Source organism: Streptomyces sp. NPDC007157 (assembly GCF_040634235.1).
Taxonomy (GTDB): domain Bacteria; phylum Actinomycetota; class Actinomycetes; order Streptomycetales; family Streptomycetaceae; genus Streptomyces.
The window spans coordinates 115,108-230,450 of record NZ_JBEYFE010000015.1; the positions used below are offsets into that span (position 1 = coordinate 115,108).

89 protein-coding genes and 3 pseudogenes (1 of these 92 running past the window's edge) are annotated in these 115,343 nt (G+C 71.7%); 55 read left to right on the top strand and 37 right to left on the bottom strand.

The window, feature by feature from the left end; all coding sequences use genetic code 11:
• Positions 1–147 precede the first annotated feature (147 nt).
• From ABZ642_RS26360 to ABZ642_RS26380, 5 genes are all read left to right on the top strand, one after another.
• Entirely contained in the window at positions 148–852 is a 705-nt protein-coding gene (locus ABZ642_RS26360; protein WP_360488860.1) for an RNA polymerase sigma factor, read from the top strand.
• The gene (locus tag ABZ642_RS26365; protein WP_360488863.1) at positions 849–1,955 is read left to right on the top strand and encodes a CU044_5270 family protein; all 1,107 of its coding nucleotides are present in this window, start codon (positions 849–851) and stop codon (positions 1,953–1,955) included. The genes ABZ642_RS26360 and ABZ642_RS26365 overlap by 4 nt, the downstream gene beginning before the upstream one ends.
• A 228-nt stretch (positions 1,956–2,183) precedes the next feature.
• Positions 2,184–3,521 (top strand): phosphatase PAP2 family protein, encoded by a 1,338-nt coding sequence (locus ABZ642_RS26370; protein ID WP_360488866.1) that lies wholly within the window; start codon positions 2,184–2,186, stop codon positions 3,519–3,521.
• A 108-nt stretch (positions 3,522–3,629) separates the two neighbouring features.
• The gene (locus tag ABZ642_RS26375) at positions 3,630–4,505 is read left to right on the top strand and encodes an aldo/keto reductase (RefSeq protein WP_360488868.1); all 876 of its coding nucleotides are present in this window, start codon (positions 3,630–3,632) and stop codon (positions 4,503–4,505) included.
• A gap of 63 nt (positions 4,506–4,568) precedes the next feature.
• Positions 4,569–5,591 (top strand): FUSC family protein, encoded by a 1,023-nt coding sequence (locus ABZ642_RS26380; protein WP_360488870.1) that lies wholly within the window; start codon positions 4,569–4,571, stop codon positions 5,589–5,591.
• A gap of 26 nt (positions 5,592–5,617) precedes the next feature.
• On the opposite strand, the gene ABZ642_RS26385 is transcribed toward ABZ642_RS26380, so the two are convergent.
• From ABZ642_RS26385 to ABZ642_RS26395, 3 genes are all read right to left on the bottom strand, one after another.
• Positions 5,618–6,130, bottom strand: a complete 513-nt coding sequence (locus ABZ642_RS26385) for a DUF5990 family protein (protein ID WP_360488872.1) — start codon at positions 6,128–6,130, stop codon at positions 5,618–5,620.
• 28 nt (positions 6,131–6,158) lie between these two features.
• Positions 6,159–6,365, bottom strand: a complete 207-nt coding sequence (locus tag ABZ642_RS26390) for a hypothetical protein (RefSeq protein WP_360488874.1) — start codon at positions 6,363–6,365, stop codon at positions 6,159–6,161.
• Between the two features lie 211 nt (positions 6,366–6,576).
• Positions 6,577–7,167 (bottom strand): hypothetical protein, encoded by a 591-nt coding sequence (locus ABZ642_RS26395; protein ID WP_360488876.1) that lies wholly within the window; start codon positions 7,165–7,167, stop codon positions 6,577–6,579.
• A 437-nt stretch (positions 7,168–7,604) separates the two neighbouring features.
• Between ABZ642_RS26395 and ABZ642_RS26400 the strand changes: the two genes are divergently transcribed.
• Both ABZ642_RS26400 and ABZ642_RS26405 read left to right on the top strand, forming a co-directional pair.
• Positions 7,605–8,282: a GAP family protein gene (locus tag ABZ642_RS26400; protein ID WP_360488878.1), complete on the top strand. Its 678-nt coding sequence runs from the start codon at positions 7,605–7,607 to the stop codon at positions 8,280–8,282.
• A 31-nt stretch (positions 8,283–8,313) separates the two neighbouring features.
• Positions 8,314–8,490, top strand: a pseudogene (locus ABZ642_RS26405) (amine oxidase); the annotation flags it as partial.
• 88 nt (positions 8,491–8,578) lie between these two features.
• Here the strand turns inward: ABZ642_RS26405 and ABZ642_RS26410 are convergent.
• Both ABZ642_RS26410 and ABZ642_RS26415 read right to left on the bottom strand, forming a co-directional pair.
• Positions 8,579–9,490, bottom strand: coding sequence for a YihY/virulence factor BrkB family protein (locus ABZ642_RS26410; RefSeq protein WP_360488880.1), 912 nt, complete (start codon positions 9,488–9,490; stop codon positions 8,579–8,581).
• A 510-nt stretch (positions 9,491–10,000) separates the two neighbouring features.
• Positions 10,001–10,885, bottom strand: coding sequence for an aldo/keto reductase (locus tag ABZ642_RS26415; protein WP_360488882.1), 885 nt, complete (start codon positions 10,883–10,885; stop codon positions 10,001–10,003).
• A 282-nt stretch (positions 10,886–11,167) separates the two neighbouring features.
• Here ABZ642_RS26415 and ABZ642_RS26420 point away from each other — a divergent pair, with 282 nt between their 5' ends.
• Positions 11,168–12,064: a helix-turn-helix transcriptional regulator gene (locus ABZ642_RS26420; RefSeq protein WP_360488884.1), complete on the top strand. Its 897-nt coding sequence runs from the start codon at positions 11,168–11,170 to the stop codon at positions 12,062–12,064.
• A gap of 106 nt (positions 12,065–12,170) precedes the next feature.
• Positions 12,171–13,190 (top strand): aldo/keto reductase, encoded by a 1,020-nt coding sequence (locus ABZ642_RS26425; RefSeq protein WP_360488995.1) that lies wholly within the window; start codon positions 12,171–12,173, stop codon positions 13,188–13,190.
• Positions 13,191–13,257: 67 nt separating this feature from the next.
• On the opposite strand, the gene ABZ642_RS26430 is transcribed toward ABZ642_RS26425, so the two are convergent.
• Together ABZ642_RS26430 and ABZ642_RS26435 are read right to left on the bottom strand one after the other, a co-directional pair.
• A complete protein-coding gene (locus tag ABZ642_RS26430; RefSeq protein ID WP_360488886.1) occupies positions 13,258–14,025 on the bottom strand; it encodes a pirin family protein in 768 nt (255 codons plus the stop codon).
• 253 nt (positions 14,026–14,278) lie between these two features.
• On the bottom strand, positions 14,279–16,645 hold the full coding sequence (locus tag ABZ642_RS26435; RefSeq protein ID WP_360488888.1) for a SpoIIE family protein phosphatase: 2,367 nt from the start codon (positions 16,643–16,645) through the stop codon (positions 14,279–14,281).
• Positions 16,646–16,895: 250 nt separating this feature from the next.
• On the opposite strand from ABZ642_RS26435, the gene ABZ642_RS26440 reads away from it, so the two are divergent.
• Complete coding sequence (locus ABZ642_RS26440; RefSeq protein WP_360488890.1) at positions 16,896–17,504, top strand: TetR/AcrR family transcriptional regulator; 609 nt, start codon at positions 16,896–16,898, stop codon at positions 17,502–17,504.
• A gap of 41 nt (positions 17,505–17,545) precedes the next feature.
• Here the strand turns inward: ABZ642_RS26440 and ABZ642_RS26445 are convergent, their stop codons facing one another.
• Positions 17,546–20,338 carry a LuxR family transcriptional regulator gene (locus tag ABZ642_RS26445; RefSeq protein WP_360488891.1) on the bottom strand — a complete coding sequence of 931 codons (2,793 nt, stop codon included), beginning with the start codon at positions 20,336–20,338 and terminating at the stop codon, positions 17,546–17,548.
• A 226-nt stretch (positions 20,339–20,564) separates the two neighbouring features.
• On the opposite strand from ABZ642_RS26445, the gene ABZ642_RS26450 reads away from it, so the two are divergent.
• From ABZ642_RS26450 to ABZ642_RS26470, 5 genes are all read left to right on the top strand, one after another.
• Positions 20,565–23,483: an AAA family ATPase gene (locus ABZ642_RS26450; protein WP_360488893.1), complete on the top strand. Its 2,919-nt coding sequence runs from the start codon at positions 20,565–20,567 to the stop codon at positions 23,481–23,483.
• A 32-nt stretch (positions 23,484–23,515) separates the two neighbouring features.
• Entirely contained in the window at positions 23,516–24,481 is a 966-nt protein-coding gene (locus ABZ642_RS26455; RefSeq protein ID WP_360488895.1) for an alpha/beta hydrolase, read from the top strand.
• Between the two features lie 117 nt (positions 24,482–24,598).
• A complete protein-coding gene (locus ABZ642_RS26460) occupies positions 24,599–25,663 on the top strand; it encodes a helix-turn-helix domain-containing protein (protein ID WP_360488897.1) in 1,065 nt (354 codons plus the stop codon).
• A 5-nt stretch (positions 25,664–25,668) separates the two neighbouring features.
• Positions 25,669–26,700 (top strand): helix-turn-helix domain-containing protein, encoded by a 1,032-nt coding sequence (locus tag ABZ642_RS26465; protein ID WP_360488899.1) that lies wholly within the window; start codon positions 25,669–25,671, stop codon positions 26,698–26,700.
• Positions 26,697–27,161 (top strand): DUF5709 domain-containing protein, encoded by a 465-nt coding sequence (locus tag ABZ642_RS26470; protein ID WP_360488901.1) that lies wholly within the window; start codon positions 26,697–26,699, stop codon positions 27,159–27,161. The genes ABZ642_RS26465 and ABZ642_RS26470 overlap by 4 nt, the downstream gene beginning before the upstream one ends.
• A gap of 231 nt (positions 27,162–27,392) precedes the next feature.
• Here ABZ642_RS26470 and ABZ642_RS26475 read toward each other — a convergent pair whose 3' ends face one another.
• The 3 genes from ABZ642_RS26475 to ABZ642_RS26485 all read right to left on the bottom strand — a co-directional run bounded on the left by ABZ642_RS26475 (position 27,393) and on the right by ABZ642_RS26485 (position 30,361).
• Positions 27,393–28,262: a LysR family transcriptional regulator gene (locus tag ABZ642_RS26475; RefSeq protein WP_360488903.1), complete on the bottom strand. Its 870-nt coding sequence runs from the start codon at positions 28,260–28,262 to the stop codon at positions 27,393–27,395.
• A gap of 159 nt (positions 28,263–28,421) precedes the next feature.
• Complete coding sequence (locus ABZ642_RS26480) at positions 28,422–29,654, bottom strand: MFS transporter (RefSeq protein ID WP_360488905.1); 1,233 nt, start codon at positions 29,652–29,654, stop codon at positions 28,422–28,424.
• A gap of 164 nt (positions 29,655–29,818) precedes the next feature.
• A complete protein-coding gene (locus tag ABZ642_RS26485; RefSeq protein ID WP_360488907.1) occupies positions 29,819–30,361 on the bottom strand; it encodes a GNAT family protein in 543 nt (180 codons plus the stop codon).
• 160 nt (positions 30,362–30,521) lie between these two features.
• On the opposite strand from ABZ642_RS26485, the gene ABZ642_RS26490 reads away from it, so the two are divergent.
• Both ABZ642_RS26490 and ABZ642_RS26495 read left to right on the top strand, forming a co-directional pair.
• A complete protein-coding gene (locus ABZ642_RS26490; protein WP_360488909.1) occupies positions 30,522–31,289 on the top strand; it encodes a hypothetical protein in 768 nt (255 codons plus the stop codon).
• Positions 31,290–31,407: 118 nt separating this feature from the next.
• Complete coding sequence (locus ABZ642_RS26495) at positions 31,408–31,983, top strand: sigma-70 family RNA polymerase sigma factor (protein ID WP_360488911.1); 576 nt, start codon at positions 31,408–31,410, stop codon at positions 31,981–31,983.
• Here ABZ642_RS26495 and meaB read toward each other — a convergent pair.
• From meaB to ABZ642_RS26515, 4 genes are all read right to left on the bottom strand, one after another.
• Entirely contained in the window at positions 31,971–32,969 is a 999-nt protein-coding gene (meaB, locus tag ABZ642_RS26500) for a methylmalonyl Co-A mutase-associated GTPase MeaB (protein WP_360488913.1), read from the bottom strand. The genes ABZ642_RS26495 and meaB overlap by 13 nt on opposite strands.
• Positions 32,966–35,140: a methylmalonyl-CoA mutase gene (gene scpA, locus ABZ642_RS26505; protein ID WP_360488915.1), complete on the bottom strand. Its 2,175-nt coding sequence runs from the start codon at positions 35,138–35,140 to the stop codon at positions 32,966–32,968. Before scpA ends, meaB begins: the two co-directional genes overlap by 4 nt.
• Positions 35,140–36,945: a methylmalonyl-CoA mutase family protein gene (locus tag ABZ642_RS26510; protein WP_360488917.1), complete on the bottom strand. Its 1,806-nt coding sequence runs from the start codon at positions 36,943–36,945 to the stop codon at positions 35,140–35,142. Before ABZ642_RS26510 ends, scpA begins: the two co-directional genes overlap by 1 nt.
• 113 nt (positions 36,946–37,058) lie before the next feature.
• Positions 37,059–37,556 carry a MarR family transcriptional regulator gene (locus ABZ642_RS26515; RefSeq protein WP_360488919.1) on the bottom strand — a complete coding sequence of 166 codons (498 nt, stop codon included), beginning with the start codon at positions 37,554–37,556 and terminating at the stop codon, positions 37,059–37,061.
• Positions 37,557–37,655: 99 nt separating this feature from the next.
• Here ABZ642_RS26515 and ABZ642_RS26520 point away from each other — a divergent pair, with 99 nt between their 5' ends.
• The gene (locus ABZ642_RS26520; protein ID WP_360488921.1) at positions 37,656–38,171 is read left to right on the top strand and encodes a YceI family protein; all 516 of its coding nucleotides are present in this window, start codon (positions 37,656–37,658) and stop codon (positions 38,169–38,171) included.
• Here ABZ642_RS26520 and ABZ642_RS26525 read toward each other — a convergent pair.
• Positions 38,152–39,894 (bottom strand): hypothetical protein, encoded by a 1,743-nt coding sequence (locus tag ABZ642_RS26525; protein WP_360488996.1) that lies wholly within the window; start codon positions 39,892–39,894, stop codon positions 38,152–38,154. The two genes, ABZ642_RS26520 and ABZ642_RS26525, sit on opposite strands and share 20 nt — an antisense overlap.
• Positions 39,895–40,186: 292 nt before the next feature.
• Between ABZ642_RS26525 and ABZ642_RS26530 the strand changes: the two genes are divergently transcribed.
• The 4 genes from ABZ642_RS26530 to ABZ642_RS26545 all read left to right on the top strand — a co-directional run bounded on the left by ABZ642_RS26530 (position 40,187) and on the right by ABZ642_RS26545 (position 43,404).
• Positions 40,187–40,576, top strand: coding sequence for a cell division protein SepF (locus tag ABZ642_RS26530; RefSeq protein WP_360488923.1), 390 nt, complete (start codon positions 40,187–40,189; stop codon positions 40,574–40,576).
• A gap of 715 nt (positions 40,577–41,291) precedes the next feature.
• Positions 41,292–42,422, top strand: a complete 1,131-nt coding sequence (locus ABZ642_RS26535) for an ATP-binding protein (RefSeq protein WP_360488925.1) — start codon at positions 41,292–41,294, stop codon at positions 42,420–42,422.
• Complete coding sequence (locus ABZ642_RS26540) at positions 42,419–42,751, top strand: nucleotide pyrophosphohydrolase (RefSeq protein WP_360488927.1); 333 nt, start codon at positions 42,419–42,421, stop codon at positions 42,749–42,751. Before ABZ642_RS26535 ends, ABZ642_RS26540 begins: the two co-directional genes overlap by 4 nt.
• A gap of 194 nt (positions 42,752–42,945) precedes the next feature.
• Positions 42,946–43,404 carry a DUF6099 family protein gene (locus ABZ642_RS26545; RefSeq protein ID WP_360488929.1) on the top strand — a complete coding sequence of 153 codons (459 nt, stop codon included), beginning with the start codon at positions 42,946–42,948 and terminating at the stop codon, positions 43,402–43,404.
• Positions 43,405–43,716: 312 nt separating this feature from the next.
• Here the strand turns inward: ABZ642_RS26545 and ABZ642_RS26550 are convergent, their stop codons facing one another.
• Both ABZ642_RS26550 and ABZ642_RS26555 read right to left on the bottom strand, forming a co-directional pair.
• Positions 43,717–44,211 (bottom strand): hypothetical protein, encoded by a 495-nt coding sequence (locus tag ABZ642_RS26550; protein WP_360488931.1) that lies wholly within the window; start codon positions 44,209–44,211, stop codon positions 43,717–43,719.
• A 427-nt stretch (positions 44,212–44,638) separates the two neighbouring features.
• Positions 44,639–44,815 (bottom strand): hypothetical protein, encoded by a 177-nt coding sequence (locus ABZ642_RS26555; RefSeq protein ID WP_360488933.1) that lies wholly within the window; start codon positions 44,813–44,815, stop codon positions 44,639–44,641.
• A 242-nt stretch (positions 44,816–45,057) separates the two neighbouring features.
• Here ABZ642_RS26555 and ABZ642_RS26560 point away from each other — a divergent pair, with 242 nt between their 5' ends.
• The 4 genes from ABZ642_RS26560 (at position 45,058) to ABZ642_RS26575 (ending at position 51,171) form a co-directional block, all read left to right on the top strand.
• Positions 45,058–45,981 (top strand): LLM class F420-dependent oxidoreductase, encoded by a 924-nt coding sequence (locus ABZ642_RS26560; protein ID WP_360488935.1) that lies wholly within the window; start codon positions 45,058–45,060, stop codon positions 45,979–45,981.
• A 99-nt stretch (positions 45,982–46,080) separates the two neighbouring features.
• Positions 46,081–47,013, top strand: coding sequence for a DUF4232 domain-containing protein (locus ABZ642_RS26565; RefSeq protein ID WP_360488937.1), 933 nt, complete (start codon positions 46,081–46,083; stop codon positions 47,011–47,013).
• A 112-nt stretch (positions 47,014–47,125) separates the two neighbouring features.
• Positions 47,126–48,631 (top strand): 3' terminal RNA ribose 2'-O-methyltransferase Hen1, encoded by a 1,506-nt coding sequence (locus ABZ642_RS26570; protein ID WP_360488939.1) that lies wholly within the window; start codon positions 47,126–47,128, stop codon positions 48,629–48,631.
• Positions 48,628–51,171 carry a polynucleotide kinase-phosphatase gene (locus ABZ642_RS26575; RefSeq protein ID WP_360488940.1) on the top strand — a complete coding sequence of 848 codons (2,544 nt, stop codon included), beginning with the start codon at positions 48,628–48,630 and terminating at the stop codon, positions 51,169–51,171. Before ABZ642_RS26570 ends, ABZ642_RS26575 begins: the two co-directional genes overlap by 4 nt.
• Positions 51,172–51,189: 18 nt before the next feature.
• Here the strand turns inward: ABZ642_RS26575 and ABZ642_RS26580 are convergent, their stop codons facing one another.
• Both ABZ642_RS26580 and ABZ642_RS26585 read right to left on the bottom strand, forming a co-directional pair.
• On the bottom strand, positions 51,190–52,083 hold the full coding sequence (locus ABZ642_RS26580) for a hypothetical protein (protein WP_360488941.1): 894 nt from the start codon (positions 52,081–52,083) through the stop codon (positions 51,190–51,192).
• A gap of 136 nt (positions 52,084–52,219) precedes the next feature.
• On the bottom strand, positions 52,220–53,356 hold the full coding sequence (locus ABZ642_RS26585; protein ID WP_360488942.1) for an SPFH domain-containing protein: 1,137 nt from the start codon (positions 53,354–53,356) through the stop codon (positions 52,220–52,222).
• A gap of 128 nt (positions 53,357–53,484) precedes the next feature.
• Between ABZ642_RS26585 and ABZ642_RS26590 the strand changes: the two genes are divergently transcribed.
• From ABZ642_RS26590 to ABZ642_RS26600, 3 genes are all read left to right on the top strand, one after another.
• Positions 53,485–54,708 (top strand): arginine deiminase, encoded by a 1,224-nt coding sequence (locus ABZ642_RS26590; protein ID WP_360488943.1) that lies wholly within the window; start codon positions 53,485–53,487, stop codon positions 54,706–54,708.
• A gap of 120 nt (positions 54,709–54,828) precedes the next feature.
• Positions 54,829–55,836, top strand: a complete 1,008-nt coding sequence (argF, locus tag ABZ642_RS26595; RefSeq protein WP_360488944.1) for an ornithine carbamoyltransferase — start codon at positions 54,829–54,831, stop codon at positions 55,834–55,836.
• 126 nt (positions 55,837–55,962) lie between these two features.
• The gene (locus ABZ642_RS26600; protein ID WP_360488945.1) at positions 55,963–57,405 is read left to right on the top strand and encodes an amino acid permease; all 1,443 of its coding nucleotides are present in this window, start codon (positions 55,963–55,965) and stop codon (positions 57,403–57,405) included.
• Here ABZ642_RS26600 and ABZ642_RS26605 read toward each other — a convergent pair.
• The 3 genes from ABZ642_RS26605 to ABZ642_RS26615 form a co-directional block, all read right to left on the bottom strand.
• Positions 57,365–57,817 (bottom strand): ATP-binding protein, encoded by a 453-nt coding sequence (locus ABZ642_RS26605; RefSeq protein WP_360488946.1) that lies wholly within the window; start codon positions 57,815–57,817, stop codon positions 57,365–57,367. The genes ABZ642_RS26600 and ABZ642_RS26605 overlap by 41 nt on opposite strands.
• A gap of 318 nt (positions 57,818–58,135) precedes the next feature.
• Positions 58,136–58,960: a PaaX family transcriptional regulator C-terminal domain-containing protein gene (locus ABZ642_RS26610; protein WP_360488947.1), complete on the bottom strand. Its 825-nt coding sequence runs from the start codon at positions 58,958–58,960 to the stop codon at positions 58,136–58,138.
• Between the two features lie 128 nt (positions 58,961–59,088).
• Positions 59,089–59,283 carry a DUF5999 family protein gene (locus ABZ642_RS26615; RefSeq protein WP_360488948.1) on the bottom strand — a complete coding sequence of 65 codons (195 nt, stop codon included), beginning with the start codon at positions 59,281–59,283 and terminating at the stop codon, positions 59,089–59,091.
• Positions 59,284–59,593: 310 nt separating this feature from the next.
• On the opposite strand from ABZ642_RS26615, the gene ABZ642_RS26620 reads away from it, so the two are divergent.
• Positions 59,594–60,019, top strand: a complete 426-nt coding sequence (locus tag ABZ642_RS26620; protein ID WP_360488949.1) for a DUF6299 family protein — start codon at positions 59,594–59,596, stop codon at positions 60,017–60,019.
• A gap of 57 nt (positions 60,020–60,076) precedes the next feature.
• Here ABZ642_RS26620 and ABZ642_RS26625 read toward each other — a convergent pair.
• A pseudogene (locus ABZ642_RS26625) lies at positions 60,077–60,328 on the bottom strand (alpha/beta hydrolase); the annotation flags it as partial.
• On the opposite strand from ABZ642_RS26625, the gene ABZ642_RS26630 reads away from it, so the two are divergent.
• Positions 60,290–61,024: a regulator gene (locus ABZ642_RS26630; RefSeq protein WP_360488950.1), complete on the top strand. Its 735-nt coding sequence runs from the start codon at positions 60,290–60,292 to the stop codon at positions 61,022–61,024. The pseudogene ABZ642_RS26625 and the gene ABZ642_RS26630 overlap by 39 nt on opposite strands.
• Before the next feature lie 19 nt (positions 61,025–61,043).
• On the opposite strand, the gene ABZ642_RS26635 is transcribed toward ABZ642_RS26630, so the two are convergent.
• The 5 genes from ABZ642_RS26635 to ABZ642_RS26655 form a co-directional block, all read right to left on the bottom strand.
• Entirely contained in the window at positions 61,044–62,300 is a 1,257-nt protein-coding gene (locus tag ABZ642_RS26635; RefSeq protein ID WP_360488951.1) for an extracellular solute-binding protein, read from the bottom strand.
• Positions 62,297–63,325, bottom strand: coding sequence for a hypothetical protein (locus ABZ642_RS26640; protein WP_360488952.1), 1,029 nt, complete (start codon positions 63,323–63,325; stop codon positions 62,297–62,299). Before ABZ642_RS26640 ends, ABZ642_RS26635 begins: the two co-directional genes overlap by 4 nt.
• The gene (locus tag ABZ642_RS26645; RefSeq protein ID WP_360488953.1) at positions 63,322–64,710 is read right to left on the bottom strand and encodes a VWA domain-containing protein; all 1,389 of its coding nucleotides are present in this window, start codon (positions 64,708–64,710) and stop codon (positions 63,322–63,324) included. Before ABZ642_RS26645 ends, ABZ642_RS26640 begins: the two co-directional genes overlap by 4 nt.
• 196 nt (positions 64,711–64,906) lie before the next feature.
• On the bottom strand, positions 64,907–67,237 hold the full coding sequence (locus ABZ642_RS26650) for a tetratricopeptide repeat protein (RefSeq protein WP_360488954.1): 2,331 nt from the start codon (positions 67,235–67,237) through the stop codon (positions 64,907–64,909).
• A 47-nt stretch (positions 67,238–67,284) separates the two neighbouring features.
• A complete protein-coding gene (locus ABZ642_RS26655) occupies positions 67,285–68,604 on the bottom strand; it encodes a serine protease (protein ID WP_360488955.1) in 1,320 nt (439 codons plus the stop codon).
• A gap of 91 nt (positions 68,605–68,695) precedes the next feature.
• On the opposite strand from ABZ642_RS26655, the gene ABZ642_RS26660 reads away from it, so the two are divergent.
• Together ABZ642_RS26660 and ABZ642_RS26665 are read left to right on the top strand one after the other, a co-directional pair.
• Positions 68,696–69,016 carry a trypco2 family protein gene (locus tag ABZ642_RS26660; RefSeq protein ID WP_360488956.1) on the top strand — a complete coding sequence of 107 codons (321 nt, stop codon included), beginning with the start codon at positions 68,696–68,698 and terminating at the stop codon, positions 69,014–69,016.
• 379 nt (positions 69,017–69,395) lie between these two features.
• Positions 69,396–70,628 carry a cytochrome P450 gene (locus ABZ642_RS26665; RefSeq protein ID WP_360488957.1) on the top strand — a complete coding sequence of 411 codons (1,233 nt, stop codon included), beginning with the start codon at positions 69,396–69,398 and terminating at the stop codon, positions 70,626–70,628.
• Positions 70,629–70,686: 58 nt separating this feature from the next.
• Here ABZ642_RS26665 and ABZ642_RS26670 read toward each other — a convergent pair whose 3' ends face one another.
• Both ABZ642_RS26670 and ABZ642_RS26675 read right to left on the bottom strand, forming a co-directional pair.
• Positions 70,687–72,216 carry a UDP-N-acetylglucosamine 1-carboxyvinyltransferase gene (locus ABZ642_RS26670; RefSeq protein WP_360488958.1) on the bottom strand — a complete coding sequence of 510 codons (1,530 nt, stop codon included), beginning with the start codon at positions 72,214–72,216 and terminating at the stop codon, positions 70,687–70,689.
• Positions 72,217–73,285: 1,069 nt separating this feature from the next.
• Complete coding sequence (locus ABZ642_RS26675; protein WP_351728923.1) at positions 73,286–73,483, bottom strand: DUF4236 domain-containing protein; 198 nt, start codon at positions 73,481–73,483, stop codon at positions 73,286–73,288.
• A gap of 373 nt (positions 73,484–73,856) precedes the next feature.
• Between ABZ642_RS26675 and acnA the strand changes: the two genes are divergently transcribed.
• The 3 genes from acnA to ABZ642_RS26690 all read left to right on the top strand — a co-directional run bounded on the left by acnA (position 73,857) and on the right by ABZ642_RS26690 (position 78,947).
• On the top strand, positions 73,857–76,571 hold the full coding sequence (gene acnA / locus ABZ642_RS26680; RefSeq protein ID WP_360488959.1) for an aconitate hydratase AcnA: 2,715 nt from the start codon (positions 73,857–73,859) through the stop codon (positions 76,569–76,571).
• A gap of 142 nt (positions 76,572–76,713) precedes the next feature.
• A complete protein-coding gene (locus ABZ642_RS26685; protein WP_360488960.1) occupies positions 76,714–77,439 on the top strand; it encodes a response regulator transcription factor in 726 nt (241 codons plus the stop codon).
• A complete protein-coding gene (locus ABZ642_RS26690) occupies positions 77,436–78,947 on the top strand; it encodes an ATP-binding protein (RefSeq protein WP_360488961.1) in 1,512 nt (503 codons plus the stop codon). The genes ABZ642_RS26685 and ABZ642_RS26690 overlap by 4 nt, the downstream gene beginning before the upstream one ends.
• Before the next feature lie 31 nt (positions 78,948–78,978).
• Here the strand turns inward: ABZ642_RS26690 and ABZ642_RS26695 are convergent, their stop codons facing one another.
• Positions 78,979–81,246: an NEW3 domain-containing protein gene (locus ABZ642_RS26695; RefSeq protein ID WP_360488962.1), complete on the bottom strand. Its 2,268-nt coding sequence runs from the start codon at positions 81,244–81,246 to the stop codon at positions 78,979–78,981.
• A gap of 425 nt (positions 81,247–81,671) precedes the next feature.
• On the opposite strand from ABZ642_RS26695, the gene ABZ642_RS26700 reads away from it, so the two are divergent.
• The gene (locus ABZ642_RS26700; RefSeq protein WP_360488963.1) at positions 81,672–82,331 is read left to right on the top strand and encodes an MSMEG_1061 family FMN-dependent PPOX-type flavoprotein; all 660 of its coding nucleotides are present in this window, start codon (positions 81,672–81,674) and stop codon (positions 82,329–82,331) included.
• A gap of 130 nt (positions 82,332–82,461) precedes the next feature.
• Positions 82,462–82,761 (top strand): annotated as a pseudogene (locus ABZ642_RS26705) (AAA family ATPase); the annotation flags it as partial.
• Between the two features lie 36 nt (positions 82,762–82,797).
• On the opposite strand, the gene ABZ642_RS26710 reads toward ABZ642_RS26705, so the two are convergent.
• The gene (locus tag ABZ642_RS26710) at positions 82,798–83,229 is read right to left on the bottom strand and encodes a GNAT family N-acetyltransferase (protein ID WP_360488964.1); all 432 of its coding nucleotides are present in this window, start codon (positions 83,227–83,229) and stop codon (positions 82,798–82,800) included.
• Between the two features lie 80 nt (positions 83,230–83,309).
• A complete protein-coding gene (locus ABZ642_RS26715) occupies positions 83,310–83,717 on the bottom strand; it encodes a hypothetical protein (protein WP_360488965.1) in 408 nt (135 codons plus the stop codon).
• Between the two features lie 805 nt (positions 83,718–84,522).
• On the opposite strand from ABZ642_RS26715, the gene ABZ642_RS26720 reads away from it, so the two are divergent.
• On the top strand, positions 84,523–87,804 hold the full coding sequence (locus ABZ642_RS26720) for a GH92 family glycosyl hydrolase (RefSeq protein ID WP_360488966.1): 3,282 nt from the start codon (positions 84,523–84,525) through the stop codon (positions 87,802–87,804).
• Positions 87,805–87,868: 64 nt separating this feature from the next.
• On the opposite strand, the gene ABZ642_RS26725 is transcribed toward ABZ642_RS26720, so the two are convergent.
• Entirely contained in the window at positions 87,869–91,612 is a 3,744-nt protein-coding gene (locus tag ABZ642_RS26725) for a GH92 family glycosyl hydrolase (protein ID WP_360488997.1), read from the bottom strand.
• 424 nt (positions 91,613–92,036) lie between these two features.
• Between ABZ642_RS26725 and ngcE the strand changes: the two genes are divergently transcribed.
• The 10 genes from ngcE (at position 92,037) to ABZ642_RS26775 (ending at position 105,991) form a co-directional block, all read left to right on the top strand.
• A complete protein-coding gene (gene ngcE / locus ABZ642_RS26730) occupies positions 92,037–93,488 on the top strand; it encodes an N-acetylglucosamine/diacetylchitobiose ABC transporter substrate-binding protein (protein WP_360488967.1) in 1,452 nt (483 codons plus the stop codon).
• Positions 93,489–93,515: 27 nt separating this feature from the next.
• Complete coding sequence (locus ABZ642_RS26735; RefSeq protein ID WP_360488968.1) at positions 93,516–94,442, top strand: sugar ABC transporter permease; 927 nt, start codon at positions 93,516–93,518, stop codon at positions 94,440–94,442.
• Between the two features lie 4 nt (positions 94,443–94,446).
• Positions 94,447–95,370: a carbohydrate ABC transporter permease gene (locus ABZ642_RS26740; RefSeq protein WP_360488969.1), complete on the top strand. Its 924-nt coding sequence runs from the start codon at positions 94,447–94,449 to the stop codon at positions 95,368–95,370.
• 318 nt (positions 95,371–95,688) lie between these two features.
• A complete protein-coding gene (locus ABZ642_RS26745; protein WP_360488970.1) occupies positions 95,689–96,888 on the top strand; it encodes an ROK family transcriptional regulator in 1,200 nt (399 codons plus the stop codon).
• Between the two features lie 133 nt (positions 96,889–97,021).
• The gene (locus ABZ642_RS26750) at positions 97,022–98,113 is read left to right on the top strand and encodes a substrate-binding domain-containing protein (protein ID WP_360488971.1); all 1,092 of its coding nucleotides are present in this window, start codon (positions 97,022–97,024) and stop codon (positions 98,111–98,113) included.
• A 324-nt stretch (positions 98,114–98,437) separates the two neighbouring features.
• The gene (locus ABZ642_RS26755) at positions 98,438–99,229 is read left to right on the top strand and encodes an ATP-binding cassette domain-containing protein (RefSeq protein ID WP_360488972.1); all 792 of its coding nucleotides are present in this window, start codon (positions 98,438–98,440) and stop codon (positions 99,227–99,229) included.
• A 44-nt stretch (positions 99,230–99,273) separates the two neighbouring features.
• Positions 99,274–100,575: a sugar ABC transporter permease gene (locus ABZ642_RS26760; protein WP_360488998.1), complete on the top strand. Its 1,302-nt coding sequence runs from the start codon at positions 99,274–99,276 to the stop codon at positions 100,573–100,575.
• Between the two features lie 258 nt (positions 100,576–100,833).
• The gene (gene dxs / locus ABZ642_RS26765; RefSeq protein ID WP_360488973.1) at positions 100,834–102,750 is read left to right on the top strand and encodes a 1-deoxy-D-xylulose-5-phosphate synthase; all 1,917 of its coding nucleotides are present in this window, start codon (positions 100,834–100,836) and stop codon (positions 102,748–102,750) included.
• Between the two features lie 223 nt (positions 102,751–102,973).
• Complete coding sequence (locus ABZ642_RS26770) at positions 102,974–104,470, top strand: amino acid permease (protein ID WP_360488974.1); 1,497 nt, start codon at positions 102,974–102,976, stop codon at positions 104,468–104,470.
• Between the two features lie 72 nt (positions 104,471–104,542).
• Positions 104,543–105,991 (top strand): glycosyltransferase family 39 protein, encoded by a 1,449-nt coding sequence (locus ABZ642_RS26775; protein WP_360488975.1) that lies wholly within the window; start codon positions 104,543–104,545, stop codon positions 105,989–105,991.
• 135 nt (positions 105,992–106,126) lie between these two features.
• Here ABZ642_RS26775 and ABZ642_RS26780 read toward each other — a convergent pair whose 3' ends face one another.
• Positions 106,127–106,498 carry an NTP pyrophosphohydrolase gene (locus ABZ642_RS26780; protein WP_360488976.1) on the bottom strand — a complete coding sequence of 124 codons (372 nt, stop codon included), beginning with the start codon at positions 106,496–106,498 and terminating at the stop codon, positions 106,127–106,129.
• Positions 106,499–106,562: 64 nt separating this feature from the next.
• Between ABZ642_RS26780 and ABZ642_RS26785 the strand changes: the two genes are divergently transcribed.
• On the top strand, positions 106,563–107,579 hold the full coding sequence (locus ABZ642_RS26785) for a hypothetical protein (protein WP_360488977.1): 1,017 nt from the start codon (positions 106,563–106,565) through the stop codon (positions 107,577–107,579).
• Between the two features lie 7 nt (positions 107,580–107,586).
• Here the strand turns inward: ABZ642_RS26785 and ABZ642_RS26790 are convergent, their stop codons facing one another.
• Positions 107,587–108,690 (bottom strand): LCP family protein, encoded by a 1,104-nt coding sequence (locus tag ABZ642_RS26790; RefSeq protein ID WP_360488978.1) that lies wholly within the window; start codon positions 108,688–108,690, stop codon positions 107,587–107,589.
• 184 nt (positions 108,691–108,874) lie between these two features.
• Here ABZ642_RS26790 and galE point away from each other — a divergent pair, with 184 nt between their 5' ends.
• The 5 genes from galE to ABZ642_RS26815 form a co-directional block, all read left to right on the top strand.
• Entirely contained in the window at positions 108,875–109,861 is a 987-nt protein-coding gene (galE, locus tag ABZ642_RS26795; RefSeq protein ID WP_360488979.1) for a UDP-glucose 4-epimerase GalE, read from the top strand.
• The gene (locus ABZ642_RS26800) at positions 109,861–110,961 is read left to right on the top strand and encodes a hypothetical protein (protein WP_360488980.1); all 1,101 of its coding nucleotides are present in this window, start codon (positions 109,861–109,863) and stop codon (positions 110,959–110,961) included. Before galE ends, ABZ642_RS26800 begins: the two co-directional genes overlap by 1 nt.
• A 37-nt stretch (positions 110,962–110,998) precedes the next feature.
• On the top strand, positions 110,999–112,570 hold the full coding sequence (locus ABZ642_RS26805; RefSeq protein ID WP_360488981.1) for a hypothetical protein: 1,572 nt from the start codon (positions 110,999–111,001) through the stop codon (positions 112,568–112,570).
• Between the two features lie 336 nt (positions 112,571–112,906).
• On the top strand, positions 112,907–114,154 hold the full coding sequence (locus ABZ642_RS26810) for a CDP-alcohol phosphatidyltransferase family protein (RefSeq protein WP_360488982.1): 1,248 nt from the start codon (positions 112,907–112,909) through the stop codon (positions 114,152–114,154).
• Positions 114,151–115,343 carry the 5' portion of a glycosyltransferase gene (locus tag ABZ642_RS26815; protein WP_360488983.1) on the top strand. Its footprint extends 3,310 nt past the window's final position, so only the first 1,193 of its 4,503 coding nucleotides appear in the window; it begins with the start codon at positions 114,151–114,153; the stop codon falls past the right edge of the window. The genes ABZ642_RS26810 and ABZ642_RS26815 overlap by 4 nt, the downstream gene beginning before the upstream one ends.

Here is a 115,343-nt window from a genome sequence, read left to right on the forward strand (position 1 = left end):
CCGCGAACCTGCCGGGCCTCTTGGTCCCGCCGCCCCTCGGGCATGATGAGTCCCCGCCGCGCGGGAGGGGATACCAGAGGCGAGTGTGGCGCAGGTCACGGGAAGTCGGTGCTGGGTGCCGGACAGCTCAATGAGGTGAGCACTCCTATGCGAACCCGGATACGGGCCGGGGATTCGAGCGCGTTCGCCGAACTCTTCGACACCTACGCCCGCGCGGTCTACAACCATGCCTTCCGGCTGACCGCCGACTGGTCGACGGCCGAGGACGTGATGGCCGCGACCTTCATGGAGGCGTGGCGGCTGCGCGAGAAGGTCGATCCGACGGGTGGTTCCCTGCGGCCGTGGCTGCTCGGCATCGCCACCAACACCGCGCGCAACCAGTACCGGAGCAACCGGCGCTACCGGGCGGCGGCGACGGCGGCCGCCGCGGCCGAGTTGTCGGTGCCCGACCACGCCGAGGAGGTGGCGGACCGGCTCGACGACCGGGAACGCCTCGCGACGGCGCTCACCGCGCTCGCGTCGCTGCGCCGCCCCGAGCGCGAGGTCATCGCGCTGTGCCTCGGGGAGGGGCTGGACTACGAGGCCGCGGCGGAGGCGCTCGGCATCCCGGTCGGCACGGTCGCCTCCCGGCTCTCCCGCGCCCGCAAGAAGCTCCGCAAGCTGGCCGAGGCCGCGCAGGCCAGACATCAACCACCGTTCCATTCAAGGCAGTCGAGAGATCCGGCCGCGGCAGCGGCGGTCGCGAAAAATATCGGAACAAGTCCCGGGAAACGGGAAGGCGGCCGCCCCGGCCGACAGACAAGAGGCGATCACGCACACGCGATCCGGCCCGCACAGGAAGGAAACCGATGAACGCGAACACGTCCCGGCAGAACGCTGCCGAACGGGACGAGGGCGACCGGCTCTTCGACCGGACGACACGCGACCTGCCGTCGGGCCGTCACCAGTTCCACAAGGAGCGCATGATGGCCCGGATTCACGAGACCCAGGCGGCGGAGCGCACCGCCGAACACCCGGCGGACCGGGCGCGGACCCGGCGGCTGCGGCTGCCGCGCCCCGCGATCGCCCTGCCCGCGCTGGCCGCCGCCCTCGCCGGGGTGGTCGTCGCCGGGGTGGCCGCCTCCGGTGGCGGCGAAGGCGTCAAGGACGAAGGCGTCGCCACCGGACCGGCCCTGACCACCACCGTCGGCGCCGCGACCAGCAAGGGCGTACCGCAGCTGCTCGACCGGATCGCACTGGCGGCGGCCGACACGTCCCATCCGGACGTCAAGCCCGGCCAGTACGTCTACGTCGAGTCCAAGTCGGCCGACACCTTCCTGAAGTCCACCGACGACGGAACCACCCTGGCCAGCCACGAGCTGCACACCCGCCAGGTGTGGAGGTCCGCCGACGGCACCAAGGGCTGGCTGATCGACCCGGCCGTCAACGACAGCAGCGAGGGCGAGACCCTGAGCCTGCCCGACGAGCAGGGCAACACCCCGAAGGCAACGCTGAACGCTCCGTCGTACGACTACCTGGCCAGGCTGACCACCGACCCCGACGCCCTGCTGGCCAAGATCTACAAGGAGACGAAGGGGCAGGGGAACTCCCCCGACCAGGAGGCGTTCACCACCATCGGCGACCTGCTCGGCGAGAGCTACCCCCCGGCGAAGCTCTACCCGGCGCTCTTCAAGGCCGCCGCGAAGATCCCCGGCGTCGTCGTCGTGGACGACGCGGTGGACGCGGCCGGCCGGCACGGTGTCGCGGTGGCCCGGCTCGACGAGACCAGCGGTCAGCGCGAGGAGTGGATCTTCGACAGGAAGAGCGATGTCTTCCTGGGCGAGCGCACGGTCCAGGTGAAGGAGAACACCGGCACCGAGGCCCTCATCAAGCCGGGCACCGTGACGTTCACCAGCGCCGTCATGAGCCGCGCCGTCGTCGACGGCATCAAGCAGACCCCGTCCCAGACCGGCTGACCCTTTCACGGTCTTGTCTCGGGAGACCCCTGGGTGAACAATCCGGGGGTCTTTCCTGAACGAGGCCGGAACCCGGCAGGCGATCCTTCCGTCTTCCCTCATCGGACAGGTGTCGTCATCTAGTAAATCGGCCGGGAATTGAGATCCATACCATCGCGGGTTCCTTCGCGAAGAGGCAACGGAACACCGCCCTCCCTGTGGCGTCGACCGGGTCTGAGACTCTGGGCCGTGGCGGGTGTCGCGGCCCTCGGGTTCCTCCTGGCACTCGAGATCGCCGCACGACGCTACGGCCTGCCGGGGCCGATCACCAACCAGGCGCGGGAGGTGGTCTTCGCCCCCAAATCAGGCTTCCTGCTGTACGCCGGCCTGGCGCTGATGATGACGGTGCTCACCTGGCGGCAACGGTTCGTCGCCGTCGCTGCCGCGATCGGCATCGACATCGCCGTCGTGGCGGTCCGATGGGCGCTCGGCGCCCAGGTGACCGACGGCCACCCCTTCGGCAACGGGGCACTCTGGGTGATCCTGGGCCACGCGGTCATAGCGGTCACCCGCCGCACCGGCCGGGAACGCGTCCTGCTGCTCAAGGGCGTGGGGCTGGGCCTGCTGCTGGTGACCGGCCGCAAGACCGGCGACACCTGGCTGCTCCTCACCTCGAAGACCCGCCCGACGGTACTCGACCAGTACGTGGCCACCGCCGATCACGCGCTCGGTGAACCGTCGTGGCTGGTGGGCCGGATCGTCACCGCCACCGGCCCGGTCGGCTTCAACTTTCTCAACATCGTCTACGGTCAGCTCGCCGTGGCCGCCGTCGTCGTCGCGCTGTACCAACTGCGCCGTGTGGCGGTCGAACGGCGCTTTCCCCGCCATCACCTGGTGCGCACCTTCCTGGTGATCGGCCTCCTCGGGCCCGCCGTCTACATGATCTTCCCGGTGGTCGGACCGGTCTTCGCCTACGGCACCGGCGCCGAGCACTGGGCTTCGGTCAGCCTGTGGCCGGACGCGCCGCCCGGCGGCCACGGCTACGGCGACGGCCACTGGGAGGTGGCCGACCTGTGGCCGCGGACGCCGCCGCCGGTCGGTCCTCCGCACCCCATGCCGTTCGACGCGTTCACGCCGCGCAACTGCATGCCCAGCCTGCACACGGCGTGGGCCGTCGCGATCTTCATCCACTCCCGGAGCGGCCCGCGCGTGCTGCGCTTCGCCGGCGCGTTCTGGCTGGTCGCCACCCTCACCGCGACGCTGGGATTCGGCTACCACTACGGTGTGGACCTCGCCGCCGGCGCGGTGTTCACGCTCACGATCGAGGGGGCGCTGCGCTCGTTCGACCGCGGCTGGGACCGGTCGGGGCTCGGGTTCGTCGCCTACGGCGCGACGGTGTTCGCCGCGCTCCTGGTGTCGTACCGCTGGCTGCCGCTGGAGATGGCCAGGCACCCGTGGGCGTCCGGACCACTCCTCCTGCTGGCGCTGGTCTCGGTGGTCTACGGCTACCTAAGGACACAGCACCGGCCCATGCAAGAGCCTCTCCTGACGCCCGCTCAGCCCGTGCGGCCGGGGGCGATGCGGTAGACCGGCAACGGCGGACGGGCACACCCCGCCGGGTGTGCCCCGCTGAGCCCGGCAGGCCGGTACGGCCGCGCCCGGACGGATTCCCGGTGCGGGAGTAGCGTGGAAATCATGACCGAAGACACGCTGATCGCACACGAGTCAGGGACCTTCGAGATAGCCGGCAAGCAGGTGGCCCGGCTGGGCTTCGGGGCGATGCGGCTGACCGGACCCGGTATCTGGGGCGAGCCGGCCGACCGCGAGGAGTGCCGGCGGGTCGTCCGCCGTGCCGTCGAACTCGGCGTCCAGCTGATCGACACCGCCGACTCGTACGGTCCCCATGTCAGCGAGGAGATCATCCGCGAGGCGATCCACCCGTACCCCGACGACGTCCTGATCGCCACCAAGGCGGGCCTCGCCCGCTCGGGCCCGGACGAGTGGGCCCCGCTCGGACGGCCCGAATACCTGCGGCAGCAGCTCGAGATGAGCCTGCGGCGGCTCGGCCTGGACCGTATCGACCTGTTCCAGCTCCACCGCATCGACGCGAAGGTGCCGCTGGAGGACCAGATCGGCGAGCTGAAGCAGCTCCAGGACGAGGGCAAGATCGTGGCGATCGGGCTCTCGGAAGTCACGGTGGACCAGATCGAGCAGTGTCGGCGGATCGCGGAGATCGTCACCGTGCAGAACCGCTACAACCTCACCGACTCCACGTCGGAGGACGTGGTCGACCACTGCACGCGTGAGGGCATCGGCTTCATCCCGTGGGCGCCCGTCGCCGCGGGCGAACTGGTCGAGCCGGGCCGTCTCGTCGACACGATCGCCAAGCGGTACGAGGCCACCCCCGGTCAGGTCGCGCTGGCATGGCTGCTGGCCCGCACGGAGGTCATGCTGCCGATCCCCGGCACCTCCCGTGTGACGCACCTGGACGAGAACGTCGGCGCCGCCCGGCTCACCCTCGACCCCGAGGAGGTCGACCAGCTCACCCGGGCGGCCCGCGAAGCGGCCTGAGCCACCGGTCCACGGCGCGCACACCGGCGGGCGCGGGTCGCGCTGTCTGCTTATGGTGGGCGGGTGACGGGCGTTTCGCCGTGGACGCGGGTGCGCTCCAGGCTCCGGGCGCAGGGGCCGGCGGCGGCCCGCATTCTGGTGATCGCGGTGGTCTGCTGGCAGGCCGCGCTGTGGGCGGGTGCAGTTCAGCCACCGGTGTTCGCGGCCATCGTCCCGGTCCTGTGCCTGCGCGGCGACTCCGCCTCCTCCCTGACGGCGCTGCTGCTGAGGATCCTCGGCGTGATGGCCGGAGTGGCCCTGGGCGTCACCGTGGTCCACTTCTTCCGGCCGACCACCGCCGTCCTTGCCGTCGTGATGGGCCTGGCCCTGCTGTGCGGGACCGTCATCACCTCCGGTACGACACTGAACGTGCAGGTCGCGGTGACCTCACTCCTGGTCTTCGCCAACCCCTCACCGGACTCCTACGGCTTCGCCCGGCTGTGGGAGAACGCGCTGGGCGGCGCGGTCACCGCCGTCCTCGCTCCGCTGCTCTGGCCGCGCAACCCCTACCAGGAGGCCGTGACACTGGCCCGCAGGTGTGCGGACGACCTGACGCGGGGCCTCGTACGCAGCACCCACGCGATCGGCTCACCGGACGCCGCGTACGCGAACCGGACGCACACGCAGGCGGATGCGGACCGGCTGCCCGGCTACGCGGACAAGGCCCGGGAAGCGGAAAAGGCCATGCGGTTCAATCCACTGCGACGACGCCACCGGACCGAGGTGACCGAACTGAGCGACCGGATCGACCGCACCGCCGAGGCCGGGCCCCATCTCCTCGCCCTGGCCGCCGAGGTGGACTTCTTCACCGCGCGCGACGGACCCACCCCGGCCCTCTCCCGGGCCCGGACCGCCCTCCTCCCGGTCGCCGAGGCCACCGGACGAGCCCTGAAAGCCCTCCTCGAAGGACGGGACCCCCACCAGGACACGGCCACCGCCCGCGCCGCACTGGCCCGGTACAGGAAGGAGGACGGCGCCCCGGTGGCCGTACTGCTCCGCAGACCGTTCACCAAGATCCTCGACCTCTGCGACCGTCCCCGGAGCTGAGGACGGGGCACAGGGGCCGTCGGCGCTCACCGAGGGGGGATCGTGTCCTCATGGCCCGGTGACAGCCCGTCCTGGTCGCCGGGTCCGGCGGTCCAGGTGACGTGCGGGGGCTCCACGCGTGCGTACCGGGGGCCGCCGTCCGCGTCGGTCAGGCCGAGACGGCCGACCAGCAGGCCGTGGTGTGCGGCGGCGGCGAGTACGTCGGCGGGGACGGCGTCGAGCATGAGCTTGGTACGGCGGAACATGGAGAAGACACCCGAGTCGTCGACCGTGCACCAGGACAGGTACACGAACCGCCGGCCCAGGCGGTCCTGCACATACGGGCCCGTCACCTCGATGCCGGTGGGTGTGGCGGTCGCGGTGCACTCCAGGGTCCAGGTCGCGGACGCGGCGTCGCCGGGCTGCGGTGCGAGAAGCTCGGCCGGACGGTCACGGCGTTGCACGGCGACATGGATGTCGGCGTACGCGGGGCCGTCGGTGCTGGCGGGGGCCGGGCGGGTGCGGCCGGGCAGGTCGACGGCGTCGATACGGATGCGCATACAGGCCATCATCCGCCCGCGGCCGCCGTCATCCGCCCGCGGTCGGCAGGGCGGTCGGGAAGCTGGCCGGGAAGGCGGTCGGGAAGCTGGCCGGGAAGGCGGCGGGGAAGGTGGCCGTGAAGGCGGCAGCGGCGCGCCGCTGGGCCAGCGTCCCACCATCTTCGCCGCCAGCAGCGCCTCCTCCTCGGCGCCGGCGATAGGTCCCGTTGCGCCCCAGCACGTCAGGGCTGGGCATGGGCGCCGGGTTACCGGTCTCGTCGGGGTAGCCGAGGATGAACTCCCCGGCCTTGATGGGGGCTTCCTGCGGGTTGGACCCGGGCAGTCCGACGCGCGTTCGTGCCTCCGTATCGGGTCTGTGCCCGGACCGCCCCGCGACGGCCGCCCCGCACCGGCCGACGGGGTCCACCGATGGTGGGCGACTCCGGGGGGACGGCCGGGTCCGCGAGCTACGCCGAGGCCTCCTCCAACAGCTTCTGGAAGGCGGGCGTGGCCAGCAGGTCCGCATTGGCCGGGTTCTCCAGCGCCGCCCGGAACTGGGGCGTGTCCAGCACCTCCTGGAACGCGTCGTCCACGCGGTGGTCCTTGTAGATCTGTTGAACGGTCAGGTCGGGATAGGCGCTGACGAAGACCCCCGCGGGCTCCTGGTGGGCGACGAACCAGTCCTTCACCCCCGGATCCGTGACGCCGGGGAACCCTTCGCTGTGCGAGAAGACCTTGTCGAAGCGGGCCCCGACCACCGTCTGGGCGAAGTCGTCGATGTAGTTGTCCCAGGAGCCGTCGAAGACGCTGGCGAACATGAACCGGGTGTCGTTGTCGAAGATCACGTGCCGCGCGTCATGCAGGGTGCCTATCTGGCGCACCGCCGCATGGACCTTCTCGTCGTCCGCCACATCGGCGAGCACGGCGAGATCCTCGCGCAGCGCATCCGCGTGGCCCGGCTTGATCTCGGTGAAGACGGTGAACTCGCTGCAGACCCCGTCAGACCTGCCCGGACGCTCGGGGTGAGGAGTCTGGCTTGCACCTGTCGTCGCAGTCATGGGGGAACTCTCCTGCCACGGATCGGTGCGAGGGGTACCAAGCGCCGGAAGATGAGGCACCATCGCCCTCACCTCTCAATCCTCACCACGGATACGCTGCCTCGCATCCGGGGAAACCCCGGCACCCCGGGGTGCCGGGGCCGGGCCCTCCCGCCCCCGAAAGCCCCCGGGGATCTCCCGAGCAGTCCCGAGTAGTCCCGAGTAGTCCCGAGTAGCTCCCGAGGACAGATCCGCCTGGGCGCAGGAAGATGGATCCGGTGGGACGTGCCGAGCACATCGTCGTTTCCCTTCCCTGGCAGCCACTTGAGCACGGCCATGAGCACAAAGACGCAGCCGGCCGCACGCCGACCTGTCGCACCGCCGAGGCGGTCGAGGCACTCTCTCGCGTCAGGCCCTGCCCCACCGGATCGCCGCCCTGACCCCACACGGAGGCAGCCATGGGCGCAGTTCTCGGTGACATACTGGGCTTCGCGGCCGCCGTCGCGGTCAGCCCGCTCCCGATCATCGCCGTCATCCTCATCCTCGCCACGCCTCGGGGACGTCTCAACGGAGTCCTCTTCACCGTCGGCTGGATCCTGGGACTCTCGGTCCTGGGCGCGGTGATGCTCGCGATCGCCTCCCCGGCGGGTGCCTCCACCCACAAGCACCCGGCCACCTGGGTGGGAGCCCTCAAACTCGCGCTCGGCCTCTTCCTCGTCCTCTTCGGCGCGCGGCAGTGGCACCGACGCCCCAAGGATCCCTCGCAGGCCCGGCTTCCGAAGTGGATGAGCGCGATCGACCGCCTCACACCGGTCAAGGTCTTCGGACTCGGACTGGCCCTGGCGGCGCTGAACGCCAAGAACGCCCCGCTGACCATCGCCGCAGGCGCCGCGATCGGCTCGGCGAACCTGCCGCTGGGGGAGCAGATCGGGTCTCTGGCGATCTTCGTCGTGATCGCCACCCTCGGCCTGCTGGCCCCGCTGGGAGTCTTCCTGCTCGGAGGGGAGCGCGCCAAGGCCACGCTCGGCAACTGGAAGGACTGGGCGGCCCAGCACAATGTCGCCGTGATGGCGGTCCTGTTCTTCGTCCTCGGACTGAAACTGCTCGGCGACGGCATCTCCATCCTCACCTCCTGACCCACGGGTCGGACATACGGCGTCCGGTCCGCGGGTGCGGTTCGGTTACGAGATGAACCGGCCGCAACGCCGCGACGCCACCGAGACGTTCGTGGTCACCCCGGTCGGCGAGGACCGCGTCGACCCCGGCCGGGTGGTGCTCGCCCGCATGGTCCCCGAACACCCCGTCCAAGCCCCCGAGTCGGTGGCCACGCGGCAGCACCTGCCCTCGAACACAAGGCCCGTACCAGCGGCTTCTTCCCGCTCCCGCCGAGCTGAGGCAGGTCCGGGCGATCCGGCCGACCCGCCCGGGGCCGCTACCGCCTCCGTGACCGCGACGGCGGGGTCGCCGGGCCGGCCGGCTTGGCGAGTTCCGCGGCGAACTGCGCTCCGGTGAGCAGCGCCAGGTTCGACAGCCACAGCCAGACGAGGAAGACGACGCTGCCGGAGAGCGAGCCGTACAGCCTGCTGTAGGCGCCGAGCGTCGTGGCGTACGACGAGAAGCCCGCGGACACGGCCAGCCACAGCGCGGCGGCCAGCGCGCCGCCGGGCAGGCTGCGCCCGCGTCGGCGCGCGGCGGCCGGGCCGGTGTGGAAGACGACCACGACCAGGAGGGCGACCAGGCAGAGCAGCACGGGCCAGCGCAGCAGGCTCCACGCCCAGGCCGCGGTGGTGTCCATGCCGAGGATCCGGCCGACGGCCTCCGCGAGCGGCCCGGTCAGCAGCAGGGTGAGCGAGCCGACGAGGAGCAGAGCGAGCACCACGAGCGCGGTCAGCACGATGCGGTGCGCCTTGCGCCAGGTCGAGCGCCGGTCCTCGACATGGTGCATACGGTGCAGGGCGCGGCGGCAGACGGCGAGATAGCTGGAGGCCGACCACAGTGCGCTGGCCGTACTGGTCACCAGCAGCGGCCACGCCGTGCCGTCCGTGTCCAGGGCGTGGGACAGGACGGTGTGGAGGTCGGCACCTGAGTCGGCCGGGGCGTACGCGGTGACGTGGCCGATGAACTCCTCGGCCGTGTCCGGGCTGATCAGACCGAACGCCAGGACCGTCGCCAGCAGAGCCGGGAGGACGGTCAGGATCGCGTAGTACGTCAACGCCGCCGCGTAGTCCGTGATGTCGTCGTTCCACAGGGACACCGGTGTGCGCCGGAGCGCTGGCCACCAGGCGGCGGGCTGCCGGAACATGGCGGTGCGGCCGGCCGGGGCGGCGTACGGCTCAGTGGACATGCGGTATGCGGTGCGAGGCGGCACTCGGACGGACCCTTGTGTGTGTCGTGAACGGCTCCGCCCCTCTGGCGGCTTCCGCCATCATCCCGCGGCAGCGGGCGGGCAGCACGGTTGCCGGAGGTGTGGCGGGTTCGAGGGCGGGCCGGTGTGCGGCCCCGGCAGTGCCGCCGGGCACGGCCGTCGTCTTCTGGGGCGGTCCGCCCGGTTGCGCAGTGGACAGGGGCTCGGCGAGTGGCGCGGTCTGCGTGGTCATGGCGTGCCTCTCTCCGTCTTGTGGTGCTCTCACTCTCACTTTTGTGGTGCTCTCACCGTGACGACGGGACCTGCCTGAGGTACCCGAAAGGAGGAAGAGACTGGCGTCCGGACCGGTTCCTGCCGGCTTTCCGACGCCAATGCCAATGCCAATGCCGACACCGTCGGTACGGTCGGAGTCCGCCTGGACGTCCATGTTCCGGCCGACGCCCTCCTGCCGGAACTCGCCGCCCAGGTGCGTGAGCGGGTTTGGGAGGATCAGGCTTCGGGGATGGCGCGGCCGTACTTCGCGAGGGTGACGGCCTCCGGTTCGGGGCCGCCGCGCCGGCCGGTCTCCAGGGCGTCGAGGGCCTTCAGCTCGTCCGCCGTGAGTTCGAAGTCGAAGATGTCGATGTTCTCGCCGATCCGGTGACGCCTGGTCGACTTGGGGATCACGGAACGGCCGTGCTGAACGCCCCAGCGCAGCAGCACCTGGGCCGGGCTCTTGCCGTGTGCCTCGGCGATGCCGGTGACGACGGTGTCCTCCAGGACGCTCCTGCGGTTCTCGCCGTATCCCGGGTAGAAGGTGATTCCGCCGATGGGGGACCACGCCTGGTTGAGGATGCCGTGCTCGTCGTCGAAGTCGAGGACGGCACGCTGCTGGAAGTAGGGGTGGATCTCCAGCTGGTTGACGGCGGGGACGACGGCGGTGGCGTCGAGCAGCGCGGTCAGATGGTCGACCATGAAGTTGCTGACGCCGATGGCCCGGACCTTGCCGTCGGCCAGGAGCTTCTCCAGCGCGCGGTAGGCCGCCCGGGTCCTGTCGAAGTCCGCCGGCAGCGCCTGGTGCAGGATGAGCAGGTCGATCCGGTCGACGCCGAGTTTCGTGGCGCTCTTGTCGAAACCGTGCAGGGTCTCGTCGTACCCGTAGTCGCTGATCCAGATCTTCGTCTCGACGAAGATGTCGTCGCGGGGCACTCCGGAATCGCGGACGGCCTGGCCGACCTCGCGCTCGTTGCCGTACGCGGCGGCCGTGTCGATGTGCCGGTAGCCGAGGTCGAGGGCGGCCGCGACGGCCGCCCGGGTCTCGTCGGGCGGGGTCTGGAAGACGCCGAGCCCGAGAGCGGGCATCTGGACGCCGTTGTTGAGGGTGAGGGTCTGCATCGGGGTGTCCTTTCGTGGTGTCGGATCCGGGCTCGGTCCCGGGTGGCCCGGCCTCGGTCCTCTCCAGGGAAGCGCGTGCGGGACCGCGGGTGGGAGTCACTGCTCTTCCAGGTACTCGTAGTACCTCGCAGGCCGTCGCCCACGGACCTACCGTGGAGGCGCCGGCACGAGATTCACGCTGATCAGGAGGAGTTCCCGTGTCCCTGACACCCGCCGAAGCCACCGTCCGCCTCGCGTCAAGTCCGTCGCCGGCGCCGCGGCACACGCCTGCGGAGTCCGGTCATGGCCGGCGCTGACAAGAAGGGCCTGGCCGCCGAGGTCCGCGAGTTCCTGAGCACCCGGCGGGCACGGATCACCCCGGAGCAGGCCGGACTGCCGGTCTACGGCGGGAACCGCCGCGTCGCGGGCCTGCGCCGTGAGGAGGTCGCCCTGCTCGCGGGCATGAGCGTGGACTACTACGTCCGCCTCGAACGCGGAAACCTCTCCGGCGCCTCGGACTCGGTGCTCGAAGCCCTCGCGCACGCCCTGCGGCTCGACGAGGCCGAGCGCACCCACCTCTACGACCTGGCCCGTGCGTCGACACCGCCGGGCCGGCGGGCCACGGTGACCTCGTCCCGGGTGCGGCCCACGATCCTGCGGCTGCTGGACTCGATGACCGGGGTGCCGGCGTTCGTGCGCAACGCCCGGTTCGACATCGTGGCCGCCAACGCCTTGGGGCGCGCGCTGTACGCACCGGTCTTCGAATCGCCGCTGTTCGCCCAGCGGGGGCCGGTCAACAGCGCCCGTTTCATGTTCCTGGACCCGGCGAGCAAGGATTTCTGGGCCGACTGGGACGAGGGGGCCGACGACTCGGTGGCCTTCCTGCGCACCGAGACGGGCCGGGCACCGCACGACAAGGCGCTGACCGACCTGATCGGAGAGCTGACGACCAGGAGCGACGCGTTCGCGGCCCGGTGGGCCCGCCACGACGTGAGGTTCCACCGCTCCGGCGTGAAGAACCTCCACCACCCGCTGGTCGGGGCTCTCGCCCTGCCGTACGAGGCGATGGACCTGCCGTCCGACCCCGGTCTCCGCCTCAACTTCTACACCCCGGAACCGGACTCTCCGGAACGGGCGGCCCTCGCCCTCCTCGCCAGCTGGACGACCACCGGCACGGTCGTCCCCTCCGGGACCGACTGACCGCGCGAATCACGCGAACCGCGTCAACAGCACCACCAGCATGAACCGCATGAACCGCATGAACCGCGTGAACCATATGGATTACGAGAACCGGGAGAACCCTTCCATGCAGTACCGACCGCTCGGCCGCACCGGTGTCCAGGTCAGCCCGCTCTGCCTGGGCGCGATGATGTTCGGACCCTGGGGCAACGAGGACGAAGCAGACTCCGTACGGATCATTCACCGCGCCCTCGACGCGGGCATCAACTTCGTCGACACCGCGGACGTCTACTCCGCCGGCGTCTCGGAGGAGATCGTCGGCAAGGCGCTCAAGGGCCGGCGCGAAGAGGTGTTCCTGGCCACCAAGTTCTTCATGCCGATGGACCAGGACGACCCCAACCAGCGTGGCGGTTCACGGCGCTGGATCATCCGCGCGGTGGAGAACTCCCTGCGGCGCCTGGGCACCGATCACATCGACCTCTACCAGGTCCACCGTCCCAGCCCGGACACCGACGTCTCGGAGACCCTCGGCGCGCTCTCCGATCTCGTGCGCCAGGGCAAGGTCCGTTACCTCGGCTCCTCCTCGTACTCCGGCTCCCAGATCGTCGAGGCCCAGTGGGCCTCCCGGGAGCGGCACCTGGAGCGGTTCGTGACCGAGCAGCCGCCGTACTCGATCCTGGTCCGCGGCATCGAGGAGGACGTGCTGCCCACGGTGCGACGCCACGGCATGGGCACCCTCACCTACAGCCCGCTCGCCGGCGGCTGGCTCTCGGGCCGCTACCGCAAGAGCGCTTTCGGGGGGCCTGCCTCGGCGGCACGCCCCCGGGCCCGCTTCGACATGGACGCCCCGGCCAACCAGCGCAAGCTCGACGCCGTCGAGCAGCTCGCCGTCCTGGCCGAGAAGGCCGGACTCACCCTCATCGAGCTCGCCGTCGCCTTCGTCGTCAACCACCCTGGCGTCACCTCGGCGATCATCGGGCCGCGCACCATGGAGCAGTTGGCGGCGTTCCTGCCCGCCGCCGACGTCACGCTCCCGGCCGACGTGCTCGACGCCATCGACGACATCGTGGCCCCCGGGGTCACGGTCAACCCGGTCGACAACAGCTACGGCGACTTCGATCTGCGGCCCGACCAGCGGCGTCGTTGACACGAGGTGGCGGGCTCGCTCGCAGAGCCCGAACCCCCAAAGAGCCCGGGGCTTCGGGGAGACCTCGTCACAGGGCGACCGTGGCGTGCATTTCCCAGATGAGGATTTCGGCGGGGGTGGTGGCGCTGATCCGGTGGCCGCCGGTGGCGGTGAAGCGTGCCGCGTCGCCCTCGTCGAGGGTGCCCGCGCCTTCCAGGTCCACCGAACCGCGTGCGACGAACAGGTGCAGGTAGGGCGCCTCGGGGAGGGTCACCTGCTGTCCCGGGCGCAGCCGGGCCGCGTGCAGCGCCGCGTGTCGGTTCTGGATCCGGATGGCGCTGGCGTCCCGGTGCCGGTCCATGCCGGAGGCGACTGTGACCAGTCCGCCGGCCAGCAACTCGGCGTCGATTTCGAGCTGTTCGTAGCCCGGGGTGACGCCGGCCTCGTCGGGTAGGACCCACATCTGGACGAAGTGCACCGGGTCGGAGGGGCGTTCGCCGGCCGACCGGTAGGAGTCGTTCTTCTCCGAGTGCAGGATGCCGGTGCCGGCGCTCATGCGCTGGGCCAGGCCGGGGTAGATCACGCCGGAGTGGCCGCTGGAGTCCTGGTGGACCAGGGAGCCCCGCAGGACCCAGGTGACGATCTCCATGTCCTGGTGCGGGTGGGTGTCGAATCCTGTGCCCGGTTGCACCAGATCCTCGTTGTTGACCAGCAGCAGGCCGTGGTGGGTGTTGGCCGGGTCCGGCCGGTGGGTGCCGAGGGAGAAGGAGTGCTTGGAGTCGAGCCACGACAGCCGGCTGGCCAGGCGTCGGTCGGCGCGTCGCACGTCCACCGTGGGTGTCAGCACTGCGCTCATGAGGCGCTTCCTTTCACGCAGGGATCCCGAAATGTTCAGCATTCAACGTTCACGGTACTCCCGGATTGCGTGAACGTTCAAGTCGAATCGGATGGGGCGGGGGTGGATTTCCTGTGCAACGGCTTCACTCGGTCCTCGGGCCGCTCTCTGTGGGTCGCAATGGCTTGAGCAATAAAGTCGCTGAACGCCGAACTTCGTTCGTTCCCGGCCCGGTCGGTGACACGGCCCCGTGCGGTGAACCCCGGCGTCAGCGCTAGGGGATGGCCAGCTCCGCCCAGATGGTCTTTCCGGACGCGGTGTAGCGGGTGCCCCAGCGCTGGGAGACCTGGGCGACGAGGAACAGCCCGCGGCCTCCCTCGTCGTCACGGCGGGCGCGTCGCAGATGAGGTGCCGTGTGTGCGTTGTCGGAGACCTCGCAGAGCAGACTGCGGTCCCTGATCAGCCGTAGCAGCACGGGACCGGTGGCGTACCGGATGCTGTTGGTGACCAGTTCGCTCACCACCAGCGCGGCGGTGAAGGACAGTTCGGACAGGCCCCAGTCCTCCAGCTGGCGCTCGGTGTCCGTGCGGGCGTCCGCCACCATGGCCGGGTCCGGCGGCAGTTCCAGGTCCGTCACGCGGTCGGCGCCCAGCCGCCGGGTGCGCACCAGCAGCAGCGTGGCGTCGTCCGCCTGGGGCCCGGGCGGCAGGGTCGACATCGCCCGGTCGCACAGTTCCTCCAGCGGGCAGCGCTGCCAGGTGAGCACGTGGGCGAGACGGTCGATCCCGCTGTCGATGTCGGTGCGCCGGTCCTCCACGACACCGTCGGTGAAGAGCGCCACCACACTGCCGTCGGACAGGCTCAGCTCGACGTTCTCGTACGGCAGGCTGCCCAGCCCCAGGGGCGGCCCCGGCGCCGGCGCGGACAGGGCCACCGAGCCGCTCGCGTCGGCCACGATCGGCGGGGGATGGCCCGCGCTCGCCCAGACGCAGCGGCCGCCGACCGGGTCGTAGATCGCGTAGAGGCAGGTCACGCCGAGGGCCTCGTCGCTCAGCCCGTCGGCCTCGTCGGGTTCCGCGTCCTGCCCGACCAGGCCGTCCAGCCGGGTCAGCAACTCGGCCGGGTCCAGGTCCAGCAGCGCCAGGGTCCGTACGGTGGCGCGCAGCCGGCCCATGGTCGCGGCCGCGTGCACACCGTGGCCGACCACGTCGCCGACGGTCAGCCCCACCCTGGCACCGGACAGCGGGATCAGGTCGAACCAGTCGCCGCCCACTCCCACCCGGCTGTCGGCGGGCAGATAGCGGTACGCCACCTCGACCGCGCTCTGCTCGGGCAGCCGCTGGGGCAGCAGGCTGCGCTGCAGCACCAGGGCGGCCGCGTGCTGGCTGGTGTAGCGGCGGGCGTTGTCGATTCCCACGGCGGCCCGCTCGGCCAGCTCCACCGCGAGCGTCTGCTCCTCGGGTCCGAAGGGGTCCGGGTTGTTGCTGCGCCGGAAGGTGGCGAGACCGAGGACCGCGTCGCGGGCGAGCAACGGGACGAAGAGGTCGGAGTGCCGGGCGGCCGAGACCCCTTCTCCCGGCGGCGGGGAGGCACCGACGACGGGGCGGTTGGTGGCCAGGCTCAGCGCCTGCGGTGACGACGGCGGATAGGAGACCGGGCTGGTCCGGAACTCCTCCGGGGTACGGCCGTGCATCCGCAGCAGATTGTGCCCCGGCGCCGAACGGGTCGGCGGCTGCCGTCCCTCGATGACCGCCGGCGGCAGATCCACCAGCACCTCGTCGGCCAGCTGCGGCACCGCCACGTCGGCCAGCTCGGCGGCCGTACGCCGCACGTCCAGCGAGGCGCCGATGCGCTTTCCCGCCCGTACGAGCAGCGACAGCCGTTCCTGGGCGCGGTAGCGGTCGGTGATGTCCAGGGACTCCTCGAACAGCCCCAGAGGTTCGCCCCTGGCGTCCACCAGCCGGTAGTACGAGCACGACCAGACGTGCTCGCGCACCGGGTCGGCGGGGGCGCGCCCGCGATAGTGCATGCCGAGGATCGGTTCGCCCGTCTTCAGCACCTGCTCCATCACCTGGTCCTCGTCCGGAGGGTGGTGGCGGGAGATGAACTCGCCCTCGGGGAAGAGAGCCGAGGCGGGCCGGCCGACGTACTGGGCGACCCCCGCCAGCTCCAGGTCGGTGGAGACGTTTCCCCAGACGACGCGCATGTCCGTGTCGAAGATGGTCAGACCCACGGAGGACTCGGTCGCCAGCCCCTGCAACATCGCCAGCTGGGCCTCCCAGGCCCGCAGGGCCGTCAGCTCCGCCGCGACCACCACGGTCGCGGCGAGGCCCTGGTGCGTGAGTGGACTGAACGTCACGGCGGCGCGCAGGGTGCGACCGTCCCGGCAGCGCAGGTCCAGGACCGTGCTGCGGGGCCGGCGAGCCTTGCAGAGGGCGGACAGTCGCGGACCCGGGGCCGCCGCCAGCAGCCGGTCGGCCGAGCGGCCGAGCACTTCCTCGGGCGCATGTCCGAGCAGACGCTGGGCCGAGGTGCTCCAGCCGGAGATGCGGCCATCCGCGTCCAGCACCGCGACGGCGGCCTTGGTGAGGTCCAGGGGGCTGTGGAATTCGACGTTGGGAGCATTCGGAAAACGATCCATGGCACCGCTTCCCCTCGTGCTCACTCAGCATCCCGTGCCGCACGACGGACTACAACCGCACGCACCGGCGTTGTCGGCGCGGTGCCGGCCGTCGACCGGCTGTGGTGCCGTCGTGGCTGGTCGCAGGGCCGGCCCGGGCGGTGCGAACGGACGCCACTTCGGTCTTACGGCATGTAAAGGATCGGTGCACGGCGTATGGTCAGAAGCCGGTCCGTACGCTCGATGTGCGCCGGGGCGCTAAGGTCCGGTCATGGCGAACCTTCGGCAGGCGCAGAAGCAGATGACACGCCGTCTGCTGCTGGAGTCGGGACTCGAACTGTTCAAGTCCAAGGGGTACGCCGCCACCACGGTCGACGACATCGCGACCGCGGCGGGCACCACCCGCGTGACCTTCTACGCGTACTTCCCCTCCCGCTGCGAACTGATGAGGGCGCTCATCGACGAGCAGCTCGACGAGGCTCTGCGGCGCCTCGGTTCGTCCGAGCCGGGCTCCACCGCACAGGACCTCGCCGACACCGTGGCCGACGGGACGCCGGAGGCGATCACAACCTGGCTGCGGCGCACCGCCGACAGCTGGCCGGCCACCCGGCCGCTCATCCGTATCGGCCGCGATGCCGCGGTGGTCGAGCCGGAGCTGGCCGGCCTGGTCGAGCGCTGGATGGCGGAGGCCATCGGCGACATCGAGGACGGGCTGACGAGGGCCGGGCGCTTCGAGCCCCACCAGCGCCGCTTCCGGGGCGTTCTCGCGATGGCCGAACTCGACTTCGTCGCCCAGAACTGCGGTCGCGCCGACTGGGGGCTCACGCACGAGCAGATGCTCGACGAACTCGGTGCCAGCTGGGTACGACTGCTGACCTGAGCACCGGGTCACGGCGCCGCGACCGGCCCGGTGGGCGGCCCTCAGGCGCCGGTGTCCTCCTCCGTGGTGAGGGCGTCCCGGAGCTGGGCCCTGGCCGTGATGCCCAGCTTGGGGAAGACCTTGTGCAGGTGGTAGCCGACCGTGCGGGGCGAGAGATAGAGCCGGGCCGCGATGTCGCGGTTGGTCAGGCCCTGGGCGGCCAGTTCGGCGATCTGGCGTTCCTGCGGGGTGAGTACACCGGCCGGAGCCGTGGCCCCCGCCGTGCCCGCCGCCCGCAGTTCCGCCGCCGCCCGCTCGGCCCAGGGGCGGGCGTCCAGCCGCTCGAAGCACTCCAGCGCCGCATCGAGATGCCGGCGGGCCTCGGCACCGCGGCGGCGCCGGCGCAGCCACTCGCCGAAGTCGAGGTGGGCCAGCGCCTTCTCGAACGGCCAGCAGTCGGTGCCGGAGCCGTCGAGCGCGGCCCGGAAGTGCCGCTCGGCGTCGTCGGTGTCGGTCAGCAGGGCGGTGGCCCGGTGCAGTACGGCGGCCAGCCGCGGGGAGGGGTCGGGCCTCAGCTCCCGCGTCACGCCGTCGACCACCGTGCGCGCGTCGTCCGTCCGTCCGGCGCGAACCGCGGCGGCGGCCAGGTCGCCCAGGTAGTAGAGGGAGGCGTGGTAGTGGACGGGGGCGGGGCGGAAGTCGCGGGTGAAGGCGGCGCGCAGGTGCTCGTAGGCGCCGGCGTGGTCCCCGGCGACGAACGCGGCCATGCCCAGGGCGTGCCGGTGCCGGACCTGGAGACTCAGGGACCTGCGCAGGTCCACCCCTCGTACGGCCTCCGCCGCCCGGGTCCGGGCCGCCGCCGGGTCGCCCCGCAGCGCGTGGAGCGTGGCCCGCAGGATCCGCGCGCCCACGCTCACGTTGTCGGCGCCCGCCTCCGTCGCCATCCAGAACGCCTCGTCGGCCGCCTCCTCGGCCGCCGTCCACGAGCCGTTCTCGAACAGGGCGAGGGCGAGCGCCTGGGTCACGGTCGCGTTCGTACCCGCGCTGCCCGCGCGGCGCAGGACGTCGATGGTGCGGCCGAGGACGCGTACCGCCTGTTCGGTCTCGTCCAGGATCCACGCCGTGCCGCCCACCGCGGTGAGGTTCCCGAGGCTCTCCTCCCGGGCCAGCTCGGCCAGTCCCTCCGCCAGGTGGCCCATGAGCAGCGCCCGTTCACGATGGGGGTCGACGACCGCCAGGGCCCAGGAGCGGCCGGCCGGATCGCCGGCCCCGTCGATCAGGCCGCCGATCCGGCGGAGTTCCGCCCGGTGGTAGGGCGCACCGGAGTTGTAGACGGACGTCGCGGCCGTGCTCAGGGCGCCCAGGGCCAGGCCCGGAACGGAGGCGGCGGTGGCCTCGGCGACGCCGAGCAGCAGCGCCAGCGCCTCCTCGTGGCGCAGCGTGACCCCGAGGGCCCACCCGCCCAGCAGCGAGGCCTCGGCGCGCAGCAGGGGATCCTCGGTCAGACCGCCGACCCGGCCGCTCATCTCGCCGACCCACTGCGGGTGACCGGCGAACATCGCCGACTGCGCGGCCGTCAGCAGCCGCCGGGCGCGCAGCTTCGGATCCGGGGTCAGCTCGGCGGCGCGTTCCAGCGCGCTCGCGGCCGCCGCGTAACCGCCCCGGCCCCGGGCCCGCTCGGCGCTCTCCGCCAGGGCGTCGGCGACCTCCGCGTCCTGGCCGGTCGCCGCCGCGGCCAGATGCCAGGCGCGGCGGTCCGGCTCCCCGGTGAGCGCGGCGGCCAGGGCGAGATGGGCCCTCCTGCGCTCGTGGAAGGAGGCCGCGTGGTAGACGGCCGAGCGGACCAGCGGGTGCCGCGGCAGCACCCGGCCGTCCGCCACCCGGACCAGGCCGACCCGCTCGGCCGGGTCCAGGGCCCGGACGACGTCCAGCTCCGGGGCGGCGCGGACGAGGTCGGTCAGCTCCGCCGTGCCCGCCGCGGCCACCAGCAGCAGAGCCTCCCGGGTGGGCGCGGGCAGATCGGGCAGATCGGCGGCGAACAGGTTCTCCAGCCGCGCGGTGAGCGGAAGAGCAGCAGCTCCGGCGCCGCCTGTGCCTCCGGCGCTTCCTCCGGCGCCCGCCGCCCGGCCCCGGGCCAGGGCGCGCGGCAGCTCGATCAGGGCCAGCGGATTGCCGGCCGCCTGCCGGAGGATCTCCGCGCGCGCCCTGCCCCGGGGCGGATCCGGCTGCGCGTCCAGCAGCTGCCCGGCCGCCGTCCGGCTCAGCGGGCCGACGGTCACCTGCGGGAAGTCCCGGTCGAACCGGGCCGGCACGCCGTCCTCACGGGCGGCCAGCAGCAGCACCACCGGCCTGCTCTCCAGCCGCCGGGCGAGGAAGGCCAGCACGTCCACCGAGCCGAGGTCCAGCCACTGGGCGTCGTCCACCAGCAGGAGCAGCGGCCGGTGCGCCGCGGCCTCGGTGATGAGCCCGAGCACACCGACGCACAGCGACAACTGGTCGAGGCGCAGTTCGTACTTCGCCGCACCCGGGCCGAAGGCCTGGTCCAGAGCCTCCCGGTGCGCCGTGGGCAGACCGTCGCCGGGCAGCAGCGGATGCAGCAACTGGTGCACGCCGGACAGACCGAGGCCGGTCTCGCCCTCGCTGCCGCGCACCCGCAGGATGCCGAAGCCCAGCGCCCGCCCCCGCTCGGCCGCCCGGTCCACGAGGGTGCTCTTGCCCGCCCCCGGCTCCCCGGTCAGCACCAGCACCTGGGGGCCGCCGCCGTCCACCGCCCCGAGCAGCCGGTCCAGCCTGGCCAGTTCGTCGGCCCGGCCCAGGACGACCGGATCGGTGGGACGGTCGGTGCCGGTGTGCATGAGCGCTGCGGTCCTTGTCATCGGGGTCGTGGGGGGGCGTGGGGGGACTGAGGGGCCAGCGGGGTCGTCGGGGGTCATCGGGGGGTGCTGATACGGCAATCCTGCCAGCGGCGGTCTGCGTGGCAGCCGCCGCGGGTGACTGGTCATGTGACAGAAGCGCGGCTGCCCGGCCTCCGGAACGATGCCTCTGGTCAGGGAGAACGTCCACCGCCACGGGAGTACGTGCATGACGGTCCAGTCACCTCAGCAGTCCGCGACAGCCGCCGAGGCCGCCGTGCTGGGCCGGGACGGCGAGATCGAGCGGATCCTGCGGTGCGTGACACGCGAGCCCGGCACTCCCCGGACCCTGCTGGTCCTCGGCGAGGAGGGGATCGGACGTACGGCCCTGCTGCGGCGCGTCCGTGAACTGGCCGCCGGCCGGGGCGTGTCGGTGCTCTCGGCGCAGGGCTGGGCCGGTGACCCACAGCATGCCCGGGCCTGTCTGCAGCAGTTGCTGGCACCGCCGGTGCCGGAGATGGCCGCCCTGCCCGCCGTGTCCCGCCGGGTGCTGACGGCCGTACTCCACGGAGACGACCGGCCGGACGAGGGAGAGCTGCGGGCGGCGCTGACCGCGCTGCTCGACCGGCTCGCCGCCGCCCGGCCGGTGCTGGTGTGCGTGGACGACGCCGACCTGTGCGACCGCGCCACCGTGGCGGCGCTGTTCGCCGCCGCCCGGCTGCTGGCCGGCCGGCCGCTGACGGTGCTGCTCGCCGCCCGCCACGAGGCCGCCCTGCCCGGCCTGCCCCCCGGCACCGAGACCCTGAACCTGGGCCCGCTGGACGGCGCGTCGGCCGCCGTCCTCCTTGACCGGCAGCCGGCGCCGCCCACCGGCCGGCACCGGCTGGAGATCCTGGCGGAGGCCGAGGGCAACCCGCTGGCCCTGGCCGAACTGAGCCGCCGCGCGCCCGGCCCCGCCGGAGCGGTGCGGCGCGCGCCCGCCGAGCCCGTCTTCGGCGGACGACTCGACGCGCTCCCCGCCGGCACCCGGCGCGCCCTGCTGTACGCGGCGGCCGCCGGGCCCGGCGAGAGCGTCGCCGCCGTCATGACGGCCCTGGACACCGGCGACCTCGCGGTGTGGGCCCCGGCGGAGGCGGCCGGACTCGTCTCGCTGGCCGAGGACCGGCTCGTCTTCCGGCATCCGCTGGCGCGGCCGGCGGCGTATCTGCGGCACCCGGCGGCCGAGCGCCAGCAGGCCCACCGGGACCTCGCCGAGGTCGCCGTACTGCCGGAGGACAGGGCCCGTCACCTGGCCGCCGCCACCGTGGGCGCCGACGCGTTCGTCGCCGCCGGGCTGGAGACCTCCGCGTGGCGGCGCGGCGACGCCGTACAGGCCGCCCACGCCCTGGAACAGGCGGCCCGGCTCAGCCCGCGGCGACCGGAACACGCCCGCCGGCTGGCCGAGGCCCTGACGGCCGCGCAAGCGGTGGGCGACCCCGGCTGGGTACGGGACCTGTACGGCCGGCTCCTGCGGGAATCCGCCGAGCCGGAGTCCGTCTGCGTCGCGGCCGGTGCCCTGGCCTCCGTCCTGTGCCACGAGTCCGCCCAGCGCGAGGCCTTCGAGGTGCTGGCCGCCGCCTCGGAGCACTTTCCCCGGATCGGCCGACCACTCGCGCTCACCCTGGCGGGCCTGGCGGCAGGCGTCGCCGCCCAGTCCGGACTGCCCGAGCACCGCGCCGCCCTGCCCACGCTCCTCGAACGGGCCCGCAGTGCCGACGGGGGTGAGCCGGGGCACCCGGGAGTGACCGGGCGTCCCGGCCGGCCGGAGGTGCCGGGGGGCGGTGACGGCGGGCCGGGCCTCCCTGGGGCGACCGGGTCTCCGGGGCACCTGGATGCGCCGGGCGGTCGGCGGGGGGACGGGACCGAGCCGGGGCATCCCGGTGCGGCCGGGCCGCTCGGGCGGCTGGACGCGCCCGGTACCCGGCGGGCCATGGAAGCGCTGGTCGCCGTGGTGGCGCGGCCCGGGACCGCCACCGGTGCGTGGCGTGGTCTCGGTCGGCCGCCCCGCGCACCGCTCGCCGGTCCGGACGCGCCGGCCGGCCGGCTGGCGGCCGCCGCGGTGGCCCACCACGCCGACGAGGCCGACCTGGACCTCGGGCAGTCCCGCCTGGCCGACGACCGGCTGCGTGCCGCCCGCGCCTTCGGTCTGCGCGGCTGGTCGGTGCTCGGACTGGTGGACACCCTCCTGGCCGTCGGCCGGTTCACCGAGGCCCAGACCGTGCTCCAGAACGCCATGACCGAGGCGGCGGTGCTGCGCCTGCCGCGCCTGCGGGCCGACCTGGAGACCCAGACGCTGACCCTGCGGGCGCTGCGCGGCACCCTCCCCGCCGGGCCCTGGCTCACCCCGGCCGTCTGGCGCGCCGTCTGCCTGGACGAGAACCGGGCCACCCACGCCCGTCTGCTGCGCGCCCGCGGCCTCGCCGCCATGGCGCGCGGGGACTGGGACGACGCCTGGCGGCGGCTGCGTGAGCTGTTCACCGCCGACGGCTCGCCGCTGCACCCCTTCCTGTCGCCGCGCAGCATCGCCGAACTCGCCGTCACGGCCCAGCGGACCGGCCGGCCGGCCGAGGCGCTGCCGATCCTGGAGCGGGTGCGCACGGACCAGGGGGACCGGCCCAGCACCCGGATGACACTGCTCCTGCACCACGCGACCGCCCTGCTCGGCCCGGACGAGGAGGCCGAGGAGAACTTCCAGCTCGCCCTGGTCAACCACGCGGCGAACCGCTGGCCGTGGGAGTGCGGCCATGTCCGCCTCAACTACGCCCACTGGCTGCGCCGTTGCCGCCGGACCCGGGAGGCGCGCGGGCAGCTGACCACCGTCCTGGAGACCGCCGAACGCCTCGGCGCCGGCCCGCTCGCGGCCGCCGCCGGCCGCGAACTGCGGGCCAGTGGAGCCGCCCCCGCCCCCGAGGCAGGCGGCCCGCTTCAGGAGCTGACGGCACAGCAGCGGCAGATCGTCCAGCTGGTGGCGAGCGGCCTGTCCAACCGGGAGATCGGCGAACGGCTCTTCCTCTCCCCGCGCACGGTCGGCTCGCACCTCTACAAGGTGTATCCCAAGCTCGGCATCAGCAGCCGCCATCAGCTGCGCGACCTGGTGCAGGGCCGGTGAGGGGGGCAGGCGGCCCGGACGGAGGCACGCCCATGGGGCCCGGACCGGCGGGTACGGCCGTCGTCCTCGACCGTGCGGTGCAGCGCCTGGTCACCGCCTCCGCCGCCCCGCCCGCCCTTGACGACCTGGGGCCGGACACGGCACGGCGGGCGCTGCGCGAGTCCCAGGCCGACCGCTTCGGGGACTTCGACGTGGCCGCGGCCTTCCAGGTGGCCCCCGTCGGCCCGGCGGGGCTGCTCGGCTACTGGACCGTCCGGCCCGCGGCGGCCACCGGCCCGCTCCCGACCCTCCTGTACCTGCACGGCGGCCGGTGGACGCTCGGTGACGCACAGACCCACGCCCGCCTCATCAGCGAACTCGTCACCGGCGCGGGCGTGTGCGCGCTCGTCCCCGAGTACAGCCGCACCCCCGAGGCCCGCTACCCGCTGGCCCTGGAGGAGTGCTACGCCCTGCTGGCGTGGGCGGCCGGCCGGGCCGGTGAACTCGGCCTGGACCAGGGCCGGCTGGCGGTGGCGGGCGACTGTGCCGGGGCCACGCTGGCGGCCGCCGTGACGATGCTGGCGAAGGCCCGGCACGGGCCGCGGATCGCCGCGCAGCTGCTCTACTACCCGCTCACCGACGCCCGCTGCGACAGCGCGTCGCAACGCCAGTTCGCCACCGGCTACCTGCTCACCCGCCGGGCGCTGCGCGGCTACTGGGCCCGGTACGTCCCCGACCCGGCCCGGCGCGCCGAACCCACCGCGGCACCGCTGCGGGCCCGCCCGGAGCAACTGGCGGGACTGCCACCGGCCCTGGTCGTCACCGCCGAGGCCGACGTGGCCCGCGACGAGGGCGAGCTGTACGCGCGCCGGCTGACCGAGGCAGGTGTGGACGCGCAGTCCGTGCGCTTCCTCGGCACGATCCACGACTTCGTGGCGCTGCACGCCCTCGCCGGCAGCGGGCCCACCCGGGCCGCGATCGGGACGGGTTGTGCCTTTCTGCGGGCCCGGCTGTCCTGACGGGCACGGAACCGGCCGAGGGGCGGCCGAGAACCTGCCGAGAACGGGCTGAGAACGGGCTGAGGACCAGTCGGCCGACTGATGCGGCGAGGTCACCCGCCCGGCGAGACTCAGGGCATGCCAACCGCGATCGGCTCCCACGAGGAGAGACGTCGGCGTCCGACCGTCTCGGCGGGTGCCCGAACCGGGGTCTTTCCGAACGCCTCGCCGGGTGCCCGGACCAAGGTTCTGACCACCCGCTCGGTGCCGCCGGGCGAGAGCCTGGACTACTGGCACGACGCCGTGTTCGACACCCTGGTGGGGATGGACATCGCCACCCCGGGCGGCGCCTACGACGCGACCCTGCGGACCGACCGGCTCGGGGACCTGCAGATCACCACGGTGGAAGCCGACCCCGGCCAGGTCCACCGGGCGCCGCGCTTCATCGCCCGCGGCGACGGGCACCAGGTCTTCGTCGCCGTCCAGAGCACCGGCCGGGCCCGCGTCGAACAGGACGGCCGCAGAACCGAGTTGGGTCCCGGAGACATCGGGTTCTTCGAGACCGTACGCCCGTTCCGCACCACCTTCCCGGAACGCTTCCGGCTGAAGATCTTCGCGGTCCCGCGCCGGCTGCTGCAGCTTCGGGAGGCCGACGTGCGGCAGCTCACCGGCCGCGCGGTACACCCCGGCGGCGGGCTCCCCGCGCTGCTCGCGCCCCTGCTGGAGCGGCTGGCGGACACCTCCGAGTCGTATGCCACACCGACGGCCGAGCGGCTGGCCGGGAGCGTCATCGACCTGGTGGCCGCCACCGCGGCGGAGCAGCTGGGGGCGGACCCCGCCGAACTGCCGGGTGCCGACGGCGCGCTGCTGCTGCGCGTCAAGACGTACATCCGCTGGCATCTGTCGGACCCGGGACTCACCCCGTCCGTCATCGCCGGGGTCCACGGCATCTCGGTCCGCTCTCTGCACCGGCTCTTCCAGACCGAGGACACCACGGTGTGCCGGTGGATCCGCGAACTGCGCCTGCACGAGTGCCGCAGGGAACTCGCCGCCCGGCCGTCCGGCGCCGTCAGCCTGGGCCAGGTCGCCCGCCGCTGGGGCTTCACCGGCTCCGCCGGGTTCGGCAAGGCCTTCCGCGAGACCTTCGGGCTGTCACCGACGGACTGGCTGGACCGGGTGCGGGCGGGCGGCACGCCATGCTGACGGCGGTGTCCCACGCCATCCGGGACCTGGCCCCCGGCGACCGCCCCGCGGCCTGGCAGCGGGCGCTTTCGGAGACCTTCGTCGACCTGGAGGTCACGGTGGACCAGGACCGCGACCAGGGCCGCCCCTGGACGGGCGAGCTCACCGCCCAACGCCTGGGCGCCCTCCAGATCGCCACCGAGGAGTCCGGCCCCGGAACCGTTCTGCGCAGTGCCCGCGCGGTGGCCGCCGACCCGCGCACCCACATCCTGGTCCGCCGTCAGCTGACCGGCACCGCCCTGCTGCTCCAGGACGGCCGCACCGCCGAACTCAGCCCCGGCCGAACGGCCTTCCACGACGCCCGGCGGCCGTTCCGGATCGTGTTCCCGGAGCGCCAGCGGGCGCGGATCCTCATGGTGCCCCGCGCCGTGCTGCGTCTGGAGGAACGGCACCTGCACGCGCTGACGGCCACGGTGGTGGACGAGGCCGAAGGGGGCGCGGCGGCCCTGCTGCTGCCGCTCCTCGACGGGCTCGTCGACGAGGTCGGCCGGGCCGGTCCGGTCCGGCGCGAACAACTCGCCCGCGCCGCGGCGGAGATCCTGGCCACCGTCGCCCTCGACCAGGCCGGCCGGCCGCCGGAGCCCGCCCTGTGGGAGCGGATCACCGCGTCGCTGCGGACCCGGCTGGGCGAGCCCGGACTCACCCCGCGGGACATCGCCGACCAGCACGCCATCTCGCTGCGCTACCTGCACCTTCTCTTCCAGCGCCACGGCACCACCGTCGGCGCCTGGCTGCGGACCCGGCGGCTGGAGGCGGCCCGCGAGGAGCTCGCCCGGCCCGGGTCGGCCCACCTGCCCATCGCCGCGGTGGCCGCCCGCTGGGGCTTCACCAGCCCCTCCCACTTCAGCCGCGCCTTCCGGGAGACGTACGGCCTGTCACCGGCACAGTGGCGGCGGACGGCCGCCGAGAACGCCCCCGGGACGCGGCCCGGACCTCCTAACCTTTCCGATGACGGCCGGATCGAACCGATGGCCCGAGCGACGATGGAGCACGTATGACCGACGAGGCGATGGGTGACGACGTCTACCAGCCGGACGGTTCGGAGGTGCAGGACGACGCGGGTCTGCTGGACGCGTCGGACACCCTGGACTACCGGGCCGGCGAGGAGGCCCTGGACGAGGGCTACTCGCCGCCGGAGCGGCCCTGGGCCGTGGAGCACACGGGCGTCACGGCGGCGGAGGGCCGGCGCGGCGAGACCCTCGACGAACGGCTCGCCGAGGAGGTCCCGGACCTCGCCGTCCCGGAGGGCGACGACATCGGAGACGCCTGGGACACGGACGGCGAGCTCCTCGACGACGAGGTCGGCGACGGCCGCGCCGGACGGCTCGTCGCACCGGACGAGGGCGCCCACGAGAACACCGAGACCGACCTGTTCGCCTCCGACCGGGGCCTGGACGGCGCCGGCGCTTCGGCGGAGGAGGCCGCGATGCACGTGATCCCCGACGCCGACACCTTCTGACAGCTCCCACACCCCCGTGCACCTCGCGGCCCCGAACCCGCCGCGAGGTGACGCCGGTGTCGCGTGTGTGGTGCCGTGGAGCCGAGGGCGGTGTCCTGCGGGCGGCGCTCCGAGGTGCTGTGTGTGGCGCCGGTGTCGCGTGTGCGCCGGGGCGTGGGGCCGTGTGCGTGGCGACGGAGGGGCTTCCGGGCTGGGCGAGCCGGGCTGGGGTGCGCCGGCCGGAGTGCCGGGTCAGGTCATGTGGCGCAGCAGTGCCGCGACCGCCGCCGGGGGCTCGCCGGGCGGGCGTACCACCATCACCTTCCAGCTCGGCGCGTGGCGGGTGAAGCGGTAGGTGGTCAGGTCCGGGAAGCGGTGGGCGACGGTCGGCGGCATGATGCAGACGCCGAGGTCGTTACGGACCAGTTCGGACGCGGCCACGATGTCGTTGACCTCGAAGGTCGTGGCCCGCTCGACGCCGGCCGCCCGGAACGCGCGGTCGGCCGCGTCGCGGATCGCCCAGCCGGGGGTGAACTCCACCTGGGGCAGCTCGGCGATGTCGGCCAGGTCGACCGTGCCCTCGGGGCCGCCCGCGGCGAGGCTCCGGCGTGGCGAGGCCACCAGCACCATCTCCTCGTGGGACAGCAGCCTGGTCACCAGCCCGCGCTGCTGCTGGCGGTCCAGCGCCACCACCGCCAGGTCCACCGTGCCCTCCCGCAGCGCCTGCCGGAGGTCGATGACCGCGGCCTGCCGCAGCCGCACCACCACCCGGGGGTGTTCCGCCCGCAGCGCGGCCAGCGCATGGTGCAGGTTCGCCCACACCCCCTGCATCGTGCCGACCGTCACCCGGCCGCGCAGCTCCCCCTTGGCCGCGTCGACCGCCTCGCGGGCCAGCTCGGCGGCGCGCAGCGCCTGCCGTGCCGCCGGTACGAACGCCTCGCCGGCCGGGGTGAGCCCCACCCGGTGGGTGGTCCGGGTGAACAGCGCGGTGCCCAGCTCGCGTTCGAGTGCGCGGACCGTGCCGGAGACCGCGGACTGGACCACGTGCAGCCGCCGCGCCGCCGCCGTGAATCCGCCCGCGTCCGCCACCGCGACGACGACTTCCATCTGCCGTAGGTCCATCATCCGCTCCCACCGGCGCAGCGCCCCGCTTCAACAAGGCGGCGATCTTCGCTGCATCCTAGGCAGCCGCCGGCTCCCGTCGGCACGGACCGGGGAGTGTCGGCCGGGCGCCCGGCGGCAACCGGACCCCGGGTTCGCCCGTACGGCGGCCGTACGGCGCTACGCAGGTCGCTTCGCGCTCTGCCGGCGCTCGGTCAGCCAGTACAGCAGCGCCAGCACCGGCAGGGCCGCCCCGAAGAGGCTGACCGCGCTCCAGCCGCCGGCCCGGTAGGCGATCGAGCCGATCTGCGAGCCGAGGGCGCCGCCGATGAAGAAGATCGCGATGAAGGCGCTGTTGAGGCGGGCGCGGGCGAGGGGGTCGAGTTGGTAGACGGTGTGCTGGCCGAGGATGAGGCTGGTCTGGACGGCCGCGTCCAGCACGATGGCTCCGAGGGCGATCAGAAGCACGCTGTGCTGACCGAAGCCGGCTATGACGAAGGCCAGCGCGGCGAGCGCGAGCGCGACACCGGTCATCCTCCGGGTCAGCCCGTGGTCGGCCCAGCGTCCGGCGAGCGGCGCCACGGCCGCACCGGCGGCTCCGACCAGCGCGAACACACCGACACCGACGGCTGAGTAGTGGAAGTGCGGCCCGGTCAGGACGTACGAGACGGTGGTCCAGAAGGCGCTGAAGGCACCGAACATCGCCGCCTGGTAGAGGCCGCGGCGCAGCAGCGCGGGGTGCCTGCGCACCAGCGCCAGCGTGGAGCGCAGCACATCGTGGTACGGCACGGACGTGGTCGGTGCGTGCCGGGGCAGGGCCAGCCGCAGGGCCACGCCCAGCAGCGCCATCAGGACGGCCGAGCCCAGGTAGACGACCCGCCAGCCGGCGACGCTGGAGACCAGGCTGCTGAGCGTGCGGGACAGCAGGATGCCGGTGAGCAGGCCGCTCATGACCCGGCCGACGACCCGGCCCCGGGCGTGGTCGGGTGCCAGACTCGCGGCGAACGGCACCAGGATCTGCGCGACCACCGACGTGGCGCCGCTGATCAGGGAGGCGATCAGCAGCATGGGGAAGCCGGTCGCGAGACCGGCCGCCACCAGGGCGAGCGTGGTGATCGTCAGCAGGGCGGTGATCAGGCTCCGCTTCTCCAGCCGGTCACCGAGCGGAACCAGGAAGACCATGCCGATCACGTAGCCGACCTGGGTGAGCGTGATCAGCGCACCCGCGGTGGCCTCGCTGATGTGGAAGACGCCGCGCAGCTCGGACAGCAGGGGCTGGGCGTAGTACAGGTTGGCGACCGTCATGCCGGAGGCGACGGCGAACAGCGCGATCAGCCAGCCAGGCACCCCGTGGGCGGGCTCGGCGGCGGGCTTCCGGCGCGTGGAGCGGACTTCGGAGGACGACTGGGACACGGGGACCTTCTTCGCAGGAGGTGTGACTCTCACCGTGCACAGCGCTTTACCGCCCACCATGCTTCCCTTCACACGGCGATGACCCGGGATGTCAGTCATCTCCGTCCCAGATGACCGTCCGCGTCTGCGCTCTCCCGACCGTCGGACGGCGGTCCAGCCCGGGTCTAGCCCTCCGAGGCCGGCTTCCAGTCCCGGGCGAGGAGGCCGAGCAGCACCTCGTCCAGGAACTCGCCCATCACCCAGGCCGCGGAGCGCAGTACACCCTCGCGGACGAAGCCGTTGCGCTCGGCGGAGCGCAGCATCGCGGTGTTGTCCGCCAGTGTGTCGACCTGGAGCCGGTGCAGGCCGCGCACGACGAAGCCGTAGTGGCACAGCACGGCGACCACGTCGGTGCCGTAGCCCTTGCCGCGGGCGGACGGCAGCAGCCCAAGCCCGACGTGCGCGGCGCGGTTGTGGGTGTCGATGCCCCACAGCATCGCGCTGCCGACCAGCGTGCCGCCGTCCAGCTCCACCACGGAGAAGGAGACGTTCCCTTCCACCTCGTCGGCCACCACGAACGGCGCTTCCTTCGAGCCGGGCGTGAACGGCCGCCACGGCCGGCCGTTGGCCCGCGAGGCGCTGACCACGTCGCCGTGGAGCTCGGCCTGCAGGACCGGGACGTCCGCCTCGTACCGGGCCCTGAGCCCGACCTTGCTACCCGTAAGCATGCGAGCTTCCTATCCGACCTGCCCCACCGGCGGCAAACCAATAAGGGGCCGGGGCCGACGGCTGTGAACCGGCCCGCTCCGCCTGTGAGTTGAGCACGCCGCCTGTGGATCGCCGTACCACTCCCTGACGGGACGGCGCCGGATGCGAGGATGATGCGCCATGACGGCAGGGTGGTGTGCGCGCACGGTACGGGCCGCGGTGTTCGCGGCCGTCTGTGTGCTGCTCGCCGCCCTGGGCCACGTCATGATGTCCGGCAGCCGGGTGCCCGGCTGGGCCCTGGCCGCGGGCCTGGTGGTCACCGGCGTCCTGGGCTGGGCTCTGGCCGGACGTGAACGCGGGCTGCCGCTGGTCGTGTCCGCCGCGGTCGGCGCCCAGACGGCGCTGCACGGCGGCTTCTCCGCGGCCCAGGCGTGGACGTCCCAGCTGGACCCCATGGCCTCCATGGACATGGCTCCCATGGACATGGCCTCCACGCATATGGCCTCCACGCATATGGCCTCCACGCATATGGCGTCCATGGACATGGCCCCTGCGCATATGGGTCCCGTGCATATGGGTCCCATGCATATGGACATGGCCGGTCACATGGCCTCCACGCACATGGGCCCAGCCCACCTGGACCCCGTCGAATACCTGGGCTTCGGCACCGGTGGCACGGCCTCCACCGGCATGCTCGCCGCCCACCTCCTCGCCGCGCTGCTGTGCGGACTCTGGCTCGGCCACGGTGAACGGGCCGCCTTCCGCATCCTGCGAGCCGTCGCCGGCCGCCTCACCGCACCGCTGCGGCTGCTGCTCGCCCTGCCCGCCGCACCCGAGCGGCCGCGCCCCCGCCCGCTCCGCCGCCGCTCGGACCGGGCGCCGCGGCTGCTGCTCCTCGTCCACGCGATCACTTCCCGGGGTCCGCCCGTGCGGACGGCTGTCGCCTGACGACAGCTGGTGTTCCGGGGCCGCCCGCGCGCGCCCCGGACGAACACGGCGGCCGTACGCCCGTGCACGCACGCAGGGCCGGCCGTCTCCCCTCTCACCTTTCTCACAAGGACACCCAGTGATCACTTCCGTCCTGCCCGCACGCCCCGCGCCGCACGAGAAACGCGACGAGTCGATCACGGCCTGGGCGCTCGCGGCCCGCTCCGGAGACACGGTCGCCGTGGACGCGTTCGTCCGGGCCCTGCACCGCGACGTGCTGCGGTACGTCACCCATCTCGGCGCCGACCCGCAGGCGGTCGACGACCTCGCCCAGGACACGTTCCTGCGCGCGCTGGGCAGCCTGCACCGCTTCGAGGGCCGCTGTTCGGCCCGGTCCTGGCTGCTGTCGATCGCCCGCCGGGCCGTCGTGGACAGTCATCGGTACGCCGCCGCCCGGCCACGTCCGGCGGACGTCCCCGACTGGCAGCTGGCCGTCGAGCGGTCCCAGCCGTACGGACTGCCCGGCTTCGACGACGGGGTCGCGCTGCTCGATCTGCTGGCCGCGCTGCCCGCCGAGCGACGGGAGGCGTTCGTCCTCACCCAGCTCCTAGGGCTGCCGTACGCGGAGGCCGCCGAGGTCAGTGACTGTCCCGTGGGCACCGTCCGGTCCCGGGTGGCCCGGGCCCGCGAGGCGCTCCAGGATCAGCTGGTTTGAGGCGCGTCGGGGGATTCCCCGAACGCCTTCAGGATCCCCTCGGCGGCCAGCGTCGCCGTCAACGTGCCGTCCCTGACCTGCCGTTCGAGGTCGGGGGCGGCCGCGCGCACCGCCGGATGGGCGGACAGCCGGCCGAGCAGCTCGTCCCGCACCATCGACCAGGTCCAGCCCACCTGCTGCTCGCGGCGCTTCTCGGCGAGCCGCCCGGTGGAGTCGAGCAGCGCCCGGTGCTGCTCAAGGCGCTCCCAGACGACATCCAACCCCGTCGCCTCGCGGGCGCTGCAACTCAGCACCGGCGGCGTCCAGAAGGCGTCCTTGCCGTGCATCAGCCGCAGCGCGCCCGCCAGTTCCCGTGCCGCGGACCGCGCGTCGCGCTCGTGCGGGCCGTCCGCCTTGTTGACGGCGATGACGTCGGCCAGCTCCAGGACGCCCTTCTTGATGCCCTGGAGCTGATCGCCGGTGCGGGCCAGGCTGAGCAGCAGGAAGGAGTCGACCATGTCGGCGACCGCTGTCTCGGACTGCCCGACACCGACGGTCTCGACCAGGATCACGTCGTACCCGGCGGCCTCCATGACCACCATCGACTCCCGGGTCGCCTTGGCGACCCCGCCGAGGGTGCCCGCGCTGGGGGAGGGGCGGACGAAGGCGTTCGGGTCGACCGACAGCCGCTCCATCCGCGTCTTGTCGCCGAGGATCGAGCCCCCGGTCCGGGTGGACGACGGGTCCACGGCGAGCACGGCGACCCGGTGGCCGAGCCCGGTCAGTATGGTCCCGAAAGCGTCGATGAACGTCGACTTGCCCACGCCCGGCACCCCGCTGATGCCGATCCGCCGCGCCCGGCCGCTGTGCGGAAGCAGCTCGGTGAGCAACTCCTGTGCCAGCACCCGGTGTTGTGGCCGGGTGGACTCGACGAGGGTGATCGCGCGGGCGATGACCGCGCGCTTCCCGTCGAGCACACCCTTCACATAGGCGTCGACATCGATCACAGGTCGTGCCCGAGTTCCGCCGACAGCCGCTCGACCAGGTCGTAGGCCGCGTCCGGGATCACCGTCCCGGGCGGGAACACGGCCGTGGCGCCCATCTCCAGGAGGGTCGGCACGTCCTGCGGCGGGATCACCCCGCCGACCACGATCATGATGTCCGCCCGGCCCTCCTCGGCGAGCTTCTCGCGCAGCGCCGGTACGAGGGTGAGGTGGCCGGCCGCCAGCGAGGAGACGCCGACCACGTGGACGTCCGCCTCCACCGCCTGGCGGGCGACCTCCTCCGGGGTCTGGAACAGCGGGCCGACGTCGACGTCGAAGCCGAGGTCGGCGAAGGCGGTCGCGATCACCTTCTGGCCGCGGTCGTGGCCGTCCTGGCCCATCTTGGCGACCAGGATGCGCGGGCGGCGCCCCTCGGCCTCGTCGAAGGCGTCGACCAGGGCCCGGGTGCGGTCCACGTTCGGCGACTCGCCGGCTTCGTTGCGGTACACACCGGAGATCGTACGGATCTGGCTGGCGTGCCGGCCGTACACCTTCTCCAGGGCGTCGGAGATCTCGCCGACGGTCGCCTTCGCGCGGGCCGCGTTCACCGCCAGCTCCAGCAGGTTGCCCTCGCCGTCGGCCGCCCGGGTCAGCGCGTCGAGCGCGGCCCGGCACTCGACGTCGTCGCGCTCCGCCCGCAGCCGCCGCAGCTTCTCGATCTGCTGGGCGCGCACCGAGGAGTTGTCGACCTTGAGGACCTCGATCTGCTCGTCGCTGTCCACCCGGTACTTGTTGACGCCGATCACCGGCTGCCGCCCGGAGTCGATCCGCGCCTGCGTCCGCGCGGCCGCCTCCTCCACGCGCAGCTTGGGGATACCGGCGTCGATGGCCTGCGCCATACCGCCGGCCTGCTCGACCTCCTGGATGTGCGCCCAGGCCTTGCGCGCGAGGTCGTAGGTCAGCCGCTCCACGTAGGCGCTGCCGCCCCACGGGTCGATGACCCGCGTCGTCCCCGACTCCTGCTGGATCAGCAGCTGGGTGTTGCGGGCGATGCGCGCCGAGAAGTCGGTGGGCAGCGCGAGCGCCTCGTCGAGGGCGTTGGTGTGCAGCGACTGGGTGTGGCCCTGGGTCGCCGCCATCGCCTCCACGGCCGTACGGGTGACGTTGTTGAAGACGTCCTGCGCGGTCAGCGACCAGCCCGAGGTCTGCGAATGGGTGCGCAGGGAGAGGGACTTGGTGTTCTGCGGCTCGAACTGCGAGACCAGCTTGGCCCACAGCAGCCGGGCCGCCCGCATCTTGGCGATCTCCATGAAGAAGTTCATGCCGATCGCCCAGAAGAAGGAGAGCCGGGGCGCGAACGCGTCCACGTCCAGGCCGGCTTCGCGTCCCGCCCGGATGTACTCGACGCCGTCCGCGAGGGTGTACGCCAGCTCCAGGTCGGCCGTCGCACCGGCCTCCTGGATGTGGTAGCCGGAGATGGAGATCGAGTTGTAGCGGGGCATCCGCTGCGAGGTGAAGGCGAAGATGTCGGAGATGATCCGCATCGACGGCTTCGGCGGATAGATGTAGGTGTTGCGGACCATGAACTCCTTGAGGATGTCGTTCTGGATGGTCCCGGCCAGCTTCTCGGGCGGTACGCCCTGCTCCTCCGCCGCCACGATGTACAGCGCGAGCACCGGCAGCACGGCGCCGTTCATCGTCATCGACACGGTCATCCGGTCCAGCGGGATCCCGTCGAACAGCTGGCGCATGTCGTAGATGGAGTCGATGGCCACGCCCGCCATACCGACGTCACCGGTCACCCGCGGGTGGTCGCTGTCGTACCCCCGGTGGGTGGGCAGGTCGAAGGCGACCGACAGACCCTTCTGGCCGGCCGCGAGGTTGCGCCGGTAGAAGGCGTTGGACTCCTCGGCGGTGGAGAAGCCCGCGTACTGGCGGATGGTCCAGGGCTGGTTGACGTACATCGTCGGGTAGGGGCCGCGCAGGTACGGCGCGATACCCGGGTACGTCCCGAGGAAGTCCAGGCCCTCCAGGTCACGGCCGGTGTAGAGCGGCTTGACCCCGATGCCCTCCGGGGTCTCCCAGACCGGGGCCTCGCCGCCGGTGGCGTGCTTGACGGCCGTACGCCACTCCGTGTCACCGCCCTCGGTGACGGGGGTCCCCAGCTCGATGCCGGAGAAGTCGGGGATTCCCATCAGGACACTCCCATGCGGTCAAGGGTCTCGGACAGCACGGCCACGGCGTCGCAGCCCGCGAAGACGTACGCGTCGACGCCGGGGTACTCGCCCCGGCCGGCGAGGAACACGTGCCGGGCACCGGCCGCCTTCAGCGACTCGGCGGTTCCCGGGGCCTGTTCGGCGTAGAGCGCGTCGCTGGAGCAGAGGACCGCCTCGGTGGCGCCGCTCTCCTCGAAGCTGCCCTCGGTGACGGGTTCGATGCCACCGGCCTGGAAGAGGTTGGCGGCGAAACCGGCGCGGGCGGTGTACGCGGCGGCCGGGCCGATCGTCGCCAGGTAGATCCGGGGGCGGGCGCCGGTCGCCGCGAGGTGCGCGTCCGAGCGGGCGCGCAGCTCCTCGTAGGCCTCGTCCCGGCGGACCCGGGGGAGCCCGCCGGACGGCGGCTCGGGGGCGGGTTCGCGCACCGGCGGCTTCTCGGCCAGGAGCGGGAACTCGGAGACGCCGGTGATGGGTTCGCGGCGCCTGGCGAGCTTCTTGGAGCGCTCCGCCCAGGTCGTCGCGAGGTCCGTGCGCAGCCGGCCCGAGCGCAGCACGGCCGCCTGGCCGCCGTCCCGTTCGATCGACCGGAAGAACTCCCAGCCCGCGTGGGCGAGTTCGTCGGTGAGCCGCTCCACGTACCAGGAGCCGCCCGCCGGGTCGATCACCCGGGCCAGATGCGACTCCTCGACCAGGATCGTCGAGGTGTTGCGGGCGATACGGCGGGCGAACGCGTCCGGCAGGCCGAGTGCGTGGTCGAACGGCAGCACGGTGACCGCGTCGGCGCCGCCCACCCCGGCGGCGAGCGTGGCGACCGTGGTGCGCAGCATGTTCACCCACGGGTCGCGGCGGCTCATCATCACCGGGGAGGTGACCGCGTGCTGCACCTGGGCGCCCGCGTCGGCCGCCCCGCTGACCTCGGCGACCCGTGCCCACAGTCGGCGCGCCGCGCGCAGCTTGGCGATGGTCAGGAACTGGTCGGCGGTCGCCGCGTACCGGAACTCCAGCTGCCCGAGGGCCTGTGCGACCCCCATCCCGGCCTCGGTCAGCTCCCGGAGGTAGGCCACCCCGGTGGCCAGCGAGACGCCCAGCTCCTGCCCGGCCGAACCGCCCGCCTCGTGGTACGGCAGCGCGTCCACGGTCAGGGCGCGCAGCCCCGGGAACTCCTCGGCGCACCGCCGCGCCGGCCCGGCCACCTGCGCGAAGTCCAAGGACTCACCCGTACGCGCCTCGAAGCCGAGCGGGTCGGCGCCCAGGTTGCCGCGTACGGCCTTGGGATCGACGCCCTTCTCGTCGTAGAGCCGGAACAGCTCGGCGGCCGCCTCCGGCATCTCGCGGCCGGCGTCGAGGACGACCGGGGCCAGGTCGAGGTAGACACCGTCGAGGGCGCGGGCGAGGCCGGACACCGGGATGCCGCCCTGGCCGACCAGCAGCCAGAGCGAGGTGACGCCGTTCTCCAGATCGGTCAGGACCGCACCGTCGGGGGCTGCCGCGTGCCGCTGCCTTATGTCCCAGCCGCCCCCGGTGCCGCCCTCGGGCCGGCCGCCGCGCACGTACGGCGCGAAGCCGGGCAGGCCGGGGTCGGGCGCCGTGTCGCGCGCGGTGTAGAGGGGACGGGTGCGCAGCCCGTCCTCCAGCGTCGTGGACAGAGCGTCCTCAGCGGCCTCGCCCGAGACTTCCCTGCCCGACTTGCGCAGCACACCCTCCACGAGGTGTTGCCACTGCTCGTGCGTCGCGTCAGGGAACTCGGCGGCCAGTGAGAGCCCGTCGTCAGGCAGGACCGTCATGCTCGGATGCTAGGGCAGAGCGCTGAAGCCGCACGGATGACAGGGCTGTGACCTTGCCCTCTCCGTGGTTGTGACCTGGGCCTCCCGAGGGGGAAGTGGCCCGATTCGCGCGGTCAGCGCGTGTCGTCGGCGAGCCGCGGCACGAGCGCGCTCAGGGCCTCGCGCTGGTCCGCTCCGATGACGTGGGCGAACGCCTCCCCGACCGTCTCGGCGAGGGTGGCGGAGGCGTCCTCGAGGAGGCTCCGGGCCTTGTCGGTGAGGGCGACCTCGATGCCCCGCCGGTCCTCGCAGGCGGCCTTGCGGGTGACCAGGCCGGCGTGCTGGAGGCAGGCGATCTGGTAGGTGAGACGGGTCTTGGGGCGGCCCAGCAGCTCGGCGATCCGGGTCATGCGCAGGCCCTCGCGCGGCTGCTCGGCCAGCAGGCACAGGATCAGGAACTCGTCGTGCGAGACGTCCAGCCGCTTCTTCACCACCGACCGCAGCCGCTGCTCGACCGCCCCGGTCGCGGCCAGCAGCAGCATCCAGGCGCGCAGTTCGGCCGGGAGCAGCCCGTCGCCCGCGCAGGACGGGCATTCGGGCAGCTCTGCGGGGTGTTCCTGGGCGGCGGCCATGGATCGAGTCTACCTGTTGTCCAAATTTGGATATTGGGCTAGCGTGCAGCCCTACCGTAGTCATCCAAATTTGAACCATCAATCGATCGGAGCACGGCCATGACCGTCACCGTGGCAACCGGCCTCTGGCAGCTCGACCCGACCGCCTCCACCGTCGCCGTCCGGCACAAGTCGGTGTGGGGCCTGGTCACCGTCAAGGGCACCTTCACGGGCGTCACCGGCCGGGGCGAGGTCGCCGCCGACGGCACCGCCACCGGCACGCTGGCGATCGACGCGGCCTCCCTGGACACCAAGAACAAGAAGCGGGACGACCATCTGCGCTCGGCCGACTTCTTCGACGCCGCCAACCACCCGGAGATCACCTTCGCGGTGCGCGGTGCCGAGCGGGGCGCGGGCGACGCGGTGCAGGTCGACGGTCAGCTGACCGTCCGGGGTGTCAGCAGGCCGCAGCAGGTCACCGCGAAACTGGTCTCGGCCGACGCGGACGGGCTGACGCTGGAGGCCGAGTTCACGGTGGCGCGCGAGGAGTTCGGGGTCACCTTCAACCAGATGCGCATGATGGGCGGCCCGACCACGGTGACCGCCACCCTGCGCTTCACCCGCGCCGCGGCCTGACCGACGGTGCGGGGCCTGTCCGGCGCAGCGTGACGTACCGGCTGGACAGGGTCTGCGGGTCCGCCGTGAAGGCGCGCAGCCGGATCCGGGTGCTCGGCTTGGCGGGGATGCCGAACCGGCCGTTCGGCGGCCGGAGTTCGACGCTCGCCGTGCCGTGCCCGGGAATCGTCGCCGGGCCCCGCACCAGCAGCCAGTACCTGCTCATGCCCTGACCGGTGGTGAGCGTGTAGTGCGGGGTGAGCGGGGTGCTCCCGGTGTTCACCACCTTCAGCGTCATCGCCCGGACCACCGCGGCCGACCGCTCGGACCGGCGCAGGGCGGTGATCTCCATCCGCAGCGGCGGCCTGCCGGACACCGCGAGGGCCGCGCTCACCAGCGCCGGGGTCAACAGCAGGGCGACCGTCGCGACCAGGACGGGCCGGCGGCGAGGCCCGGTGAGGAAGGCCGGACGCGGCTGCCAGGCACGCTCGAACTCCGACAGGGGCGCGGTGACCGCGGCCGCCAGCCACAGCGGGGTCATCAGCAGGTAGTAGCCGTCCTGGGAGCGGGTCGCCAGGAAGAAGGCGAGCCAGGGCAGCACGGTCGCGACCGGGCCGAGGCGCCGCACGAACAGCACGAACAGGGCGAGCAGGGCCGCCGCGAGCAGCATGCTGGCGTGCGAGTACCAGTCGATGCGGTCGCTGCCGTCGGTGAAGTACAGCGTGACGTCCACCAGGCCCTGGCCGTGCACCACGGCGCCCTGGGTCAGCGGCAGCGCGATCCCGCCCAGCCAGCGGCCGGGCTCGGACACGATGAAGTACGTGTTGATCAGCAGCCAGACCGTGACGGCGACGCCGGCGACCCGCAGGACCACCAGAGCGGCGGCCCGGCCGCCCAGTTCCCCGCGCCGCACCGCGTAGATCCCGGCCAGCAGGAACGGCGTGACGAACCAGGGCAGTTGCTGCGCCGCGCAGGCCGCACCCAGGCACGCGGCCCGGGCGATCCCGGCCGTGCCCAGCCGCCCGCCGGCGCCGATCCGCGGCCAGCGCACCACCACCGGGATCAGCAGGGCCAGCCCGATGATCGCCGGGTAGCCGACCCGGGCGTACGTCGACAGGAAACCGAACCCCAGGCAGGCCAGCGTCGCCGTGGACCGCCACGGCGTCGGGAGCATCCGCCACAGCGTGATCGTGCCGGCGATCAGCGCGCCCGTGCACGCCGCCGTCGCCGGGGTGCCGGAGTGGCCCAGCCACAGCAGCGGGACGGTCAGCAGCGGGGCGAGCGGGGGATAGCCGTACGTGTAGTCGTAGCCGCCGCCTATGGTCGGCGTGAGGGCGATACCCGTGCCGTGGAACAGCCAGGGCCAGGGCTGCCCGTAGACGGTGTGGCCGGCGACGAGTTCCCTGGCGGCCTGGGTGGTGAGGACGCCCTCGTCGCCGCCGTTGTGGTTCAGCGCCCAGGCGCACAGGGCGAGGGTCACCGCCGTGACCAGGACCAGCAGGTCGAGCCGGGCCAGCGACCGGGTCCTGCGGACCGTCAGGGTCAGTACGCCGGTCACCAGGATCGAGGCGTAGCAGACGGAGATCAGGGCCGCCAGGGCCAGGTGGTGCGTGGCCGCCTGCGTCCAGATCGAGCGGGTGCCGATGAACAGGCTGGCGTCGGCGAGGAGGGTCAGGACGCGATGCCAGGGTGCGGGGGCTCCGGGACCTCCGGGATCTCGGGTGCCCCCCGGGGCGGCGGACACCGCCGACTGTGTCCGCCGGTCGGGTGTCACCTGCTGCGTTTCTGCCAAGTGCACGCACCGGACGCTAATCGCGGGCGGTGAGCGGGGCGTCGCAGGAGGAGAAGAGTCCGGTGTGAGGGCGGTAAGAAGCCGCCAATGCGCGGCAATCGCCCTAATAGTGACAAGAACTCCTCTTCCTCGCATGAGTGCCCACAGTCGCTCGCGCTTCGTGTCGCTGTTGGGCCGAACGGGTGACTTGGCGTAAGAATTGGCTGGTGCAGGCATCGAGTGCGAGTCAGGTCAGGGGGAGCCGGTGAGCCGTTACGACGTCACCGATGAACAGTGGGAGGGGCTCGCCCAGGTCGTACCGCTGCGGGGCCGGGACGCCTGGCCGTCAGCGGTGGGCCACCGGGCGCTGCCGGACGCGGAGACCGAGACGCGGCGCCGTTTCGTGGTGCTGCGGGTGAACGTCTTCGCCGACGCCCGCGAGGTCGCCGAGACGCTGATGGCCGGGATACCGGTCCTGCTCGACCTGACCGGCGCGGAGACGGAGACCGCCAAGCGCGTCCTCGACTTCAGCACGGGCGTGGTCTTCGGCCTCGCGAGCGGAATGCACCGGGTGGACCGCAACGTCTTCCTCCTCACGCCGCCCGGCACGGAGGTCAGCGGCCTGATGGAGGGGGCGGGGGTGTCGGGGGGCTGAGGACCCGTCCGACCCCAGCCCCACGCACGCCCGACGCGACCTCCTCGCCGACGCACCACTCACCGACGGTCCTCTTCCCCGGAGGGGGCGACTGGCGGTGCGGGCCGCCTTGCGGAGGGTGCGGCTGGCGGTGCGGGCTGTCTGGTGGAGGGCGTGGTGGTCGGTGCGGTCCGCCTGGCGGAGGGCGTGGTGGTTGGCGCGGTCCGCTCGGCGGAGGGCGTGGTGGTCGGTGTGCCCCTCCTGGCGGAAGGGGTGTCGGCGCGGTGGTCCACGGCTGGGCTGAAGGCGCGTCGGGCATGGGGTGATGGCGCGCGCATCCCCCGATCGTAGGAAGGTCCCGTCGGCGGAACGGTTCGCCGATCGTCCGGAGCCCTACGGTCCGCATATGGCCGTGCCCTCCGTCCCGCCCGCGTCCCGCCCGTCTCCGTCCGCCGGTTCCGCCCCGGGCGATACGCCGACGTGGACGTCACCCGAAGCCGTGCCGCCACCGGCACCATCGAGCGCGCCGACGCTCCCTGACGGCCCTGGACCCGAACGCCCCGGAGGGTCGCGCCCCATCGCCCCCGTCGCTCCCGCCGAAACGCAGGAGACCGTACCCCGCGCCCGGTCGGGCCGCCGCGCGAAGCCGCCGACCGCGGAGACCGCCGGTCCGCCCTCCGCGACATCGTCCGCCCGCCCGGTCGCTGCCTCTGCCGCTCCCGCTCCCACCGCCCCCGTGGCCACCCCTCGACGCGACCCCCGGCCCCGGGTCACCGAGCTTCGGCTTTCCGCTTTCGGGCCGCATCGTGGGGCGAGTTTTCCGCTGGGGCGGGTCACTCTCTTCGCCGGGCCCAGTGGCAGTGGGAAGTCCGCCGTGCTCGCGGCCTACGAGGCGCTGGCGCGGTTGGGGGGCGGGGCCTCGCTCGCGGAGGTGTTTCCCGATCCCGTTGGCCTGGTGCCGGAACGGGCGCGGCCCGACGCGCAGCGGCGGCGGGGGTTCCGGATCGGGTGCACGGCGGACGGCGCCGAGGGGCCCGTACGGCTCGATGTCGCCGTGCAGGCCGAGCCCGAACTCCGCATCGTCGGGGAACGGTTGACCGCCGGCGGCCTCGTGCTGCTGGAGACCGCCCTGCGCGACCCCGGACGGCGGGCCGTACAGGCCGCCTGGCACACGGCGGGCAGTTCCCCGGTGACCAGGGCCCCGCTGCCCGACGACCGGCTCGGCACCGCCCTGCTGCCGCTGCGCGTGGCCGGGAAGACCGACGGGCAGCGCCAGGTCCTGGCCGCCGCCGAGCAGATGGTCGTCGCCCTGCGGTCCGTGTTCGCCTGCGACCCGCGCCCCGAGGGCATGCGCACCCCCGTCCTCACCGGCTCGGGGCACCTGCTGCGCGGCTGCGACAACCTGGCCGACGTTTTGTGGCGCACCCGCTCCGAGTGCGGCCGCCGACATGGACTGCTCGTCGACGCGGTGCGCACCGGCTGCGCGGGCCCTGTCACCGACCTGTTCGCCGAGCCGCTCGGCGACGGCACGGTACGGGCGCTGCTCGACCGCGGCGACGGTCACCGCTCGGAGCTGGCGCGGCTCGGCGACGGCGAGCTGCGCTATCTCGCCCTCGCCCTGGTCCTCTTCACCGGCCCCGGCGTCCTGGCGGTCGACGCACCCGGCGAGGTCCCCGACGCCATGCGCAGCCTCACCGTCCTCGCCGACGGCCTGGACCGCTGCCTCGACCCCCGCCAGCGCACCGAACTCCTGCGCACCGCCGTCCTGATGGGCGAGCGCGGCCACATCCGTTTCGTCGGCGCGGTGAGCGACGCGACGTGGGCCGCCGAAGCCGGGGCGATCACAGTGGTACACCTGGACGCGTGAGCGACGAAGAACCCCTCGACGTGGCGAAGCTCCAGCACCGGCTGGCCGAGTTCGCCGCCGCCCGTGACTGGCGGCAGTACCACACGCCCAAGAACCTGGTGGCCGCCCTCAGTGTCGAGGCCTCCGAACTGGTCGAGATCTTCCAGTGGTTGACCCCTGAGGAGTCCGCCCGGGTGATGGACGACCCCGACACCGCCCACAAGGTCACGGACGAGGTCGCCGACGTCCTGTCCTATCTGCTGCAGCTCTGCGGGGTCCTGGACATCGACCCGCTGGCCGCGCTGGCCGCGAAGATCGAGCGCAACGAGAAGCGGTTCCCGCGCGCCTGACGGACGGTCCTGGGGGTCCTGGGGGGAGTACGGCACTCCGGTATGACGCTCGGTAGCCGGAACCCCGCCCGAATCCGAATTGTTGTCCACAGATTTCCCCCTTCCTCTGGCTCTACGTCTCGCGCACCCTCACTCTGGGTAGTGAACTACTGAATGCTGCAAGGCAGTTCGGACCGACGGGGACGGGGCGACGGATGGACGCGATGCGGCTCATCGTGGCGAGCAGACGGGCGCTGGCGAGTGGTGCCGGTGCACCGGAGATGATGACCGAGGTGTGGCAGGCCCAGGCCCTGGCCCAGGCGATCGGCAGTCGGCTGGCCGTCTCCGGCCCGCCCGAGCTGCGCGGCGAGGCCCTCGGCCTGACCGAGCTGGCGGGGCGGGGCTGCGGGATCCTGGGCGCCCCTGACCTGGACCCCGGCACCCTGCGGGCCGCCCAGCTCACCGAACTGGACGACGCGCGTGCCACGCTTCTCTCCCTCGGCGGCCTCCTCGCCGAGGTCGGCATCACGCTGGTCGGCATGGCCAGCGCGGCGGCCGACGAGGCGACGTACTGGCAGTGCATGGAGGCCATCGACGCGGCCGACGAGTCCCGGGACCGGGTCCTGGAGATGCTGCGCAAACTGGCGGCACGAGAGGAAGTCCGAGACGGCTGACGGCGTCGCGCTCATGCGCCGCGGCGACGGGTGAGGCCAACCGGTCCGCCGATGCGGGAGGTTGGGAAAGGCTCGATATCTCGAATCGCGGCTTCTGCTTTTACGTGCGGTGAGGTCGCGCGACGCGTCCTGCCTCACCACGAGTACGGATCCATTTCCGGTAGGCTCACAGTCGTCCGGGCCGCTCAGGTGCCGGTTCGGCCGACGACGCGGTATGAGTTCGCTGCGGGGAATTCGGCACGCTGTCGTCAGGTGGACGTTCCGTGTCCACCTGACGACGGCGTTCTTTATGTATTCATGCCGATGGCCGCGTCAGAATCGTCCGGCACGGTCCGCGTGCTGAGAGTAGGAGCGGGCGTCGGCGTCACGGTACTGGCGCTCGTGGCCGGAGCCGGTGTCGAATCGGCGGAGCCCGTCCGAGCGATCCGACCGGTCCTCTCGGTCCCAGCCCCGGCGTCCGTCGCGGGCGTCGTCCCGGTACTTGCCGGCGCCCTCGTGACGGTCGCGGTCGTAGGAGCGGTACTCGTCGCGTACGTAGCCCCGGTCGCGGTCGTTGCGACGGTGCTCGCCACGGTCGTGGCTCCGGTCGCGGTCGGTGTTCCGCCGGTCTTCCCGGTCGTGGTTCCAGGCCCGGTCCGTGCTGTGGTCGGTCCTGTGGTGCGTGACGGATTCGGTGCCGACGGTGATGACGGAACGGGTCGGCTGGGTCGCAGCCGACGCCGCGCCTCCGGCGGCGAACAGGACGCCGACCGCGACGGCGACCGAGGCGAATGCGGCGCCGGCGCGACGCGCAATCTTCATTTCCATGATGTTCTCCCTCTTGATCACGCGATCCATGGTGTTGAGATCGCAAGGGTCTTCTTTCGAAGGCCCTTGCGACACTACTCCTGGGTATTGAAGGCTCTTACCAGGATGGGCGTGATGTATGCCATGCCCGAAAACCCCAGTGCGCCGGAATATTCCATTCGCTTCGATCGGCGGGAATCGCCATTCGTGTCGCGTGTTTCTGGCGCATGATTTCAAGATCGATCGGGGGGTATCGCTATTGCTCCGAACCCGAAGGGTTCTATTCGAGCGAAGCGCTCGGTCGAGGCCTGGCGCATGGAGCTGTGGACCGACGGCACCGACTCGATCGCGCAGTACCCGCGGACCGGCGGCCCCGGCGCGAGTCGGCGGTCGTGTCGGGCCGGCGGGCGCGCGTGCCACGCGGGGGCGTGATCACCCCGCCTGCCGGCTAGTCGCTCGCGGCGCCGCGCGCGCACTCCTGGGATTCGGAGCCGGCGAAGCCCGCTTCCTTGTGCAGGTCGGACAGATCCGCGTTCAACGCCGCCATGAGTTCCTCCATCTGCTGGAGCAGCCCCTTCGGCCGACCGGTGGGGCCACCCTGCTGTGGAACGGACTCTTCGGACAAGACGGCCTCCTCGGCCCCCCGGCCCGCCGCAGGCGGGCCACACAACGACGCGCGACGGCGAGGACCGTCCGGCGCGGGTGCCGGACGGCCCGGCTCCCTCCAGCCAACGATCACCGCAGAGGCCGGTCACTGGCCCCGCCACGCCCCGCGCCCCGCCGTTGACGACATTCACCCTGGCGGGGACGCGCGCGACGGCCGGTGCCGATGCGGTTGACGGGACCACGGCCGTGCAGGATGGACGCATGGACCTTCGCATCTTCACCGAGCCCCAGCAGGGCGCGAGCTACGACACCCTCCTCACCGTCGCCAAGGCGACCGAGGAGCTCGGGTTCGACGCCTTCTTCCGCTCCGACCACTACCTGAAGATGGGCGACGCGGACGGCCTGCCCGGCCCCACCGACGCCTGGATCACCCTGGCCGGGCTCGCCCGCGAGACCAAGCGGATCCGCCTCGGCACCCTGATGACCGCGGGCACCTTCCGGCTGCCCGGTGTGCTCGCCATCCAGGTCGCCCAGGTCGACCAGATGTCCGGCGGCCGTGTCGAACTCGGCCTCGGCGCGGGCTGGTTCGAGGAGGAGCACAAGGCGTACGGGATTCCCTTCCCGAAGGAGAAGTTCGGCCGCCTGGAGGAGCAGCTGGCGATCGTCACCGGGCTGTGGGAGACCAAGCTCGGCGACACCTTCGACTTCCACGGCACCTACTACGACCTCACCGACTCGCCCGCGCTGCCCAAGCCCGCCCAGGCGCGGATCCCGGTGCTGATCGGCGGCCACGGCGCCACCCGCACCCCGAAGCTGACCGCCCGGTACGCCGACGAGTTCAACATGCCCTTCGCCTCGATCGAGGACAGCGCGGCCCAGTTCGGCCGGGTGCGTGCCGCCGCGGAAGCGGCCGGCCGCAAGAGCGACGACCTGACGTACTCCAACGCCCTCGTGGTCTGCGTCGGCAAGGACGACCAGGAGGTCGCCCGCCGCGCCGCCGCGATCGGCCGTGAGGTCGACGAGCTGAAGACGAACGGCCTGGCCGGCACCCCGGCCGAGGTCGTCGAGAAGATCGGCCGCTATGCGGAGATCGGCTCGCAGCGCTTCTACCTCCAGATCCTCGACCTGTCCGACCTGGACCACCTGGAGCTGATCTCCGCCCAGGTCCAGTCGCAGCTGTCGTAACCCACCGGGGCCGCGCATCCGGCCGGCTGTGACGCGGCTGTGACCGGAACTATGGCTTCCACCACAGTCGTTCGGGGTTCGCCCTGATGAGGTGGCCGGATGCGCAGACCTCACCCCCGTCTCCTCGCCCCCGCCGCCGCCCTTCTCCTGGCCACGGCGTGCGGCGCGGAGCGCACGGACACCAGCCGCGGTGCCGGCGCGGACGTCCCGGCCCCTCGCGCCACCGTCACCGACCCGCCCGTGGACGGCGTACGGATCACCTCGGTCACCATCCCCGCGGTCTCCGCGACCCCGTCCGCCACCCCGGGCCGGGTGCACGCGGACCCGCTGCCCGGGGCCGGTGACTCCGGCATCTCCGCCGCCTACCAGGTCAGCAACGACGGCGACGAAGCCATGACCTACACCGTGCTCTTCGACTTCACGACGGACACCGGCGCGGTCATGGACAACAAGGAGGTGACCGTGCCCGGGGTCGAGCCGGGCCGCAGCACCAGCGGAACCGTCGACCTGGGCGTGCTCGCCCCCGGCGCGTCACCGGTGACCAGAGTGAAGGTCGCCAAGGTCACCAAGGTGCCCGCCGACGAGGCGCCGGCCGAGACGGGTGCCTGTCCCTCCTCGGGTGTGCGGCTGTGGGCCGACGACGGCGACGCCGCGATGGGCCTGCGCGTCGTCGGACTCCACCTGGAGAACTGCGGAAAGCGGGACTACTCGCTCGACGGCTACCCGGAGCTGAGCCTCCTGGACGACAACCGCGAGCCCGTCGACGGCATACGCGTCCTGCACGGCGGTGCCGCCATCGCCTCGGGAACCGGTTTCGACGGCCCGCCCGTCCAGCTCGTCCTGAAACCCGGTGAGACCGCTCTCTCCGGCCTGATCTGGCGCAACACGACGCTGGCGGGCGCGCCGGTGAACGTGCCCTACGTCAGGGTCGTGGCGAAGCCGGGCGCCGCGCCCGTCACGGTCACCCCGGGCCTGGATCTCGGGACCACGGGGAAGCTCGGCGTCGGCGCGTGGAAGCGGGCCGACCGGTAGCGCGGGAAAAATCCCCGGCCCCGCACGGCGACCCTCTGTACGTTGGAACCGCGCACAAGCGCACGACCAGCGCTTTCGCACTGTTTCCTGACCCTTTTCGAGGCGATCCACCGTGTTCCTGACGATCACCACCACCGGCACCCCCGAACGTCCCGCCACCGACCTCGGGTTCCTGCTGCACAAGCACCCCGACAACGCGCAGACGTTCTCGACCTCCTACGGCATCGCGCACGTCTTCTACCCCGAGGCGGATGCCGAGCGCTGCACGGCCGCGCTGCTCCTGGAGGTCGACGCGGTGGCGCTGGTCCGGCGCGGCAGGGGCAAGGGACGCGGCGGGGCCCCCGACGCGGCGCTCGCGCAGTACGTCAACGACCGCCCGTACGCGGCCTCCTCGCTGCTCGCCGTGGCGATCGGCAACGTCTTCTCGAGCGCGATGCGCGGTGTGTGCCGGGCCCGTCCCGAGGCCCCGGAGCAGGTCAGGCCGCTGCGCGTCGAGGTCCCCGCACTGCCCGCGCGGGGCGGCCCCGACCTGGTACGACGCCTCTTCGAGCCGCTCGGCTGGACGGTGACGGCCGAACCGGTCGCCCTGGACACCGCGTTCCCGGAATGGGGCGACTCGCGGTACGTCGGTCTCGTCCTGGAGTCCGGGGCACTGACCCTCGCCGAGGCGCTGCGCCACCTCTACGTCCTGCTCCCCGTCCTCGACGACGCCAAGCACTACTGGGTGTCCGCCGAGGAGGTCGACAAGCTGCTGCGCGCCGGCGAGGGCTGGCTGCCCGGCCACCCCGAGCAGAAGCTCATCACCACGCGCTACCTCTCCCGCCGCTGGTCGCTGACCCGGCAGGCGATGGAGCGGCTGGAGCTGGTGCGGCTCGCCGAGACCGACGACAGCGAGGTCGAGGAGATCGACAACGCGGTCGAGGAGGAGACGGAGGCGGAGGAGAAGCCGGCGCCGCTCGCCGTGCAGCGCCGGGCGGCGATCCTCGACGCGCTGCGCCGGTCCGGCGCCGCCCGGGTCCTCGACCTCGGCTGCGGGCAGGGCCAGTTGGTGCAGGAGCTGCTGAAGGACCCGTCGTTCACCGAGATCGTCGGCGTCGACGTGTCGGTGCGGGCGCTCACCATCGCCGCGCGCCGGCTCAAACTGGACCGCATCAGCGAGCGCCAGGCGTCCCGCGTCAAGCTCTTCCAGGGCTCGCTGGCCTACACCGACCGGCGGCTCAAGGGGTACGACGCCGCCGTGCTCAGCGAGGTCGTCGAGCACCTCGACCTGCCCCGGCTGCCCGCCCTGGAGTACGCCGTGTTCGGCGCCGCCCGCCCGCGCACGGTCCTGGTGACCACGCCGAACGTCGAGTACAACGTCCGCTGGGAGACCCTCCCCGCCGGACACGTCCGGCACGGCGACCACCGCTTCGAGTGGACCCGCGAGGAGTTCCGCTCCTGGGCCGCCCGGGTCGCCGAACTCCACGGCTACCAGGTCGAGTTCATTCCCGTGGGCCCGGACGACCCCGAGGTCGGGCCGCCCACCCAGATGGCTGTCTTCGAGATGAGCACAGCCGAGACGGGCACAGCCGAGACGAGCACCACCGCTCCCGCCGCGAAGGAGGCGAAGGCAGCATGACCGAGCAGACAGCTGGACGGGTCCTTCCCGTCACCGACCTCTCCCTGGTCGTCCTCGTCGGTGCCTCCGGCTCCGGCAAGTCCACCTTCGCGCGCCGCCACTTCAAGCCGACCGAGGTGATCTCCTCCGACTTCTGCCGGGGACTGGTCTGCGACGACGAGAACGACCAGGGCGCCTCGAAGGACGCCTTCGACGTGCTGCACTACATCGCGGGCAAGCGGCTGGCGGCCGGCCGCCGTACGGTCGTCGACGCGACCAGCGTGCAGCAGGAGTCCAGGCGCCAGCTGATCGACCTGGCCAGGCAGTACGACGTGCTGCCCGTCGCCATCGTCCTGGACATGCCCGAGGAGGTGTGCGCCGAGCGCAACGCGGCCCGCGCCGACCGCGCCGACATGCCCCGCCGGGTCATCCAGCGCCACATCCGCGAACTCCGGCGCTCGATCAGGCACCTGGAGCGCGAGGGCTTCCGCAAGGTGCACATCCTGCGCGGTGTCGAGGAGGCCGAGTCGGCGACCGTCGTCACCGAGAAGCGCTTCAACGACCTGACCCACCTCACCGGACCCTTCGACATCGTCGGCGACATCCACGGCTGCGCCTCGGAACTGGAGTCCCTGCTCGGCAAGTTGGGCTACGCCGACGGCGTGCACCCCGACGGCCGTACCGCCGTGTTCGTCGGCGACCTCGTCGACCGCGGTCCGGACAGCCCGGGCGTGCTGCGCCGGGTGATGTCGATGGTGAAGTCGGGCGACGCGCTGTGCGTGCCCGGCAACCACGAGAACAAGTACGGGCGGTATCTCAAGGGCCGCAAGGTCCAGCACACCCACGGACTCGCCGAGACCATCGAGCAGATGGACGGCGAGAGCGAGGAGTTCACGCAGCAGGTACGGGAGTTCATCGACGGGCTCGTCAGCCACTACGTCCTCGACGGCGGGAAGCTGGTCGTCTGCCACGCCGGCCTGCCCGAGAAGTACCACGGCCGCACCTCCGGCCGGGTCCGCTCGCACGCGCTGTACGGCGACACCACCGGCGAGACCGACGAGTTCGGCCTGCCGGTGCGCTACCCCTGGGCCGAGGACTACCGGGGCCGGGCGGCCGTCGTCTACGGCCACACGCCCGTCCCGGAGGCCGGCTGGCTGAACAACACCATCTGCCTGGACACCGGCGCCGTCTTCGGCGGCAAGCTGACCGCGCTGCGCTGGCCGGAGCGGGAGCTGGTCGACGTACCGGCCGAGCGGGTCTGGTACGAGCCGGCCCGGCCGCTGCGCGTCGAGGCGCCCGGCGGTCAGGACGGGCGCCCGCTCGACCTGGCGGACGTGCACGGCCGGCGGGTCGTGGAGACCCGGCACCAGGGCCGGATCGCGGTCCGTGAGGAGAACGCGGCGGCCGCCCTGGAGGTGATGAGCCGGTTCGCGATCGACCCGCGTCTGCTGCCGTACCTGCCGCCGACCATGGCCCCCACGGCCACGAGTCACATCGACGGCTACCTGGAACACCCGGCCGAGGCCTTCGCGCAGTACGCGGAGGACGGGGTCGCCCGGGTCGTGTGCGAGGAGAAGCACATGGGCTCGCGGGCGGTGGCCCTGGTGTGCCGGGACGCGGAGGTGGCGCACCGGCGCTTCGGCGTCGCGCCCGGCCCCACCGGCTCCCTCTACACCCGCACCGGACGCCCGTTCCTCGACGACGAGGCGGTCACCGAGGAGATCCTCGGCCGGATCCGCGCCGCGGTCGACGCGGCCGGGCTCTGGGACGAACTCGCCACCGACTGGCTGCTGCTTGACGCCGAGCTGCTGCCCTGGTCGCTCAAGGCCGGCGGCCTGCTGCGCACCCAGTACGCGGCGGTGGGCGCCGCCTCCGGCGCGGTGTTCCCGGGTGCGCTGGCCGCCCTGGAGGGCGCGGCGGCGCGCGGTGTGGACGTCAGTGGGCTGCTCACCCGGCAGCGTGGACGCGCCGCCGACGCGGCCGCGTTCACCGACGCCTACCGCCAGTACTGCTGGACCACCGAGGGCCTGGACGGGGTGCACCTCGCCCCCTTCCAGATCCTCGCGGTGCAGGGCCGCAGCCTCGCCACGCTCCCGCACGACGAGCAGCTCGCCCTCCTGGACCGGCTGGTGGAGAGCGACCCGAGCGGCCTGCTCCGGACCACCCGGCGCCGGTACGTCGACACCGGGGACCCGGAGTCGGTGCGGACCGGTGTCGACTGGTGGCTGGAGCTGACCGGCCGGGGCGGCGAGGGCATGGTCGTCAAGCCGCTCGGCGCGGTGGTGCGCGACCCGAAGGGCCGGCTGGTCCAGCCCGGCATCAAGTGCCGGGGCCGTGAGTACCTGCGGATCATCTACGGTCCCGAGTACACCCGTCCCGACAACCTGGCCCGGCTGCGCAACCGGTTCCTCAACCACAAGCGGTCCCTGGCGATCCGCGAGTACGCCCTGGGCCTGGAGGCCCTGGACCGCCTCGCGGACGGCGAGCCGCTGTGGCGGATCCACGAGGCGGTGTTCGGGGTGCTGGCCCTGGAGTCGGAGCCGGTCGACCCCCGGCTGTGAGGCCGGCCGGCACCGGGGTCAGCCGACCAGCCGGAGCCGGTGGGCGCAGGTTCCGACCCGGACCGTCTGCCCCCAGGTCAGCTCCAGGGCGTCGGTCTCGATGCCGTCGCCGAAGGCGATCAGACGGTCCGACTCGACCGTGAGGGTCAGAGCTGCCGAGGCGGTGAGTTCACCGGCGACCAGGGAGGTCCCGGTCGCCGGTGACGGCCAGGCCTCCCGGACGAACCACAGCAGGCGGTCCTCGGTGGGGGAGGGCAGCGTCAGCCGGGCGCCACGCTCCTGCCACACCGAGCGCAGCCAGCCGGTGGCCCCCGTGCCGGTGCCCACCAGCACCCCGGAGGAAGCCTGGGCCTCGACGACACCCCCGTCGCCCTCGAGGCCCAGGCGGTATCGGGCGGTCTGATGACCGGCGGTTCCCAGATAGATCTCGTTGAGCGCCACGATCCGCTGCGTGTCGTCGGCCACCGCCTCGACCATCGTCAGCTCGTCGGCGCGGGTGGCCTCGAACGAGGCCAGCAGGACGGCCGCGTGCTCCGGCCGGTGCCGTACCAGCACACCGGGGTTGCGGCCGGGGTCGGTGTCGATCCCGATCACCGGCTGGCCGTCCAGGTACTTGGCCACGTTCGCCACCAGCCCGTCCTGGCCGACCACCACCACCACGTCCTCGGGCCCGAACAGGAAACGGTCCAGGTCGGCCCGCTCGACCCGGGCCTGGCGCCAGGTCAGCGGAATCGCCGCGGCCACCTCGGCCAGCGCCCGCCCGGTCCGGCGGTGCCGCTCGGCGACCTCCTCGATGTCCCGCCCGCGTGAGGAGAGGAAGAAGGCGGCCTGCCCGTGGGTGCCGTGGTGGGCCACCAACTCGTCGTACTCGGTGGTGCGGTGGACGAGGACCACACGGGGTGCGAGGCTCATGGCGCCGCCTTCGGGGTCCGGCGGAGCCGGGCGGAAGGGTCCGACGAGACGGTCGGCCGCAGCGCCGCCGACTCCGCGGGCCGCCGGGCGGCCGCGCCCCCCGCGCCGTCCCCCGCCGGGTGCCTGCGGGCCGCGGTCACGCCCCCTCCGCCGAGCCCAGCTTCGCCAGCAACCCCGTCAGCACGTCCGGCGACACGGTCACGCTGTCGATGCGCGGCAGGTTCTCGGCGAGCCGCGTGCCCGTGAGGGCGTGCAGCGTGGCCACGTCCACCTCGCCGTGCACCCGCAGCCAGGCCGCCTGTGCCGCGGCCCGGGCCTCGCCGATCTCCCGGGCCCCCTCGGCCTCGGCCCGTGCGAGCGTGACCGCCCGGGACGCCTCGGCCTCGCCCAGCTTCACGGACCGGGCCGCCTCCGCCTCCGCGAGCCGTACCGTGCGCGCCGCCTCGGCCTCCGCCAGCTTCACGGACCTGGCGGCTTCCGCCTCCGCCAGCTTCACCGACCGCGCGGCCTCCGCCTCCGCGCGCACCGCGTCGGCCGCCGCGTGCTCCTCCGCCTCGCGCCGCGTGTTGGTGCCCCGCTGCTCGACCAACTGCTCCTCGCGGCGGGCCAGTTCGATCTGGCTGGCCAGCTCGTTCTCGGCGATCGCCCGCTCCCGCTCGACGGCCACCGCCCGCCGCTCGTAGGTGGCCCGGTCGGCCTCCTGCTGGATCTGCTCCCGGGCCGGGGTGCGCAGCGCCCGCTCCACCTCGGGTTCGGGCCGCAGCGCCATCACCCGCACGGCCACCACCTCGATCCCGGTGGCCGGCAGCCGGGGCTCCGCGCCGAGCCCCTCGGCGATCCGTTCCCGGACCGCCGCCACCCCGTCGACCAGCGCCGCCGCCAGCGGGGTGCGGGCCAGCACGGCCAGCGCGTGCTGCTGGGCCGTCTCGGTGAGCAGGGTGCCCAGCTGTTCCAGCGGGGTGCCGCGCCAGGCTCCGGTGTCGGGGTCGATCGAGAAGTCGAGGCGGGCGGCCGCCAGTGCCGGGTCGCCGACGCGGTAGGTGACCGTCGCCTGCACCGCCACGTCCTGGAAGTCGGCCGTACGGGCGTGGAAGGTCATCGCCAGTTCGCGGTCGTCGACCGGTATCTCGGAGATCGCCGCGGTGAGCGCGCGGAACCAGAAGCTGATGCCGGGTCCGTCGTGCAGGAGCTTTCCGCCCCGGTGATGTCTGATGTGCGCCGTCGGTGCCCCGCGCAGATGGCGCCGGCCCAGCCGCCGGGTGATGTCGGCCATGGTGCCCCCCTCGTGATTTAGAGTCAGCATGACAATAATCTCGTGCACTCCGCTTGTCGTCAAGAGGACGAGAACAAGAAACGGTCGACCTGGGGGTGAACCCGGTCCGCGATGGTCAGGATGGAGTCATGGGATTCCATGTCGACTCCGAAGCCGGGCGGCTGCGCCGCGTCATCCTGCACCGGCCGGATCTGGAGCTCAAAAGGCTCACCCCCAGCAACAAGGACGCCCTTCTCTTCGACGACCTCCTGTGGGTGCGCCGGGCCAGGGCCGAACACGACGGTTTCGCGGACGTGCTCCGGGACCGCGGGGTCGCCGTCCATCTCTTCGGCGACCTGCTCACCGAGACGCTGGCGATCCCGGCGGCTCGCACCCTCGTCCTGGACCGGGTCTTCGACGAGAAGGAGTACGGCCCGCTCGCCACCGACCACCTGCGCGCCGCCTTCGAGAACCTGCCCGCGCCCCAGCTGGCCGAGGCGCTGGTCGGCGGCATGACCAAGCGGGAGTTCCTGGACGGGCACGCGGAACCCACCTCGGTCCGCTTCCATGTCATGGACCTCGACGACTTCCTCCTGGAACCGCTCCCCAACCACCTCTTCACCCGGGACACCTCCGCCTGGGTCTACGACGGCGTCTCCATCAACGCCATGCGCTGGCCGGCCCGGCAGCGCGAGACCGTGCACTTCGAGGTGATCTACCGGCACCACCCGCTCTTCCGTGGCGAAACGTTCCATGTCTGGTCGGAGGGGCAGGCCGCCTACCCCTCCACCATCGAGGGCGGCGACGTCCTGGTGATCGGCAGCGGCGCGGTCCTGATCGGGATGAGCGAGCGCACCACCCCGCAGGCCGTGGAGATGCTCGCGCACAAGCTGTTCGCGGCGGGCTCCGCGCGGACGATCGTGGCCCTGGACATGCCGAAGCGGCGCGCCTTCATGCACCTCGACACCGTGATGACGATGGTCGACGGCGACACCTTCACCCAGTACGCCGGGCTCGGGATGCTCCGCTCCTACACCATCGAACCGGGCGCCGGCGAGAAGGAGCTCAAGGTCACCGACCATCCGCCGGAGCACATGCACCGCGCGATCGCCGCCGCCCTCGGTCTCAGCGAGATCCGGGTCCTCACCGCCACCCAGGACGTGCACGCGGCCGAGCGTGAGCAGTGGGACGACGGCTGCAACGTCCTCGCCGTCGAACCCGGTGTGGTCGTCGCCTACGAGCGCAACGCCACCACCAACACGCATCTGCGCAAGCAGGGCATCGAGGTGATCGAGATCCCGGGCAGCGAGCTGGGCCGGGGGCGGGGCGGCCCGCGCTGCATGAGCTGCCCGGTGGAGCGGGACGCCGTATAGGTGAGGACCATAGGACGATCTCGACAGAGGATGATCTCGACAGGCCGCTGTATAGAAATGTGGGACATCGTATAGACTTCCAACCGTCCCCGCGTCGACCTCTACTGCTGGAGCGCCCCCATGGCGACAGTCCCGACCGCCCTCGCCGGCCGCCACTTCCTCAAGGAGCTGGACTTCACCCAGGAGGAGTTCCGCGGGCTGGTCGGGCTGGCCGCCGAGCTGAAGGCGGCCAAGAAGGCCGGGGCCGAGACGCGGTACCTGCGCGGCAAGAACATCGCGCTGGTCTTCGAGAAGACCTCCACCCGCACCCGCTGCGCCTTCGAGGTCGCCGCGGCCGACCAGGGGGCCGTCACCACCTACCTCGACCCGGCCGGTTCGCAGATCGGGCACAAGGAGTCGGTGAAGGACACCGCCCGGGTCCTCGGCCGGATGTTCGACGCCATCGAGTACCGCGGGCACGGGCAGGGCGTCGTGGAGGAGCTGGCCGCGTTCGCCGGGGTCCCCGTCTACAACGGCCTCACCGACGAGTGGCACCCCACCCAGATGCTCGCCGACGTGCTCACCATGACCGAGCACAGCGACAAGCCGCTCACCGCGATGGCCTTCGCCTACCTCGGTGACGCCCGCTACAACATGGGCAACTCCTACCTCGTCACCGGCGCCCTGCTCGGCATGGACGTGCGGATCGTGGCACCCCGGCTGCTGTGGCCGGACGGCACGATCGTCGAGCTTGCCGAGCGGCTCGCCGAGGCGTCCGGGGCCCGGATCACGCTCACCGAGGACGTCAAGGACGGCGTGCGCGGCGCCGACTTCATCGCCACCGACGTATGGGTGTCCATGGGCGAGCCCAAGGAGGTGTGGGACGAGCGGATCGCGCTGCTCGGCCCCTACGCCGTGACCATGGACGTGCTGCGCGCCAGCGGCAACCCCGACGTCAAGTTCCTGCACTGCCTGCCGGCCTTCCACGACCTGGGCACCGACGTCGGCCGGGAGATCTACGAGCGCCATGGCCTGACCGAGCTGGAGGTCACCGACGAGGTGTTCGAGTCCGAGCACTCGGTCGTCTTCGACGAGGCCGAGAACCGGATGCACACCATCAAGGCGGTGCTGGTGGCCACGCTCGGCTGACGGCCGTCGTACCGCGCACGCCCCACCAGGCCTTATTCTGTCCGGCGGCCCGGCACACCCCAGCCGCGGCCGCCACGGCGACCGACCCGGATCGCACCCGCACCACCAGAAACGAGCACCACCCGCATGCCCCGCATCAAGTCCCCCCACCTGCTCGTCGCCGAATCCGGCGCCGACCGCGCGGGCCACGGCCTCCGCCGCACCATGGGTCTCTTCCAGCTGATCTGCTTCGGCATCGGCGCGATCGTCGGCACCGGCATCTTCGTCGGGCTCTCCGACTCGGTCGCCCAGGCCGGTCCTGCCGTCGTGATCTCGTTCGTCCTCGCCGCGATCACCTGCGTCTTCACCGCCCTCTCCTTCGCCGAGCTGGGCGGCGCGATCCCGGTCTCCGGATCGTCGTACTCCTTCGCCTACGCCGGGCTCGGCGAGTCCACGGCCTTCCTGGTCGGCTGGTGCCTGCTGCTGGAGTACGGCGTCTCGATCTCGGCCGTCGCGGTCGGCTGGAGCCAGTACGTCAACGAACTGCTGCACAGCATCACCGGCCTCCAGCTCCCGCACGCCCTGTCCGCGGGCCCCGGCGACGGCGGGATCGTGAACCTCCCCGCCGTGATCGTCATCGCGATGGCCGCCGTGCTGCTGGTGCGCGGGGTCCGGGAGAGCGCCCGGGCGACCGCCGCGATGGCGGCCGTGAAGCTCGTCATCCTGATCGCCTTCTGCGTGATCGGCTTCAGCGCCTTCAAGGACGGCAATCTCGTGCCGTTCTCCCCGGCCGGGCTCGGCGGCATCGGCGCGGGGACCACCGCCGCGTTCTTCTCCTACATCGGCTTCGACGCGATCACCACGGCCGGCGAGGAGGCGAAGAACCCGCGCCGGGACATCCCGGTCGCGATCCTCGTCTGCATGGGCGTGGTCACGCTGCTCTACTGCGCGGTCGCGCTGGCGGCGACCGGCGCCATCGGCGGCGACCAGGTGGCAGGGCGTCCCGCGGCCCTCTCCTACGTCGTCAACCAGGTCACCGGGTCCACGATCGGCGGCGGTGTGATCGCCTTCGGCGCGGTCGTCGCCATCGCCTCCGTCGTGCTCGCGGTGATGTACGGCCAGACCCGCATCCTCATGTCCATGTCCCGGGACGGGCTGATCCCGCGCGTCTTCGAGAAGGTCTCCCCGAAGACCGCCACCCCGGTCGCCGGGACCCTGATCGTCGCGGGCGTCTTCGCGCTGCCGGCGGCCTTCGCCTCGCTGGACGCGGTGATGAACCTGTGCACCATCGGCACCCTGGCGATCATGGCGGTGGTGAACATCGCGGTGATCGCCCTGCGCCGCCGCGAACCGTCCCTCGCCCGCACCTTCCGGGTGCCGCTCTACCCGGTCGTACCGCTGCTGGGCGTCGGTTTCTGCCTGTACCTGATGTACGAGACCGGGTGGGCGACCTGGATCCAGTTCGCCGTCTTCCTGGCCGTGGGCCTGCTGGTCTACGTCGGCTACGGACGCCGGAGGTCCACGCTGGCTGTTTCGACCAGCGGCGTGGTCACGCCGGACGCCACTGACGCGGTACTACAGGAAGCCTGAACCACACCGCCTTGCCGGACTCGGTGGGGCGGTGCCCGCAGGACGCGCTGAGGGCGCGGATCAGCAGCAGACCGCGCCCGCCCTCGTCCATGGGGTCGGGCTCCTCGATCACCGGACGGGTCAGGTGGCCCGGCGGCGCCGGGTCCGGGTCGTGGACCTCGACCTTGCAGCCGCCCGGCATCAGCTCGACGACCAGCTCTATCGGCCCCTTGCCGGCGGTGTGCTCGACGGCGTTGGCGACCAGTTCCGCGGTGAGCAGCTCGGCGGTGTCGGGGTCCGCCGGGTGGTCGGCCTCCTCCATCGCCGAACGCACCAGGGCACGGGCGACCGGCACGGCCGCGACGGTGTGCGGCAGCGCGATGCGCCAGGAGGCGGCGGCGGAAGGTGGTTCGTACACGGCGATTCCGTTCATGGCGCAGGCGATCACTGCTTGTCCTGCTTTCAACTGTAGGAATGGTACGGGTCCCGTCCCAGAGCCTGTCGGCGGGCCCCGGGCGCGTCCTTCGGCCCGACAACGGACTGCTTACCCCGGCCGATGGGCCGTCCTGCACGCCCGCCCGCTCTGTTACCGCCTTATTGACGCACCGTGACCTTGTGACCGTCCCGAACGCGTGGAGCCCCCGGCGGTGCCGGGGGCTCCACGACCGGAGAGGGGATCAGACGGACTCGACCGTCCCCGCGGTCGAGGTCGCGCCGTCCGCCGGATCGATGTGTACCGCCGGTGACCGGCTCACCGGTCCGTCCACAGGCCGACGAAGGCACCGCCCGGTTCCCGCAGCCGCTGGTGCAACGCCCGGAAGACGGCGGCCGAACGGGTGCCCGGCCAGTCGGCGGGCAGCAGGCTCGTCGGCAGTCCGGGGTCGGTGTACGGCAGATGGCGCCAGGAGTCCAGGGCGAGCAGATAGTCGTGGTAGGCGTCCTCGGGCGGGGTGTCCGTCCGGTGCTCCCAGCCGCGCAGCACCGGCTCGTGGTCGTCGAGGAACTGCTCGTGTGCCTTGGCGATCGCTGTCAGGTCCCACCAACGGGCGACCGCCTCGGTGGTGGGCGCGAACCCGAGATGGTCGCCGCGGAAGAAGTCCACGTACGGGTCGAGGCCGAGCCGGCGCAGGGTGTGCCGGGTCTCCTCGAACAACCGGGCCGGGGCGATCCACACGCCGGGGGCGGCCGTGCCGAAGCCGAGCCCGGCGAGCCGGGAGCGCAGCACGTGCCGCTTCTGCCGTTCCGACTCGGGTACCGAGAACACCGCGAGCACCCAGCCGGCGTCCTCGGGCGGCGCCGCCGCGTACACCCGGCGGTCGCCGTCCTCCAGCAACTGGCGGGCCTCGGCGGAGAGTTCGTAGCCGGCGGCGCCCTGTGCGGTACGGGCCGGCGCCAGCAGGCCGCGCCGTTTCAGCCGGGACACCGACGACCGTACGGAAGGGGCGTCCACGCCGACGGCGGCCAGCAGCCGGATCAGCTCGGCGACGGGCACCGGGCCGGGCAGGAAGCGGCCGTACGCGCCGTAGAGCGTGACGATGAGGGACCTCGGGGCGTGTTGCTCGGACACGTTGATCATTTTAGGTCCCCGGCATCGCTGCTGGTCACCTCAGGTACGCGCCTGAACATGAGTCAGGATTTCGGGGAGGGGACCGACGGGGTGTCCGCGGAGCCGCCGGAGTTCTCCTCGCGCCTCCCCGCGGCGGGTCAGGCGGCGACGGCGAGCCGGCCGGCCGGGCCGCGGTGCGGCTCGGTCACGCTGCCGTCGGGGCGCAGCTCGCCGGTGTCGTCGAAGACGATCGCCCCGTCGCACAGCAGGGTCCAGCCCTGCTCGGGGTGGGTGGCGACGACGTGCGGGAGGCCGCGGTCGGCCGTCGCGCTCGGGAACTGATGGGAACACATGGCGCACCTCCACGGGTCTGCCTCCGGCACGGTCGCCGACCGGCATGACCAGACCATGCTCCCGCCGTGAACGCCACGGAACCACCTGCCGCGACCTGTGACAACACACGGACAACTCCCGGACGTTCCCACGACGGTCGACGCGCGTCCGGGACGGCGAACGGTGGAGCCGCGCCCGTGCGGTGCGGTGCGGCCCGGTTCGTGGCCTCCGTGTGGTGGGACGCGCCACCGAAGGGGTGATGGTCACGCTTCGCGGGCCGGGCGCCCGGTATCCAGGGCATGCCCCACACCATGACCTGGGAAGGATGCCATGCCCCTACGCCCCGTCCTCGCCGCGGCCCTCGGTTCCGCCGCCCTGCTCTGCGCCGCCGTCGCCCCCGCGACCGCCGCCCCCTCCGAGTCCGTCACCGTCGACCCCACCGGCCGTCTCGCCGACGACGGCACGGTCACCCTCTCCGGCACCTACACCTGCACCGATGCGACGGGGCCGGTCTTCGTCAGTTCGTCGGTCAGCCAGGAGTCGCCGAACTACCGCCACGGCGTCGGCGGCACCCGGGCCGTGTGCGACGGCGCCGAGCACCACTGGAAGAACACCGGCAAGGTGACCTCGGAGAAGCTGAAACCCGGTGCGGTCCATGTGGAGGCCACGATCATGGAACTGCGCTCCCAGGGCGGCCTGCCGTTGCCCTTCTTCCACGCCGTCCAGCAGCAGGACGTGACCCTCGACAAGGGCTGAGGCGCGGCCCCGGGCGGCCCGGCACCCCGGCGGTGCCGGGCCGGATCACCACACGGATCACCGGGTCAGCAGCTTCCGCAGCGCGGACGTGACCTCGTCCGGTGCCTCCTCCGCCATGAAGTGCCCGCAGTCCACCGTGTGGTGGTCCAGGTCCGGTGCCCAGGCACGCCACAGCGCGGCCGCGTCGTAGCCGAGAGCGGCGCCCCAGTCCTGCTGGAGCACGGTCACCGGCATGCCCAGCACGGTCCCGGCGGTCCGGTCGGCCCGGTCGTGCTCGGTGTCGACGCCGGCCGAGGCCCGGTAGTCGGCCTCGCCCCGCGCCGCGACGCCCTCGGTATCGAACTGATCGCCCTGGCCGCCCGGCACGGCCTCGTCACCTACGAGGTGCTCGGCCATCTGATCCGGGTGCAGGCCCGCGCGGGTCTCGCCGACCTCACCACCGCCGACGCACACGCCGAGGCGGCCGACCGGCTGGCCGACCGCCATGAACTGCCGCTGGTCCGGGTGTTCACGGACGGGTACCGGGCGCTGCGGCTGGCCGCGACCGGGCACCCGGAGCGCGCCGAGGCCGCCTACCGCGAGGTCGACCGGCTGCTGGACGGGCCGGGCATGCCCGGAGTGCGCGCCGGGCTGCTTCCGCTCGCGCTGCTCTGCCTGCGCCTGGCCGGGCGGCCGTACGGCATTCGCGCGGCCCTCGACCCGGACGCCGACTGGGGGCCGTATCTCCCCTGGATCCGGCCCGGGCTCGCTCTTGTCGCCGACGGCGAGGAGGCGGCCCGCGAAGCGCTGCACGGGCTGCCCGAGCCTCCTGCCGACCTCGTGCAGGAGGCGCTGTGGTGTGTCGTGGCGGCCGTCGCGCTGGCGGTCGGCGACCGCCGGGCCCTGCGCCGCTGCCAGGACGGGCTGCGTCCGGCCGCCGGCCAACTCGCCGGTGGAGGCAGCGGGTTGGTGACGGCCGGACCGGTCGACGGCTGGCTGGCGGCGATCGAAAAAGCTCTGCCCTAGGCGGCCGGCCACGGACCGCTCACCGGGAACTGCACACGGTTCGCGGCGCCGCTCTGCCGGGGGTGCCCTGGGCGTCCTGCACCCGCTGAAGGTCCCGCAGCAGGCCCGCGGTGCCCGGGTCCTGGCCGGCGGCGACCCGGGCGATGGTCTGCAGGACGGCCTCGTAGAAGGCGTCCCGTACGGCGGGCGCCATGACGTCCGAGGCGTCCAGGCAGCGCGGTCCCGCCCGGAGCCGCTCGGCGATCTCGCGTTCCACCGGGTGGTTGTGCGGGTTCACCTGCCGGTTCGCCGAGAAGAAGTCCGCCGAGTCGGCCCACTCCTGCTGGCCCTCCTTGGAAGCCAGCCGCCGGACCAGCTCCCGGGCCTCGGAACGGTCGCTGAACAGTGCCGCGAAGTCCCCGGTGACCTCGTGGGCCCGGACCCGGCCGCCGCCGGGCAGCAGCGCGGCGGAGTCCGTCAGGTCCGCGTGCGGCGCCTCGGTCTTGTAGAAGGAACTCGCGAACGACCCCTGGTGCTCCAGACCGCATCCGCCCCAGCCGTCGAACAGCAGCCCGTCGCTGTCCGGGGCGCCGCGGTGGTCGGTGAGCAGGGCGTGCCGGGCCCTGGTCCGGTCCTGCCCGAGCAGACCGGCCCAGGCCTGCCAGGCGGAGCGCACCGCGGCGCTCCGCCACCACTGCGTGTCACCGGAGCCGAGCGCCCACTTCTCGTACACGGCCGGCCCCGCCCGTTGCAGCACGAGGTCCTCGATCCAGTCGGTGCCGGGCCAGCCGGAGGCACCGTCGTCCCCCATGCCGATGCACCAACTCCGCAGCGGCGCGGGCGAGTCGGCGGGCCTCTCGCCCCGCCGGTACCAGACGATGCTCTTCAGGTCCGCCTTGACCGGGACCCAGTACACGGACGCGGAGGCCGTGCCGGTCGCGTTCCAGGGGGCGCCGTACTGCTGCGGGTCGTAGAGCCCGTTCAGTGGCTTGAGACGGTTCTGGTCGGCGTACTCGGCGAGTTCACCGATGCCCGGCATGATCACGATGTCCGGGGGCTCTCCCGACTGCACCTTGGAGAGCAGCACCTCGCGCTGGGCGGCGGTGCCCTGGTAGCGGAAGGGGATGCCGAAGTCCCGGAGCACGGCCTCGAACTGCTCCGCCTGCTCCCCGGTCCAGGTCCCCAGGATGGTCACCGGCTCCCGGTCGTCGTGCCGCGCCCAGGCCACCACCAGCCCGCCGGCCGCGATCAGCAGCATGACCACGAGCACGACCAGCACCTTGAACCGCCGGGTCACCGCCGCCTCCAGTAGTCGCTGTCCAGCCGGAGCCCCAGGCCCAGCGCGGGCAGGACGACGACCAGCAGGCCGCCGACGACCGTGCCCCGGTACATCCGGTCGGTCCAGCCGCCGTCGGTGAGTTCCTGCCGGACCTCCTCCGACTTCTGCGCGACGCTCTGCTGCGCCCCGGCCAGCCCCGGGCCGGTGTGCCGGGACCGGGACACCTCGGTGATCCGACCGAGGTCGCCGAGCGCCCTGTCCAGACGGTGCTCGGTGGCCGACGTCGTCAGCAGCGGGAACACCGCGAGCAGCACGGTGAGGACGAAGGCCGCGAGGAGATACGGGTTCCAGTCGCGGCCGCACCGGTCACGCAGCACGAACAGCGCCGAGAGCATCGTCAACGCCAGCGCGGCCAGTGCGAGTTCGGCTAGCCACCAGCCGGCCCGCTGCCACCGCCCCATGGTGGCCGTGGCCTCGGCGTGCCGCAGCTGGACCCGCTGCAGTGCGTCGAGACGGGGCGCGAGCCCGACCGTGCTGCGGGTGAGCAGCGAGTGCGCCTCGTCGAGTTTCTGCTCCCGCATCAGCGGCTGGTCGCGGTACATGGACGTACCCAGGTTGAGCGAGTTGCCGTAGGTGGCGAGCAGACCGTTGACCGTGCCGAGGTCCTGGTCCGTGCGGTCGGCGATCCGGGACAGGCCCTGGTCGGCGGCGGACAGCTGGGACCGGTAGGTCTCGCCCGAGCCCGCCACGTCGACGAGGTGCGTCGTCACCAGGGCATGGGCCTCCTGGTCGGCCCGCAGCGCGGCCAGCCGGGTGGCGGCGAGCCCCTGCACGGCCGGCGCCTCACGGGCCGCGAGGGCCGCGGCGCCGCGCTGGGTCTGCCGGTAGGAGAAGAACAGTGAGGTCGAGGCCACGGCGGCACACAGGAACAGCACCAGCAGATGCGTCTCCAGCAGCCGGCGGGTCCGCCAGTGGCTCAGTCGCCCGCGCCAGAACGCGGCGGGGGAGTACCGGCGTGAGAGGGTCGTCCGTACGGTCGTCACAGCAGCTTCTCCCCGCAGACGATGCAGTAACGGGCCTCGCCACCGGCCCGGCTCCGGCAGGTGCCGCAGCGCGGGCCGGGCGGTGCGTCGACGAGGTCGGCCATGGGTCCGCCCGGACGGGAGCCGGCCCGCAGGATCATCGGGCCGAGGGCACCCGCGTCCACGGCGCGCAGCCGGATCCGCCCCGCGGCCGCGTCCTCGATGTCGGCGACCGTACGGATCTCGTCCAGCACCCAGTCCGTGCCGAACCGCGCCGCCAGCTGGGCCGCCTGCGCCAGGCACTCCTGGGCGGTGTCGGGCCGGTGTCCCTGGAGCGCGGTGAGCCCCTCGCGCAGCGCGCCGCGCATCCGGGCGGTGGCGTTGAGGCTGCGCACACTGCCGCCGCCCGCCGGGCCGGGCGGCGCGGACTGCCGGGGCAGGTGCCAGCGGGCGACGACCGGCACGTGGACGTCGGCGACGGAGACCATGGCGAACTGCAGCTCGGTCTCCAGCGGGTCGTCGTCGGCGTTGGCGACCAGGGTGAGCAGGTAGTCGCGGCTGCCCTGCTCCCACTGGTGGGTGGAGAAGCTCCAGCCGCGCGGCCGGCCGGACCGGGGCAGCCCGACGAGGCGGTGCGGCCGGGGCGCCTTCTCGCTGAGCGAGACCTGGCGCACCGAGGGGCACACGGTCACCTCGATCGCCAGCTGGGACGTGCCCGCCCGGCGCAGCCGCGCGATGGCATCGGTGACCGCCCGGCCGAGACCCTCGTCCACGAACTGGGCGGTTCCGTGCAGCCGTTCGGCGATGGCCAGCAGTGGATCAGGGGTCCAGTCGGCGCCCACCGCGAACACGTCGCAGGTGAACTTCCCGGCGCAGGCGTCCAGTTCCTCTTCGAGACGGGTCTCGCCCGCGGCGCTGCTGCCGTCGGTGATCAGCACCAGATGCGGTACGGACAGCGGGCGGTCGGCGAGCAGGGCCCGCGCCTCGGCCGCCCAGGGGGCGTACCCGGCGGGACGCGGACCGTCCCGGTGCAGCGGCAGCGAGCCCACGGCGAACGCGGCCCGGCGCCGCTGGTTCTGGTCGGCGACGGCCCACGTGTCGTCGCCCCGCGGATAGCACCGGACCGGCTCGGGGCCGCTGCCGAGCACGGCGAAGGAGATCCGGTCGGGCAGGGCGCGCAGCGCGGCCGGCAGGGCCTGGCGTACGGCCGCCCGGTTGGACTCGGCGACGTCCACGGCGATGATCACGGCGAGTTCGACCGCGGGCAGGTCGGTGGGGGCGCTGTCGGCGGCCACGTCGACCCGCAGATGGGCCTCGATCTTCGCGCTGCGGTGCGGGCGCAGGTCACCGTCGAGGTCGACGTGGAGTCGGATGCCCGGCCGCGACGGCCGGGTGTGGCTGCTCATGTCTTCCGTCACCGCTCCTTCCTTTCGCCACCGAGGACACCGCGTCCGCGGCGCCGCGCGGCAGCGTCCGGCCGCCCGGCTCGGTCGTGCCTGCGTCTCGGTCGTGCCTGTGTCTCCGTCGTGCGGTGCTCGCATGCTGCCGTGCGTCTGCGTCTGCGTCCGCGTCCGCGTCGTTCGGTTCGGTCGTGCCGGCCGGTCAGAATCGGGTCTGTGGTCGTACCGCGTGCAGGAGGTCCACGAGGTGTTCGTGGGTGGCGGCCGACTCCCGGTGCCGGGCGGCCAGTTGCCGGTAGAGCGACTCCAACCGCCTGCGCTGCTCGCGCTCCGGCGGAGTCAGGCGTCTGAGCCGGCGGGCGTCGAGCCGGCCGGCGCCCGCGCCCGGAGCGCCGGTCCGGTCGCTCTGGTGGTGCAGCGCGTCCAGTTTCCACTCGTGCAGCTCGGTCCTCAGCCGTAGCGCCTCCTCCTCGGACAGGCTCGGCTCTCCCGCGCCCGGCCCGCGGCCCACCAGGCCGGGCAGTTCGGCCAGCGCCGCGTCGACCTCGGCGGGCGCGGGCAGCGGAGCGAAGTTCTTCGACGGCGGACCGACGTCCCCGGGCAGCCGGGCCGCGCGGATCCGCAGGGACGCGATCCGGGCCACGGTGTGGTCCAGGGTGCCGGGCCCCACCCGGCCGAGCACGTCGAGGGCCGCCCGCCGGTCGCCCGCGCGCAGCGCCAGCCTGGCCAGCCCCAGCGCGGCGCCGCCGTGCGCGGGGTTGCGGGCGAACACCGCCTCGTACAGCTCCCTGGCGGTGGGTCCGTTGCCGTGGTCGCCGAGCCGCTCCCCGCAGTAGGCGAGGGCCAGCTTGGGGGCGTACTCGCCGGGCAGTTCGAGGTGGACCCGCAGGAAGTGGCCCTGGGCGTCGGCGACTTGCTGTGGGGTGTCGTGGAGACCTGCGTGTCGCAGCGCGAGCAGCGCCCGATGCCATTCCAGACGCCATCGGCGCACCGCGGACGGCCCGGGGATGGAGTCGGCGGTGTCGAGTTCCGCCTGGGCCAGCTCCAGGTCGCGCCGGGTGTTCCGGCCCAGCAGGACACGCACGTTGTGCAGGCAGATCTCCACCGAGGCCGGTTTCTCGTCCTCCTGGTCGAGGAGCAGTCCGGGGTCGTAACCGCTGCTCACCTCGAACCGCGCGGTCTGCGGGTCGCCCGGATAGCGACGCGGCACCGGCAGACAGCCGGCGATCTCGGTGGGCGTGGGGGCGCCGAGATCGAGGGCGGGCGCCACCGGCGGCGCGTACCGGTCGCGGCGGGGGCGCTCCAGCCAGTGCTCGATGCCCGGCACCGTGCCCAGCCGGGCGCCGAGCAGCTGCGGGGACGGACGGAAGTAGTCGGAGGGCTCGGGCGGGTCGCTCTTGCCGCGCAGGGCCCGGATCTCCCGTAGCGCGCCCCGCAGTTGGCCGGACATCTCGCGGGCGTCGGCGAAGCGCCGGCCGGGGTCGGTCCGCACGGCGCGTTCGACGACCTGCCAGAAGGAGCCGGTGCCGAGGCCGGGCACCTCGTCGACGGCCCAGTGGGCGAGTTCCCGCAGGGTGACGCCGACGGTGTGCAGGTCGTGGGCGACGGTGGGCAGGCCGGAGAACGCGGTCTCCGGCGCCATGTAGTCGTTGGTGACATGGGCGGGCGGCCTGCTCTGGCCCTCCTCGCGCATGCCGCCGAGGTCGATGACCTTGACGCCGTCCCCGTGGTGCACGACGTTCGAGGGCTTCATGTCCCCGTAGACGAAGACCCGTTCACCGCCGGCGTGCAGATGCACCAGGGCTTCCAGGATCTGGCAGCCGTACGCCGCCACGTGCTCGATGTCGAGCACCGCCTCGCCCCGCCGGGTCTCCTCGACGACCTTCTCCAGGGTGCCGTCGCCGACGTCGTCCATGACGATGTAGCCGCCGGTGATCTCCCCGGTGCCGTCGCCGCGGGCGACGAAGTCGCGGATCTGGACGATCCGGGGGTGGCGCATGGCGACCAGGTTGCGGCGCTCGACGTCGGCGAGCCGGGCGCCGTCGTGCTCGTACCGGTTGAGCAGCCCCTTGACGGCGACGACGTCCCCGAGATGGGTGTCCTCGGCGAGGTAGACCCAGCCCTGGCCGCCGTGTGCGATGGGCCCCATGATCCGGTACTGGTCGCGCAGCAACTCGCCCTCGGTGAGCTCGGGTTCGTACGAGTACCGTTCGCCGCACGCCGGGCAGTACCCCGTGATGGGCACCGGGCCCTCGGTGTAGGGCGGGGCGAAGGTGATCCCGCAGTCGGCGGCCGAGCAGCCCATCCGGATACGCAGCGGTGTCTCCGTACCGACGAGGCGCGCCTCGGCGGGGCGCGGTGCGCGGTCGGGGAGCGCGAGGAGGTCGCGGGGGCCGAGGTCCCGTGGGTCCTCGGGCAGGGCGGGCAGTGCGGGGCCCCGTTCCGCGCGGCCGCACCGGTCGCACCAGCCGGTGGGCAGTACGGAGCCCTGGCAGCGGGAGCCGTCGAAGTTCCGGTGCGGGCAGCCGGTCATTCTCTCCTCGTCCTGCCTCCCGGCCCGGTCCGGGCGGTGCCCCCGCATCACCGGCCTCCCTGGCGGTCAAGGTCGGCTCGCAGGGTTCTGAGCAGCGTGCGCAGTCGGGGCAGTTGCTGCTGCGGGTCCGGTAACGCGCCGATCCGGCGGAGTTCGGCCCGGCGCAGGTCGGCCGTCTCGGTGACGGAGTCGAGGGAGGCGCTGTCGACGACGTCGCGGCGGACGGCGTTGCCGAACTCGGCGAGTCGCAGCCGGTCGAGCAGGGTGTCCGCGTGGCCCAGGAGCGCGGGCCGCAGCAGGTCGTCGCGGGCCGTGTTCCAGCCGGTGCCGCCCTCGTGGCGGAAGACGAGCAGCAGCCGGAATCCCAACACACGTAACCGCGCGAGGAGTTCGAGCAGCGGGCCGGGCCGGGGATCCTCGTCGAGGCCGTCGACGACGACCGTCGGGAGCCGGGCGGGGGCGGGGGCCGCGCCCGTCGGGTGACGCGCGGTGCCGAGCAGCCAGTCCCAGTACGCGAGGTACTCGCCGACCGGGAAGGAGATCCGGCCGAGGGCGTGGTCGGCGAGGTGAGGTCTGCTGTCGCCGCCGTGATGGACGATGTCGGCACGGTGCAGCAGATGGCGCAGCGAGCGGTCCTTGCCGCTGCCCGGGGGTACCACGGTGATCTTCACCGGGTCCTCGTCCGGATCGTCGTACCACCGGTTCAGGCGGTCCTCGAAGGCGTGGTCCCACGCGTCCGGGCTGCTCAACTCCTTCACGAAGGGTGAGAGTTCGGCGATGCGGTCGACCGGCACCAGATACGAGAAGGCGAGCCGGCTGTCCTCGGGCAGCGGCCTGCCCAGGTCCCCGCGCCAGCTGACCACGAGGCCGACCACCCGGGCCGGACGACCCTCCCGGGGCCGCGTGCACACGGCGGCGCCGCTGAACCCGGGGCGCACCACCTCCGCCTTGGTGACGGCGTCGAGCTGTACCCATTCGCCGCTGGCCCCGCCGATCCGGCCCCACAGGCTCATACCGTCGTCGAAGCCCTCCGCGTACCCGGTCGCGTACACCTCCGTACCGACACTGAGCGCGGTCTCCAGCCGAGCGGGGCGCGCCTGCGGGCGCGGACTGTCGAGCCGTAACACGGCGACGTCCTCGCCGTGTCCGCCCTCCCGGAGCCAGCCGCCCGCCATCACCCGGGCGGCCACCGGTTCCAGCGCGCTGTTCTCGGCGAACTCCAGCCACATCACGGCATCCGGGTGGCGCACCACATGTGCGCAGGTCAGTGCCGTGTGCTGGTCGACGAGTACACCGGCCCCGCAGACGGGGCCGTGCGCGTCCTCGCGTCGCAGCCTGAGTCTCCAGTCCGCACGCAGTTCCCCCATGCTGTCTCACACTACGCGCGGGGCATTGCCCGTCCCTAGACTTGTGACCAGGTTGGATCGGTCAATCAGCGGAAGGTGGCGGTGTGTTGCCATGGGGGATCCGGAACCGATCGGTCTCGCGGAGGCCATCGGCACGGTACGCGCGGAACTGGCCCGGGCCCAGGCCGAGGGCGCCGAGAGCGACTGGCGGTTCAGTGTGGAGCAGGTCAGCCTGGAGTTCTCGGTGCAGTTCCACCGGGCCGGCGAGGGCGGTGCGGGGCTGCGCCTGGGTGTGGTCGAGGCCCGGCTGGGCGGCTCGGTGAGCCATGACTCCACGCACCGCATCCAGGTCGACCTCAAGCCGCTGCCCCGCCCCGACGGCCGCCACCACGAGGTGAGCCGCGAGGAGGACGGCCCCCTCTCACGGGGGTAGAGATCTCAAGGGGTCACAGATCTCAGGGGGTCACAGATCTCACGGGGTCGGAATGAGCCACGATTTCCCTGAGTGCCCGTCAGGGTCGCCCGTTCGGGGACGTCGCTGCCGGCCGGACGCGGTGCGCACAATGACTCGCGCCCGCCGGTGAGTCCGACGAATCAACCACGATTCGGTACCCCGGAGCCGACGGGCGCCGCGCGCTGGGGCCCGCCGTCCGGAGTACAGGGACCGATCGAGGTCCCGGTCCGGCTGAACCGCCGCTCGGGGCCGGGCCGTTGAACCGTGGGGCGCCGTCGCTCGCGCACCACGCCCGACAGGGCGCCCGTGGCACCCGTTGTGATCACGCGACACCGCCGACCGGAGTTGGAGTGCGACGATGACCGACAGCTCACCCGCCACCGTCCCGATCGAGGACCCGGGGTTCTACGTCGACGATCCCTGGCCGGTCTTCGCCCGGATGCAGGAGGACGCGCCCTTCTACCACTACGCACCTCTCGACACCTTCGTGGTGACCCGGCACGCCGACATCCGGGCCATCGCCGGCCTGCCGGAGACCTTCGTCAGCTCCCGGGGCCTGTTCCTCAACGACGTCAAGTACCAGGCGCGGGCCGGGGACGAGCTGATCACCGACAGCTTCTTCCCCAAGGGCGGCGAGCAGGTCGGTACGACGGATCCGCCGCGCCACGCGGAGTTGCGCCGGGTGATGGCCCCGGCCTTCTCGGCGGAGGCGATCCGGCGGCTGCGGGAAGCGCTGACGCCGGACGTCCGTGAACTCGTGGCCGGGATCGCCCCGGACACCGTGGTCGACTGGGTGTCCTACGCCAACCTGGTGCCGATCAACGCCGCGATCCGGATGATCGGGCTGCCCCACACGGAGTTCGAACGCGTCCGGTTCTGGAGTGACGAACTGGAGAAACTCGCCGGCGACGTGACGTTCGAGGAACTGCGGGCCGCGGCCGCCGAGTTCCAGAGCCTCCAGCGGTTCATCGTGGAGAGCCTGGAGGCCAGGCGCCGGGACCCCGGCGACGGCGACCTCCTCACCGTCCTGCTGACCGCGGAGCTCGACAGGACGAACGTGTCCGAGGCCAACGTCGTCATGTTCGCCATGACCATGCTCGCCGCCGGCAACGACACGACCCGGTCCCTGCTCGCCGGCCTGGTCCATCAGCTGGCCCGGCACCCCGACCAGTGGGAGCTGCTCCGCCGGGACCGTTCGCTGATCCCGTCGGCGGTCGAGGAGACCCTGCGCTACGTCACACCGGCCCGTGCGATGCTGCGGACCGCGACGCGGGACGTCGAGATCGACGGCCACCGGGTCCGTGCCGGACAGCATGTGTACCTGATGTACATGGCCGCCAACCGGGACGAGTCGGTGTTCCCCGACGCCCACCGGTACGACGTCACCCGCGCCGAGAGCGTCAGGCACCTGGCGTTCGGCGCCGGCATCCACCACTGCATGGGAGCCCGTCTCGTCCGTGCCCAGGCACCGATCGTCCTCGACGCACTCCTGGACCGCTTCTCGGGAGTGACACCCGCCGCCGACCCCACACCGGTCCTGAACCACATCCGCAACGGCTGGACCAGCATGCCGGTGGTCTTCAGCACCTGAAACCGGAGCAGGACGCCGCCGCGCCCCTCCCTGGAAGGGGCGCGGCGGCAGCTCCACCTCAGATGTCGCGGAAGATCTCGATCTGCGCCCCGATCGTGTTGAGGCGCTCCGCGAGGTCCTCGTAACCGCGGTTGATGACGTACACGTTGCGCAGCACGGACGTGCCCTCGGCCGCCATCATGGCCAGCAGGACGACCACGGCGGGGCGCAGCGCCGGCGGGCACATCATCTCGGCGGCGCGCCAGCGGGTCGGGCCCTCCACCAGCACCCGGTGCGGGTCCAGCAGCTGGAGCCGGCCGCCGAGGCGGTTCAGGTCGGTGAGGTAGATCGCACGGTTGTCGTAGACCCAGTCGTGGATGAGGGTCTTGCCCTGTGCGACCGCCGCGATGGCCGCGAAGAAGGGGACGTTGTCGATGTTCAGGCCCGGGAACGGCATCGGGTGGATCTTGTCGATCGGCGCCTCCAGCTTGGAGGGCCGGACGGTGAGGTCGACCAGGCGGGTCCGGCCGTTGTCGGCGAAGTACTCGGCCGTGCGGTCGTGGTCGAGGCCCATCTCCTCCAGGACGGCGAGTTCGATCTCCAGGAACTCGATCGGCACCCGGCGCACGGTCAGCTCGGACTCCGTCACCACGGCCGCGGCCAGCAGGCTCATCGCCTCTACCGGGTCCTCGGAGGGGGAGTAGTCCACGTCCACGTCGATGTTCGGGACGCCGTGCACGGTCAGCGTGGTGGTGCCGATGCCCTCGACCCTGACGCCGAGCGCCTCCAGGAAGAAGCAGAGGTCCTGGACCATGTAGTTGGAGGAGGCGTTGCGGATGACGGTGACGCCGTCGTGCCGGGCGGCGGCCAGCAGCGCGTTCTCGGTGACCGTGTCCCCGCGTTCGGTCAGCACGATCGGGCGGTCCGGGCGGATCGAGCGGTCGACCTGCGCGTGGTACTGCCCCTCGGTCGCCGCGATGTCCAGCCCGAACCGGCGCAGCGCGATCATGTGCGGCTCGATGGTCCGGGTGCCGAGGTCGCAGCCGCCGGCGTACGGCAGCTTGAAGTGGTCCATGCGGTGCAGGAGCGGCCCGAAGAACATGATGATCGAGCGGGTGCGCACGGCGGCCTCGGCGTCGATCGCCGCCATGTCGAGGTCGGCCGGCGGTACCAGCTCCAGGTCGACGCCCTCGTTGATCCAGCGGGTGCGCACGCCGATGGAGTTGAGCACCTCCAGGAGGCGGTACACCTCCTCGATCCGGGCCACCCGGCGCAGTACCGTGCGCCCCTTGTTCAGCAGGGAGGCGCACAGCAGGGCCACGCACGCGTTCTTGCTGGTCTTCACGTCGATCGCGCCGGACAGCCGGCGGCCGCCCACCACCCGCAGATGCATCGGGCCCGCGTAGCCCAGTGAGACGATCTCGCTGTCCAGGGCTTCACCGATGCGGGCGATCATCTCAAGGCTGATGTTCTGGTTGCCGCGCTCGATGCGGTTGACAGCGCTCTGACTGGTGCCGAGCGCCTCCGCGAGCTGTGCCTGTGTCCAGCCGCGGTGTTGCCGGGCGTCACGGATGAGCTTGCCGATGCGTACGAGGTAGTCGTCTGCCATGAGGTTGAGGCTATCTCAGATATGAGATGGTGCCCGTTGGGGGGCCCGTTCGGGTGATGCCTTGTCAGCGAGGGTGGCCGTTCGGCCCGTCGACCGTCGTTCCGGTGCGCACAAGGGTGGGGTGAGAGAGATCGAGGCGGCTCCCGGCGTCCGGTCGTGAATTCCGTCCGACGTTCTCCGGAGGCATTTCCTCTACTCACCGGTGTGGTGCCCGGTGCACATCGCCGGCATGTCATCAGGCTCAAGTCGGCGGTACGGGAAATATGCCAGGCGGCCATCGACCTCGCGATCATCCACAACGGAATCCGATGCACGGTGCGTTGCGCCACGCGCCGCCGCAGGTGTCCTTCTCGGACATACGCCGACGGCCGCCCCGGAAATTCCGGCACTCTCGCCGCACACAAGGGGATCGCGCATGTCTCGAAGAATTCGGGTGGCGGAAGGCGCGGGGGCGACGGTGACATGTCCCGCCGCGCCCTGAGGGCGCCGGACGGGGAACCGGAGCCCGGCGATGACGTGGACGGGGGCGTCCAGCGGCGGACGCCGTCGGTTTCCAGGATCGGCGTTCCGGGCATTTTGCCGCCCTCTTTCCCGGCCGATCCGCGGGTCTCCGGAGACGGTCCGGAAAGATTCCCGGAGATCGACATACCGGGCTGTTCCGCGGCGAATCGCAGAATCATCTCCCCACTTCTCCCGGACGGACACTCCACCATCGGAGACCACTTCGAGGTCGCCATGTCGCCGACCGATCTTTTCGGTCGTGTCGGCATCGACCTCACGGTTTCCGGAACATCGGGAACGGTTTCCGTGCCTGTCACCGGAGGCCGTGAACTCAAGGGCGCCCGCGCCGACCGATTCGGGACCGCCGCCGAAATCACGGAGGCCATGCGGAAATCCGGTCCGCTCCAGGTGTCGACCCAGGGCAACCGGTCCGTCGACGGGTTCGGCCCCGTGAACCGCCACGTTGTGCGACACGCCGACGATCCACCTTGTGGGTTCCCCGCTCCTCCGTCCGGACCCGGACAACGCCGCGGGCGGACCGCTCGGGTCCCCGGTCCGCCCGCGGACGTCACCGGCGGCGCTCCCTGGAGGTGCGCCGCCACCCGAACGGTCCGGGCAGATCCATCGACGTCGTCCGGCGCCCCGTACTGCTGTGCGTGTGCCGGGGTCCGTGCTTGCCCCCGGTGGTGATGGACCAGGAGTGCCGATTGATGTTGAGGCGCACTCCGGGCAGGATCCGGAAGCTCTTCCGGAAGGTGAGCGGCATGACTGGGACTCCTTTCGCTCCTCCCGTCGGCTACCCCCACTCCGTGAACTGATGGGCGCGAAAACCGGATTGACTCACGGGTGCTCGATCGGGGCCGGGTGGTCCGCTCCCGCACGCCCGTTCGGGATGTGGTGATTCGCCCCTCGGGGGCCGGTGCCGGACACGCCGCGGGGGCAGCGGAGAACGGGTCCGGGCATGACCATCCGGCGCCCGTGTACTAGAGTTATCTCGACATCGAGATATCTGCCTAGGCGCACCGTAGCCGCCACCTCTAGTAAGGCATGCCTAACTTAGCCTGGCCTTACTGGATCGGCCAAGTCGGCGTGGCGGCACGATTGACGGTGGTACGCGCACATCAATGAAGGAGACTGTCGTGTCGGCGAACAGCTTCGACGCCCGCAGCACGCTGCAGGTGGGCGACGAGTCGTACGAGATCTTCCGGCTGGACAAGGTGGAAGGCTCGGCTCGCCTTCCGTACAGCCTGAAGGTGCTGCTGGAGAACCTGCTCCGCACGGAGGACGGCGCGAACATCACCGCCGACCACATCCGTGCCCTCGGCGGCTGGGACTCGCAGGCCCAGCCCAGCCAGGAGATCCAGTTCACGCCGGCCCGCGTGATCATGCAGGACTTCACCGGCGTGCCCTGTGTCGTGGACCTCGCCACCATGCGCGAGGCCGTGAAGGAGCTCGGCGGCGACCCGGCGAAGATCAACCCGCTGGCCCCGGCCGAGCTGGTCATCGACCACTCCGTCATCGCCGACAAGTTCGGCACCCACGAGGCCTTCGCCCAGAACGTCGAGCTGGAGTACGGCCGCAACCGCGAGCGCTACCAGTTCCTGCGCTGGGGCCAGACCGCCTTCGACGAGTTCAAGGTCGTCCCCCCGGGCACCGGCATCGTCCACCAGGTGAACATCGAGCACCTGGCCCGCACGGTCATGGTCCGCGGCGGCCAGGCCTACCCCGACACCCTGGTGGGCACCGACTCGCACACCACCATGGTCAACGGCCTCGGCGTGCTCGGCTGGGGCGTCGGCGGCATCGAGGCCGAGGCCGCGATGCTCGGCCAGCCGGTCTCCATGCTCATCCCGCGGGTCGTCGGCTTCAAGCTGACCGGTGAGCTCAAGCCCGGCACCACCGCCACCGACCTGGTGCTCACCATCACCGAGATGCTCCGCAAGCACGGTGTGGTCGGCAAGTTCGTCGAGTTCTACGGCGAGGGTGTGGCGGCGACGAGCCTCGCCAACCGCGCCACCATCGGCAACATGTCGCCGGAGTTCGGCTCCACCGCCGCGATCTTCCCGATCGACGACGAGACCCTCAACTACCTGCGTCTGACCGGCCGCAGCGACCAGCAGGTCGCGCTCGTCGAGGCGTACGCCAAGGAGCAGGGCCTCTGGCTGGACCCGAAGGCCGAGCCCGACTTCTCCGAGAAGCTGGAGCTGGACCTCGCCACGGTCGTCCCCTCCATCGCCGGCCCCAAGCGCCCGCAGGACCGTATCGTCCTCGCCAACGCCGCCGAGCAGTTCAAGAGCGACGTGCGCAACTACGTCGCCGACGACGACGAGGCGGGCAAGGAGTCCTTCCCGGCCTCCGACTCCCCGGCCACCGCCAACGGCGTCCCGACCAACCCGGTCACCGTCACCGCCCCCGACGGCTCGACCTACGAGATCGACCACGGCGCGGTCACCGTCGCGGCCATCACCTCCTGCACCAACACCTCCAACCCGTACGTCATGGTCGCCGCCGCGCTGGTGGCCAAGAAGGCGGTCGAGAAGGGCCTGACCCGCAAGCCCTGGGTCAAGACCACCCTCGCCCCGGGTTCCAAGGTCGTCACCGACTACTTCGAGAAGGCGGGCCTGACCCCGTACCTCGACAAGGTCGGCTTCAACCTGGTCGGTTACGGCTGCACCACCTGCATCGGCAACTCCGGCCCGCTGCCGGAGGAGGTCTCCAAGGCGGTCAACGACCACGACCTCGCGGTCACCTCGGTCCTCTCCGGCAACCGGAACTTCGAGGGCCGGATCAACCCCGACGTCAAGATGAACTACCTGGCCTCCCCGCCGCTGGTCGTCGCCTACGCGCTCGCCGGCTCGATGAAGGTCGACATCACCAAGGACGCCCTGGGCACCGACACCGACGGCAAGCCGGTGTACCTCCAGGACATCTGGCCCACCGAGGCCGAGGTCAACGAGGTCGTGGCGAGCGCCATCGGCGAGGACATGTTCAACAAGTCCTACGCCGACGTCTTCGCCGGCGACGCCCAGTGGCAGTCGCTGCCGATCCCGACCGGCAACACCTTCGAGTGGGACGCGGAGTCGACGTACGTCCGCAAGCCCCCCTACTTCGAGGGCATGGCGCACGAGCCGTCCCCGGTCACCGACATCGCCGGTGCCCGCGTGCTGGCCAAGCTGGGCGACTCGGTCACCACCGACCACATCTCCCCGGCCGGCGCCATCAAGGCCGACACCCCGGCCGGCAAGTACCTCACCGAGCACGGTGTGGAGCGTCGTGACTTCAACTCCTACGGCTCCCGCCGAGGCAACCACGAGGTCATGATCCGCGGTACGTTCGCCAACATCCGCCTGCGCAACCAGATCGCGCCGGGTACGGAAGGCGGCTACACCCGCGACTTCACCCAGGCCGACGCGCCGGTGGCGTTCATCTACGACGCCTCCCGCAACTACATCGAGCAGGGCATCCCGCTGGTCGTCCTGGCCGGCAAGGAGTACGGCTCCGGCTCGTCCCGCGACTGGGCCGCCAAGGGCACCGCGCTGCTCGGCGTCAAGGCCGTCATCGCCGAGTCGTACGAGCGCATCCACCGCTCGAACCTGATCGGCATGGGCGTGCTCCCGCTGCAGTTCCCAGAGGGCGCCACCGCCGAGTCCCTCGGCCTGACCGGCGAGGAGACCTTCTCCTTCACCGGCGTCGAGGAGCTCAACAACGGCACCACGCCGCGCACGGTCAAGGTCACCACCAACACGGGCGTCGAGTTCGACGCGGTCGTCCGGATCGACACCCCCGGTGAGGCCGACTACTACCGCAACGGCGGCATCATGCAGTACGTGCTGCGCAGCCTGCTCCGCAAGTAGCCTCAAGGGGCCTGTGAGGGCCGCGTCCCCGGTCAGCCGGGTGCGCGGCCCTTCGCCGTACCTGTGCGCGGCCGCCGCGGAACATCGCCAGGGCTCAGCCGGAACACAGCGTTCCCCCAGCGGACCGGCACAGACTTGATACATGTCTGCCACCGCAGGGTCCCGAACCGGCCGAGTCCGCGTCCTGATCGTCGACGACGAGCCCGGTCTCACCGAGCTGCTGTCCGCCGCCGTCGCGGACGCGGGCTGGCGCCCCTACCCCGCGCTCGACGGACAGACGGCCCTGCGGCTGGCCCGCGGCTGCACCCCGCACGCGGTGGTGCTCGACGGGATGCTGCCCGACCTCGACGGCCTCCAGGTACTGCGCAGACTGCGCTACGAGATGCCGAGGCTGCCCGTCCTGATGCTCACCGCCCGCGATGCCGTCGAACACCGTATCGACGGTCTGGAGGCGGGGGCCGACGACTACGTCACCAAGCCCTTCTCCGTGGCGGAGGTGATGCTGCGGCTGCGCGGACTGCTGCGCCGGGCCGGCACCGAACAGCAACCCGCCGACGACTCCGTACGCGTCCTCGGCGACCTGGTGCTGACTGGGGAGACCCGCGAGGTACAGCGGGCCGGCACCCCGATCAGGCTGACCGCCAAGGAGTTCGACCTGCTCAGCCTGCTCCTGGACCATCCACGCCAGGTGCTGAGCAAGGCCCAGATCCTCGACCACGTCTGGAGCACGTCCTTCGACGGCGGCGGCAACCTGGTCGAGGTGTACATCTCCAGTCTGCGCCGCAAGATCGACCGGGGCCGGACGCCGATGATCCACACCGTGCGCGGCATGGGTTACGTCGTACGGGCCGTGGAGGACGGGAGATGACCGCCCGGCTGGGGAGCCGGTCGCTGCGCACGCGACTGCTCGTCTTCATCACCGCCGTCCTGGTCTGCGTCTGTGCGGCGCTGGCCCTGACCACCGCCTTCGCCCAACGCGCCTATCTGATGGGCAACCTGGACGACCGGGTGAGCGACGCGGTCGAGCGCAACGCGGGCGGCGCCGCCCTGCACCCGGAGCTGACCCGCGACCTGACCTTCCTCAACGAGGGCGGCCAGCCGGCCGGCATGCTCGCCGCCCGCATCGACGGCAACGGCGACATCCTCAGCGCGGCCGTGGTCACCCAGGACGCGCCCCCGCGTTCGCTCACCGCCGCCCAGACCGACGCCCTCAAGGGCATCGCGCCGAACGGCTCGCCGGACACCCGCACGGTTCCCGGCCTCGGCACCTACCGGGTCGCCGCCCTGGACGCAGGCGGGATCCGCGTCGTGACCGGCCTGCCGATGGACGACGTACTGGACATGATCGGAGACCTGGTGGAGGTCGAGGCCGCGGTCGCCGCGGTCGGTCTCACGGTCGCCGGCTGCGTGTGCGCGGTGGTGATACGACGACAGCTGCGCCCCCTCGGCCGGGTCGCCGCCACCGCCGTCGAGGTCTCCCACGCGCCCCTCGGCCACGGCCAGGTCACCGGCCTGACCCGGGTACCGGAACGGGACACCGACCCCGGCAGCGAGGCCGGCCAGGTCGGCGCCGCCCTCAACCGCATGATCGACCATGTCGAGACCTCGCTCGCACAGCGCCAGCACAGCGAGGAACAGGTGCGCCGCAGCGAGGAGCGCATGCGCCGCTTCCTGGCCGACGCCAGCCACGAACTGCGCACCCCGCTCGCCTCCATCGCCGGGTACGCGGAGCTGATGAACCGCGGCACCGACCGCATCGAACCGGGCCTGGCCTGGCGCCGGGTCAACGCCGAGTCGGCCCGGATGCGCAGCCTGGTCGAGGACCTGCTGCTGCTCGCCCGCCTCGACGAGGGACGCCCGCTGCAGTCCGCCGAGGTCGACATGGCCGCGTTGGTCGCGGAGGCGGTGTGGGACGCGCGGGCGGCGGGCGCCGCACACCTCTGGCAGCTCGAACTCGACCTGGACGGCCCGGCGCTGGTCCTCGGCGACGAGGCCCGGCTGCACCAGGTGGTGGCCAACCTGCTGGCCAACGCGCGGGTGCACACGCCCGCGGGTACGACGGTGACCGCCACGGTCGGGGTCACCGCCGCCGCCTGCGTGATCCGCGTCCACGACGACGGACCGGGCATCCCGGCGGAACTCCTGCCCGCCGTCTTCGAACGCTTCACCCGGGCCGACTCCTCCCGGACCCGCGCCGGTGTCCTGGAAGGCGGCTCGGGACTGGGCCTGGCCATCGTCGCGGCGATCACCACGGCCCACGGCGGCCGGATCGACGTGCAGAGCCGGCCGGGCCGTACGGAGTTCACCCTGGAACTCCCGGTGGCCGAACTCCCGGCCGCCGGAACGGCGATGCGCGCCCGCACGGCGCCGGTCTGAGAAAGCACCGAGCGCCGCGCGGACGACACCCCTAGGGGGTGGTGGTGAACGAGTCGAAGTCGGCCTCGCCGGTGGTGCCCGAGGCGTGCGAGGTCTGGGTGAGGCCGACGTCCTGGGTGGCCGCGGCGGTCGGGACCGTGACCGTGCCGACCAGGTTCCAGGTGGAGTCGTCGGTGGAGTAGTAGCCGCTGTACGTGGTGCCGTGGCGGACCAGCTTCAGCCACGAGGGGTAGGTGGCGGTCCCGGCGGAGTCCTGGGAGTCCAGCCGCCCGTCACCGTCGCTGTCCCAGTCGAGGAGGTAGCCGTTGCCGGGGGTCACGACCAGGGCCAGGTAACCGGGGGAGGTGTCCGGCTGGGTGATGTCGTTGCGGACCATGATCCCGGCCTTCGCCCAGACGTCCGTGTCCGACTGGGAGTCGATCTTCACGGTGGTCGTGGAACCGTCGTGCTCGGCCCCCGGCAGATAGACCGTCCCGTACTCGTTCGTCCCGTTGTACAGGTCGGCGCCCTGGGCACGGATGCCGAGGCCGGAGCCGGACTCGCTGAAGCTCGCCGTGGTGGAGGCGAACGTGCGGTACGGGGCCGTCACCTGGTGGTTGACGGTGATCGTGTCACCGGCGGTCAGCCGGGTCCTTGCCGCCGACCGGAAGCGGTAGGTCGCCGTCCCCTGGAAGTCGCTGGAGGCGAAGAGCTTGGCCGAGGGCGGGATGGACACGGAGTAGGTGGCCTTCAGCGCGTGGCCGCCGCGGATCGTCCGGGCCCGCGTCGCGGAATGCGTGGTGATCTTCGTGCCGGACGGCCCGGTGAGGGCCAGGCCCCCGTCGGTGATCGGCCGCGATCCGTTGTCGGACAGGACCGCGGTCACCGTACGCGTGGTGCTGTCGCTCGGCGCGGGGGCCCAGTTGAGCGCCAGCGAGACGTCCGGAGCCGCGCCGGCCACCGTGTGGTGGGTGCCGTGGACCCGGTACAGGACCACGCCGTGCGGCGGCACATCGGCGGCGATCCGGCCCGCGGACTCGGTCAGCCGGTGGCTCCACAGGTCCCGCAGGCCGTAGTCGTGCGCCGCGGGCAGACCCAGCGCGGCCGCCGTCGTGGCGACCTCCCGGGGCGCCGAACCGGTGTTGAACAGGCCGACGACGGCGTCCCCGTCGGGCTCGGTCTTGGCGAACACCTGGGAGTCGCCGTCCGCGGAGATCCGCCGGGCGTCGATGCCGTCCTGGTCGACCGCGAGGACGTCGGTGTTCTTCAGCAGGGCCAGGTCGGCCGGGTCGAGGTGGGTCAGATCGGTGCCGAGCATGAGCGGCGAGGCGGCCAGCGACCACAGACTCAGCTGGGTCCTGCGCTCGTCCGGGGTCAGGCCGTTGTGGTCACCGTTGCCGATCTCCAGGGAGTCGTAGTCGTTGTAGCCGCCGGGACCGCCGTACGGCGCCCACGCGGCGACCTGGTCGAACCGGGAGGCGACGGAGGCCCAGGTGGTCAGCGGGTAGCTGCTGCCGTCCGGTCCGCAGTAGCACTCGATGTCGCCGCCGGTGCGCCAGCCGTTGGAGAGTTTCTTCCAGGTGGCGGCGTTGTTGATGTCGAGGTTGTTGGACAGCGCCAGGTGGATGGGCCGGCCGGTCCCGCGCAGGGCGTCCGACCAGGCCTGGACGTCCTGTTCGTCGGGGGTGCCGACGCCGTCGATCTTGAGATAGTCGATGCCCCAGTCGGCGAACTGGCCGGCCCAGGAGTCGATGAACGCCTGAGCGCCGGGCTTGGTGTAGTCGATGCCGACCATGCCGCCGCAGTTGTAGTTGTTCTCCGTCGTCGTGGTGGCGATGTCCTGGGCGTGGTACGGCGTTCCCTGGATCGCGGTGTTCTGCGCGACCGCCTGCCGGGAGATGCCCGGAGTGACATAGAGCCCGAACTTCAGCCCGAGGGAGTGGACATGGTCGGCCACGACCTGGATGCCGTTCTCGCCACCGCGGGGCGGGAACTTGGCGGGATCGGTGACCCAGCGGCCGTACTGGTCGACGTCCGGACCCTGGCTGCCCGGGCACTGGTACCAGAAGTCGTCGACATTGGCGTACACGAACCCGTTCTTCGCGAGGCCGCTCGTCTTGAGCGCCTCGGCCTGCGCCTCGATGGTCTGTGCGGTCGGATTGCGGCGGACGAAGCTCCAACTGCTCCACCCGAGGGCGGGTTTGAGTCCGACACCGTTGTCATCGGCTTGCGCCGGCTGGCCGCCGGTCGCGGTGATCCCCATCGTGAGCAGCAGCGCTCCGGTGAACGCGGCCAGCGTCCCGCGTATGTGTCTTCTCATGAGTTCTTCCTCCATCGCAGCGCCCTGACAGCGCGACGGTCGGTATCGGAGGGTCGGGATCCGGCCGGGACGGCTGTTCGCGCGACCCACCTGACTGACTCAGAAAGCGTCAAGAACCAACGTTGTGGGCGCGACAAGTGAACATGACCCAACGCCAGTCACCACCAGTGCGCTTGGCCAAGAAAGAGTCAAGTCTGTGGGCGCACTGTGGCATCGCCGCCCGGCAACCGCGATGTCCCCCGACCGCAGAGCACGGCCCTGGCCTTCGCTGATCGCCCGCCAGGACGCCCGGACTCGCGCCGCGTCACCCGCCGGGGGCGAGCTCGGCGGCCGGCTCGCCCGGATGCCGGCACGACAGGGCGTCCCTGTGTCCCCGCCTCCATCGACCAAGATCGATCGCAGGTCGGCCCAGTAGGGTCGGAGGTATGACGACGCCTCTTGCCAGCAGTGTCTTCGACTCGCTCCGTCTCGACGCCGTGCCCGATCAGGAGGCGCTGCGCCGGGTCTACGAACTCCCCGGCGCCGCGGCCGTGCGCAAGCAGATGACCGAGCTCACCGAGCGGACCCGGCAGTTGATCGGCTGTTCGTCGCTGGTCCTGGTCGCCAGCGCGGACGCCGACGGCAACTGTGACGTCTCCCCGCGCGGCGGTCCCGCCGGGTTCGTCGCCGTCCTGGACGCACGGACGCTGGCGATACCGGACGCGACCGGCAACAAGCGTCTGGACACCCTGCAGAACGTCGTCGCCACCGGACGGGCCGGGCTGCTGTTCATCATCCCGGGGCGCACCACGACGCTCAGGGTGAACGGCCGGGCCTGCGTCTCCACCCGCCCGGAGCTGCTGTCCCAGCTGACCGCCGTGGGCAAGCCGCCGGCCAGCGCGCTGGTGCTGGGGATCGAGGAGGTCTACCCGCACTGCCCCAAGTCGCTGCTGCGCAGCGGAGCCTGGAAGCCGGAGCAGTGGCTGCCGGCGGACGCCCAGCCGACCTCGGCCGAGGTGACGCTGGCCCAGCTGCGGATGCCGGAGCTGACGATCGCCGACATCGAGCAGGCGGAGGCGGACTCGCTGAAGTACCGGTACGAGTAACGGGCGGACCAGCGGTCGCTGAACCAGCAGCCGGCCGAACCCCCGGGCCGGCCCGCCCCGTGACCAGTCGTGGGGCGGCCCGTTGGAGATCGCCGAACTGCCGGTCGACCCGGGCGGCCGTGACGGCGACTGCTGGTCCCGTGACGAGAGGTCCGCCATCCGCCGGCTGGCGCAGTCCGCGAACGCGTCCTGCCGGCTCGTGTATCTGCCGGTGGACCGGGAAACCCAGCGGGCCCGGATCGCTCACCGTCAGGCGTCGGCCCCGGAACAGACCTTCCCGATGACCGAGACGGACCTCTCGCGCTGGAGGGCTCGCTTCGAGGAGCCCGATGCCGCGGAACTCGCCGGCCACGACATCGGTGCCCCGCCCCCGGGATGGCCGACCTGGCGCGAGTGGGCCGCCGACCGCTGGCCGTCCCTCACCGTCTGACCGCCTCGCCTCTCGGAAGCCCGTGGTCCCTTCCGGTCACGCGGTGGACCACTTGAGGTGGACGGCGGTCTCGTGGAACTCCAGGGCGCGATAGAAGCCGGCCGCCCTGCGGGTCGGCACGGTCACCTCGACGTCCTTCGCCTTCCGGGCCCGTGCCTGAACGGCCCGGATCAGTGCGGTACCCGTACCGCGGCCACGCGAAGGCGCGTCCACGGTGAGTTCGAGCAGTTCGAGGATGGTGCCGCCCGCGAAAAGGGTGGGCATGCGCAGTGCGAGCGCGTACCCGACCACACCCGAGTCCGCCTCCGCGACCAGGAACTCGGCCGTGCCGTCCGCGGCGGCCGCGATGATCCGGGGGAACGTGACGGCGTCGAAGACCGCCCGGTCGGGCCGGTGGCTCGTCACGAACCCGCTCAGCAGACGGTAGACGGCGTCGGAGTCCGAGGGGGCGGCGTCGCGGACGGTCATGCCGGCCGGCCGGCCATCTCGTCGGACATCATGGTGCACACCCGTCGAGACTACGGTGGGCGGCGCCTGCCGTCAGGGGATCAGTCGTAGGGGTTGATCGACCCGCCGGACGAGCTGCAGTTGTCGAAGGTCGTGTCGCGGCAGACCGTCACCCAGAGGCTGTGGATGCCGCCGTCCAGGCTGCCCGACAGGCTGCCCCAGGTGGTGGTGGTGCCGCACCCGCTGGTGTTCCAGTGGTTCGGGTACTGGAAGCCCGGCACGGTGACGTAGAAGAACACCGGGTGGGCGTCGCAGGAGGTGTCACTGAGCTTCACGTTGCGCAGGGTGAACGATTCCGAACCGGTCCAGTCGACGGTGAGCGAGACGGAGGCGCCCGTGGTGCTGGCGCTGAGCGGCTCGTTGTCCGCCGCGTTGGCCGTGCCCGGCGTGAGCCCCAGGGCCGTGGCCGCGAGGCCGGCGGCGATGGCTGCGATGCCACGCTTCTTCATGGTTCCTCCCGTGTTTTCGAGCGTGTGTCCGGTCGTGTGCCCGGCGTGAGGTGTTATCCCGCCCGGCCGCAGCATGCTGTCGGCGCGGCCGGGCGCGCGCCAAGGAGTTCCGGGCAGCTTGGGATGCCGGGACGGCGGTGGCGGGTTGAACTGCGCCATCGCGGAGTCGCCGGGACGCCGCTGGGACGGCCGCCCGCAGAGCATCGACCGGCGACGACCGTGAGCCCCTGTGCCGGTGTCACTCGAGACGGCGGAGCCTTCCCTGCCGTTTACAGCCGCCCCCGTCCGCGCTAGCGTCACAGAGGAGCGGGGTGGGAGCGCTCCCATCGACCTCGGTGGACCGGAACCCGCCGAGGTACCGGGCCCGCTTCCGCCCCGTGTCCGTCTCCATGACCCGCGCACGGCCGCTCACCCCGCACAGGGGCGGATCTGTCATGGTCGGTCGACGCCGCTGATCCGCTCTGGGCGGACCCGGTGTCGGTGCACACCGGGTCCGCGAGCCGGGCAGGGAGGGGGGTGGGGTACCTGCCCGGGGGAAGGGGCTCGAACTGCCTCTTGCGCGCCGTGCTGTTCGGCTTGTGTCGACGCTCTGGAACACGACAACGTTGTCTGATGGTCTGTACATGACTCTACCGCCTCAACCGACAACGATGTCAACCCGCTTCGGGTAGCCCGACCGGGTGAACCAGGGCGGTGCCGGTCCGGGGGTGGGCGGTCTTCCGTGTTACCGGTGGCGCACGTTACTGTCCCTGCGGCTTGTGCGACCTGTGGTGCGCGACCCGTCCGAAGGAGGAGGGGCCGCGTCATGCGTTTCCGTCCCATGTCCCTGCTGCTGGCCGCGGTACTCGCGACCGGCGGTGCCACCCCCGCCCTCGCGGCGACCCTGAGCGGGCCACCCGAACGAGTCCCCGAACTGGTCAAGGACCCCACGGCGTACGTGGATCCGCTGATCGGCACCAAGAACGGCGGCGACACCTTCCCGGGCGCCGTCGTGCCGTTCGGCATGCTCTCCTGGAGCCCGGAGAACACCAGAGGCGACGCGACCAGAACGGCCGCGCCCGGCGGCTACCAGTACGACGCCACCCGCATCCGGGGCTTCAGCCTCACCCATATGTCCGGCACCGGCTGCGCCGGCGGCAGCGGCGACATCCCCTTCTTCCCGTACGCCGGTGAGGTCACCTCGTCCCCGGCGAGCGACACCAAGGACGCCGTCTACGCCTCGGACTTCAGCCACGCCGACGAGACCGCCGAGCCCGGCCACTACAAGGTCGGCCTCGCCTCCGGCGTCACCGCCGACCTCACCGCGACCACCCGCACCGGCTCGGCCCGGTTCACCTACCCGGCCGGCAAACCCGCCTCGTTGCTGATCCGCACCGCCAACTCCGAGGTGGGCTCGGCCGATTCCACGGTCACCATCGACCCGGCCACCCGTACCGTCTCCGGCTCGGTCACCTCGGGCGACTTCTGTGGCTACCTCGACCCGGAGGGCCAACGCGCCTACTACAAGCTGTACTTCACCGCCCGCTTCGACCGCGCCTTCGCCACCACCGGCACCTGGCAGGACGACAGGCTCAGTCCGGGGTCCACGGCCGCCTCCGGCGGCACCGGCGGCTTCTCGACCGGCGGGCGGCCGGTCGCGGGCAAGGGGGCAGGCGGATACGTCGAGTTCGCGCCCGGCACCGGCCCGGTGAACGTCAAGGTCGGTATCTCGTACGTCAGCCGGTCCGCCGCCGAGGCGAATCTGCGGGCGGAGAACCCGCCGCAGCGCTCCTTCGACGCCGTCCGTGACGCGGCCCACCGCGCCTGGCGCGACCGCCTCGGCGCCATCCGCGTCGGGGGCGGTACGGACACCGACCGCACCACCTTCTACACCGCCCTCTACCACTCGCTCTTCCACCCGAACGTCATCAGCGACGCCGACGGCCGCTACCGGGGCAGCGACGACCGGGTGCACCGCGTCGGGCGCGGCCACCGGGCGCAGTACGGCACCTTCTCCGGCTGGGACGTCTACCGGGACCAGGTCCAGCTCCTCACCCTGCTGGACCCCGGGACCGGCTCGGACATCGCCCAGTCGCTCTACGAACTCGCCCGGCAGAACGGCGGGATCTGGGACCGCTGGCTGCACGGCGCGAGCGGCACCCACGTCATGAACGGTGACCCCTCGCCCACCGCCCTCGCCGGTATCCGTGCCTTCGGCGGCACCGACTTCGACCTGAAGGGTGCGCTGCACTCCCTGGTGAAGGCGGCCACCGTACCGACCGCCCAGGACCTGTCGGCGGCGGGCAAACCGGTGCTGTCGGTCGGCCAACGCCCGTCCCTCGACAAGTACCTGGACAAGCACTACATGCCGTCCGTCTCCAACGCCTGGGGCGGCGCGGCCGAGACCCTGGAGATGTCCACCGCCGACTTCGCCCTCTCCCAACTCGCCGCGGCCGCGGGGGAGAAGAACACGGCGGCCACCTTCGCCGACCGCTCCCAGTGGTGGCAGAACACCTTCAACATCGCCGCCGACCCCGGCGGCGGCTACATCGCCAACCGCAAGGCCGACGGCAGCTGGGTCACCGGATTCACCCCCGCCACCGGCAACGGGTTCGTGGAGGGCACGGCCGCCCAGTACACCTGGATGGTCCAGCACAACCCGGCCGGGCTGTTCGCCGCGATGGGCGGCACGGACCAGGCCCTCGCCCGCCTCGACGCCTTCTTCCACAACAGCGACGGCGGCTGGGCCCTCACCGGCAGCGGCGGCGACAAGTCCGAGCTGGACAACGAGCCCTCGATCAACGTGCCCTACCTGTACGACTACGCGGGCGCTCCGTACAAGGCCCAGGAGACCGTCCGCGCGGCCATGACCACTCTCTGGTCCACCGGTCCGGGCGGTATCCCCGGCAACGACGACCTCGGCGCGATGTCGTCCTGGTACGTCTTCTCGGCGCTCGGCATGTACCCCCAGGTCCCGTCCCGTGCCGAACTCGTCCTGGCCTCACCCCTGTTCGAGCGGGTGGAGATCGACCGCCCGGGCGGCAACGACATCTCGATCCGCGCCCGGGGCGCGGCCGCCGACGCCCCGTACGTCCAGTCCCTGAAGGTCAACGGCCGTACCAGTGACCGCGCTTGGCTCGACAGCTCCTTCGTCCGGGACGGCGGCCGCCTCGACTACACCCTCTCGGCCACCCCGAACCGCGCCTGGGGGACCGCCTCCGCACCGCCGTCCTTCCGCCAGGGCGAGCAGCCGTACCAGATCGGCGTCGGACCGACCACCGCGACGCTCGTCCCCGGTGACAGCACCCAGGTCGGCATCCGTGCGCTGTCCCTCACCGGCGGCACCGGCCCGGAGGTCCGCTTCCGGGTGGCGACCCCGGACGGCGTCGAGGCCACCCCGGCCGAGGGCACGGTGACCGACGGCTCCCAGCAGATCACCCTCGCCACCACCTCCGGCACCCCCCAGGGCTACTACGACGTCCAGGTGACGGTGACGTCCACCGGCACCTCGTACTCCCAGCCGGTGGCCCTGACCGTCGCCGCGCCGGGCTCGCTGCTCGCCGCCTACGACAACACCGGTGTCTCGGACGACGTCGGTGACCACGACGAGGGCGACTTCGACGGCGGCGGCTGGAGCTACTCCCGCCAGGCCCTCGCGGCGGCCGGCCTCACCGCGGGTGCCCAGGGCACGGTCGACGGCCTGGCCTACACCTGGCCGAACGCCCCCGCGGGCCGCCCCGACAACGCGACGGCCGCGGGCCAGACCATCGAACTCGGCACCCCCGCAGCCAAGTTGTCGTTCCTCGGCAGCGCCACCAACGGCAACCAGTCCGCCCCGGCGACCGTCACCTACACCGACGGCAGCACCGGCACGGTCGACCTCGCCTTCACCGACTGGACCGTCGGCGGCGGAGGCGGCACCGTCCAGTACGGGAACGAGACCGTCGCGAGGACCGCGTACCGCAATGTCGCGGGCGCCGACAAGGACCCCGTGGCCACCTACGTCTTCGCGACCAGGCCGTTCGAGGCACCGGCCGGCAAGAGCATCAAGAGCGTCCGGCTCCCCGAGAACACCGACCTGCACGTGTTCACCCTCGCCACCGGCTGAGACGGAGAAACCAAAAAAAGGGGGGCGGACCCGAACGGGCCCGCCCCCCTCTCCGTGCCGTGCCTCAGGCCAGCAACTCCACCTCCGCCAGCGTCGAAGCGTCGTCCAGGACGAGCCGGTAGTGCGCGTACGTCCCGGGCGTGCGGACCGTGAACGCCCGGGTCTGCAGGTTCCAGGCGAAGGTCTCGCCCGACCGCCGGTCCACGGTGCGCCAGTGGGCGCCGTCCGTCGAGGCCTGGAGGGTCCACCCCGTCGGGGCCCTGGTGTGGTCCGCCGGTGAGGTGAGCGTGTACTGGATCCCCTTGACCGACCGGGTCACCGGCAGGTCCACCGAGGTCACCGCCTGCTCCGTCGCCGACGTGTTGTCGAACAGGGAGCCGTCACCCTTCAGGACGTCCGCGCGCGGAGCCGGGACCTTGTCGTCCTTGGCGATCGAGACCGGGCCGGCGTTCTTGCCGGTGCCCCACGTCGACGGCTTCGGGCCCATCGCGAAGTCGATGATCCCGCCCTTGGAGATGAGCGAGTGGGGGAGCGAGGTCGACGTCCAGATACGGCCGTTGACCCGCACACCCTGCACGTAGACGTTGGTCGCGCTGTTGCGCGGCGCCCGGATCACCAGGTCCCGGCCGTTCTCCAGGTGGACCGTGGCCTTCTTGAACAGCGGCGAGCCGATCGAGTAGTCGCCGCTGCCCATCACCAGCGGGTAGAAGCCGAGGGCCGAGAAGAGGTACCAGGCCGACTGCTCGCCGTTGTCCTCGTCGCCGTGGTAGCCCTGGCCGATCTCGCTGCCCAGATAGAGCCGGGAGACCGCTTCACGGACGTAGGCCTGTGTCTTCCAGGGCTCGCCGGCCGCGTCGTACATGTAGATGACGTGGTGGGCGACCTGGTTGGAGTGGCCGTACATGCCCATCCGGACGTCCCGGGCCTCGGTCATCTCGTGGATGACCCCGCCGTAGGAGCCGACGAAGTCGGTGGAGGCCGTCTCGGGGGTCGCGAAGTACTCGTCCAGCTTGTCCGCGAGTCCGGACCGGCCGCCGTACAGGTTGGCGAGGCCCCGGCTGTCCTGCGGAGCCGTGAAGGCGTAGCCCCAGCCGTTGGTCTCGGTGTAGTCGTAACCCCACACCCGCGGGTCGTACGACGACGAGTCCACCCGCCACTTGCCCTGGGCGTCCTTGCCCTGGAAGAAGCCGGCCTTGGAGTCGAAGAGGTTCACATAGTCCTGGGCGCGGTTGAGGAAGTAGTCCGACTCCTCCTTGTAGCGCTTCTCGCCGGTCTTCTTGTACAGGGCCAGGCCCATCTCGGCGATGCCGTAGTCGTTGACGTACCCCTCCATCGCCCAGGACAGGCCCTCGCGGGTGTCGTCGCTGGTGTAGCCGAGGAAGGGAGAGGTCGACATGCCCTTGCGGCCCACGCCGGAGGAGGGCGGGACGACCGTCGCGTTCTTCACGGCCGCCTCGTAGGCCGCCTTCGCGTCGAAGTTCACGCCCTTGACGTACGCGTCGGCGAACGCCACGTCCGAGGAGGTGCCGGTCATCAGATCGGCGTAACCGGGGGAGGACCAGCGCGAGGTCCAGCCGCCGTCCTTGTACTGCTGCACGAACCCGTCGACCATCTCACCGGCCTGACCGGGCGTCAGGAACGAGTAGGCCGGCCAGGTCGTGCGATACGTGTCCCAGAAGCCGTTGTTGACGTACACCTTGCCGTCCACGATCTTCGCGCCGGTGTGCGTCGGGGTGTCCTGGCTGGTCATCGGCGAGAACGGGGAGGCGTACTGGTCCTTCGAACCGACCCTCTCGAAGCCGGAGTTGGGATACAGGTACAGCCGGTACATGCTGGAGTAGAGCGTGGTCAGCTGGTCCGCCGTGGCGCCCTCCACCTCGACCTTGCCGAGCAGCTTGTCCCAGGCCTTCCGGGCGTGCGCCTTGACGGTGTCGAAGGTGGCGCCGTCCGGGATCTCCTGGCGCAGGTTGTCCTGGGCCTGGTCGACGCTGATGAGGGAGGTGGCCAGGCGGAGCGTGACGGTGTGGTCGGCGCCCGCGTCGAAGCGCAGATAGCCCTTGACCCCGCTGGAGTCGCCGCCCGTCACCGGCTTGTCGAAGACGCCGTAGACGAACAGGCGGGTGGCGCCGGTCGACAGGCCGGACTTGACGTCGGAGTAGCCGGTGACGATCCCGTGCTCCTTGTCCAGGGTCAGGCCCGCCTGCTCGGTCACGTTGTCGAAGATCACGCTCGCGTCGTCGCCCGGGTAGGTGAAGCGCAGCGCGGCCGCGTGGTCGGTGGGCGCTATCTCGGCCTTGAGACCGTTCTCGAACCGCACCCCGTAGTAGTACGGCCGCGCGGTCTCGTTCTCGTGCCGGAAGGCCAGCTCCCGTGCCTCCCGGCCGGTGTCCGGGGTGCCGGCGGCGACGGACGGCATCATCTGGAAGGTCTGCCGGTCGCCCATCCAGGGGCTGGGCTCGTGGCTGGCGCTGAACGCCTGGATCGTCGGCAGGTTGTCGTCGTTGTTCGCCCGTGCGTATTCGTACAGCCAGCTCTCCGAGGACGCGTTGGTCACCGGCGTCCAGAAGTTGAAGCCGTGCGGCAGGGCGGTCGCCGGGAAGTTGTTGCCGCGCGAGAAGCTGCCGCTGGAGTTGGTGCCGCGGGTGGTCAGCGCGTAGTCGGACAGATGCGCCTTGGGCTTCTCGGGGGCGACGGGCTCGATGTTCACGTCGTCGATCCAGCCCCGGAACTTGGCCGGGCCCGCGGGCGAGTCGTAGCCCACCAGGATCCGGTCGACGGTCCTGCCGGCCGCGACCGAACCGATCACCGACGAGACGTCGTTCCACTGGTTGACGTACAGCCCCTTCGACGCGCCCTGGCCGCGCGGCGACAGCGCGAACCCGTGCTGGTCCACCGCCCCGAGGCCGCTCAGGTAGGTGCCGTCGGTGAAGGCCAGGTCGACGGAGACGTTGGTGGCGTCGTAGTCGAGGTCGCCGTCGGCCATCGAGGGGAAGATCCGGTACGACAGCCGGGTGTCGCGTCGGACCTTCACGTTCACGTCGAAGACCTTGTTGTACGAGTACGCCCGCCCGCTCGCGGTGTGCCGGCCCGCGTAGCGCAGCGCATGGGTCCCGGTGAAGCCGGCCCGGGCCTTCGCGGTCGGCGAGCCGCTCGGGCCCTTGTCGACCAGCGAGAGCATGTCCTGGGGCACCGGGCCGCCGCTGCCGCCCGTGGAGAACTGGACGTCGGCGATCTGCAGGATGTCCGGGGCGCCGTTGTTCTTCGTGACGTCGAGCCGGAAGTGCTGGTACTCGGCGGGTGCCGAGAGGTCGTACGTCCTGGTCTGGAACCGCTCGGTGAAGCCTTCGCCCGTGCGGGTGTCGACGGTCTTCCAGTCCTTGCCGTCCGTCGAGCCCTGGAGGGTCCAGTCGGCCGGGTCGCGCTCGGCGTAGTCGTTGGCCGAGGTGATGGCGTACGTCACCAGTTTGACGGGCTTGTCGAAGTCGAACTCCGCCCAGCCGGTCGGCTCGAAGGTGAGCCACTTGGTGCCCGGTTCGCCGTCGACGAGGTTCTCCTTGACCTCACCCGCGCCGGTGTTCTCGCCGCTGGCCCGCATGTCGGTCACATGGTCGGTGACATTGCCGGGGATGCCGGTGCTGTAGCCGCCGTCGACACCCGAGGCGCGCGGGGCGCCACCAGGGTCCGTGTCGACCGTGTCGGTCCAGTCCGGTGACGGATCGCCAGACTCGAACGAGGATGCGAACTCCGTCGCGGCGGCCGGTGCCTTGGCCGGCAGGGCGACCGCGGCCCCCTGGGAGCCCAGGGTCATGACTACGGCGGCCGCGATCACGACCGCCGTACCAGATCTGTGTCCTGTTCTTCGCTGCGTTCTCCGCTGCATCACAACGGGTACCCTCCCTGCCACATGAGACAACGTTGTCAGATGCGTGGCGCAGGAACCAGTAGGTGGTCAAGTGGTCGGTGATGTCAAGGGTGTTGGCTGCGGCATTCAGGGGTCTATGTCGGCTCTTTTTCCGGCAAGCCGTACACAGCTCGCTCAGATTTCCGACAGGTCTCAACTAGGAAAAGACCCTTGGCCAACCTTGCATTCGATCTTGCCCCGCTGGCGGGAAGTGGACTATACCTGTCGGCGTTTCCTGCGTGACTTCCTGCACGGCCCAGCACTACCCGACCGCGGTGCCGGGGAGGATCCGGTTCACCGCCTGAGTCCTGGAGAGGGCGAGGACTTGAGCATGGGATCCACATCCGCAGCCAGTCATGGTTCCGAAGGCGTCGGCCGCCGCGATCTGATCAAGCGGTCAGCCGCACTCGGCCTGATTTCGGTCCCCACCGTCGGATTTCTCTCCGCCTGCGCAAGCAGCGGCGGAGGCGGTCAGTCCAAGGACAAGGCCGGCAAGAAGACGGCCAAGAACCCGCTCGGCGTCAACGACACCGCCAAGATGGAATTCGTCCTCTTCGACGGCGGTTTCGGCAAGGAGTACGCCGAGGACGCGGTGAAGATCTACCAGAAGGACTTCCCGAAGGCCAAGGTCAAGTTCTCGGCCACCCAGAAGATCCAGTCCACCCTGCAGCCCCGCTTCAACCAGGGCACCCCGCCGGACCTCATCGACAACTCCGGCGCCGAGCAGATGGACATGGGCGTGCTGGTCGGCAAGAAGCAGCTGGCCGATCTCACCCCGCTCCTCGACGCGCCGTCGTACGACGACCCGAACAAGAAGGTCCGCGACACGCTGCGCCCCGGCATCGTCGAGATGGGCCAGTTCGACGGCGACCCGGTCTGGATCATGTACTACGCCTACACGGTGTACGGCGTCTGGTACTCGCAGAAGGCTCTGGACTCGCTCGACGCGGAATACCCGCAGACCTGGGACCAGATGATCGCCGTCTGCGAGAAGGCCAAGAAGAAGGGCATGGCCGGCTGGACGTACGCGGGCAAGTACCCGTACTACATCCCCTTCTCGCTGTACCCGATGATCGGCAAGGTCGGCGGCGTCGAGGTGCTGAACGCGATCGACAACCTGGAGCCGAACGCCTGGAAGCACCCGGCCGTCAAGGCGTGTTTCGAGGCCTACTACGAGCTCTACAAGAAGGGCTACATCCTGAAGGGCACCCCCGGCCTGGACCACATCCAGTCACAGACCGCCTGGGCCCAGGGCAAGGCGCTGTTCATCCCGAACGGCTCCTGGGTGGAGAACGAGTCGGCGAACGTCATCCCCTCCGACTTCAACCTCGCCGTCTCCGCGCCCACAGGCATCGACAAGAGCGACAAGATGCCGTTCGGCACCATCTGGGCCTCCGGCGGCGAGCCGTTCATCGTCCCGGCCAAGGCGGCGAACGCCGAGGGCGGCATGGAGCAGCTGCGCATCATGCTCAGCGAGGCGTCCTCCAAGAACTTCACGTCGAAGGTGAAGTCGCTGACCGCGTACAACGGCGGCACCGACGGCATCACCCTCACCCCGGGCCTCACCTCCGGCGTCGCCGCCCTGAAGCTGGCCGGGTCGAACGTGGTCAACCCGCGGCTCCAGGACTGGTATGTGCAGCTTCAGAAGGAGAAGATCGGGGTGGCCGGCCTCGGCGAGATGATGGCCGGCCGGCTGACCCCGGCGGAGGCCATCAAGAAGATCCAGGGCTATGCCGACGAGGCGGCCAAGGACACCACGATCAAGCACTACAAGCACCAGTAATACCCACCTCACGGCACCGGAGTGGCGATGCAGCACGGCAAGTACCGGTTCATTGTGGGGTTTCTGGCGTTGCCCCTCGGACTGTACGCGCTCTTCGTGGTCTGGCCGTTCATCCAGTCCATCTACTACTCGTTCACGGACTGGACCGGCCTGAGCCCCGATTTCAAGATGGTCGGCCTGGACAATTACAAGAGGATGCTCCACGACGACATCTTCTGGAAGTCCTTGCAGCACAGCTTGATGTTCGCGGTCGTGCTGCCGCTGGTGACGATCAGCCTGGCGCTGTTCTTCGCCTTCATGATCAATGTGGGCGGTCGCAGGAGGAAGGGCGGCCCGGTCGTCACCGGTGTCCGGGGCTCTTCCTTCTACAAGATCGTCTATTTCTTCCCGCAGGTGCTTTCGATCGCGATCGTCTCGCTGCTGTTCGCCTTCGCGTACAACCCGGACAGCGGCGCGATCAATTCACTGCTCCGCGGAATTGGTCTGGACAACATCCAGCCGCTGTGGCTCGGCGACCCGAGCCTGGCGCTGTGGTGTGTGATGGCTGTACTGGTCTGGTCCTCGGTCGGCTTCTTCGTGGTCCTCTTCTCGGCGGGCATGGCGTCCATCCCCACGGATCTCTACGAGGCCGCCCTGCTCGACGGCGCCGGCCGCGCGACGACCTTCTTCCGCCTCACCCTGCCGCTGCTGTGGGACACCGTGCAGTCCGGCTGGGTCTACATGGGCATCCTCGCGCTCGGCGCTGAGTCGTTCGCAGTCGTACAGATCATGACGACCGGACCGGGCGGTCCCGACTACTCGACGACCGTGATGGTCCTGTACGTGTACCAGAAGGCGTTCCGGGACGGTCAGGCCGCCTACGCCACCACCATCGGCGTCGCCCTGCTGGTCGTCACGCTCGCCTTCGCGGCGATCGTGATGCGGCTGGGCCGTCGCGAGCGGCTGGAGTACTGAAGCGATGACGACCACCGAGACCGACGCCCCGATGCCGACCGGCCCCGACGCGCCCGTGGCCAAGACCGAGATCCCCGCGCCGAAGCCGTCCCGGCGCAGGCGCGAGGGCGGGATCCTCAACGTCTTCTCCCACGGCGTCCTGATCCTCTGGGCGATCATGGTGGTCATGCCGCTGGTCTGGGCGGTGATGACCTCCTTCAAGGACGACGGGTCCATCTTCAGCTCACCGTGGGCGCTGCCGGACAAGCTGCACTTCGACAACTGGTCGCGGGCCTGGACCCAGGCCAACATGAGCGACTACTTCCTGAACACCATCCTGGTGGTGGGCGGTTCACTCATCGGCACACTGGTGCTCGGCTCGATGGCGGCCTACGTCCTGGCCCGCTTCGACTTCCCGGGCAACCGCTTCATCTACTTCCTGTTCGTCGGCGGCATGAGCTTCCCGATCATGCTCGCGCTGGTCCCGCTGTTCTACGTCGTGAACAACATGGGCCTGCTGAACACCATCCACGGTCTGATCCTGGTCTACATCGCGTACTCGCTGCCGTTCACGGTCTTCTTCCTCACAGCGTTCTTCCGCACCCTGCCCACCTCGGTGGCCGAAGCCGCCTTCGTCGACGGCGCCTCGCACACCCGCACGTTCTTCCAGATCATGCTGCCGATGGCGAAGCCCGGCCTGATCAGCGTGGGGATCTTCAACTTCCTGGGCCAGTGGAACCAGTACATGCTCCCGACGGTCCTCAACACGGATCCCGACAAGCACGTCCTCACCCAGGGGCTGGTCCAGCTGGCGGTCAGCCAGGGTTACAAGGGCGACTGGTCGGGCCTGTTCGCCGGCCTGGTGATGGCGATGCTTCCGGTCCTGGCGGCGTACATCATCTTCCAGCGCCAGGTGGTGGCGGGTCTGACGGCGGGTGCTTTGAAGTAACGAAGCGTTTGCGCTCCGAAAGAGGTGCGGGCCGTGCTCGTGTGCGGCTCCGCCGCGCGGGCGCGACCAGCCACGACGCGCTCCGCACTCACTTCTCGGCCGTCACCCCGACCTCCTCACCAGTGGCCTAGACATGTCGAAAGCATGTCTCTCAGGCGACCCCCGAACCGCCAACGATTTCTGTCAAGGACTTGACGGCGGTAACCCGTTCAGCAGAGCTTGGAGTTCATAACTTGTAAGTGGCCCGGTCTCAGTGAGGTGACCTGGGTCACGTTGGCGGCACCGTGGCCGCCTCCGATGGCGGGAGTGGATGGGTCGATGGAGACTCCGGGGTCGCAGTCGTCGCTGCACCGAGCCAACCTGGAACGTGTCGTACGGGCCGTACGTCTGGCCGGATCGCTCACCCAGGCGGAGATCGCGCGTACGACCGGCCTGTCGGCGGCGACGGTCTCCAACATCGTGCGCGAGCTCAAGGACGGCGGAACCGTCGAGGTCACGCCCACGTCGGCGGGTGGCCGCAGGGCCCGCAGCGTGAGTCTGAGCGGTGACGCCGGCATCGTCATCGGGGTCGACTTCGGCCACACCCACCTGCGCGTCGCGATCGGGAACCTGGCCCACCAGGTGCTGGCCGAGGAGTCCGAGCCCCTCGACGTGGACTCGTCGTCCAGCCAGGGCTTCGACCGGGCGGAAGAGCTGGTCAACCGCCTGATCGCGGCGACCGGCGTGGACCGTTCGAAGATCGCCGGCGTGGGCGTCGGCGTCCCCGGCCCGATCGACGTCGAGTCCGGCACCCTCGGCTCGAGCGCCATCCTGCCCGGCTGGATCGGCGCGAGACCCGCCGAGGAGCTCAGACTCCGCCTCGGCGTCCCCGTGCACGTGGACAACGACGCCAACCTCGGAGCCCTGGGCGAGCTGGTCTGGGGCAGCGGCAAGGGCGTGCGTGATCTCGCTTACATCAAGGTCGCGAGCGGTGTCGGCGCCGGTCTGGTGATCAACGGGAAGATCTACCGAGGACCCGGCGGCACAGCTGGCGAAATCGGACATATTACACTCGATGAATCCGGCCCGGTCTGCCGCTGCGGCAACCGTGGCTGCCTGGAGACCTTCGCGGCGGCCCGCTACGTGCTGCCACTGCTCCAGCCCAGTCACGGCACCGACCTGACCATGGAAGGCGTCGTACGGCTGGCCCGGGACGGTGACCCCGGCTGCCGTCGGGTGATCGCCGACGTCGGCCGGCACATCGGCAGCGGTGTGGCCAATCTCTGCAACCTGCTGAACCCGAGCAGGGTGGTCCTCGGCGGCGACCTCGCCGAGGCCGGAGAGCTGGTCCTGGCGCCCATCAGGGAGTCCGTGGGGCGCTATGCGATCCCCAGCGCCGCCCGGCAGCTCTCGGTGCTTCCAGGGGCCCTCGGCGGCCGCGCGGAGGTGCTCGGCGCGCTCGCTCTCGCGCTCAGCGAGATGGGCGATTCGACCCTTTTGGATGGGTCGTTGCCTGCCGTTGCACCTGCCTTCACTTAGAGAACGAATGGCGCCGTTGCCATCTCGTTAAGTATTTACTTCTTGACGCCGCAGTCGCGGCCGAGTTGACTTCCAGCCACCTCGGCCGCAGCGTTGCGGCCCTGTCAGGGAGGCACCCCCAATGAACGCAACGATGCGTAGAGTCGTGATCGGCACCGCCGCGGTTTCCATGGCGCTGTCGGTCGCCGCCTGTGGCAAGGCCGGCGACGACAAGAAGAGCGACTCGAGCAGCAGCAGCTCCTCCGGTGGCAAGACCATCGGCCTGCTGCTCCCCGACAGCGTGACCGCGCGCTACGAGAAGTTCGACCACCCGTACTTCGAGGCGCAGGTCAAGCAGCTGTGTGCCGACTGCACGGTCGACTACGCGAACGCCGCCGGTGACGCCGCCAAGCAGGCCCAGCAGGTCAGCACCATGGTCACCAAGGGCGTCAAGGTCATCGTGATCTCCGCCCAGGACTCTGCGGCCATCAAGTCCTCCATCGACGCCGCCGTGGCCAAGGGTGTCAAGGTCGTCGCGTACGACCGCCTCGCCCAGGGCAAGGTCTCGGCCTACGTCTCCTTCGACAACGTCAAGGTCGGCGAGCTCCAGGGCCAGGCCCTGCTCGACGCCCTCGGCTCCAAGGCGACCACCAAGTCCAAGGTCGTCATGATCAACGGTGACGACGCCGACCCGAACGCCGCCCAGTTCAAGGCGGGCGCCCACAAGGCACTGGACGGCAAGGTCAAGATCGCCTACGAGCAGTCCGGCCTGTGGAAGGACACCGTCGCCGCGCAGAAGGTCAAGGCGGCCATCACGCAGCTCGGCGCCAAGAACATCGCGGGCGTCTACTCCGCCAACGACGGCATGGCCGGTGGTATCGCCACCACCCTCAAGGGCGCCGGCATCAGCGGCATCCCGCTGACCGGTCAGGACGCGGAGCTCGCGGGCATCCAGCGCATCGTCGCCGGCACCCAGTCCTCCACCGTCTACAAGGCGTTCAAGCCGGAGGCCGACGCCGCCGCCACGATCGCCGTGGACCTGCTGCAGGGCAAGAGCATCTCCTCGCTCGCCACCACCACGCAGACCAGCGGCTCCGGCGACAAGGTGCCCTCGCAGCTGCTGACCCCGGTGTCGGTCACCAAGGCCAACATCAACGACACCGTGATCAAGGACAAGCTGTACACCGTCGCGGACATCTGCACCGCCGAGTTCGCGAAGGCCTGCAAGGCCGCCGGCCTGCAGTAGTCCCGCCCTGGAGCCGTCCGGCTCCGGCCGTCAGCGCCCGGGTGATCGCAGTACGACACCCGGGCCCCGGCTGCCCGACGCGCCCGGTCCTTCCGCAAGGGCCCCGTCCGTCCGGCGGTCTCGCGAAACCCCTCCGACGCCCGCTCCGGCCTTCATACCCCGCTGCCGGAGCGGGCGTCGGACGGACCCGTTGCCAAGCGCAGCGGATTCGCGCATGTTCATCTTGTAAACCACGTGCGTACACCGACCAACCTGAGGTACCGCACGGCCCTCCGCGCCTGATCACACAAGCGCGGCATCCCCGCCGGTCAGGCGGCGAAGGAGATGGTTCACGTGTCCGCTACGCCCGTGCTGGCGTTGCGCGGAGTCTCCAAGCGATTCGGTGCGGTCCAGGCCCTCACCGAAGTCGATCTGGAGGTCCACGCCGGAGAAGTGGTCGCCCTGGTGGGCGACAACGGCGCAGGAAAGTCGACCCTGGTCAAGACGATCGCGGGTGTCCACCCCATCGATGAGGGCGTCATCGAGTGGGAGGGCGGCCCGGTCAGCATCAACAAGCCGCACGACGCCCAGGGACTCGGCGTCGCGACGGTCTACCAGGACCTCGCCCTCTGCGACAACCTCGACGTGGTCGGCAACCTCTTCCTCGGCCGCGAGCTGCTGCACCGCGGCGTCATCGACGAGGTGACGATGGAGAAGCAGGCCCGCGAGCTGCTGAGCACGCTCTCCATCCGCATCCCGAGCGTGCGCATCCCGATCGCCAGCCTCTCCGGCGGTCAGCGTCAGGTCGTGGCCATCGCCCGCGCCCTGATCGGCGACCCCAAGGTCGTCATCCTCGACGAGCCCACCGCGGCCCTCGGTGTCGAGCAGACCGCGCAGGTCCTCGACCTGGTCGAGCGGCTCCGCGAGCGCAACCTCGCCGTCATTCTCATCAGCCACAACATGGCCGACGTGAAGGCGGTCGCGGACACCGTGGCGGTGCTGCGACTCGGCAAGAACAATGGTTTCTTCCCCGTGAAGAGCACCAGCCAGGAAGAGATCATCGCGGCGATCACGGGTGCCACGGACAACGCCGTGACCCGTCGTTCGGAGCGTCGCACCCCGGAGGCGGCAAAGTGAGTGAGACGTCGAACAAGACCGTAGCGGGCGACGAGTCGCCCAAGATCGAGAAGTCCGAGGCGGCCGAGACCCCGACCACGGTGGCGCCCGCCGACGACCCCACGGCCGCGCCGGTCACCGTCGTCGACCCGCGCCTGCTGGTCCGTGAGGAGGGCTTCAAGGGCTACCTCACCGAGTTCAAGCGCCGGGTGAAGGGCGGCGAGCTGGGCTCGCTGCCGGTCGTCATCGGCCTGATCATCATCTGGACCATCTTCCAGGTGAAGAACAGCCTGTTCCTCAGCGCGGACAACCTCTCCAACATCAGCTACTTCCTCGCGGCCACCGGCATGCTCGCCATCGGCCTGGTGTTCGTGCTGCTGCTCGGTGAGATCGACCTGTCCGTCGGCTCGGTGAGCGGACTCGCCTCCACGGTGTTCGCCGTCTTCGTGGTCAACCACGGAATGAACCAGTGGCTGGCGCTGATCCTCACGATCATCACCGGCATCGGTATCGGCGCGCTGCACGGCTGGTTCTTCGCGAAGATCGGCGTACCCGCGTTCGTGGTCACCCTGGCCGGCTTCCTCGGCTGGAACGGTCTGATGCTGTGGCTGCTGGGTTCCAGCGGCACGATCAACATCCCGGCCGACAGCGGTCCGGTGCACGTCCTCGGCCAGAGCTCCTTCTTCATGGACCAGGCCATCATCGGCGCCTACCTGCTGGCCGGCCTCGGTGTGGTGCTCTCGGCGGTGGGCCAGTTCAACGAGCAGCGCCGGCGCCGCGCGGCCGGTGTGCCGTTCCGGCCCACCAGCGAGATCGTGATCCGCATCGCGCTGCTCGCGATCGCGTCCTTCGTCGCGGCCGCGGTGCTGAACAACGCGTCCGGCGTCTCCAACGCGCTGGTGATCTTCCTCGCGTCGCTGGTGGTCGTCGACTTCGTGCTCCGTCGTACGACCTACGGCCGCAAGGTCTTCGCGGTCGGCGGTGGCATCGAGGCGGCCCGCCGTGCGGGTATCAGCGTGCCGATGGTCCGGATCACCGTGTTCGCGATCTCCGGTGGCTTCGCGGCCATCGGCGGTATGTTCTTCGCCGGTCAGACGGCGAGCGCGACGCTCAACGCCGGTGGCGGCAACACCCTGATGCTCGCCATCGCGGCGGCGGTCATCGGTGGTACGTCGCTGTTCGGTGGCCGCGGTACCGTCTGGTCCGCCCTCCTGGGCATGCTGGTCATCCAGTCCATCCAGACCGGCCTCGACCTGTTGAACATGAACACGTCGATCCAGTACATGATCACCGGTGGTGTTCTGCTGGGTGCGGTCGTCATCGACTCCGTCTCCCGCAAGAGCCAGAAGGCGGCCGGGCGCGGATAGCGCCTTCGGGGCTGCGGACCATGGGCGGCTGACCCGCCGTCGTGGCTGGTCGCGCACACAGCCCCGCGCCCCTGGGCGGTACTTGTGCCCGGTGCCTTGAATGGCACCGGGCACAGTCGTGTCATAGGTGGGCCTCATGATGGGTACGGCCGTTCGCGTGACCAATGACCCATGGGCCGGAGTCCGGCCGCCCGGGCGGAACATTAGACTCGACAGGCCCGGCAACAGCTCGATCAGCTCTACTGCAAGGAGGCACGGGTGCCGCTGCTGACCCGTATCAGGGGACCGCGCGATCTGGACCGGCTCAGCCCCGAGGAGCTGGTCCAGCTGGCAGAGGAGATCCGGAGCTTCCTCGTGGAGGCGGTCTCCAAGACCGGCGGACACCTGGGTCCCAACCTGGGCGTGGTCGAGCTCACCATCGCCCTGCACCGCGTCTTCGACTCGCCGAAGGACAAGGTGCTGTGGGACACCGGCCACCAGTCCTACGTGCACAAGCTGCTCACCGGCCGGCAGGACTTCTCTCGGCTGAAGCAGAAGGGCGGCCTGTCCGGCTACCCCTCGCGGGCCGAGTCCGAGCACGACGTCATCGAGAACAGCCACGCCTCCACGGTCCTCGGCTGGGCCGACGGCATCGCCAAGGGCAACCAGCTCCTCGAACGCGACAGCCACGTCGTCGCCGTGATCGGTGACGGCGCCCTCACCGGCGGCATGGCCTGGGAGGCGCTCAACAACATCGCCGACGCCAAGGACCGCCCGCTGGTCATCGTCGTCAACGACAACGAGCGGTCGTACGCCCCGACCATCGGCGGCCTCGCCAATCACCTGGCGACCCTGCGCACGACGGACGGGTACGAGCGGTTCCTGGCCCGGGGCAAGGACCTGCTGGAGCGCACACCCGTCGTCGGCAGGCCGCTCTACGACACCCTGCACGGCGCCAAGAAGGGGCTGAAGGACTTCATCGCCCCGCAGGGCATGTTCGAGGACCTGGGCCTGAAGTACGTCGGTCCGATCGACGGTCACGACATGGAGGCCCTGGAGTCGGCCCTCGCCCGGGCCAAGCGGTTCGGCGGCCCGGTGATCGTGCACTGCCTCACCGAGAAGGGCCGCGGTTACCAGCCCGCCCTCCAGGACGAGGCCGACCGCTTCCACGGCATCGGCCCCATCCACCCCGACACCGGCCTGCCGGTCAAGGCCTCCGGCGCCGACTGGACCTCCGTCTTCGGCGACGAGATGGTCGAACTCGGCAAGGAGCGCGAGGACATCGTCGCCATCACGGCGGCCATGCTGCAGCCGGTCGGCCTGAAGAAGTTCGCCGACACCTTCCCGGAGCGGATCTACGACGTCGGCATCGCCGAGCAGCACGGTGCCACCTCCGCGGCGGGTCTGGCCACGGCCGGACTGCACCCGGTCTTCGCCGTGTACGCCACCTTCCTCAACCGCGCCTTCGACCAGGTGCTGATGGACGTGGCCCTGCACAGGTGCGGGGTGACCTTCGTCCTGGACCGGGCCGGCGTCACCGGTACCGACGGTGCCTCCCACAACGGCATGTGGGACATGTCGATCCTCCAGGTCGTCCCCGGTCTGCGGCTCGCCGCCCCGCGCGACGCCGACCAGGTCCGCGCCCAGCTCCGCGAGGCCGTCGAGGTCGACGACGCACCGACGGTCGTCCGCTTCTCGAAGGGCGCGGTCGGCCCCGCCGTGGCCGCCGTCGGCAAGGTCGGCGGCATGGACGTGCTGCGCGAGCCCGGCACCGACACCCCGGACGTCCTCCTGGTCTCCGTGGGCGCCCTCGCTCCGATGTGCCTGGAGATCGCCGCACTCCTCGACAAGCAGGGCATCTCCACCACCGTCGTCGACCCGCGCTGGGTGAAGCCGGTGGACGAGGCGATGGCCCCGCTGGCCGAGCGGCACCGGGTGGTCGTCACGGTCGAGGACAACATCCGCGTCGGCGGCGTGGGCGCGACGATCGCCCAGGCCCTGCGCGACGCGGGCGTGGACGTCCCCCTGCGCGACTTCGGCATCCCGCCCCGCTTCCTCGACCACGCGTCGAGGGCCGAGGTCATGACGGAGATCGGCCTGACGGCCCCGGACATCGCCCGCCAGGTCACCGGTCTGGTCGCGAAGCTGGACGGCACGACGACGGAAGTCGACTCGGTGGAGCCCGCGAGGGATTGAGACGTCCTGGCCGAGGCGCGCCCCTTCAGGGGCGCGGGGAACTGCGCGACCAGCCCCCACCGGCCGGCAGCCCTCGACGAAACACGAACCACCCCGATGGGTCGGTTTCGCTCACCCTCCGGTGGCGAGACCGGCCCGTCTGCGTGAACCTGCCTTTGCCGGGGCATACGCATCCCCGGCCCTCTCGATCATGTCGAGGACGACAAACGTGGGAGGTAGGCACGTGGCCAGTTCGCTCTTCAGGACCAAGAACGTCGAACAATCCATCAAGGACACCGAGGAACCGGAGCACGCGCTCAGGAAGTCGCTCTCGGCCCTGGACCTCACGGTCTTCGGCGTGGGTGTCATCATCGGCACCGGCATCTTCGTCCTGACCGGCACGGCCGCCAAGAACAACGCCGGCCCCGCCGTCGCGCTCTCCTTCGTCGTCGCCGGCGTCGTCTGCGGCCTCGCCGCCCTGTGCTACGCCGAGTTCGCCTCCACCCTCCCGGTGGCCGGTTCGGCGTACACCTTCTCGTACGCCTCGCTCGGCGAGTTCCCGGCCTGGATCATCGGCTGGGACCTGGTGCTGGAGCTGGCGCTGGGCACGGCGGTGGTCGCCGTCGGCTGGTCGGGGTACATCCACTCGCTGCTCGACAACGCCGGCTGGCAGCTGCCCGAGTACCTCAGCGGCCGGGACGGCGCCCACGGCTTCGGCTTCGACATCCTCGCCGCCGCCCTGGTCCTCGTCCTCACCGCGATCCTGGTCGTCGGCATGAAGCTCTCCGCCCGGGTCACCTCGGTCGTCGTCGCCATCAAGGTGGCCGTCGTCCTGGTCGTCATCATCGCGGGCGCCTTCTTCATCCACAGCGGCAACTACGACCCGTTCGTCCCGAAGGAGCAGCCGGTGCCGGCGGGAGGCAACCTCAAGGCTCCGCTGATCCAGCTGATGATCGGCTGGGCGCCCTCCAACTTCGGTGTGATGGGCATCTTCACCGCGGCGTCCGTCGTCTTCTTCGCCTTCATCGGCTTCGACGTGGTCGCCACCGCCGCCGAGGAGACCCGCAACCCCCAGCGGGACGTGCCGCGCGGCATCATCGGCTCCCTGATCATCTGCACCGCGCTGTACGTCGCCGTGGCGATCGTGGTGACCGGCATGCAGAAGTACAGTTCGCTGTCCGTGGACGCGCCGCTCGCCGACGCGTTCAAGGCCACCGGGCACCCCTGGTTCGCCGGTCTGATCAGCTTCGGCGCGGCCGTCGGCCTGACCACCGTGTGCATGATCCTGCTGCTCGGCCAGTCCCGGGTGTTCTTCGCGATGAGCCGGGACGGGCTGCTGCCCCGGTTCTTCTCCCACACCCACCCGAGGTTCCGCACCCCGTACCGGCCGACCATCCTGCTGGGCGTCGTCATCGCGATCGTCGCCGGCTTCACCAGTCTCAGCGAACTCGCCGAACTGGTGAACATCGGCACCCTCTTCGCCTTCATCGTCGTCGCGATCAGCGTGATCATCCTGCGCAACACCCGGCCCGACCTGGACCGGTCCTTCCGCACCCCGTGGGTACCGGCGCTGCCGATCGTCTCCGTGCTGGCCTCGCTGTGGCTGATGCTCAACCTGCCGGCCGAGACCTGGCTGCGGTTCGCCATCTGGATGGTCATCGGCTTCGTCGTCTACTTCCTCTACGGCCGCTCGCACAGCCGTCTCGCCGAACAGCGGCGGACCCCGGCCGACGCTCCGTAATCATCAGGCTCGCCACTCCGGCCCCGTATGTCCCGTCCAGGTGGGACTGCGGGGCCGGATAGCGTGCTCCCCATGCTTGTCGCCCCTCTCGTCCCGTCACGATCCGTAGTCGTCCGGAAGGGGTACTGGGCGCGGCTGCTGCCGCTGCTCGCCGTGCTGGCCTGCGTCACCCGGGTGCCGTCCTTCCGCCGGCCGCTGTGGAACCCGGACGAGGGCTTCCTCGCCGTACAGGCGCGCATGCTGGCGCGCGGCGGCCAGCTGTACGAGACGGTCGTGGACCGCAAGCCGCCGTTGTTGCCCTGGCTGTACGAGGGGGCGTTCGCGGTCTTCGGGTCGGGTTCGCTCACCCCGGTCCGGGTGCTCGCCGTGCTCGCCCAGCTGGCCACCGCCGTACTGCTCGCGTCGATCGCCCGGCGCCGGTGGGGCGACCGTGCGGGGCGCACCGCGGGGGCGCTGTACCTGCTGGTCTCGGTGGGACTCAACCCCGAGGACGCGCAGGCGGCGACCTTCGAGGTGTTCATACTGCCGGCCACGGCCGCCGCGATGTGGTGTGCCGACCGCCGCCGCTGGGGCGCCGCCGGAGCGGCCGTCGCCTGTGCCCTGCTCACCAAGCAGACCGGCGGTGCGGTCCTGCTGCCGGTGGTCTACCTCCTCAACCGGTACGGCGGCCCGCGCGCGAGCCTGCTCCGGCTGGCGGCCGGCGTCGCCCTGCCCGTACTGGGCGCGGCCCTGCTCACCGACCCGGCCGGCTTCGCCTTCTGGACGGTCACCGGATCCGGCGCTTACGCCTCCTTCACCGGCTCCGAACTCCACGTCCTGGCACGGGCGTTGACCAACACCGTGATCCTCGCCGCGGCCTGCGCCGGGCTGCTCCCGCCGGTCGCCCGCGCCCTGCGCATCGCCCGTACCGGAGCCGCCGACCTGTGGCTGTGGCTGGGCGCCTCGGCGGTCGCCGTCACCCTCGGCTTCCACTTCTTCGGCCACTACTTCCTGCAACTCACCCCGCCGCTCGCGCTGCTGGCCACGGCCGCGCTGCAGGTCCTGCCGAGGGCGCGGACCGCGGCCGCCGTCCGCACCTCGGCCTGCGTCTGCGCCCTGTTCCTGACCTGGGGACTCCTGGCTCCCCGGCCCGAACTCGCGCACGCCCAGCGGCTCGCGCTCGCCCTCGCCCATCGCACCCAGCCCGGCGACCGGGTGCTGGTCTGGGGCATGCACCCGGAGACGTACTGGCTCGCCGACCGCACCCCCGCCACCCGCTATCTCACCGCCGGCCTGCTCACCAACTTCAGCGGCGGCAGGGACGGTCCGCAGGTCGGCGAGAAGTACGCCGTAGAGGGCACCTGGCCGGTCTTCCGCGCCGAGCTGGCCGACCGGGCGCCGGCCCTGGTGGTCGACGACTCCCGGGGCAAGCCGTACGGCCCCGACCGCGTCCCCACCCTGCGCCGCCTGCTCGCGGTCGACTACGAACAGGTGGCCGAGGTGGACGGAGCGGTGCTGTACGCCCGCGCGCCGGCCGAGTGAGCCCGCGCAACGACGGGCAGGGGCGGGCCCGGTTCGGCGGAGCAGGGGTATGGGCGGGTCCCTTCCACGGAGCGGCGGGCGTGAGCCGACCCGGCTCCGTGGAGTGGTGGGGTGTGGCCGGGGTGCGGAGCCGGTTCAGTGGAGCAGGGCCTTCGGGCCGATCACCTCGGCGCCCAACTCGGTGACCCGGCGCCGGAGTTCGCGGTCGGCGGTGATGACGAGGCGAGGACGGCCGGGGGCCTCGGCGGTCAGCTCGACGATGCGGTCGTCGCCGCTGCCGGACGCCGACTCCACCCGTACCCCGGGCACCGACTCCACCCCGCGGGCCGCGCCCTCGACGACGAGCACCAGTTCCACCGGGGTCGGATGGCCGGGCAGGCCCCGCTCGGCCAGCCGGTCGCGCAGCCGCTCGGCGGCCCCCTTGCGGTCCCGCCACCAGCCGTCCGGCCGTGACCCGACGACGTTCGCGCCGTCGACGATCACCAGCAGGGGAGCTTCCTCATCCATGCCCCCAGCCTCGCACGCCCGGGGCCGGGCCACTGCTCCGAACGGCCCCGCTTAGAGTGAAGCGGTGAACGGCGACTGGCTCCTCCGCGGCCGTGACGGCCGGCTCAGTGTCTATCTGCCGTCGGGTGACGCCGTGCTGTGCCGTGCGGAACGCGGCCCTGGCAGCCCCTGGGGCACCCCCCGGAAGATGGGTGGCGACCAGCGGCTGCACCCCGGTTTCTCGGTGGGCCGGGGCACCGATGGATACGCGCACCTGGTCGCCTGGCGGCCCACGGTGAAGGGCGAGTCGGGCCTGGTCCACTCCACCCACTACCGTCCGCGTCTGTCCCCCCTGGACTGGCGGCCGATCGGCCACCCGAGCAAGAAGGGCGAGGTCACCGGCGCCCCGGCTGTCGCGGTGGACGCCCAGGGCCGTGCCCATGTCTTCGTCCGCAACCGGGGGCGCGGAGTGAGCATGGTCGCCCAGAAGGAGAAGGGCGGCTGGGAGCCGTGGCGCGATCTGAAGGGCCGGCTGGTCGAGGACGGACTCGCGGCGGTCACCGGTGAGTCGGGGCGGGTGGAGGTGTACGCGGCCGTACCGGGCGGGATCGTGTACTGGCGGCAGGAGGCGGCGGGGAAGCCGCCGGTGCTGCTGGAGGCGCTGGAGACCCCGGTCCGGCCGGGTACCCTCGCCGCCCTCGCCACCTCCGCCGAGAGCACGACCCTCTACTACAGCGACGAGGCCGGCGACCTGTGCGCCTGGCGTCCCGGCGGCAAGCCGTACACCCTGCTGCCGTCCGCCGGTCCTGGCCCGGTCGCCGCGGTCCGCTGTGAACTCGACGGACACGACTGCACCCTGCTCGCCCAGCGCTCGGCGAGCGGCCGGGTGGCGTTCGCCGCGTACCCCACGGAGGACGAGCGGGCCGGTGCCTGGTGGACCGAGTCGGGGCCGCAGCTCCCGGCCGACGCGACGGTCGCCCTGACCACGGACGGGGACGACCGGGTCACCGCGGCGACCCTCTCCCCGTCCACCGGGCAACTCCTGCTCACCCGGCGCAAGGACGAAGCGGGGCTGGCCCTGGAGGCCTGGCGCGAGGTCTGACGTACCGTCAGCTGCCGCCGGTGGCGGGGGACTTCTTCGCCGAGGCGGGGATCGTGGCATCGGCGCGGATCGCCTTCCACAGGGTCGAGGCCTGCGGCTCGGCGGCCACCACGCGGTTCGGGTCGGCCTTGTCGTACGCCACCGGGAGCATGATCGTCTCCATGGTGGACGGGTTGACGCCGTTCAGGCTGCGGCCGAACTCCGCGAGCTTGGTGAGCGAGGCGAGTTCGGAGTCGGTGGTGAGCGCGGCGGTCAGCTTGTCGGCGATCTTGTACGCCTTGACCGGGCTGCCCAGCAGGTCCTGCTTCTGGATCTCCGCGAGCAGGGCGATCATGAACTGCTGCTGGAGACCGATCCGGCCCAGGTCGCTGCCGTCGCCGATGCCGTGCCGGGTGCGGACGAACTCCAGGGACTGGGTGCCGTCCAGTTCGTGGGTGCCCTTGGTGAGGTCGAGACCGCTGGAGGTGTCGTGGATGTCCTGGTCGACGGTGACGGTCACCCCGCCTATCGCGTCCACCAGGTCCTTGAAGCCGGCGAAGTCGACCTCGACGTAGTGGTCCATGCGGACCCCGGACATCTTCTCCACCGTCTTGACCACACAGGCCGGACCGACCTGGGAGTAGATGGAGTTGAACATCACACGTTTCGCGGAGGGGGCCTGGGAGCCGCTCGCCGTGGTGCACTCCGGGCGGGTCACCAGGGTGTCACGCGGGATGCTGACCGCGACGGCCTGCTTGCGGCCCTCGGGTATGTGCATCACCAGCGCGGTGTCCGAACGGGCCCCGGCGACCTTGCCGGTGTTCAGCTTCGCGTTGGCGCCGGCCCGTGAGTCCGAGCCGAGGATCAGTATGTTCTGTCCCGAAGTGGGCAGTTTCTCCGGGCGGTCGTCCCCGATCGCCCGGTCGATGTCGACGCCCTGGATGTTGCCGTCGATGCCGCTGTAGAGCCAGTAGGCGGTGCCCGCTCCGGCCACGACCAGGACGGCCAGCGAGATCAGGATCCGGCGGCCCCTTCGGCGTCCGCCGGTGCGCTCGCGCTTGCGCCCGCGCCCGCCACCCTGCCCGGGGGGCGTGTCGGAGTCGCTGAGCTGGGGCGTCGGGACATGACTCATCCTGCTTCGAATCCTCAAAGATCGTGCCCCGGCGGGGCGGTGCTGTGGGGTGAGGACTCGGGTGGGGGAGGCCGGTCCCGGTGGTGCTGCCCGGTCGAAACCGCACAAGGGGCGGACGACCGCACGATCATGCACAACCCGTGATGTATTTGTAAACAGCAGCCAAAGAAATAGTATGCGCGCCATGACGTGGCTGATAACAGGCGGTGCCGGCTTCATCGGCGCCCATGTCGTGCGCGCGATGCTCACCGCCGGTGAGCGGGTCGCGGTGTACGACGACCTCTCGACGGGCGACCCCGCCCGCGTCCCCGACGGTGTGACCTTCGTCAAGGGCTCGGTGCTCGACGGCACCCTCCTGCGGCGCACCCTGTCCGACCTCGGGATCGACGGCGTGGTCCACCTCGCGGCCAAGAAGCAGGTCGGGGAGTCGGTCGAACGGCCGCTGCACTACTACCGCGAGAACGTGCACGGGCTGGAGACCCTGCTGGAGGCGGCCGCCGACACCGGCGTACGGCACTTCCTGTTCTCGTCCTCCGCCGCCGTGTACGGCATGCCCGACGTGGACCTGGTGACCGAAAACACCCCCTGCGCCCCGCTCAACCCCTACGGCGAGACCAAGCTGGCCGGGGAGTGGCTGGTGCGCGCCGCGGGCCGGGCGCACGGGATGACCACCGCCTGCCTGCGGTACTTCAACGTCGCAGGCGCGGCCGACGCGCGCCTCGCGGACACGGGCGTCTCCAACCTCGTCCCGATGGTCTTCGAGAAGCTCACCGAGGGCAGCGCCCCCGTGATCTTCGGCGACGACTACGACACCCCGGACGGCACCTGCGTACGGGACTTCATCCATGTCGAGGACATCGCCGCCGCCCATCTCGCCGCCGCCCGCGCGCTGCCCGGCCGGGAGCCCGGCAGCGACCTGACGGTCAACATCGGGCGCGGGGAGGGGGTTTCCGTACGCGAGATGATCACGCTGATCGGCGAGGTCACCGGCTACGGCCCGGCGGCCGCCCCGGTCCACGCGCCGCGCCGCGCCGGAGACCCGGCACGGGTCGTCGCCTCGGCCGACCGCATCCGCGCCGAACTGGGCTGGACGGCCCGCCACGACGCCCGCACCATGGTCGCCTCGGCCTGGGCCGGCTGGTGCCGGCGCCATCCGGAGGCCCGGCGCTGATGGCCGCTCCCGTGCGCGACCGTGCCGTCGGGGCGCGGCCGGCCGGTGGAGCCCCGGCGAGCCGCACCGTGCGGTCCGGACCCTGGCTCCTCCCCGGGCACGACGGCCGGCTCATCGCCTACGCGCAGGTCGACGGCGCCGTGCTGCGCTGGACGGAGACCCGCCCGGGCGGCCCCGACTGGACCGGCCCGGACGTGCTGCCGGTCAAGAGCGTGACCGAACTCACCGTCGCCCAGGGCCGCAACCGTTACGCCCACCTCGTCGGCCGCCGGGCCCGCGGCACCGGCGACGCGCCGTCGGCGGTGGACCTGGTCCACGCGATCCAGTACCAGGCGGGCCGCCCGCTGAGCGAGTGGCGCTCCGCCGGCAACCCGCACGCCCAGCGGGCACGCACCGCACAGATGGGCACCCCCACGGCGGTCGTCGACACCTCGGGCGCCCTGCACATCCTGGTGGCCACGGCGGAGGGACGGCTGGCCCTGCGGCGCGAGGACGCCCGGGGCCGCTGGGAGCCCTGGCTGGACCTCGAGGTGGCGGCCGTCCTCGACACCCCGGCCGCGGTGGCCACCACCACCGGGCAGGTGCATGTCCTCGCCCCGACCCGCACCGGTGCCCTGACCTGGTGTCAGCCCGGTCCGGGCGCCGCACCGGAGCGAGGCCCCGACCTCGCCGTCGTACCGCTGCCCGGGTCCGCGTGCGGTCTGGAGACCTCGCCGGGCCGGATCACCTACTACCTGACCGACGCGGTGGGCGGCGGTGCCGTCGCCGTACGTCCCGGCTCCTGGCCGGTGCCGCTCGGCGGGACCCCGGGCGACGGACGGCACACCGCGCTCGCCACCACCCTCGACGGCCACCCGTGCACGGTGCTGGCCCACCGCGACACCGAGGGCCGGATCGTGCTGGGCGCGTGCGGTGCCGAGGAGGAGCACCACGGCGTCTGGTGGACCGACACCGGCGCCGTCTGCCAGGGCGATCCGGTGCTGGCGCGCGACGGCCTCGGGCGGGTCGTGCTGCTGGCGCTGACCGAGGACGGCGGGCTCGCGCTGGCCCGCCAGGACGACGGCCCGGGGCTGAGCCTGGGCGACTGGACTCTGCTGTGAGCGCACGAGCCGGCAGACACGAGAAGGGCATGAAGGCATGACGCGCAGGTCCGGCCGCACCGGGCCGGGGTCCGCGGGCCGCACACCGGACGGCCGTGGGCACCTGGTCGCCGTCGTCGTACCGGAACCCCGGGACGCGGTGGCGGTGGTCGAACGGGAGGCGCCCGGCAGCGAGATCGCCGTGGTCTGCCTGCGGGCCGGCGCCAAGGACGGCCGGGCCGCCCTCGACCGGGCGCTCGCCGCCGCCGAGAGCCGGGGCTGCCGAGTGCGCGGCGCCCTCCGGGTGCTGGACACCGACCCCCACGACGCGCTGCCCGCCCTGCGGGAGGAACTGCGCGCGCTCGATCCGGAGCGGGTGCACACCCTCGACCCGGACCCCGTGCACACCGGCCTGGACGAGGCGAGCGGGGTGCCCTCCTACGGGGTGCCGGACGCGCACGCCGAGACCGCCGCCGTGGCGCTCGCCGCGGCCCGGACCCATCAGGCCGCGACGGGACGGCCGTTGTACGTCGACTGCCTGCGCGCCGAGCGGGGCCCGGGCGGCGACGGAGCCCCGCGCCACCCGGCGCCGGTGAACTGGCTCTCGGCCGGCTTCGACGGCCGGCTCACCGCGTTCTGGCCGTCCGCCGCCGGTGTGGTGCGCTGGTACGAGGAGCTGCCCGGCGGCCGTTGGCGCGGCCCGGAACTGCTGGAGGGCCCGGGGCTGCTGCCCGGTCTGCTGGTGGTCCGCGATCCGCACGGGCTGCCCCATCTGCTCGGCCTGCGCAGGAGTGCGCGCGGCGACGGCGGGGTGGACGTCGAGGTGGTGCACGCCGCCCAGTACCGCACCGGACGGCCGCTCACCCCCTGGCACTCGCTCGGCGGGCCGAACGCCGCGGTCTGGCGCAAGGGGCGCGAAGTCGGCTTTCCCGCGGCCGCGTTCGACGCCGCCGGGGATCTTCTGGTCTTCGTCCGCAACTTCGGGCACAGCGTCAGTCACCGGCGCCGGTCGGCCGACGGCGAGTGGTCCCCGTGGCAGCACCTGAGCGGACTGCGGGTCGCCGACGACCTGGTCGCGGTGACCGGCGAGCACGGCGGGGTCGAACTGTTCGCCCGGGCCCGGGACACCTCGGCGGTGCTCCGCTGGTGCCCGGGACCGGACGGCACCTGGAGCGAGGACCGCACCCTGCCGTTCGCCGCCCGCCCGGGCACCCTGGCCCCGGCGGCCGAGCCGGGCGCGGTCCTCTTCCGCGACGCCGGTACCGGCCGCACCTGTTTCTGGCGGCCGGGTGCCCCCGGCCCCTACCCGCTCGACGACCCGGAGAGCGGCTCCGGCGCGGCGTCCGCGGCCCGGGGTGCCGAACTCGCGGGCTGGGGCTACTCCGTGCTGGTCGGCCGGGGCGCCGAGGGGACCTGCTCGCTCGGCGCGCATCCCGCGGGGCGGCCCGACACCGGGGTGTGGTGGCAGGACGCCGGCGCACCCTCCTACGGGGCTCCCGCCGCGGCCGTCAGCCGCGCCGGGCGGCTCGCCGTGGCGACCCGGCTGTCCGGCGGGCGGCTGCTGGTGGCCCGGCGGGACGAGAGCCGGGACGGGCTGGTGCTCGACGGCTGGCGCTCGGTGGGGGACTGAGCCCGGCCTGTCGGACTGCCAAGCGGATGGCTGGATTCCCGCCCTGCCCCCAGGGCGGACGGATGGCTTGATTCAGGCCGGAAAGCCCTTGCTCCGGGCAGCGACGCATGCCGTTCGCAAGGCTGGAGCCAAGTACGCCCCAAGGGCGCCCCATGGTTCCCCGATGTGAAGATCGCAAATGGTTGTACAGGTCATCTGTGATCAACGTCGCGGTCAATCGCAGGTCAATGTGCGTCGACACTTAAGTGAAGGATTGTTAAAGTTCGGGTCGCTTATGTGATTGGTCTGTGAAAACAACAGGCCTATGTGTCCTGTTTGAGGGGTGACTGGGGGGTTATGGCCAGGCTTTCGCTGCGGGCTGTCCAAAAACTGACCTGCAAGAAACGAGACGCCTGGTGGACGGTTTTCCTCGTCGACCCTGTCGCCACCCGCCTGCTGCTCGTCGTCGCCCGCTTCCGCTTCATCACCCCGAACCGGGTCACCTGGGCGGCGCTGTTCATCGGCCTGGCCGCGGGCGGCTTCTTCCTGGAGGGCGACCGGCGGTCCCTGATCATTGGCGCGCTGCTCTACCACCTGAGCTTCATCCTCGACTGCATCGACGGCAAGCTGGCCCGCCTCAAGGGCAACGGCACCGTCTTCGGCGGCTGGCTCGACTACGTCTTCGACCGCATCCGGGTGCTGTTCTGTGCCCTCGCCCTGATGGGCGGTCAGTTCCTGCCGCACGACGACGAGCGCTACCTGGTGGCCGCCCTCGTCGTGGTCTTCCTCGACATGCTCCGCTACGTCGACGCGCTCCAGATCTACAAGATGCGCCTGTCGATGCGGACCAAGATCGAGAAGGTCACCCGGACCCGCGCCGAGGCGGCGGCTGCGGCGGAGGCGGCGGCTGTGGCGGAGGCCGAGGCCGTCGCGGCGGCCGAGGCCGTGCAGGAACGTTCCTTCACGGGGCGGGAGACTTCCGACGGCTCGCCGGTCGTCTTCATGGAGGACCTGCTCCGCGACAACCCCCACACTCCCGCCGAGACCCTCCGCGCCGAGGCCGGCACCGGCAACGTCGTCGACCTGCACGAGCAGTTCCGCGGCCAGTTCCCCTGGTACACCCGGATCCGCCGGGCCATGCTGCGCACCCGGGTGCGCCCGCACCTCATCAGCGGCATCGAGTTCCAGATGTTCGTCTTCATCATCGGCCCGCTGATCGGCCAGATCCTGTGGACCACCGCCGTCTCGGCCGGTCTGCTGCTGCTCTTCGAACTGGTCATCATGTACAAGTTCTGGCTCTCCACCCGTGACTTCACCAGGGTCATGGAGGAGCTGAGCCCCGCCTCCGGCACCGCCGGCACCATCGCCCCGCAGCTGCACCGGGGCCGGCACCGCCGCGCGGAGGCCGACGCCCTGCTCGCCGACGAGCGCTACCGGGCACCGGCACCGGAGGACGACCCCTTCTTCCGGCCGTATCCGAAGCCCAACACCGTGCTCGGCGGGCTCCCGCACATTCCCGCACCGCACGGCGACACCATGCCCCTCACCCAGATCGTGAGGGGCGCGGCCCGCAGCATCCCGGCGGGCCGGGAGGACCACCGATGAGACCCGGACCAGAGACCGCCCACGCCGAGGACGACGGAGGCAACTCCTGGGTCACCGTGGTCATCCCCGCCCACAACGCGGCCACCACGATCGGCAAGGCGCTCCAGTCGGCCCTGAACCAGACCTACGAGCTGGTCGAGGTGATCGTCGTCGACGACGCCTCCACCGACGGCACCATCGAGGTCGTCGCCAGCTTCGCGGGCACCGACCCCCGGGTCCGGGTGCTGCGCCGCAAGGAGAACAGCGGCGGGGTCGGCGCCCCGCGCAACTGGGGCATCGCCCAGGCCGAGGGCCGCTGGGTGACGTTCCTGGACGCGGACGACGAACTCCCGCCCCGCGCGTGCGAACGGCTGGTCGCGAGCGCACTGGAGACCGGCAGCGACATCACCGCCGGCAAGGCCGTCCGGGTCAACCGGGCCACCGGCGACACCGAGCCCTGGGCGCCCGAGGTCTACGCCATGGGCCGTACCGTCGCCGGTCTCGAGGAGTTCCCGCTCCTGCTCTCCGACCCGATCGCCGCCGCCAAGCTCTACAGCGTGGAGTTCCTGCGCACGTACGGCGTCTGGTTCCCCGAGGGCGTGTTCTACGAGGACACCTACTTCTCCACCGTGGCCGGCTGCCTCGCCCGGGGCATCACGGTGATCACCGAGCCCGTCTACCGCTGGATGTGGGAGCCGGACGGCTCCTCCATCACCGGCCGCACCGGCGAACTGCGCAGCATCACGGACCGGATCGCGGTGCACCGGGCCACCGACCGGTTCCTGCTGGAGCGCGGGCTGTGGCAGCTGAAGCTGCGCAAGGACGCCAAGTTCCTCACCCACGACCTGCGCCTGTACATGCGCGCCCTCGCCGAGGGCGACGCCCAGTTCCAGCAGCGGTTCGCCGACATCGTCAGCTCCTACCTGTTCTCGCTGAGCGCCGAGGCCTTCGAGCTGTGCGGCCCGGTCGACCGGGTGCGCGGCTACTTCCTGATGTACGAGGAGATCGAGGCCGCCCTCACCACGCTGGACTACACCCAGCGCAAGAGCGTCTTCTCCTCCCACCTCGTCGAGGAGGACGGCCGGGTCTACTGGTCCGCCGATCATCTGCACCTGCCCGACGCCCGCCGCATGCTGGACGTCACCGAACTGGGCCTGGCCGCCGCCCCGGTCACCCAGCTCCCGCTGTTCGCCCAGCTCACCGGCTGGCG

Coding starts and splice junctions, on each gene's coding strand:
- ABZ642_RS26360 (WP_360488860.1), top strand. CDS start 148: ATGCGAACCCGGATACGGGCCGGGGATTCGAGCGCGTTCGCCGAACTC.
- ABZ642_RS26365 (WP_360488863.1), top strand. CDS start 849: ATGAACGCGAACACGTCCCGGCAGAACGCTGCCGAACGGGACGAGGGC.
- ABZ642_RS26375 (WP_360488868.1), top strand. CDS start 3,630: ATGACCGAAGACACGCTGATCGCACACGAGTCAGGGACCTTCGAGATA.
- ABZ642_RS26385 (WP_360488872.1), bottom strand. CDS start 6,130: ATGCGCATCCGTATCGACGCCGTCGACCTGCCCGGCCGCACCCGCCCG.
- ABZ642_RS26390 (WP_360488874.1), bottom strand. CDS start 6,365: ATGCCCAGCCCTGACGTGCTGGGGCGCAACGGGACCTATCGCCGGCGC.
- ABZ642_RS26395 (WP_360488876.1), bottom strand. CDS start 7,167: ATGACTGCGACGACAGGTGCAAGCCAGACTCCTCACCCCGAGCGTCCG.
- ABZ642_RS26400 (WP_360488878.1), top strand. CDS start 7,605: ATGGGCGCAGTTCTCGGTGACATACTGGGCTTCGCGGCCGCCGTCGCG.
- ABZ642_RS26410 (WP_360488880.1), bottom strand. CDS start 9,490: ATGTCCACTGAGCCGTACGCCGCCCCGGCCGGCCGCACCGCCATGTTC.
- ABZ642_RS26415 (WP_360488882.1), bottom strand. CDS start 10,885: ATGCAGACCCTCACCCTCAACAACGGCGTCCAGATGCCCGCTCTCGGG.
- ABZ642_RS26420 (WP_360488884.1), top strand. CDS start 11,168: ATGGCCGGCGCTGACAAGAAGGGCCTGGCCGCCGAGGTCCGCGAGTTC.
- ABZ642_RS26425 (WP_360488995.1), top strand. CDS start 12,171: ATGCAGTACCGACCGCTCGGCCGCACCGGTGTCCAGGTCAGCCCGCTC.
- ABZ642_RS26430 (WP_360488886.1), bottom strand. CDS start 14,025: ATGAGCGCAGTGCTGACACCCACGGTGGACGTGCGACGCGCCGACCGA.
- ABZ642_RS26435 (WP_360488888.1), bottom strand. CDS start 16,645: ATGGATCGTTTTCCGAATGCTCCCAACGTCGAATTCCACAGCCCCCTG.
- ABZ642_RS26440 (WP_360488890.1), top strand. CDS start 16,896: ATGGCGAACCTTCGGCAGGCGCAGAAGCAGATGACACGCCGTCTGCTG.
- ABZ642_RS26445 (WP_360488891.1), bottom strand. CDS start 20,338: ATGCACACCGGCACCGACCGTCCCACCGATCCGGTCGTCCTGGGCCGG.
- ABZ642_RS26450 (WP_360488893.1), top strand. CDS start 20,565: ATGACGGTCCAGTCACCTCAGCAGTCCGCGACAGCCGCCGAGGCCGCC.
- ABZ642_RS26455 (WP_360488895.1), top strand. CDS start 23,516: ATGGGGCCCGGACCGGCGGGTACGGCCGTCGTCCTCGACCGTGCGGTG.
- ABZ642_RS26460 (WP_360488897.1), top strand. CDS start 24,599: ATGCCAACCGCGATCGGCTCCCACGAGGAGAGACGTCGGCGTCCGACC.
- ABZ642_RS26470 (WP_360488901.1), top strand. CDS start 26,697: ATGACCGACGAGGCGATGGGTGACGACGTCTACCAGCCGGACGGTTCG.
- ABZ642_RS26475 (WP_360488903.1), bottom strand. CDS start 28,262: ATGGACCTACGGCAGATGGAAGTCGTCGTCGCGGTGGCGGACGCGGGC.
- ABZ642_RS26485 (WP_360488907.1), bottom strand. CDS start 30,361: ATGCTTACGGGTAGCAAGGTCGGGCTCAGGGCCCGGTACGAGGCGGAC.
- ABZ642_RS26490 (WP_360488909.1), top strand. CDS start 30,522: ATGACGGCAGGGTGGTGTGCGCGCACGGTACGGGCCGCGGTGTTCGCG.
- scpA (WP_360488915.1), bottom strand. CDS start 35,140: ATGGGAATCCCCGACTTCTCCGGCATCGAGCTGGGGACCCCCGTCACC.
- ABZ642_RS26510 (WP_360488917.1), bottom strand. CDS start 36,945: ATGACGGTCCTGCCTGACGACGGGCTCTCACTGGCCGCCGAGTTCCCT.
- ABZ642_RS26515 (WP_360488919.1), bottom strand. CDS start 37,556: ATGGCCGCCGCCCAGGAACACCCCGCAGAGCTGCCCGAATGCCCGTCC.
- ABZ642_RS26520 (WP_360488921.1), top strand. CDS start 37,656: ATGACCGTCACCGTGGCAACCGGCCTCTGGCAGCTCGACCCGACCGCC.
- ABZ642_RS26545 (WP_360488929.1), top strand. CDS start 42,946: ATGGACGCGATGCGGCTCATCGTGGCGAGCAGACGGGCGCTGGCGAGT.
- ABZ642_RS26550 (WP_360488931.1), bottom strand. CDS start 44,211: ATGGAAATGAAGATTGCGCGTCGCGCCGGCGCCGCATTCGCCTCGGTC.
- ABZ642_RS26560 (WP_360488935.1), top strand. CDS start 45,058: ATGGACCTTCGCATCTTCACCGAGCCCCAGCAGGGCGCGAGCTACGAC.
- ABZ642_RS26565 (WP_360488937.1), top strand. CDS start 46,081: ATGCGCAGACCTCACCCCCGTCTCCTCGCCCCCGCCGCCGCCCTTCTC.
- ABZ642_RS26575 (WP_360488940.1), top strand. CDS start 48,628: ATGACCGAGCAGACAGCTGGACGGGTCCTTCCCGTCACCGACCTCTCC.
- ABZ642_RS26580 (WP_360488941.1), bottom strand. CDS start 52,083: ATGAGCCTCGCACCCCGTGTGGTCCTCGTCCACCGCACCACCGAGTAC.
- ABZ642_RS26585 (WP_360488942.1), bottom strand. CDS start 53,356: ATGGCCGACATCACCCGGCGGCTGGGCCGGCGCCATCTGCGCGGGGCA.
- ABZ642_RS26590 (WP_360488943.1), top strand. CDS start 53,485: ATGGGATTCCATGTCGACTCCGAAGCCGGGCGGCTGCGCCGCGTCATC.
- argF (WP_360488944.1), top strand. CDS start 54,829: ATGGCGACAGTCCCGACCGCCCTCGCCGGCCGCCACTTCCTCAAGGAG.
- ABZ642_RS26600 (WP_360488945.1), top strand. CDS start 55,963: ATGCCCCGCATCAAGTCCCCCCACCTGCTCGTCGCCGAATCCGGCGCC.
- ABZ642_RS26605 (WP_360488946.1), bottom strand. CDS start 57,817: ATGAACGGAATCGCCGTGTACGAACCACCTTCCGCCGCCGCCTCCTGG.
- ABZ642_RS26610 (WP_360488947.1), bottom strand. CDS start 58,960: ATGATCAACGTGTCCGAGCAACACGCCCCGAGGTCCCTCATCGTCACG.
- ABZ642_RS26615 (WP_360488948.1), bottom strand. CDS start 59,283: ATGTGTTCCCATCAGTTCCCGAGCGCGACGGCCGACCGCGGCCTCCCG.
- ABZ642_RS26620 (WP_360488949.1), top strand. CDS start 59,594: ATGCCCCTACGCCCCGTCCTCGCCGCGGCCCTCGGTTCCGCCGCCCTG.
- ABZ642_RS26645 (WP_360488953.1), bottom strand. CDS start 64,710: ATGAGCAGCCACACCCGGCCGTCGCGGCCGGGCATCCGACTCCACGTC.
- ABZ642_RS26650 (WP_360488954.1), bottom strand. CDS start 67,237: ATGACCGGCTGCCCGCACCGGAACTTCGACGGCTCCCGCTGCCAGGGC.
- ABZ642_RS26655 (WP_360488955.1), bottom strand. CDS start 68,604: ATGGGGGAACTGCGTGCGGACTGGAGACTCAGGCTGCGACGCGAGGAC.
- ABZ642_RS26660 (WP_360488956.1), top strand. CDS start 68,696: ATGGGGGATCCGGAACCGATCGGTCTCGCGGAGGCCATCGGCACGGTA.
- ABZ642_RS26665 (WP_360488957.1), top strand. CDS start 69,396: ATGACCGACAGCTCACCCGCCACCGTCCCGATCGAGGACCCGGGGTTC.
- ABZ642_RS26670 (WP_360488958.1), bottom strand. CDS start 72,216: ATGGCAGACGACTACCTCGTACGCATCGGCAAGCTCATCCGTGACGCC.
- ABZ642_RS26675 (WP_351728923.1), bottom strand. CDS start 73,483: ATGCCGCTCACCTTCCGGAAGAGCTTCCGGATCCTGCCCGGAGTGCGC.
- ABZ642_RS26685 (WP_360488960.1), top strand. CDS start 76,714: ATGTCTGCCACCGCAGGGTCCCGAACCGGCCGAGTCCGCGTCCTGATC.
- ABZ642_RS26690 (WP_360488961.1), top strand. CDS start 77,436: ATGACCGCCCGGCTGGGGAGCCGGTCGCTGCGCACGCGACTGCTCGTC.
- ABZ642_RS26695 (WP_360488962.1), bottom strand. CDS start 81,246: ATGAGAAGACACATACGCGGGACGCTGGCCGCGTTCACCGGAGCGCTG.
- ABZ642_RS26700 (WP_360488963.1), top strand. CDS start 81,672: ATGACGACGCCTCTTGCCAGCAGTGTCTTCGACTCGCTCCGTCTCGAC.
- ABZ642_RS26710 (WP_360488964.1), bottom strand. CDS start 83,229: ATGACCGTCCGCGACGCCGCCCCCTCGGACTCCGACGCCGTCTACCGT.
- ABZ642_RS26715 (WP_360488965.1), bottom strand. CDS start 83,717: ATGAAGAAGCGTGGCATCGCAGCCATCGCCGCCGGCCTCGCGGCCACG.
- ABZ642_RS26720 (WP_360488966.1), top strand. CDS start 84,523: ATGCGTTTCCGTCCCATGTCCCTGCTGCTGGCCGCGGTACTCGCGACC.
- ABZ642_RS26725 (WP_360488997.1), bottom strand. CDS start 91,612: ATGACCCTGGGCTCCCAGGGGGCCGCGGTCGCCCTGCCGGCCAAGGCA.
- ngcE (WP_360488967.1), top strand. CDS start 92,037: ATGGGATCCACATCCGCAGCCAGTCATGGTTCCGAAGGCGTCGGCCGC.
- ABZ642_RS26735 (WP_360488968.1), top strand. CDS start 93,516: ATGCAGCACGGCAAGTACCGGTTCATTGTGGGGTTTCTGGCGTTGCCC.
- ABZ642_RS26740 (WP_360488969.1), top strand. CDS start 94,447: ATGACGACCACCGAGACCGACGCCCCGATGCCGACCGGCCCCGACGCG.
- ABZ642_RS26745 (WP_360488970.1), top strand. CDS start 95,689: ATGGAGACTCCGGGGTCGCAGTCGTCGCTGCACCGAGCCAACCTGGAA.
- ABZ642_RS26750 (WP_360488971.1), top strand. CDS start 97,022: ATGCGTAGAGTCGTGATCGGCACCGCCGCGGTTTCCATGGCGCTGTCG.
- ABZ642_RS26755 (WP_360488972.1), top strand. CDS start 98,438: ATGGTTCACGTGTCCGCTACGCCCGTGCTGGCGTTGCGCGGAGTCTCC.
- ABZ642_RS26775 (WP_360488975.1), top strand. CDS start 104,543: ATGCTTGTCGCCCCTCTCGTCCCGTCACGATCCGTAGTCGTCCGGAAG.
- ABZ642_RS26780 (WP_360488976.1), bottom strand. CDS start 106,498: ATGGATGAGGAAGCTCCCCTGCTGGTGATCGTCGACGGCGCGAACGTC.
- ABZ642_RS26790 (WP_360488978.1), bottom strand. CDS start 108,690: ATGAGTCATGTCCCGACGCCCCAGCTCAGCGACTCCGACACGCCCCCC.
- galE (WP_360488979.1), top strand. CDS start 108,875: ATGACGTGGCTGATAACAGGCGGTGCCGGCTTCATCGGCGCCCATGTC.
- ABZ642_RS26800 (WP_360488980.1), top strand. CDS start 109,861: ATGGCCGCTCCCGTGCGCGACCGTGCCGTCGGGGCGCGGCCGGCCGGT.
- ABZ642_RS26805 (WP_360488981.1), top strand. CDS start 110,999: ATGACGCGCAGGTCCGGCCGCACCGGGCCGGGGTCCGCGGGCCGCACA.
- ABZ642_RS26810 (WP_360488982.1), top strand. CDS start 112,907: ATGGCCAGGCTTTCGCTGCGGGCTGTCCAAAAACTGACCTGCAAGAAA.